Annotated in this window: 97 protein-coding genes, 1 tRNA gene, 3 pseudogenes and 1 riboswitch; of the genes and pseudogenes, 67 read left to right on the forward strand and 34 right to left on the reverse strand. The window is 70.0% G+C overall.

What is annotated here, in order from left to right; genetic code table 11:
* On the reverse strand, positions 1-1,023 hold a 1,023-nt coding region (gene pseG, locus AC2YHT_RS02070), incomplete at its 3' end, for a UDP-2,4-diacetamido-2,4,6-trideoxy-beta-L-altropyranose hydrolase (RefSeq protein ID WP_487287942.1).
* A gap of 226 nt (positions 1,024-1,249) precedes the next feature.
* Here pseG and AC2YHT_RS02075 point away from each other — a divergent pair.
* Positions 1,250-4,471 (forward strand): glycoside hydrolase family 2 TIM barrel-domain containing protein, encoded by a 3,222-nt coding sequence (locus AC2YHT_RS02075; RefSeq protein WP_487287943.1) that lies wholly within the window; start codon positions 1,250-1,252, stop codon positions 4,469-4,471.
* A gap of 4 nt (positions 4,472-4,475) precedes the next feature.
* Here the strand turns inward: AC2YHT_RS02075 and AC2YHT_RS02080 are convergent, their stop codons facing one another.
* On the reverse strand, positions 4,476-6,776 hold the full coding sequence (locus AC2YHT_RS02080) for a DEAD/DEAH box helicase (protein ID WP_487287944.1): 2,301 nt from the start codon (positions 6,774-6,776) through the stop codon (positions 4,476-4,478).
* A 28-nt stretch (positions 6,777-6,804) separates the two neighbouring features.
* On the reverse strand, positions 6,805-7,587 hold the full coding sequence (locus tag AC2YHT_RS02085; protein ID WP_487287945.1) for a hypothetical protein: 783 nt from the start codon (positions 7,585-7,587) through the stop codon (positions 6,805-6,807).
* 117 nt (positions 7,588-7,704) lie between these two features.
* Between AC2YHT_RS02085 and AC2YHT_RS02090 the strand changes: the two genes are divergently transcribed.
* Positions 7,705-8,004, forward strand: coding sequence for a hypothetical protein (locus AC2YHT_RS02090; RefSeq protein WP_487287946.1), 300 nt, complete (start codon positions 7,705-7,707; stop codon positions 8,002-8,004).
* A 331-nt stretch (positions 8,005-8,335) separates the two neighbouring features.
* Here AC2YHT_RS02090 and AC2YHT_RS02095 read toward each other — a convergent pair whose 3' ends face one another.
* From AC2YHT_RS02095 to AC2YHT_RS02110, 4 genes are all read right to left on the reverse strand, one after another.
* Complete coding sequence (locus AC2YHT_RS02095) at positions 8,336-10,168, reverse strand: ABC-F family ATP-binding cassette domain-containing protein (protein ID WP_487287947.1); 1,833 nt, start codon at positions 10,166-10,168, stop codon at positions 8,336-8,338.
* A gap of 269 nt (positions 10,169-10,437) precedes the next feature.
* On the reverse strand, positions 10,438-11,637 hold the full coding sequence (locus tag AC2YHT_RS02100; protein WP_487287948.1) for an acyltransferase family protein: 1,200 nt from the start codon (positions 11,635-11,637) through the stop codon (positions 10,438-10,440).
* Positions 11,638-11,925: 288 nt separating this feature from the next.
* Complete coding sequence (locus tag AC2YHT_RS02105) at positions 11,926-12,642, reverse strand: DUF6250 domain-containing protein (RefSeq protein ID WP_487287949.1); 717 nt, start codon at positions 12,640-12,642, stop codon at positions 11,926-11,928.
* Positions 12,643-12,828: 186 nt separating this feature from the next.
* Positions 12,829-13,314: a YcgN family cysteine cluster protein gene (locus AC2YHT_RS02110; RefSeq protein WP_487287950.1), complete on the reverse strand. Its 486-nt coding sequence runs from the start codon at positions 13,312-13,314 to the stop codon at positions 12,829-12,831.
* Between the two features lie 53 nt (positions 13,315-13,367).
* Between AC2YHT_RS02110 and pbpC the strand changes: the two genes are divergently transcribed.
* On the forward strand, positions 13,368-15,533 hold the full coding sequence (gene pbpC, locus AC2YHT_RS02115) for a multimodular transpeptidase-transglycosylase PbpC (protein WP_487287951.1): 2,166 nt from the start codon (positions 13,368-13,370) through the stop codon (positions 15,531-15,533).
* Between the two features lie 207 nt (positions 15,534-15,740).
* Here the strand turns inward: pbpC and AC2YHT_RS02120 are convergent, their stop codons facing one another.
* A complete protein-coding gene (locus AC2YHT_RS02120) occupies positions 15,741-16,154 on the reverse strand; it encodes a DUF7684 family protein (RefSeq protein WP_487287952.1) in 414 nt (137 codons plus the stop codon).
* 148 nt (positions 16,155-16,302) lie between these two features.
* Between AC2YHT_RS02120 and AC2YHT_RS02125 the strand changes: the two genes are divergently transcribed.
* Both AC2YHT_RS02125 and AC2YHT_RS02130 read left to right on the forward strand, forming a co-directional pair.
* On the forward strand, positions 16,303-16,884 hold the full coding sequence (locus AC2YHT_RS02125) for a hypothetical protein (protein WP_487287953.1): 582 nt from the start codon (positions 16,303-16,305) through the stop codon (positions 16,882-16,884).
* Positions 16,769-17,881, forward strand: coding sequence for a DNA-packaging protein (locus tag AC2YHT_RS02130; protein ID WP_487287954.1), 1,113 nt, complete (start codon positions 16,769-16,771; stop codon positions 17,879-17,881). The genes AC2YHT_RS02125 and AC2YHT_RS02130 overlap by 116 nt, the downstream gene beginning before the upstream one ends.
* 20 nt (positions 17,882-17,901) lie before the next feature.
* On the opposite strand, the gene AC2YHT_RS02135 is transcribed toward AC2YHT_RS02130, so the two are convergent.
* Positions 17,902-18,345, reverse strand: coding sequence for an endonuclease domain-containing protein (locus tag AC2YHT_RS02135; protein WP_487287955.1), 444 nt, complete (start codon positions 18,343-18,345; stop codon positions 17,902-17,904).
* 47 nt (positions 18,346-18,392) lie between these two features.
* On the opposite strand from AC2YHT_RS02135, the pseudogene AC2YHT_RS02140 reads away from it, so the two are divergent.
* The 11 genes and pseudogenes from AC2YHT_RS02140 (at position 18,393) to AC2YHT_RS02190 (ending at position 24,231) form a co-directional block, all read left to right on the forward strand.
* Positions 18,393-19,593: pseudogene (locus AC2YHT_RS02140) on the forward strand (phage portal protein).
* Between the two features lie 132 nt (positions 19,594-19,725).
* A complete protein-coding gene (locus tag AC2YHT_RS02145; protein ID WP_110118073.1) occupies positions 19,726-19,989 on the forward strand; it encodes a hypothetical protein in 264 nt (87 codons plus the stop codon).
* On the forward strand, positions 19,986-20,390 hold the full coding sequence (locus AC2YHT_RS02150) for an HK97 family phage prohead protease (protein WP_487287956.1): 405 nt from the start codon (positions 19,986-19,988) through the stop codon (positions 20,388-20,390). The genes AC2YHT_RS02145 and AC2YHT_RS02150 overlap by 4 nt, the downstream gene beginning before the upstream one ends.
* Positions 20,391-20,523: 133 nt before the next feature.
* Entirely contained in the window at positions 20,524-21,747 is a 1,224-nt protein-coding gene (locus AC2YHT_RS02155) for a phage major capsid protein (protein WP_487287957.1), read from the forward strand.
* Positions 21,744-21,920: pseudogene (locus AC2YHT_RS02160) on the forward strand (hypothetical protein); the annotation flags it as partial. The gene AC2YHT_RS02155 and the pseudogene AC2YHT_RS02160, both read left to right, overlap by 4 nt.
* A gap of 21 nt (positions 21,921-21,941) precedes the next feature.
* Positions 21,942-22,214, forward strand: coding sequence for a head-tail connector protein (locus AC2YHT_RS02165; RefSeq protein WP_487287958.1), 273 nt, complete (start codon positions 21,942-21,944; stop codon positions 22,212-22,214).
* Entirely contained in the window at positions 22,211-22,606 is a 396-nt protein-coding gene (locus AC2YHT_RS02170) for a DUF3168 domain-containing protein (RefSeq protein WP_487287959.1), read from the forward strand. Before AC2YHT_RS02165 ends, AC2YHT_RS02170 begins: the two co-directional genes overlap by 4 nt.
* Positions 22,607-22,639: 33 nt before the next feature.
* Complete coding sequence (locus AC2YHT_RS02175; RefSeq protein ID WP_487287960.1) at positions 22,640-23,056, forward strand: phage major tail protein, TP901-1 family; 417 nt, start codon at positions 22,640-22,642, stop codon at positions 23,054-23,056.
* Positions 23,057-23,246: 190 nt separating this feature from the next.
* Entirely contained in the window at positions 23,247-23,528 is a 282-nt protein-coding gene (locus AC2YHT_RS02180; RefSeq protein WP_487287961.1) for a GTA-gp10 family protein, read from the forward strand.
* The gene (locus tag AC2YHT_RS02185; protein ID WP_487287962.1) at positions 23,525-23,716 is read left to right on the forward strand and encodes a phage tail assembly chaperone; all 192 of its coding nucleotides are present in this window, start codon (positions 23,525-23,527) and stop codon (positions 23,714-23,716) included. Before AC2YHT_RS02180 ends, AC2YHT_RS02185 begins: the two co-directional genes overlap by 4 nt.
* On the forward strand, positions 23,713-24,231 hold the full coding sequence (locus AC2YHT_RS02190) for a phage tail tape measure protein (protein ID WP_487287963.1): 519 nt from the start codon (positions 23,713-23,715) through the stop codon (positions 24,229-24,231). Before AC2YHT_RS02185 ends, AC2YHT_RS02190 begins: the two co-directional genes overlap by 4 nt.
* A gap of 218 nt (positions 24,232-24,449) precedes the next feature.
* On the opposite strand, the gene AC2YHT_RS02195 is transcribed toward AC2YHT_RS02190, so the two are convergent.
* Complete coding sequence (locus AC2YHT_RS02195) at positions 24,450-24,908, reverse strand: DUF805 domain-containing protein (protein WP_110120746.1); 459 nt, start codon at positions 24,906-24,908, stop codon at positions 24,450-24,452.
* A gap of 99 nt (positions 24,909-25,007) precedes the next feature.
* Positions 25,008-25,496, reverse strand: a complete 489-nt coding sequence (locus AC2YHT_RS02200) for a hypothetical protein (RefSeq protein WP_487287964.1) — start codon at positions 25,494-25,496, stop codon at positions 25,008-25,010.
* Positions 25,497-25,565: 69 nt separating this feature from the next.
* Here AC2YHT_RS02200 and AC2YHT_RS02205 point away from each other — a divergent pair, with 69 nt between their 5' ends.
* The 6 genes from AC2YHT_RS02205 to AC2YHT_RS02230 all read left to right on the forward strand — a co-directional run bounded on the left by AC2YHT_RS02205 (position 25,566) and on the right by AC2YHT_RS02230 (position 32,430).
* Positions 25,566-26,198 carry a phage distal tail protein, Rcc01695 family gene (locus AC2YHT_RS02205; protein ID WP_487287965.1) on the forward strand — a complete coding sequence of 211 codons (633 nt, stop codon included), beginning with the start codon at positions 25,566-25,568 and terminating at the stop codon, positions 26,196-26,198.
* A complete protein-coding gene (locus AC2YHT_RS02210) occupies positions 26,198-26,848 on the forward strand; it encodes a baseplate hub domain-containing protein (protein ID WP_487287966.1) in 651 nt (216 codons plus the stop codon). The genes AC2YHT_RS02205 and AC2YHT_RS02210 overlap by 1 nt, the downstream gene beginning before the upstream one ends.
* Positions 26,845-27,288 carry an NlpC/P60 family protein gene (locus AC2YHT_RS02215; protein ID WP_487287967.1) on the forward strand — a complete coding sequence of 148 codons (444 nt, stop codon included), beginning with the start codon at positions 26,845-26,847 and terminating at the stop codon, positions 27,286-27,288. The genes AC2YHT_RS02210 and AC2YHT_RS02215 overlap by 4 nt, the downstream gene beginning before the upstream one ends.
* Positions 27,288-31,055 carry a baseplate multidomain protein megatron gene (locus AC2YHT_RS02220; protein ID WP_487287968.1) on the forward strand — a complete coding sequence of 1,256 codons (3,768 nt, stop codon included), beginning with the start codon at positions 27,288-27,290 and terminating at the stop codon, positions 31,053-31,055. Before AC2YHT_RS02215 ends, AC2YHT_RS02220 begins: the two co-directional genes overlap by 1 nt.
* Positions 31,056-31,143: 88 nt before the next feature.
* Entirely contained in the window at positions 31,144-32,073 is a 930-nt protein-coding gene (locus AC2YHT_RS02225) for a DnaJ C-terminal domain-containing protein (protein WP_487287969.1), read from the forward strand.
* A gap of 123 nt (positions 32,074-32,196) precedes the next feature.
* The gene (locus AC2YHT_RS02230; RefSeq protein ID WP_487287970.1) at positions 32,197-32,430 is read left to right on the forward strand and encodes a hypothetical protein; all 234 of its coding nucleotides are present in this window, start codon (positions 32,197-32,199) and stop codon (positions 32,428-32,430) included.
* 135 nt (positions 32,431-32,565) lie between these two features.
* On the opposite strand, the gene AC2YHT_RS02235 is transcribed toward AC2YHT_RS02230, so the two are convergent.
* Both AC2YHT_RS02235 and metE read right to left on the reverse strand, forming a co-directional pair.
* A complete protein-coding gene (locus AC2YHT_RS02235) occupies positions 32,566-32,907 on the reverse strand; it encodes an endonuclease domain-containing protein (protein ID WP_487287971.1) in 342 nt (113 codons plus the stop codon).
* A gap of 166 nt (positions 32,908-33,073) precedes the next feature.
* Positions 33,074-35,407: a 5-methyltetrahydropteroyltriglutamate--homocysteine S-methyltransferase gene (gene metE / locus AC2YHT_RS02240; RefSeq protein WP_487287972.1), complete on the reverse strand. Its 2,334-nt coding sequence runs from the start codon at positions 35,405-35,407 to the stop codon at positions 33,074-33,076.
* Positions 35,408-35,521: 114 nt separating this feature from the next.
* A riboswitch (cobalamin riboswitch) is annotated at positions 35,522-35,736 on the reverse strand.
* Positions 35,737-35,892: 156 nt separating this feature from the next.
* Between metE and AC2YHT_RS02245 the strand changes: the two genes are divergently transcribed.
* From AC2YHT_RS02245 to AC2YHT_RS02305, 13 genes are all read left to right on the forward strand, one after another.
* Entirely contained in the window at positions 35,893-36,210 is a 318-nt protein-coding gene (locus tag AC2YHT_RS02245; protein ID WP_110133196.1) for a PepSY domain-containing protein, read from the forward strand.
* Between the two features lie 126 nt (positions 36,211-36,336).
* Positions 36,337-37,014 carry a response regulator transcription factor gene (locus AC2YHT_RS02250; RefSeq protein WP_487287973.1) on the forward strand — a complete coding sequence of 226 codons (678 nt, stop codon included), beginning with the start codon at positions 36,337-36,339 and terminating at the stop codon, positions 37,012-37,014.
* Positions 37,015-37,036: 22 nt separating this feature from the next.
* Positions 37,037-38,428 (forward strand): sensor histidine kinase, encoded by a 1,392-nt coding sequence (locus tag AC2YHT_RS02255; RefSeq protein WP_487287974.1) that lies wholly within the window; start codon positions 37,037-37,039, stop codon positions 38,426-38,428.
* Positions 38,429-38,601: 173 nt separating this feature from the next.
* On the forward strand, positions 38,602-39,936 hold the full coding sequence (locus tag AC2YHT_RS02260) for a hypothetical protein (RefSeq protein WP_487287975.1): 1,335 nt from the start codon (positions 38,602-38,604) through the stop codon (positions 39,934-39,936).
* A 312-nt stretch (positions 39,937-40,248) separates the two neighbouring features.
* The gene (gene ccmI, locus AC2YHT_RS02265; RefSeq protein ID WP_487287976.1) at positions 40,249-41,370 is read left to right on the forward strand and encodes a c-type cytochrome biogenesis protein CcmI; all 1,122 of its coding nucleotides are present in this window, start codon (positions 40,249-40,251) and stop codon (positions 41,368-41,370) included.
* Positions 41,367-41,861 (forward strand): cytochrome c maturation protein CcmE, encoded by a 495-nt coding sequence (ccmE, locus tag AC2YHT_RS02270; RefSeq protein ID WP_487287977.1) that lies wholly within the window; start codon positions 41,367-41,369, stop codon positions 41,859-41,861. The genes ccmI and ccmE overlap by 4 nt, the downstream gene beginning before the upstream one ends.
* On the forward strand, positions 41,858-43,840 hold the full coding sequence (locus AC2YHT_RS02275) for a heme lyase CcmF/NrfE family subunit (protein WP_487287978.1): 1,983 nt from the start codon (positions 41,858-41,860) through the stop codon (positions 43,838-43,840). The genes ccmE and AC2YHT_RS02275 overlap by 4 nt, the downstream gene beginning before the upstream one ends.
* Before the next feature lie 62 nt (positions 43,841-43,902).
* Positions 43,903-44,391, forward strand: a complete 489-nt coding sequence (locus AC2YHT_RS02280; RefSeq protein WP_487287979.1) for a cytochrome c-type biogenesis protein — start codon at positions 43,903-43,905, stop codon at positions 44,389-44,391.
* Between the two features lie 146 nt (positions 44,392-44,537).
* The gene (locus AC2YHT_RS02285) at positions 44,538-46,115 is read left to right on the forward strand and encodes a Do family serine endopeptidase (protein ID WP_487287980.1); all 1,578 of its coding nucleotides are present in this window, start codon (positions 44,538-44,540) and stop codon (positions 46,113-46,115) included.
* Positions 46,116-46,305: 190 nt separating this feature from the next.
* Entirely contained in the window at positions 46,306-46,977 is a 672-nt protein-coding gene (locus tag AC2YHT_RS02290) for a response regulator transcription factor (protein ID WP_487287981.1), read from the forward strand.
* Between the two features lie 33 nt (positions 46,978-47,010).
* Complete coding sequence (locus AC2YHT_RS02295) at positions 47,011-47,226, forward strand: hypothetical protein (protein WP_487287982.1); 216 nt, start codon at positions 47,011-47,013, stop codon at positions 47,224-47,226.
* A 10-nt stretch (positions 47,227-47,236) separates the two neighbouring features.
* The gene (locus AC2YHT_RS02300) at positions 47,237-47,533 is read left to right on the forward strand and encodes a type II toxin-antitoxin system RelE/ParE family toxin (RefSeq protein WP_487287983.1); all 297 of its coding nucleotides are present in this window, start codon (positions 47,237-47,239) and stop codon (positions 47,531-47,533) included.
* Between the two features lie 4 nt (positions 47,534-47,537).
* Entirely contained in the window at positions 47,538-48,944 is a 1,407-nt protein-coding gene (locus tag AC2YHT_RS02305; protein WP_487287984.1) for a sensor histidine kinase, read from the forward strand.
* Positions 48,945-48,951: 7 nt separating this feature from the next.
* Here the strand turns inward: AC2YHT_RS02305 and AC2YHT_RS02310 are convergent, their stop codons facing one another.
* Positions 48,952-49,422 carry a hypothetical protein gene (locus AC2YHT_RS02310; RefSeq protein WP_487287985.1) on the reverse strand — a complete coding sequence of 157 codons (471 nt, stop codon included), beginning with the start codon at positions 49,420-49,422 and terminating at the stop codon, positions 48,952-48,954.
* A 308-nt stretch (positions 49,423-49,730) separates the two neighbouring features.
* Between AC2YHT_RS02310 and AC2YHT_RS02315 the strand changes: the two genes are divergently transcribed.
* The 12 genes from AC2YHT_RS02315 to AC2YHT_RS02370 all read left to right on the forward strand — a co-directional run bounded on the left by AC2YHT_RS02315 (position 49,731) and on the right by AC2YHT_RS02370 (position 64,559).
* A complete protein-coding gene (locus tag AC2YHT_RS02315) occupies positions 49,731-50,567 on the forward strand; it encodes an alpha/beta fold hydrolase (protein WP_487288178.1) in 837 nt (278 codons plus the stop codon).
* A 90-nt stretch (positions 50,568-50,657) separates the two neighbouring features.
* On the forward strand, positions 50,658-51,935 hold the full coding sequence (locus AC2YHT_RS02320) for a Xaa-Pro dipeptidase (protein ID WP_487287986.1): 1,278 nt from the start codon (positions 50,658-50,660) through the stop codon (positions 51,933-51,935).
* 141 nt (positions 51,936-52,076) lie between these two features.
* Positions 52,077-54,425 carry a TonB-dependent receptor gene (locus AC2YHT_RS02325; protein ID WP_487287987.1) on the forward strand — a complete coding sequence of 783 codons (2,349 nt, stop codon included), beginning with the start codon at positions 52,077-52,079 and terminating at the stop codon, positions 54,423-54,425.
* A 76-nt stretch (positions 54,426-54,501) separates the two neighbouring features.
* On the forward strand, positions 54,502-56,019 hold the full coding sequence (locus tag AC2YHT_RS02330; RefSeq protein ID WP_487287988.1) for an esterase-like activity of phytase family protein: 1,518 nt from the start codon (positions 54,502-54,504) through the stop codon (positions 56,017-56,019).
* Between the two features lie 103 nt (positions 56,020-56,122).
* Positions 56,123-58,600, forward strand: a complete 2,478-nt coding sequence (locus tag AC2YHT_RS02335; RefSeq protein WP_487287989.1) for a S9 family peptidase — start codon at positions 56,123-56,125, stop codon at positions 58,598-58,600.
* Between the two features lie 13 nt (positions 58,601-58,613).
* Complete coding sequence (locus AC2YHT_RS02340; RefSeq protein ID WP_487287990.1) at positions 58,614-59,615, forward strand: methionine ABC transporter ATP-binding protein; 1,002 nt, start codon at positions 58,614-58,616, stop codon at positions 59,613-59,615.
* Positions 59,612-60,274 carry a methionine ABC transporter permease gene (locus AC2YHT_RS02345; RefSeq protein ID WP_487287991.1) on the forward strand — a complete coding sequence of 221 codons (663 nt, stop codon included), beginning with the start codon at positions 59,612-59,614 and terminating at the stop codon, positions 60,272-60,274. Before AC2YHT_RS02340 ends, AC2YHT_RS02345 begins: the two co-directional genes overlap by 4 nt.
* Before the next feature lie 8 nt (positions 60,275-60,282).
* On the forward strand, positions 60,283-60,753 hold the full coding sequence (locus AC2YHT_RS02350) for an N-acetyltransferase family protein (RefSeq protein WP_487287992.1): 471 nt from the start codon (positions 60,283-60,285) through the stop codon (positions 60,751-60,753).
* A gap of 36 nt (positions 60,754-60,789) precedes the next feature.
* The gene (locus tag AC2YHT_RS02355) at positions 60,790-61,152 is read left to right on the forward strand and encodes a hypothetical protein (protein ID WP_487287993.1); all 363 of its coding nucleotides are present in this window, start codon (positions 60,790-60,792) and stop codon (positions 61,150-61,152) included.
* Positions 61,153-61,407: 255 nt separating this feature from the next.
* Positions 61,408-62,211 carry a MetQ/NlpA family ABC transporter substrate-binding protein gene (locus tag AC2YHT_RS02360; protein ID WP_487287994.1) on the forward strand — a complete coding sequence of 268 codons (804 nt, stop codon included), beginning with the start codon at positions 61,408-61,410 and terminating at the stop codon, positions 62,209-62,211.
* A gap of 260 nt (positions 62,212-62,471) precedes the next feature.
* The gene (radC, locus tag AC2YHT_RS02365; RefSeq protein ID WP_487287995.1) at positions 62,472-63,215 is read left to right on the forward strand and encodes a RadC family protein; all 744 of its coding nucleotides are present in this window, start codon (positions 62,472-62,474) and stop codon (positions 63,213-63,215) included.
* A 99-nt stretch (positions 63,216-63,314) separates the two neighbouring features.
* Positions 63,315-64,559 (forward strand): dipeptidase, encoded by a 1,245-nt coding sequence (locus tag AC2YHT_RS02370; RefSeq protein WP_487287996.1) that lies wholly within the window; start codon positions 63,315-63,317, stop codon positions 64,557-64,559.
* 110 nt (positions 64,560-64,669) lie between these two features.
* Here the strand turns inward: AC2YHT_RS02370 and msrQ are convergent, their stop codons facing one another.
* Together msrQ and msrP are read right to left on the reverse strand one after the other, a co-directional pair.
* Positions 64,670-65,218 (reverse strand): protein-methionine-sulfoxide reductase heme-binding subunit MsrQ, encoded by a 549-nt coding sequence (msrQ, locus tag AC2YHT_RS02375; protein ID WP_487288179.1) that lies wholly within the window; start codon positions 65,216-65,218, stop codon positions 64,670-64,672.
* 167 nt (positions 65,219-65,385) lie between these two features.
* Positions 65,386-66,306, reverse strand: coding sequence for a protein-methionine-sulfoxide reductase catalytic subunit MsrP (msrP, locus tag AC2YHT_RS02380; RefSeq protein ID WP_487287997.1), 921 nt, complete (start codon positions 66,304-66,306; stop codon positions 65,386-65,388).
* A gap of 167 nt (positions 66,307-66,473) precedes the next feature.
* Here msrP and AC2YHT_RS02385 point away from each other — a divergent pair, with 167 nt between their 5' ends.
* Positions 66,474-66,899 carry a hypothetical protein gene (locus tag AC2YHT_RS02385; protein ID WP_487287998.1) on the forward strand — a complete coding sequence of 142 codons (426 nt, stop codon included), beginning with the start codon at positions 66,474-66,476 and terminating at the stop codon, positions 66,897-66,899.
* 21 nt (positions 66,900-66,920) lie between these two features.
* On the opposite strand, the pseudogene AC2YHT_RS02390 reads toward AC2YHT_RS02385, so the two are convergent.
* Together AC2YHT_RS02390 and AC2YHT_RS02395 are read right to left on the reverse strand one after the other, a co-directional pair.
* Positions 66,921-67,028: pseudogene (locus tag AC2YHT_RS02390) on the reverse strand (hypothetical protein); the annotation flags it as partial.
* Positions 67,029-67,060: 32 nt separating this feature from the next.
* The gene (locus AC2YHT_RS02395) at positions 67,061-69,961 is read right to left on the reverse strand and encodes a bifunctional [glutamine synthetase] adenylyltransferase/[glutamine synthetase]-adenylyl-L-tyrosine phosphorylase (RefSeq protein ID WP_487287999.1); all 2,901 of its coding nucleotides are present in this window, start codon (positions 69,959-69,961) and stop codon (positions 67,061-67,063) included.
* Positions 69,962-70,057: 96 nt separating this feature from the next.
* Here AC2YHT_RS02395 and AC2YHT_RS02400 point away from each other — a divergent pair, with 96 nt between their 5' ends.
* From AC2YHT_RS02400 to AC2YHT_RS02410, 3 genes are all read left to right on the forward strand, one after another.
* Entirely contained in the window at positions 70,058-70,426 is a 369-nt protein-coding gene (locus AC2YHT_RS02400; protein WP_110120712.1) for a BlaI/MecI/CopY family transcriptional regulator, read from the forward strand.
* Positions 70,416-71,324 carry a M56 family metallopeptidase gene (locus AC2YHT_RS02405; protein ID WP_487288000.1) on the forward strand — a complete coding sequence of 303 codons (909 nt, stop codon included), beginning with the start codon at positions 70,416-70,418 and terminating at the stop codon, positions 71,322-71,324. The genes AC2YHT_RS02400 and AC2YHT_RS02405 overlap by 11 nt, the downstream gene beginning before the upstream one ends.
* A gap of 250 nt (positions 71,325-71,574) precedes the next feature.
* On the forward strand, positions 71,575-72,129 hold the full coding sequence (locus tag AC2YHT_RS02410) for a hypothetical protein (RefSeq protein WP_487288001.1): 555 nt from the start codon (positions 71,575-71,577) through the stop codon (positions 72,127-72,129).
* A 190-nt stretch (positions 72,130-72,319) separates the two neighbouring features.
* Here AC2YHT_RS02410 and AC2YHT_RS02415 read toward each other — a convergent pair whose 3' ends face one another.
* The gene (locus AC2YHT_RS02415; RefSeq protein ID WP_487288002.1) at positions 72,320-73,744 is read right to left on the reverse strand and encodes a helix-turn-helix domain-containing protein; all 1,425 of its coding nucleotides are present in this window, start codon (positions 73,742-73,744) and stop codon (positions 72,320-72,322) included.
* Positions 73,745-73,903: 159 nt separating this feature from the next.
* On the opposite strand from AC2YHT_RS02415, the gene AC2YHT_RS02420 reads away from it, so the two are divergent.
* The 3 genes from AC2YHT_RS02420 (at position 73,904) to aceB (ending at position 77,848) form a co-directional block, all read left to right on the forward strand.
* Entirely contained in the window at positions 73,904-75,517 is a 1,614-nt protein-coding gene (locus tag AC2YHT_RS02420; protein WP_487288003.1) for an isocitrate lyase, read from the forward strand.
* A gap of 230 nt (positions 75,518-75,747) precedes the next feature.
* Positions 75,748-75,978: a hypothetical protein gene (locus AC2YHT_RS02425; protein ID WP_408611073.1), complete on the forward strand. Its 231-nt coding sequence runs from the start codon at positions 75,748-75,750 to the stop codon at positions 75,976-75,978.
* Between the two features lie 289 nt (positions 75,979-76,267).
* Positions 76,268-77,848, forward strand: coding sequence for a malate synthase A (aceB, locus tag AC2YHT_RS02430; RefSeq protein ID WP_487288004.1), 1,581 nt, complete (start codon positions 76,268-76,270; stop codon positions 77,846-77,848).
* Positions 77,849-78,083: 235 nt separating this feature from the next.
* On the opposite strand, the gene AC2YHT_RS02435 is transcribed toward aceB, so the two are convergent.
* The 3 genes from AC2YHT_RS02435 to AC2YHT_RS02445 all read right to left on the reverse strand — a co-directional run bounded on the left by AC2YHT_RS02435 (position 78,084) and on the right by AC2YHT_RS02445 (position 80,655).
* Positions 78,084-79,028, reverse strand: coding sequence for a polysaccharide deacetylase family protein (locus tag AC2YHT_RS02435; RefSeq protein WP_487288005.1), 945 nt, complete (start codon positions 79,026-79,028; stop codon positions 78,084-78,086).
* A 123-nt stretch (positions 79,029-79,151) separates the two neighbouring features.
* On the reverse strand, positions 79,152-79,697 hold the full coding sequence (locus tag AC2YHT_RS02440) for a hypothetical protein (protein WP_487288006.1): 546 nt from the start codon (positions 79,695-79,697) through the stop codon (positions 79,152-79,154).
* Between the two features lie 214 nt (positions 79,698-79,911).
* Complete coding sequence (locus AC2YHT_RS02445; protein WP_110117739.1) at positions 79,912-80,655, reverse strand: FadR/GntR family transcriptional regulator; 744 nt, start codon at positions 80,653-80,655, stop codon at positions 79,912-79,914.
* A gap of 137 nt (positions 80,656-80,792) precedes the next feature.
* Between AC2YHT_RS02445 and manD the strand changes: the two genes are divergently transcribed.
* Positions 80,793-82,001, forward strand: coding sequence for a D-mannonate dehydratase ManD (gene manD, locus AC2YHT_RS02450; protein ID WP_487288180.1), 1,209 nt, complete (start codon positions 80,793-80,795; stop codon positions 81,999-82,001).
* A 372-nt stretch (positions 82,002-82,373) separates the two neighbouring features.
* Here manD and AC2YHT_RS02455 read toward each other — a convergent pair whose 3' ends face one another.
* The 4 genes from AC2YHT_RS02455 to AC2YHT_RS02470 all read right to left on the reverse strand — a co-directional run bounded on the left by AC2YHT_RS02455 (position 82,374) and on the right by AC2YHT_RS02470 (position 89,631).
* A complete protein-coding gene (locus tag AC2YHT_RS02455) occupies positions 82,374-83,093 on the reverse strand; it encodes a FadR/GntR family transcriptional regulator (protein WP_487288007.1) in 720 nt (239 codons plus the stop codon).
* Positions 83,090-85,276, reverse strand: a complete 2,187-nt coding sequence (locus tag AC2YHT_RS02460) for a glycoside hydrolase family 30 protein (RefSeq protein ID WP_487288008.1) — start codon at positions 85,274-85,276, stop codon at positions 83,090-83,092. Before AC2YHT_RS02460 ends, AC2YHT_RS02455 begins: the two co-directional genes overlap by 4 nt.
* Positions 85,277-85,381: 105 nt before the next feature.
* Complete coding sequence (locus AC2YHT_RS02465; RefSeq protein WP_487288009.1) at positions 85,382-89,026, reverse strand: TonB-dependent receptor; 3,645 nt, start codon at positions 89,024-89,026, stop codon at positions 85,382-85,384.
* A gap of 528 nt (positions 89,027-89,554) precedes the next feature.
* A tRNA-Arg gene (locus AC2YHT_RS02470) sits at positions 89,555-89,631 on the reverse strand.
* Between the two features lie 297 nt (positions 89,632-89,928).
* On the opposite strand from AC2YHT_RS02470, the gene AC2YHT_RS02475 reads away from it, so the two are divergent.
* Genes AC2YHT_RS02475 through AC2YHT_RS02485 form a run of 3 tightly spaced genes read left to right on the forward strand, consistent with a single transcriptional unit; the run spans position 89,929 to position 92,391 of the window.
* Positions 89,929-91,071, forward strand: coding sequence for a sensor histidine kinase (locus AC2YHT_RS02475; RefSeq protein ID WP_487288010.1), 1,143 nt, complete (start codon positions 89,929-89,931; stop codon positions 91,069-91,071).
* Positions 91,068-91,427, forward strand: a complete 360-nt coding sequence (locus tag AC2YHT_RS02480) for a response regulator (RefSeq protein ID WP_058349276.1) — start codon at positions 91,068-91,070, stop codon at positions 91,425-91,427. The genes AC2YHT_RS02475 and AC2YHT_RS02480 overlap by 4 nt, the downstream gene beginning before the upstream one ends.
* 46 nt (positions 91,428-91,473) lie before the next feature.
* Entirely contained in the window at positions 91,474-92,391 is a 918-nt protein-coding gene (locus tag AC2YHT_RS02485; protein WP_487288011.1) for an alpha/beta hydrolase, read from the forward strand.
* A gap of 141 nt (positions 92,392-92,532) precedes the next feature.
* Here AC2YHT_RS02485 and AC2YHT_RS02490 read toward each other — a convergent pair whose 3' ends face one another.
* Positions 92,533-94,743, reverse strand: a complete 2,211-nt coding sequence (locus AC2YHT_RS02490) for a WD40/YVTN/BNR-like repeat-containing protein (RefSeq protein ID WP_487288012.1) — start codon at positions 94,741-94,743, stop codon at positions 92,533-92,535.
* Positions 94,744-95,030: 287 nt separating this feature from the next.
* Between AC2YHT_RS02490 and AC2YHT_RS02495 the strand changes: the two genes are divergently transcribed.
* Both AC2YHT_RS02495 and AC2YHT_RS02500 read left to right on the forward strand, forming a co-directional pair.
* Positions 95,031-97,124 (forward strand): TonB-dependent siderophore receptor, encoded by a 2,094-nt coding sequence (locus AC2YHT_RS02495; RefSeq protein WP_487288013.1) that lies wholly within the window; start codon positions 95,031-95,033, stop codon positions 97,122-97,124.
* 117 nt (positions 97,125-97,241) lie between these two features.
* The gene (locus AC2YHT_RS02500) at positions 97,242-98,567 is read left to right on the forward strand and encodes a PepSY-associated TM helix domain-containing protein (protein WP_487288014.1); all 1,326 of its coding nucleotides are present in this window, start codon (positions 97,242-97,244) and stop codon (positions 98,565-98,567) included.
* Positions 98,568-98,571: 4 nt separating this feature from the next.
* Here the strand turns inward: AC2YHT_RS02500 and AC2YHT_RS02505 are convergent, their stop codons facing one another.
* Positions 98,572-98,985 (reverse strand): DUF1801 domain-containing protein, encoded by a 414-nt coding sequence (locus tag AC2YHT_RS02505; RefSeq protein WP_487288015.1) that lies wholly within the window; start codon positions 98,983-98,985, stop codon positions 98,572-98,574.
* 89 nt (positions 98,986-99,074) lie between these two features.
* On the opposite strand from AC2YHT_RS02505, the gene AC2YHT_RS02510 reads away from it, so the two are divergent.
* Entirely contained in the window at positions 99,075-99,281 is a 207-nt protein-coding gene (locus AC2YHT_RS02510; protein WP_487288016.1) for a hypothetical protein, read from the forward strand.
* Between the two features lie 42 nt (positions 99,282-99,323).
* Here the strand turns inward: AC2YHT_RS02510 and AC2YHT_RS02515 are convergent, their stop codons facing one another.
* Both AC2YHT_RS02515 and fdxA read right to left on the reverse strand, forming a co-directional pair.
* Positions 99,324-99,830, reverse strand: a complete 507-nt coding sequence (locus tag AC2YHT_RS02515; protein WP_487288017.1) for a CarD family transcriptional regulator — start codon at positions 99,828-99,830, stop codon at positions 99,324-99,326.
* 316 nt (positions 99,831-100,146) lie between these two features.
* The gene (gene fdxA, locus AC2YHT_RS02520; RefSeq protein ID WP_487288018.1) at positions 100,147-100,488 is read right to left on the reverse strand and encodes a ferredoxin FdxA; all 342 of its coding nucleotides are present in this window, start codon (positions 100,486-100,488) and stop codon (positions 100,147-100,149) included.
* 284 nt (positions 100,489-100,772) lie between these two features.
* Here fdxA and AC2YHT_RS02525 point away from each other — a divergent pair, with 284 nt between their 5' ends.
* Positions 100,773-102,851 (forward strand): putative bifunctional diguanylate cyclase/phosphodiesterase, encoded by a 2,079-nt coding sequence (locus AC2YHT_RS02525; protein ID WP_487288019.1) that lies wholly within the window; start codon positions 100,773-100,775, stop codon positions 102,849-102,851.
* Positions 102,852-103,121: 270 nt separating this feature from the next.
* A complete protein-coding gene (locus AC2YHT_RS02530) occupies positions 103,122-103,439 on the forward strand; it encodes a hypothetical protein (protein ID WP_487288020.1) in 318 nt (105 codons plus the stop codon).
* Positions 103,440-103,582: 143 nt separating this feature from the next.
* Here the strand turns inward: AC2YHT_RS02530 and AC2YHT_RS02535 are convergent, their stop codons facing one another.
* The 3 genes from AC2YHT_RS02535 to AC2YHT_RS02545 form a co-directional block, all read right to left on the reverse strand.
* Positions 103,583-104,410 carry a hypothetical protein gene (locus tag AC2YHT_RS02535; RefSeq protein ID WP_487288021.1) on the reverse strand — a complete coding sequence of 276 codons (828 nt, stop codon included), beginning with the start codon at positions 104,408-104,410 and terminating at the stop codon, positions 103,583-103,585.
* Positions 104,411-104,721: 311 nt separating this feature from the next.
* Positions 104,722-105,039 carry an RNA-binding S4 domain-containing protein gene (locus tag AC2YHT_RS02540; protein WP_487288022.1) on the reverse strand — a complete coding sequence of 106 codons (318 nt, stop codon included), beginning with the start codon at positions 105,037-105,039 and terminating at the stop codon, positions 104,722-104,724.
* Complete coding sequence (locus AC2YHT_RS02545; RefSeq protein WP_487288023.1) at positions 105,036-107,609, reverse strand: helicase-related protein; 2,574 nt, start codon at positions 107,607-107,609, stop codon at positions 105,036-105,038. Before AC2YHT_RS02545 ends, AC2YHT_RS02540 begins: the two co-directional genes overlap by 4 nt.
* Positions 107,610-107,743: 134 nt before the next feature.
* Here AC2YHT_RS02545 and AC2YHT_RS02550 point away from each other — a divergent pair, with 134 nt between their 5' ends.
* Positions 107,744-109,579, forward strand: a complete 1,836-nt coding sequence (locus AC2YHT_RS02550; protein WP_487288024.1) for a beta-L-arabinofuranosidase domain-containing protein — start codon at positions 107,744-107,746, stop codon at positions 109,577-109,579.
* A 181-nt stretch (positions 109,580-109,760) separates the two neighbouring features.
* On the opposite strand, the gene AC2YHT_RS02555 is transcribed toward AC2YHT_RS02550, so the two are convergent.
* The gene (locus AC2YHT_RS02555; RefSeq protein ID WP_487288025.1) at positions 109,761-110,615 is read right to left on the reverse strand and encodes an MBL fold metallo-hydrolase; all 855 of its coding nucleotides are present in this window, start codon (positions 110,613-110,615) and stop codon (positions 109,761-109,763) included.
* 73 nt (positions 110,616-110,688) lie between these two features.
* Here AC2YHT_RS02555 and AC2YHT_RS02560 point away from each other — a divergent pair, with 73 nt between their 5' ends.
* From AC2YHT_RS02560 to AC2YHT_RS02570, 3 genes are read left to right on the forward strand one after another with little or no spacing between them, the layout of a single operon-like run.
* A complete protein-coding gene (locus AC2YHT_RS02560; RefSeq protein WP_199228528.1) occupies positions 110,689-111,048 on the forward strand; it encodes an ArsR/SmtB family transcription factor in 360 nt (119 codons plus the stop codon).
* A complete protein-coding gene (locus AC2YHT_RS02565; RefSeq protein WP_487288026.1) occupies positions 111,017-111,550 on the forward strand; it encodes a rhodanese family protein in 534 nt (177 codons plus the stop codon). The genes AC2YHT_RS02560 and AC2YHT_RS02565 overlap by 32 nt, the downstream gene beginning before the upstream one ends.
* Positions 111,551-111,554: 4 nt before the next feature.
* Positions 111,555-112,322, forward strand: a complete 768-nt coding sequence (locus AC2YHT_RS02570) for a sulfite exporter TauE/SafE family protein (protein ID WP_487288027.1) — start codon at positions 111,555-111,557, stop codon at positions 112,320-112,322.
* Positions 112,323-112,854: the final 532 nt, after the last annotated feature.

Raw genomic sequence — 112,854 nt, forward strand, 5'->3', positions numbered from 1 at the left:
CGCGCCCGCGCCGGCGCCGACCACGGCCCCCAGCACCGCGCCTTCGGTCTTGGCGTTGTGAGCGGCGACGTTGGAGCCGATCACCGCCCCGGCCAGGGCGGCGAAGGCGCCGGCCAGCGCCTCGTCCGGCGTGGCGGCGTCGAGGGCCAGGTGCGCGCCCAGGGCCGACAGCGCCGCCGCCGCCTGCCGCTGGTTGTCGGCCAGCACCAGCGACAGGGTCGGCAGGCTCAGCACGCAGCGCTCCCAGCTGCTCGACCCGGCCGCGCCGATGGCGAGGTCGGCGGCGGCCGTCAGGGCGGCCATGTGGCGGCTGTCGATGTGGAGGGTCAGGCGCGGGTCGGCGGCCGCCAGGGCGCGCAGGGCCGGCAGGCTGGGCGCCTGGCCGCCGACCACCACGTCCAGCGTCCGCTCGCCGAGCACAGGCAGCAGGGCGGCGACCACGCGGGCGGTGATCCCGCCGACGTCGGTCAGGCCCAGCGAGACCAGCACCCGTTCGACCTCGGAGACGGTCGCACGGCGGGCCAGGGCCGTCTCACGCAGGGCGGCGAAGGCGGGCGACAGGGCGGCGTGCGAGGGGCCCAGCAGCATCTGCGCGTCGGCCGGAATGAGCCCCGCATAGTCCTGCGCCCGCCGCGAGATGCCGGCGTCGACCACCAGGCCGGCGGCCAGCGGTCGGTCGGCCAGATCGTCCACCGCCAGGGCCGGGCGCTCGCCGGCGATCGCGCGATGGTCGGGGGCGGAAAGGCCGTAGTGGTCGAAGATCACGGCGTCGAAGCCGGCCGCCAGGGCCGCGCCGCCGGCGACCAGGGCGTCCTTGGTCTCGAAGATTCCGGCCGGGGCGGCCCCGGGCGCGAAGGCGGCCATCAGCCCGGCGAGCGCGGGTGGTCCGGCGAAGTCCCACTCGACCCCCATTGGGGCGCCCTCCGCTTCCAGGGCCCGGGCCAGGTTCAGGCTGCGCATGAAGTGGCCGCCGCCGACCCTTGGGCCTGCATCGACGACGAACAGGATGCGCGGTCCGGGCATGGGGGTCTCGCGGGCGCGGGCGATGGTGCCCGAGTGTGTGCTGGGATTCGTCCCCCTCGCCACCCCCCTATCGCCGCCGCGCGCGGAGCGGGGGAGGCGGGCCGATGGGCGGCCGGCACGGAATTCGCCCATCAAATCGCATTGGTCCTCTTTTGTCTGACAAATGAATCCACCATGCTAGGGCGACAGCGTCCGACCAACGGGACGCGGGTATAGGGAGGCGTGCATGCGGAAGATCCTGGCGGCCGGCGCGGCGATGACGGTCCTGGCGGCGGCGGGTGCGGGCCTCGCCCAGCCCAAGGTCGATCCGGTGCAGATCGATTCCACCCGCCCCGACTGGGAGAACCCGGCGGTCAACGCCCGCGGCAAGATGCCCGCCAGCGCCAGCCACTTCCCGTTCGAAAGCAGAGCCGCCGCCCTGGCCGGCGACATGACCAGGTCGGCTCGCTATCTCAGCCTCGACGGCCAGTGGGCCTTCCACTTCAGCCCGTCCTCGGACGACGTGCCCGACGGCTTCGAAAAGTCGGACTACGACGCCTCCAGCTGGAAGAGCATCAAGGTCCCCGCCATGTGGCAGGCGCAGGGCTACGACCAGGCCCGCTATAACAACATCACCTACCCCTTCCCGGCCAACCGCCCGCTGATCCCGCACGCGACGAACCCGGTCGGCTCCTACCGCCGCACCTTCGAGGTTCCGGCCGGCTGGTCGGGCCAGGACGTCATCCTGCACATCGGCGCGGCCGGCGCGGCCTACCGCGTCTGGGTCAACGGGCAGGAGGTCGGCTACTACGAAGACTCCAAGCTGCCGGCCGAGTTCGACGTCACCAAGTGGGTCAAGCCCGGCCAGAACCTCGTCGCCATCCAGGTGCACCGCTGGGCCGACGGCTCCTATCTCGAGGACCAGGACTTCTGGCGGGTCTCCGGCATCGAGCGCTCGGTCTATCTGAAGGCCGTCCCGCAGGCCCGGACCAGTGACGTCTTCGTCCATGCCGGCCTCGACAAGGCCTATCGCGACGGCGTGCTCTCGACCGAGCTCTCGCTGACCGCTCGCAAAGCGCCGCTGACCGCCCGCATGACCCTGCTGGACGGCGAGCGCGAGGTCCTCAAGACCGAGACCAAGGTCGCCGCCGGCGCCGCCCGCACCGTTTCGCTGAACGCCACGGTTCTCGGCGTCCGCCAATGGACCGCCGAGACGCCCAACCTCTACACCCTGCTGGTCGAGCTGCTCGACGCCAAGGGCGAGGTCGTCCAGGCCACGCCCCAGCGGATCGGTTTCCGCACCGTCGAGATCAAGGACGGCAAGGTGGCGGTCAACGGTCGCCCGATCGTCATCCGCGGCGTCAATCGCCACGAGCACGATCCGGAGACCTTCCACGTCATCTCCGAGGCCTCGATGCGCCGCGACATCGAGCTGATGAAGAAGGCCAACATCAACGCGGTGCGCACCTCGCACTACCCCAATACCGAGCTCTGGTACGCCCTGGCCGACGAGTACGGCCTCTATGTGATGGACGAGGCCAATATCGAGAGCCACGCCTATATGGACTACGGCAACAAGCATCCCGAGCTGCGCGAGAGCCTGCAGCTGGGCTTCGACCCGGCCTGGGAAGCCGCCCATCGCGACCGGGTGCTGAACATGGTCGAGCGCGACAAGAACCACCCGTCGGTGATCTTCTGGTCGCTGGGCAACGAGGCCGGCATCGGTCCCAACTTCGCCAAGGCCGCCGCCGCTGCCCGCAAGCGCGATCCCAGCCGGCTGATCTCGTATCTGGGCTGGGGCACGCTGGACTGGGAGCACCAGCCCAACAGCTACGTCGACATCTACGCCCCGATGTACGACGACATCGAGAAGATGGTCGACTGGGCCACCGACCCCACCCGCACCCAGCCGATGATCCAGTGCGAATACGCCCACATGCAGGGCAACGGCGGCGGGAACTTCAAGGACTACTGGGACACCATCTACGCCTACGACAAGCTGCAGGGCGGCTTCGTCTGGGATTGGGTGGACCAGTCGATGTACCGCTACGCCAAGGACGGCCGCCGCTACTGGGGCGACGGCGGCGAGTACGGCCCCAATCCCGGCGGTGACATCGAGTTCGGCGACGGCATGATCCAGCCGGACCGCACGCCCAACCCGCACTATTACGAAGTCAGGAAGGTGCTCTCGCCGATCCAGTTCGGCGGCTTCGATCCGGCGACCGGAAAGGTGAGCGTGACCAACCGCCACGACTTCCGCGACCTGTCGGGCTTCGACTTCGAGTGGGTGCTGGAGGGCGACGGCGTCGAGGTCGCCTCGGGCGCCCTGCCGGCCCTGGCCACCAAGGCCCGGGGCGTGGAGACCATCACCCTGCCGCTGCCGGCCATCGCGACCAGGCCCGGCGTCGAATACTTCGTCACCGTGCGGGCCAAGGCGAAAGCCGGCGCAGTGCCGATGACCCCGGCCGGTTTCGTGGTGGGCTGGGAGCAGTTCGCCGTCTCGGCCACGCCCAAGGCCGCTGTCGCCCGTCCCGGCGCCGTGGCCCTGACCGACGGCAAGGACGCCGTCGTGCTGGAAGCGGCCGGCGCCAGCCTGACCATCGACCGGGCCACGGGCCTCGTCTCGGCCTACGCCAAGGACGGCGCGGTGCTGGCCCAGGGCGGTCAGCCCAACTTCTTCCGGGCCGAGACCGACAACGACACGGCCACCGGCACGGTCGCCCAGCAGAAGCCCTGGCGCCTGATGACCGACGTGCGCCAGGTGCGCCCGATCACCGCCCGCAAGCTGGCCGGCGGAGAGGCCCAGGTCACGGTCGAGCACGCCCTGGGCGCCGGCGCGGCCAGGTTCGTCACCACCTATGTCATGGCCGGCGACGGCTCAGTGGCCGTGACCGGCGACCTCACCCCGCTGAAGGACGATTTGCCGCCGCCCGTGCGCGTGGGCCTGTGGTTCACCCTGCCGGGCCAGCCCAAGACGGTGGAATGGCTGGGTCGCGGCCCGCATGAAAGCTATGTCGACCGCCTGACCTCGGCCCCGGTCGGCCTCTGGCGCGGCGCCCTGGCCGACCAAAACCACGACTACATGCGGCCCCAGGACACCGGCAACAAGACGGGCGTGCGCTGGCTGGAACTGTCGGGCGGCGACAAGGCGGCGGGCCTGCGCGTCGAGGCGGCCGGCGCCCCCCTGATGATGAACGCCCTGGCCTTCCCCTACCAGGACCTCTACCGCCGTCCGGCCGGGACCTGGAAATCCACCGACATCGTCCCCCACGACGCCGGAACCCTCCTCATCGACGCCACCCAATGGGGCGTCGGCGGCGACACCACCTGGAACTTCGTCGGCCAACCCCACGTGAAGTACCGGACGAAGCTGGCCCCGACCCGGGTAAGCTTCCGGCTGGAGCCGTTCACGGGCGAGGGGACGGAGGTTGGCAAGGCCAAGCCCGCGCGGGCGACGGAGGTGGAGTGAGGGGCTAGTCGGGCAGCCGGTTGTGGAGCTGGGAGAACACCCCAGCCTCCCGCCAGAGATCGCGATTGCCCACGACGTAGAGCGCCTCCTGGGCTCGGCTCACGGCGACGTTCAGGAGATTGGGCGTCCCGCCGGCCCATCCGCGTGCGCCCCTCTGGGCGGGCTCGGGGGCGCCAAGCACGAAGATCACCGCCTCGGCCTCGCGGCCCTGGACGGTGTGTACGGTGCCGATGCGGTCATAGACCCATTTCTGGGCGTTGAGTTGGGGCCAACGCTCCAGCACCCGGCTTCGAAGCACCAGCGCGCGCAGATGGTCCTGAACGGTCACGAACGGCGTGACGATGTAGACGTCGGGCGCGGTTTCCAGGGCTTGTAGAGCCTTGAGCAGATCCACGACGATTTCGCCCTCGCGCGGCGACCACTTTTCCTCGCCCGTGCTCTCGATGTGGAGCCACCGCGACGGGCCGAGCAGGTCGGCGATGGCCGAGGGGCGGGGGCGCTTGGCCTGGACCATCAGGCCGTTGTAGGCGACGGCGTTGGAGATGCCGAACATCGGCTCGGCGCAGCGACGGTGCACCAGCAGCGGCGCGCCCACCCGGCGGCTGCCCTCCCGGGCCTCGAACTCGCTGGCGAAGGGCGTTGCGCGGTCGGCCAGGGTCTGGGCCGAAGCGGCGGGCGCGTTGTAGCGATCCGGATCGACATCGAAGGCCTTGCAGATGGCGCCGGTCAGGCTTTCCGGGAGGGTGACCACTGGCTCGACCTGGATGGGATCGCCGACCACCACGGCCTTTTGCGCGCGCATCAGGCCGCCGACCGCGGCCTGGGGCAGGGCCTGGCCGGCTTCGTCGATCAGCAGCCAGCCGAGGCTCTTCGACGGCAGGGCGCCCAGCATGCGCGACACCGAGGCGAAGGTCGTCGAGATCACCGGGGTGACGAGGAACAGCGAGCTCCAGAGATGAGGCAGCAGGTGCTGCTTCTCGACGGGCAGACCCGGGTTCGACATCGCGCTCATCAGCGCGCCTATGTTGTGGCGCAGCGGTTTGGCGGCGGCGTCGATAAAAGCGCGATGCAGGGCCATCGCCGCGGCGAAGACCTCCTGCCTCAGGTCCTGTTCGCCCTGGGCCAGCCAGGGCGTGGTCATCTGCCGGTCGTGATGGGAGCGTTCGAAGAAATCGTCGTCGATGACGCGTGGCCCGAGCCTGCGCTTGCCGTCTTCGATCAGGGCGATGGCCCGCTCCAGCGCCCGCACGGCCGATGTCCATTCGGAGTGGAGGCGAGCAAGGCCCTCCGTGGCCTGACGTTCCGCCGTCTCGGAGGTTCGCAGGGTCTCAAGCGACTGGGCGGTTTCGTAGAGCCGGCGGCTGATCTGGTCGGCCAGAGCCCGATCCTGTTGGCTCCAGGTCCGGGCGCGCTGTGTCCGGAACAGTCTGGCCAGCAGGCCGGGGCGGGTCGCGCCGTGGCTGCTTCGCAAAGCGTTCGCCGCGTCCAGGGCCTGTTTGTCGCGACTGTGAGCCGCCTCGGCCTCGCCACGAGCCTGCATCGCGGCCTGGGCGAAGGTGCGCGTCTCATCGAGGCGCCGCTTCGACGCGGCCGCCTGGGCTTCCAGCCCCGACCGTTGGTCGATGGCGCGGGCGACTTCCTCAAGGGCCGCCAGAGCCGCTTTCGCCTTGCCGTGGACCGCCAGAAAATCGCGCCGGGCCGTCCGCCAGCGACGCGCCGCCGCCTCGGGACCTTCAGGCGGGCGTTCGGCCGCGATCACCTTGGGCTTTCGCCGCCCGACGACCTTCCCGGTCTTGGCGTCGAGCGTTTCTATCCACTGCGGCGTTCCGGCGGCTTCGGCCAGATAGGTCCGAAGGCCCGCCTCGTCATCGAACCAGAAGCGCTTGCGAAACCGCGCGCGGTTGGTTCCCTTGCCCAGAACCGCGGCGGCCAGGCCCCAGCACGGCCGTTCCAGCAGGTGCTCGGCGATGCTGGCGAAATAGCGGACCTCGCCATCGACGGCGTCCAGCGCGGGCAGTTCGGCGCTGACGTTTTCGACGGCCTTGTTGTTGGACGAGGCGACCAGCATCTCGAAGCCGCGGAGCTTTTCGTCCAGCGTGTAGAGGTGCAGCCAGCTCTGGCCCACGCGCATCTGGCCCGCGTGGCCGAAGGCGGCGGCGGGATCGTCATAGGCGGCCATGGCCAGGGCCCGGCTCGTGACCTGCGCGGCGACCACGTCTCTCAGCAAGGTCGTCTTGCCCGTGCCCGGCGGGCCATTGACGCCGAGGATCGGCGCCTGGGGCGACGCCGCCGTGGAAGCATTCACCGCCGCCTGCTGCAGGAGGACGAGGCTGCTAGGACCCAAGGGCCATCGGCCGGCCGGCGTCCTGGCGGGCCGCACGGCGTCGAAGAGGGTTCAGCAGATCCTGTTGGGACGCCGGCGCGGCGGCGCCGAGATAGGCCTTCAGGGTTGCGGGTAGAAGATCCCTTGTCGCGAGGGCGCGGGCCGCGCCCAGGTCTTCGAGATAGAAGCTGTTGAGCAGCAGGGGGTCGGGAGCGTCGGGCAGCTTGTAGTACTGGTAGGTCTTGATGGCCCTCAGCTCCAGCGAGGCCATGTCGCCGTCGATGCCCAAGGTCTCGACCAGCCAGTGTGACGCCGTCGCCAGTTGCGACAGGGTGACGGGCAGTGTCTCGCCGTCCTCGTCTTCGAACCGGACACGTCGGTCGAGGTCCTTGAGCAGGTCGCGTTCGGCTTCAGGCCAGTCGCCCAGGCCGCCCAGATCGCCCCGCAGGGCGCGTGGCAGGCCCCAGCCGAAGCTCGAAACGGCGCACCCGTTGGGCTCGACCGGACGTCCGTTCCGGTCGAGCAGGACGCTGGCCAGCACGGCCTCGCCCCGGACGGCGTGGCGCTCGGGGCGCCGATCCTCATAGACCCGAAGAAGGCGTTCCACGGCGGGTTCGAGCCGCACCGTTCCCAGCACGACCTGGTAGTAGAGGCGGTGGTCGGGCTTGGATCTCTGCCCCGCGCCTTCCCAGGGCGCGGTGGCCCTGGCTGACAGATCGATCAGGTCCTGGACCTCCGAGCCGGCCATGGCGGCCAGGTCGGCCGGCCGCCGGAAGCTCTGGGGGGAGAGCACTTCCAGGGCCGTCCAGGCGTCGAGGATCCTGGCGGGGGCGTCCCGTTCTCGGCGCGTATCGGCGCCTGGGCTTTCGCGATGCGGGGCCGATCCGTCCGGGCGGGTTCGGGCGTCTTCATGCGGCGGCCGAGCCGAGCTTTTCGGCGTGTCAGATGGCTGTCGCGCGGGTTGCGGGCGACGAGCGGCCTCGTCCGCCTTCGCCCGCTCCGCCTTTTCGGCGAGGATGCGCGCCAGCCTGCCGCGAAGCTTTCCGGCTCGCGCGGTATGCCGTTCGGCCAGTTCACGCTCGAGGACACGCAGCTTGGCGGGATCGTCGCGATGGGCGACCAGATAGGCCTCCAGGGCCTCTATGCGCTCACCGATGAGCGGGCGCGGGCTCTTCGTCGTTCGCGCCATGCTCTTTCAGCTTCGCCATGACGATCGATATCCATCCTTAGCGAAGGCGAGCAGCGAGGGCTACTCTCGGGAAGGTGAGGCTCGCCGCCGCCACTCCCCCTCACCTTCGCCCGGCCGATAAGGCGAATTGATAGTTTTCATCGGCTCGATTGAGCGGGTCGATGGGGTGGTGGCGGGAGCTTTAGCCACGGCCCCGCGCGCCTAAGGAGTTGCCTCCCTCGCCCTTGTGGCGAGGGTCCATGCCGGCCGCCGCTCAGATCGGGGGCGATCGGCAAGGTCTGAGCGGCTGAACGATGGGTCCTGGGCACAGGGCCCAGGAAGGCGAATTAGGTTAGGGACGCGGGAGGAGCCCTCACCCCGCCAGCGCTTCGCGCTTCTCTTCCAGCGCCAGCCAGTCTTCCTCGGCCTGCGCCAGATCCGCCCGGGCCTTGTCGAGCGACTTCATGATCTTGTCGAAGCCGGCCGGGTCGCGGGCGTAGAGGTTGGGGTCGTCGAGCTTCTTCTCGAGGTCGGCCAGGATCTTGGGCGAATTGGCGATCAGGGCCTCGCACTCCTCCAGGCGCCGCTGGTCCTTGTAGGACAGCTTGACGGCCTTCTTGGGCGCGGCCGGGGCGGCGGGGGTGACGATGGCCTTGTGCGAGCCGGTTCCGGTGGCGAAGTCGCCGGCCGCGCCGCGGGCGCCCTTGAAGAAGTCCGGGGCCTGGTCGATCAGGTCGCTCCAGCCGCCGGGGGTTTCCAGCACCTGGCCGTGGCCGTTCATGGCGATGGTCGAGCTGGCCAGGCGGTCGATGAAGTCGCGATCGTGGCTGACGAGAATGAGGGTTCCCTCGAAATCGGCCAGAAGCTCTTCCAGCAGGTCGAGCGTGTCCATGTCGAGGTCGTTGGTCGGCTCGTCGAGCACCATCAGGTTCATCGGCGTGGCCAGAGCCCGGGCCAGCAGCAGGCGGTTGCGCTCGCCGCCCGACAGGCTGGTGACCGGCTGGCGCAGCTGGGCCTCGGTGAACAGGAACTCCTTGGCGTAGCCGGCCACGTGCTTGGGCTGGCCGCGCACCAGGATGGAGTCGCCGCCCGACGGGGTCAGGAAGTCCCAGACGGTGATCTTTTCCGACAGGGCCATGCGGTTCTGGTCGACATAGGCGACCTCGAGATTGGTGCCCAGCTGCACGGTCCCGGCGTCGGCCTCCAGTTCGCCCAGCAGCAGGCGCACCAGGGTGGTCTTGCCCGCGCCGTTGGGGCCCACGAGGGCGACGCGGTCGCCGCGCAGGATGCGGGTCGAGAAGTTCTCGACGATGGTGCGCTCGCCGAACGTCTTGGTCAGGCCCTTGGCCTCGACCACGCGCTTGCCCGAGGCGCCCGAGCTCTCGACCGCCATGGTCATCGAGCCGCGCTTGTCGGCGACGATGTCGCGCTTCTGGGCGCGCAGGTCCATCAGGGCGCGGCGGCGGCCTTCGTTGCGGGCCCGGCGGCCCTGGACGCCGCGGGCCAGCCAGGCGTTTTCCTTTTCCAGCTGCTTGTTCAGCCGGCGCTCCTCGTCGGCCTCGGCGGCCAGCACCTGCTCGCTCCAGGTCTCGAACTCGGCGAAACCCTTGTCGAGGCGGCGCACCTTGCGGTGCTCCAGCCAGAAGGTGCGCTGGGTGACGCGGTTGAGGAAGGCGCGGTCGTGGCTGACGATCAGGGCCGCGCACTTGGAGTTGGCCAGCTCCTCTTCCAGCGTCTGGATGGCGAAGATGTCCAGGTGGTTGGTCGGCTCGTCGAGCAGCAGCACGTCGGGCTGTTCGGCGAAGGCGCGGGCGAGCGCGGCGCGGCGGCGCTCGCCGCCGGAGAGGCCTTGGGTGCTCTTCTGGAAGTCCAGGCCGAAGTCGGCCAGGGTCGCGTGGGCCTCGTAGTCCTGGGCGCCGCCGGCCGTGCAGTAGTCGAGCAGGGTCTCGCCGGTGATGTCAGGCTCCTGGCTGACGAACACCACCTTGGCGCCCGGCTGCACGGCGCGCTCGCCGCTGTCGGCCTCGGCGCCCTGGGCGGCCAGAACCTTCAGCAGGGTCGACTTGCCGGCGCCGTTGCGGCCGACCAGGCAGGCGCGCACGCGCGGCTCCAGGGCCAGGTCCACGCCGTCGAACAGCGGCTTGGCGCCGTCGGCGAGACGAACGTCCTTGAGGGCGAGCACGGGGGCGCGGGCGGGGGCGGCCATGGAGCGGTCTTTACGTCTGGGTGGGCGGCGAGGCGGGGGAGGCGAAGGAGATGGGGCCTATAGCAGGGCGCGGGGAGGGGGAAGGCGGAAAGTTATTGAGGGCGTGAGCTGGACGGCGGCGCGCCCGGGAAACCTCCCCCTGCGGGGGAGGCGATCGCGTAGCGATCGGTGGGGGGAGTTGATGCGAAATCTGGGCGCCGCCTGGCCAGTTGAAAACGACCCCCCACCGGCCTTCGGCCGCCTCCCCCACAGGGGGAGGTTCCTTGTGGCTAAGCCGCCAGTCTCTGCTCCTCCACCGGCGCCGGGACCGGCCTGCGCAGCACCCGCTCGCGCAGGCGCAGGAAGGGGCGTTCGATCAGCAGCCACAGCAGGATGGCGGCCGCGAAGTCGGCGGCGAGATAGGCGCCAACGCCGGTCCAGCCGCGCAGCACGGTGTCGCCCAGGGCCTCGCGCAGCATGTGCTGCACCGGCTTGTGGACGAGGTAGAGGCTGTAGGCGAGGGTCGCCACGGCGGTGACGGGCTGGAGCGGCAGCCGCTGCAGGGCCGGCTCCAGGTCGAGCAGGGCGCAGAGCAGCAGGGCCGTGGCCAGGCACGCCAGCGGATAGAGGAAGACCGCGCCGATGAGGTCCAGCGCCACGCCGTCGGCGGTGCGCTGGCACAGGATCACGGTGGCGACGGCGGCGGCCAGGCCCAGTGGTCCGGTGACGGTCGGCGGCAGCCAGCGGGCGACCTGGGCGGGACGGAAGATGCGGGCGGCGGCCAGCAGCACGCCCAGGGCCAGGCCGTCCAGCCGGGTCCAGGTCGGGTAGTAGATCAGCCGCAGGAAGTCGGCGGGCCGGGTGGACGGATCGGCGGCCGGGCCGTGCCAGATCCCCCAGCGCAGGGCCATGCCGCCGAGGATCAGGGCCGCGCCGACGGCGACGCTGGGTCCCCATCCTTTGAAGCGGGCCAATACGAGGACCAGCGGCGGCAGGATCCAGTAGAAGTGCTCCTCGACGCACAGCGACCAGGCCGAGGTGAAGGCGCCGGTGACGCGGTAGTCGAGGCCGACGTTCATGGTGAAGGTCAGGAACCGCCACAGCGGCTGGATCGCCTTGCCGTCCGAGAAGCCGGGCAGCAGGAAATAGAGCGCCAGCACCACCAGAAAGGCCGGCAGGATGCGGAAGGCGCGGCTGGTCCAGAAGCGCTTGAAGTCGACGCCGTTCCCCGCCGCGATCCCCTTCAGCAGCTGGGCGCCGATCAGGTAGCCGCTGAGCACGAAGAACACGTCGACCCCCAGCCAGCCGAAGGGCTGGACGGTGAGCAGCGGCTCGGGCCGGGCGGGCTTGGGCATGTGCCAGGCCATGACCAGCAGGATGGCGGCGGCGCGCAGCAGGTCGGGTCCGTAGGCGCGGCGATGCTGGTCGCGCCCATGCTGGTCGCGCGATGGGGCGAAGAGGGCGGCGAGGGCCCTGGAGACGGCGTTCATGATTATCCCGAAAGGCCGCCGGGAGGCGAGGGCGGCGGCCTGGGAGGATGGTGCGCGATCAACCTTGAGTCGTCACGGGGGCGGAGGGTGGATTTCGGAAGATTTCGCGGGGTCCTTCTCCCATTGCGGGAGAAGGTGTCGGCGAAGCCGACGGATGAGGGGTCTCTCAGACTTGAGACGCCGCGCCGGCCCCCTCAGTCGCTCCGCGACAGCTCCCCCAGAGGGGGAGCATCTGCTGAGCTAAATCCTCCCCCTCTGGGGGAGGTGGCCCGGAGGGCCGGAGGGGGTCTACGCCCCCGCCAGCCGCCACACGGCGAAATCCTTGAACCGCAGCCGGCTCCAGGTGGTGCGCAGGCCAAACCAGCCGGTGCGGTAGGGATCCTGGTCGGCCAGCTCGAACAGCTTGCGGCCGTCGGCCCAGTACTGGATCAGGCCGTCATAGGCCACCAGCTGGACGGCGACCCAGCGGTTGGGCTGGAGCAGGGCCCGGGCGTCCTTGAGGTCGTGCTGGGGCAGCATGGGGCGGTCGCCGGCGCGGCCGACATAGCGGCGCAGGCGGGTGCTGGAATTGTAGTTGCCGCCTTGGCCGACGTAGTAGGTCTTGAGCAGGTCGTAGTCGGCGAAGGCGCCGCTGCGGGGGCTGGCGAAGAGGTCGTCCGGGGAGCGGACGTCGGTCGCCATCCAGAAGGCGTTGAGGTCGCTGATCCGGTCGTTGTGGCCGCCTTCATAGACCGCCAGGGCCTGGTATTCGATCAGCAGCGGGCCTTGCAGGCGCGGCTTGAACCAGGCGGTGAGGCCGGCCGGGGCGTCGAGCTCGAGGACGCCGTTTTCGGCCTTGGCGATTGAAGGCTTCTCGGCCTCGATCGTCCAGTTGGCGAGGCCTTGGGTGAAGTCATCCGTGTAGAGACGGTCGGCCTTGCGCCAGGGCTCGGGGGCTTGGGCCCGCGCGGCGTTGGCCAGCGGCAGGGCGAGGGCGGACAGGGCGAGGGCGCGGCGGGTGAGCATGGGAGGAGGCTTAACCCGGGGCTGGCTTTCAAGGAACCTCCCCCTGTGGGGGAGGCGATCGCAAAGCGATCGGTGGGGGGAGGCCTGCCGATGCCTCGAAAGCTGAAAACGGCCCCCCTCCGGCGCTTCGCGCCACCTCCCCCAGAGGGGGAGGATCCTGATGCGCAGGCCTCACCTCGGAAGGATCTAGTCTTCCGGGGCGTACGGCCAGTCGCCCTTGTCGACCATCAGGTCGGTGGCGACGAAGTCCATGGCGTCTTCGGGGTCGTCGAGGCTGGTTTCGCTGATGGTCTGGTCGCGGATCGAGATCCCGGCCTTGTGGGGGCTGTCGGGGTCGCCGGTGATCAGCGGGTGCCACTGGGGCAGGGTCTTGCCCTCGTGCAGGCGGCGATAGGCGCAGGAGGGGGGCATCCACTCCAGGTCCTCGATGTTGTGCGGCGTCAGCTTGATGCAGTCGGGCACGGTCTTGCGGCGATTGGGGTAGTCGCTGCAGCGGCAAAGATGGGCGTCGAGCAGCTGGCAGTGCACCCGTGTGGGGATCACTTCGCCCGTATCTTCGTCTTCGAAGCGAACCAGGCAGCAAAGGCCGCAGCCGTCGCATAGACTCTCCCACTCGGGGACGGTCATCTGGTGAAGGGATTTCGTCTCCCAGAAAGGTTTGCGCGCCATCATCGGGGCGTCCTAAACCCAATCGGCCCGAAGACCAACTGGACGCAACACCGCACGTGAACGACTGGACGCTGCCGCCCTACAAGTTCGAGGACACGCCCGCGCGCCCGACGCCGCCGGCGCAGGGCGGATTCGCGCCTGTTCCGCCGTCTCCGCCGGAGCCTCCCCAGCAGCCTCCGCCCCCTCCATCTGGGCGTCCGCCGGAAGAGCCTTTCCGGGCCGACCTGAAGCCGCCGCGCAAGACGGGCGGCTGGGGCTGGGTGTGGATCACCCTGCTGGTCAGCGCCCTGATCGGCTTCATCGCCGTGGGCGGCGGCGCGGCCTATGTGTGGTTCAAATATCTGAAGGACACGCCCGAGCTGCCCAGCCGGGAGGCCCTGTTCGCCATCAACCGCGCGCCGGGCGTGCGGTTCGAGGACCGCAGCGGCCAGGTGATCGCCACGCGCGGCCCGCGCTACGGCCAGCGGGTGACGGTCAATACGGTGCCGGGCTACGTGCCGCTGGCCTTCCTGGCGGCCGAGGACAAGCGCTTCTACAAGCACGGGCCGATCGACCTCTACGGCATCACCCGCGCGGCCTGGGTCAACTGGCGCGCGGGGCGCACGGTGCAGGGCGCCTCGACCCTTTCCCAGCAGCTGGCCAAGGGCCTGTTCCTGACGCCCGACCGCACGGTCGAGCGCAAGCTGCAGGAAATGCTGATGGCCTGGCGCCTGGAACAGGTGCTGAGCAAGGACGAGGTGCTGGAGCTCTATCTCAACCGCGTGTTCTTCGGGGCCAACACCTATGGCGTCGATGGCGCGGCGCGGACCTATTTCGGCAAGCCGGCCAGCCAGCTGACGCTGTCCGAAGCGGCCCTGCTGGCCTCGCTGCCCAAGGCGCCGTCGCGCCTGGCCCTGACGCGGGACATGGAGGGGGCGCTGGCCCGCTCGCGGCTCGTGCTGGCCAACATGAAGAAGGAAGGCTGGATCACTGAGGCGGAAGAGGCCAAGGCGCTGGACGACACCCCGCGCCTGTCGCCCGACGCCGTCAGCGACGAGGGCGATTACGGCTGGGTGCTGGACTACGCCACCACCGAGGCCATCCGCATCGCCGGCCAGAATGCGCCGGATCTGGTGGTGCGCCTGACCATCGACAGCCGTTTGCAGAAGGCCGGGGCCGACATCGTGCGCCAGGCCATCGCGCTCGGCGGCGAGCATGCGGGCGCCAGCCAGGCGGCGCTGCTGTCGATCTCGGCCGACGGGGCGATCCGGGCGATGGTGGGCGGTACGGACTACATCGCCAGCCCCTTCAACCGGGCTGTGCAGGCCAGGCGCCAGCCGGGCTCGACCTTCAAGCCGTTCGTCTATGCCGCCGCCCTGGAGAAGGGCGTGCTGCCGACCGACATCCGCGTCGACGCGCCGGTGCAGTTCGGCGACTGGAAGCCGGAGAACTATGGCGGCGACTATCGCGGGCCGATGACTGTCGAGCAGGCCCTGGTCACCTCGACCAACACCATCGCCGTCAAGCTGGCCCAGGAGGCCGGCGGCGCGCGGGTGGCGGACCTGGCCCGCCGGTTCGGCGTGACCAGCCTGCCCGAGCGGCCGGACCTGTCGGTGGCGCTGGGGGCCTATGAGGTCAATCTCTTGCAGATGACCTCGGGCTTCCAGGTGTTCCAGCTGGGCGGGCAGCGGGTGAACCCGTATGTCATCGAGAGCATCGCCGCCCAGGACGGCCGGCCGATCTACAGCCGCGGGCCGCTGGCCCCGACCCAGGTCTACGACGTCGCCAAGGCCAGCATGATGGTCAAGATGATGAAGAAGGTGGTCGACCAGGGCACGGCCAAGCGGGCGGCGTTCGGCTGGCCGGCGGCGGGCAAGACCGGCACCAGCCAGAACTGGCGCGACGCCTGGTTTGTGGGCTTCACGCCCGATTTCGTGACCGGCGTCTGGGTGGGCAACGACGACGACAAGCCGATGAACAAGGTGGTCGGCGGCGACATCCCGGCCAGCATCTGGCGGCGGTTCATGCTGGCCGCGCACCAGAACCTGGCGATCCGCGACTTCCCGTGGCTGCTGCCCGATCCCGAGCCGAGGACGTCGCCGGATCCGAGGAACGGGTTCTACGAGACCCTGTCGTCGGAATTCGCCCGCACGGCCTCGGAACTGGAAGCCGACGCCGCGCCGGACGAGGATGCGCCGGGGGCGGGGCCGCAACCGCAGACGCCGCCGGAGCTGCCTTACTAGATCCCTCTCCCCTTGCGGGAGAGGGTGGCCTCCCGGAGGGAGGTCGGGTGAGGGGTCTCTCAGAAGTCGAACGCCGCGATAGCCGATCAGCTGTCGCGGCGTTTTTCGTGGGTGCGACCCCTCATCCGTCGGCCGGAGTTTACCCTCGGGCCGGCTTCGCCGGACCCGGGGGCCGCCACCTTCTCCCGCAAGGGGAGAAGGACGCTTTTACGCCTGGAAGATCGCCCGCAGTCGCGCCTCGTCCGGCGCGGCGGCGATGTGGACGATCAGGGTGGCGGCCAGGTCGAGGGACGGGTGCAGGGCCGCGTGGGCGGCGAACCAGGCGACCTCTTCGAGGGGGTCGTCGTCGTGCCAGGTGGTCATGATGAAGTCGTCGTCGGGCGGATCGCCCGGGAAGGCGGCGATAGCGGCGTCGTCGATGGCGTCGTGCCAGGCCTCGCAGTCGGTTCCCCAGGCCAGAGCGTAGCGGCAGCCGGACCGCGCCAGCCAGGCGGCGACCTCGGCCCGCCAGGCAACGTCGGCCGGGGCTTCCAGCACCAGCGCGGCCTTGAACGGGGCCGAAGACGGCTCGGGCGGCGGGAACGCGCCGGGCGGCAGGTGCAGATAGGCGACGGCGTCCATGGCCAAGGTCTAGCAGGTCGCGTCGCCGACGGGGATAGAGCGCCGTGGATCCCCGGTCCGTGACGGAAAAAGTTCCGAGATTCCGGCGGCTTGCAACTTTATCAGCGTCGTGGATCAGACGCGTTCGCTGGCGCCGTACACTTCTGTCATGGCCGAGAAAAGCGACATCGTAGAGCTGCTGGACACGACCCTGGCCTTCGCGGCCTGCGTCTGTGCGGCGGCCTCGCGGAAGATCCTGGATCAGGCGGCGGACAAGCCGCCAGAGGCCCAGGTCGCCGCCACCAATGAAATCGGGCGGACCATCCGGACGCTGAAGCTGGCCGTTGTCGCTGGCCGTCGGGCCGGGGCGGATCTTTCCCGCCTGCTCAAGGCGCCCGCCGCCACGGCGGCCGGCGAGGAGGTTGCGATGAATGACGGTGGACCCTGGACCCCCGAACGAATGGGCGAGCTTCGAGCCGATCTCGAGCGTCGAATGGAAGCGTTTAAGTCAGGGCTCGAATTTAAGCGCCTGGATGGACAGTGCGCCCCCGCCGGTGATCGCGCGGGCGACACGAAACTGGCGGCCGAGGCTGGATCATCAACTACCGCCGGACGACCCGTGGGCGACCTGGCTGATGCTGGGCGGACGCGGGGCCGGCAAGACCTTCGCCGGGGCGAGCTGGCTGCTGGAGCAGGTCACGCGGCCCTGTCGGCTGGCGTTGGTGGGACCGACCTTCCACGACGTTCGTGAGGTGATGATCGAAGGGTCGTCGGGCCTGAAGGCGCTTTCGTACGAGACCGACCGCCCGCGCTGGGAGACATCGCGTCGGCGGCTGGTTTGGAAGAGCGGCGCCGAGGCCTACGCCTTCTCCGCCGAGGATCCCGACAGCCTGCGCGGGCCGCAGTTTCACGCCGCCTGGGCCGACGAGTTCTGCGCCTGGCCCAAGGCGAGCGAGACCCTGGCCATGCTGCGGTTCGGTCTGCGGCTGGGCGAGGATCCGCGGCTGGTGGTGACCACCACGCCGCGTCCGACCCGGGCGTTGAAGGTGCTGATGGCGGAGGCGGGGGTGGCGACGACACGGGCGGGGACGGCGGCCAACGCCGGCAACCTGGCGCCTCGGTTCCTGGCGAGCCTGGAGGCGCTTTACGGCGGCACCCGGCTGGCGGCGCAGGAGCTGGAGGGCGTCGTCGTCGAGACCGACGGCGGCCTGTTCCGGGCCGAGGACCTGGCGCGCTGTCGCGGGGCGCCGCCGGCGCGGTTCGACCGGGTGGTGGTGGCGGTCGACCCGCCGGCCACGGCGCGCGGCGACGCCTGCGGGGTGGTGGTCGCGGGCCGCCGCGACGGCCGCGCCTATGTGCTGGCCGATCGCACCGCGCGGGGCCTGTCGCCCAACGGCTGGGCGAGCCTGGCCGTGGCGGCGGCGGTGGATTTCGACGCCGACGCGCTGGTGGCCGAGGCCAACCAGGGCGGGGAGATGGTCCGCTCGGTGCTCGCGCAAGCCGCGCCGCCGTGCCCGATCAAGCTGGTGCGGGCCTCGGTGGGCAAACGGGCGCGGGCCGAACCGGTGGCGGCGCTCTACGAGCAGGGCCGGGTGGTGCACTGCGGGGCGTTCCCGGCGCTGGAGGAGGAGCTGATGGGGCTGGGCGACGGGGACCTGGGGCACAGTCCGGACCGGGCGGATGCGTTGGTCTGGGCGTTGAGCGAGCTGATGCTGGGCGGGGGGGAGCCGAGGTTGCGGGTAGTTTAGGCGCCCTTCGGGCGACCCCCTCAGTCGCTCCGCGACAGCTCCCCCAGAGGGGGAGCATCTGAAGCACCAAGATCCTCCCCCTTTGGGGGAGGTGGCCCAGAGGGCCGGAGGGGGTCAGCGCAGGCGTTGGCCAGGATTGTCGCGAGGGTGTCGTCGACCGAAGCCAGCACCTCGATGGCTGGAATACGAAGCGTGCGTATGCCTCGTGCGGCAAACCAGGCGTCGCGACGGGCGTCACGCCAGGGGCGATCGCCAGTGTCGTGCGCATAGCCATCGACCTCGACCGCCAGTTTCAGGGCGTCGCAATAGAAGTCGAGCACGTAGGGCCCGACAGGGTGCTGCTTGCGAAAGTGCAGGCCTTCGAGGCGACGCGCCTTGAGGCCAATCCACAGGAGGACCTCCGGGAGGCTCATGGTTCGGCGGAGCGTCTTGGCGTTTCGTCGGGTGCGCTTGGGCGCGTCCACCGGGGTCCCCCTCCGTCGCTTCGCGACACCTCCCCCAGAGGGGGAGGATCTTTGGCTTCGCCTTCACTCTACATTGTTCGCTATTTGTTCTCAACCCGCACGGGAGCGGCCATGCCCCTCTTCGCATCCCGGCGCGCGCCGGAAATCAAGGACTCCCGCGCCGCCAGGCTGGTCGCCCTGACCAGCGGCGGGCGGGCGCAGTGGACGCCCAGGGACTATGGGGCGTTGGCGGCGGAGGGGTTCGGGAAGAACCCCGTGGCCTATCGCTGCGTGCGGATGATCGCGGAAGCCGCGGCCGCCGTGCCGCTGGTGGTGTTTCGCGACGGCAAGCGGACGGACGATCACCCGCTGGCCAAACTGCTGGCGCGGCCCAATCCCGAGCAGGGCGGGCCGGATCTGATGGAGCAGTTCTTCGGGCATCTGCAGGTGGCGGGGAACGGCTATCTGGAGGCGGCCGGCGACCAGCCGGAGGAGCTCTATGCGCTGCGGCCCGACCGGATGGCGGTGGTTCCGGGGCCGCGCGGCTGGCCGGTGGCCTATGACTACCAGGCCGGCGGGCGGACGGCGCGGATCGCGCGAGACGCCGACGGCTGGCTGCCGGTGCTGCACCTGAAGCTGTTCAACCCGACGAGCGACCACTACGGGGCCTCGCCGCTTGAGGCCGCGGCCTTCGCCATCGACGTGCACAACGCCTCGGGGGCGTGGAACAAGGCGCTGCTGGACAACGCCGCGCGGCCGTCGGGGGCGCTCGTTTATGGCGGGCGCGACGGGGATCGGCTCTCCGAGGAGCAGTTCGAGCGGCTGAAGGCCGAGCTGGCGGGCGCCCACGCCGGCGCCGACAATGCCGGCCGGCCGCTGCTGCTGGAGGGCGGGCTGGAGTGGAAGCCGATGTCGCTGACCCCGGCGGACCTGGATTTCGTCGAGGGCAAGCACGCGGCGGCGCGGGAGATCGCCCTGGCGTTCGGGGTGCCGCCGCAGCTGCTGGGCATTCCCGGCGACAACACCTACGCCAACTATCGCGAGGCCAATGGCGCGTTCTGGCGGCACACGGTCGCGCCCCTGGCCGAGCGGGCGGCGCGGGCGCTGACGGCCTGGCTGGGGGTGAAGTTCCCCGGCGCGCGGGTGGCGTGCGACCTGGACGCCGTGCCCGCCTTGAGCGCCGAGCGGGACGCGCTGTGGGCGCGGCTGGAGGCGGCGAGCTTTCTCACCGACGCGGAGCGGCGGCGGCTGGCGGGGGTGGAGGGGTAGCCGCCCCTGGCGGGGCGGCCCCCTCCGGCCCTCCGGGCCACCTCCCCCAGAGGGGGAGGATCTTTGAGCGCGAACCAGATGCTCCCCCTCTGGGGGAGCTGTCGGCGAAGCCGACTGAGGGGGTCTTTTTCCATGACCACGACAAACCGCTGGCGGCTGGACCGCCAGATCTCGGCCGCCGTGCTGGTGGCGGTGGTGCTGCAGGCGGCGGCCGCCTTGATGTGGGCCGGGCGGGCCAGCGCGCGGATCGACGATCTGACGCGGCGGCTGGAGGCCCAGGCGCCGGTGGCCGAGCGGCTGGCGCGACTGGAAGCCCAGGCCGACGCCACGCGCGCGGCGCTGGTGCGGATCGAGGCGAAACTGGACTCTCCAAGCCGGGAAGGGGGCGAGCGATGAAGGACCTCCGCATCGAGGGCTACGCCTCGCTGTTCTGGACCCGCGACCTCAATGACGACGTCACCGCCGCCGGCGCCTTCAAGGCGAGCCTGGAAGGCGGCGCGGGCGCGATCCGCATGCTGCACCAGCACGACGAGGCCGAGCCGGTGGGCGTCTGGGACGAGGCGTTCGAGGACGCGCGCGGCCTATTCGTCCGTGGGCGGATCATCACCGCGACGCCGCGGGGTCGGCTGGTGGCGGCGCTGGTCTCAGCGGGGGCGCTGGACGGGCTGTCGATCGGCTTTCGGCAGGTCAAGGCGCGGACGGACGGGCCCCTGCGGGTGCTCAGCCGGGTGGACCTCTGGGAGGTGTCGATCGTGACGTTCCCGATGCTGCCGGGGGCGCGGCTGAAGGTGGTTTGAACATCGAGATCCTCCCCCGCTGGGGGAGGTGGCCCGAAGGGCCGGAGGGGGTCTGCCGCCGCGCCGGCCCCCTCAGTCGCTCCGCGACAGCTCCCCCAGAGGGGGAGCATCTGAACTCCAACTGGAGAACTCCATGAAGGAAACCAAACAGGTTCCGGCCTCGCCGGAGGCTCGGGCGGCGTTTGCCGAGGTGTTGGCGGCGTTCGAGGGCTTCAAGGCGGCCAACGACCAGCGGCTGGCCGCGATCGAGGCCAAGAGCGCCGACGTGCTGCTGGAGGAGAAGGCGGCGCGCATCGACGCGGCCCTGACCAGCGCCCAGGACCGGCTGGACCGCATCCTGGCCGAGAGCCGGCGTCCGGCGCTGGGCGGCGAGGCCCCGGCCGCGCGGGTGGACGAGCGCAAGGCCGCCTTCGACCGCTATGTGAAGACGGGCGAGACCGCTGGCCTGCTTGAGGCCAAGGGGCTGTCGGAGGGCACGGCCACGGCCGGCGGCTATGTGGCGCCGCCGGAGCTGGAGCGGCAGATCCTGCGGCGCCTGGCGGCCACCTCGCCGATGCGCGAGATCTGCCAGGTGCGCACGATCGGCGGCGGGACGTTCCGCAAGCCGGTGAGCCCTGCTGGCCTGGCCGCCGCCTGGGTGGCCGAGACCGCCGCGCGTCCGGAGACCACGGCCCCGACGCTGGACGTCATCGACTTCCCGGCCGGCGAGCTCTACGCCAGCCCGGCCGCGACCCAGGCCCTGCTCGACGACGCCTATGTCAGCATCGACGAATGGCTGGCCGAGGAGGTGCAGGACGCCTTCGCCGCCCAGGAGACCAGCGCCTTCGTTTCGGGCGACGGGGTCAACAAGCCCAAGGGGCTGCTGTCCTACACGGCCGCGGCGGACGCTTCGTACACGTGGGGTCAGCTGGGCTATCTGGCCACCGGCGTCGCCGGCGCCTGGCCGGCCAGCAACCCGACCGACAAGCTGATCGACCTGATCTATGCGGCCAAGACCCAGTACCGCCAGAACGGCCGCTTCGTGATGAACCGCCGCACGGTCAGCGCCGTGCGCAAGTTCAAGGACGCGCAGGGCAACTACATCTGGAACGCGGCCCTGCAGCCGGGGCAGTCGGCGTCGTTGCTGGGCTTTCCGGTGACCGAGATCGAGGCCATGCCGGATGTGGCCGCCAATAGCCTGGCCGTGGCGTTCGGCGACTTCGAGAAGGGCTACCTGATCGTCGACCGGGCCGGGGTGCGGGTGCTGCGTGACCCCTATTCGGCCAAGCCGCACGTGCTGTTCTACACCACCAAGCGCGTCGGCGGCGGGGTGCAGAACTTCGATGCGGTGAAGCTGCTGAAGTTCGCGGCGAGCTGACGACGAGGAGCCTTCTCCCCTTGCGGGAGAAGGTGTCGGCGAAAGCCGACGGATGAGGGGTCTCTCAGATCCGAGCCGCCGCGCCCGGCCCGACCGCTGTCGCGGCGGCGAGGGTTTTCGACCCCTCACCCGACCCCCTTCGGGGGCCACCCTCTCCCGCAAGGGGAGAGGGATTTTTCCCAAGGAACATCCCCATGCCCAATTCCGTGACCCTGGCCGAGGCCAAGGGGTTTTTGCGCGTGGGCGGGAGCGGCGAGGACGCGCTGGTTTCCCTGCTGATCGACGCCGCCGAGGCGCGGGTCGGGCAGGCGGCCGGCGTGGTGCTCAACGCCGCCGCGCCCGCGCCGCTGCGCCTGGCCGTGCTGGTCCTGGCCTGCCACGCCTATGAGCATCGCGACGGTGAGAAGCCGCCGCCGCTGTCGCTGGTCGAGCCCTGGCTCGCGCCCTATCGGGGAGCGCGGCTTTGAGCGGCCTCGAGAGCGATCTGGCCGCCGCCCTGGCCGGGGCGTTGGCGGCGGCGCCGGCCGTCGCCGCCATCGTCGGCGGGCGCATCCACGCCGATCCGCCGCGCATGCTGACCTACCCCTGCATCAGCGTGGGCCGCATCGAGAGCCGCGCCGTGGGCGAGGACCTGCTGGAGCACGTGGTCACCATCACCTGCGCCTCGCGGTTCGGCGGGCCGGAGGAGGCGCGGGCGATGACGGCGGCGGCGCGGCTGGCGCTGCACGACGCCGCGCTGAGCGCGCCGGGGCGCCGGCTGGCCTCGTGCCGGGTGCGCTACGCCGACGTGTTCGCCGCCTCGGACGAGGAGCTGACCCTGGGGATCCTGCGCGTGCGGGCCGTCAGCGAGCCGGCCTGACCCTTTCCCTTTTCTCAAACGATGGAGGCGTCCATGGCCGCGCAAGCCGGCAAGGACATGCTGCTGAAGATCGGCGACGGCGGGTCGCCCCAGACCTTCGTGACGGTGGCGGGGCTGCGGGCCCGGACCATCAGCCTGAACGCCCGCACGGTGGACGCCACCGACGGCGACAGCGCCGGCCGCTGGCGCGAGCTGCTGGCCGGGGCGGGCGTGCGCTCGGCTTCGGTGTCGGGCAGCGGGGTGTTCCGCGACGCGGCCTCGGACGCGGCGGTGCGCGACAGCTTCTTTTCCCAGACGGCCAGGACCTGGCGGCTGGTGATCCCCGACTTCGCCCAGCTGGAGGGGCCGTTCCTGGTCTCGGCGCTGGAATACGCCGGCCAGCACGACGGCGAGGCGGCCTTCGCCCTGACCCTGGCCTCGGCCGGGCAGGTGAGCTTCACGGCGATCTAGCCCCAACGCGCGTCATCCCGGCCGGAGCGCGCAGCGCGCAGAGCCGGGACCCAGGGGCCGCCGCACTGCGCCGGCGACCGTGAGGGCGGTGAACCCGACCGCCGAGCCCGGTCCCCTGGGTCCCGGATAGCCTCTGCGAGGCTTCCGGGATGACGAAGATTTTGAGTTCGAAAGCTGGAGGGAACTGAAGATGACCATGCATAATCCGGGACGCGGCGAGGTGACGGCCGTGCTGGCCGGGACGACGCGGACGCTGTGCCTGACCCTGGGCGCCCTGGCGCGGATCGAGGAGGCGCTGGGGCTGGAGGACTGGAGCCAGCTGCCGGGGCGCATCGTCAGGATGTCGGCCCGCGACCTGCTGGCGGTGCTGCAGGCGCTGCTGGACGAGGACGGCCCGCCGCTGGACGTGGCGCGCCTGGACGTGCGCGAGGCGGCCGCCGCGGTGGCCAAGGCCCTGGCGGCCGCGGCGTGACGGGCTGGAACGAGATGCTGGCCCGGGCGGCGCGGGAGTTCTCCGTGCCGCCGGCGGCGTTCTGGCGGCTGTCGCTGCCGGAGTGGCGGGCGCTGGCGGGGCCGCCGGCTTCGCCCGCCTTGCCGCGTCCGGCGCTGGAGGCGCTGATGGCGCGGTTTCCCGATGACGACGAGGAGGCGGCGCCATGAGCGGCTTCGACGACATGACGATCCAGGCGGGCGAGGCGGGGCAGGCCCTGGCGGCGTTGGAGGCCCCGGCGCGGGCGGCGGCGCGCTCGATCGAGGACGCCTTTTCGGCGGCGGGGAGCAGTCTCGCCCGCTCGCTGGCCCGGGCGGCGGCCGACGGCGAGGTGTCGCTGGCCGAACTGGCGCGGGCGGTGCTGGCGGCCGTGCAGGCGGCGACCGGCGGAAGCGGCGGCGGGGGCGGCCTGGGCGAGGCGCTGGGGTCGGCGCTGACCTCGGCCTTCTCGGGCGCGCGGGCCGACGGCGGGACGGTGACCGGCGGCGGCGCCTATCTGGTCGGCGAGCGCGGGCCGGAGGTGTTTCGCCCGGCGGGCGCGGGGACGGTGGAGCCGCTGGGCGGCGGCGGCATGAGTGTGACGGTGCAGGTCAGCGGCGGCGACGTCGGCGGCCTGGCGCGGTCGGACGCTCAGCTGGCGCAGGCCTTGGCGCGGGCGGTGAGTTTGGGCGCGAGGCGGTTGTAGTTCGGCGACCCTTACCTCTTCTTCCCGTCATTCCCGCCCTTGTGGCGGGAACCCCTCTGTCAGCCGCAGGTGCAGATGGGGCGACGTGCTGAGCACGTCGCTTGCGCCTCACATGCGAATGGAACCAGGGGTTCCCGCCACAAGGGCGGGAATGACGGGAAGAAAAGGGGAGGGGTCATGCGAAAGGCCCGCCGATCGCTCGGCGGGCCTCGGGATCCTTAGACGGCCAGGGCGTGCAGGGGCGGGTCGCCCCAGCGGTTGTCGCGGGTCTGGCCTTCGGCGCAGCCGACCCAGAGGGTGAAGCCGACCGTGACCAGGAAGCCGAGGACGGCCGCGACGACCATGCCGCCGACGCTGGCCAGGGCGAAGATCTCCGGGTCGCCGCCGCCCAGGGCGATGGCGGCCGAGCCGAACACCAGCCACATCACCGAGCCCATCAGCAGGACGGGACCGAGCAGGATCGGCAGCAGCTGCCACCAGGCGCTCTTGCCCATGTCGTGCAGGCGCTTGGCGTAGATGCAGACGAAACAGAACAGCGTGACCAGCGAGGCGGCCCACCCGATGAGCGGGATCCAGCCGGCGACCACGTTGACGCCCAGCAGCATCAGCCAGGCGATCCAGAACGCCTGACGACCGATGCGGCCGTCGGCGGTGAACATCAGGGTTTTCCAGTCCATGTCTTTTCAGTCTCCCAACCTTGAGGAGGAGACTAGGCCCGGCGGGCTCGCGCATTAAGTGAAATGGGCGTCATGACAAGGGTTTAACCAGCTTGGGGTTTAACCCGGCTGTGCGGCCTTGCCCGGGGTGAAGCCGAGCCAGGCCAGGAAGCCCAGCCAGATCAGGGCCATGGTCGGCAGGGCGATCAGGAAGGGCGTGATGACGGCCATGCCGTCGAGCCCGGCCATCCAGGCGCGGCCGCCGCCCTGCAGGGCGAGGTTGGCCAGCCAGACGGCGATCAGCACCCAGGGGCCGCGGCCCATGTCGCGCAGCCGCTTGAGGCAGAGCACGCCGCTGATCCAGGCCTGGAACAGCATCATCACCGCGCCCGTCCCCCAGACCTCGACGAGGCCGGGCAGGGCGGCGTCGGCGTCCATGTCGCCGAACCAGGGGCCGAGCACCGGGGCGGCGAAGAAGGCCCGCGCGCCGTAGGGCATGGCGGCCAGACCCATGGCCGCGTCGATCGCCGCCAGCAGGAACAGCCCCAGCCAGAAGTCGCGACGGCCGACGGCGCCGCGCGGCGACAGGAGCAGGGCGAGAAGGGGCACGGGTCGGTCTCCGATCAAATGTAAGTAAGTGATCACTCACATTCCATATTCTTGTCAAGGAGGGCTCGCATGAGCGCCTTTCACGAGACGCGCCTGCCGCTGCGCCTGGCCTTCGGCGGGACCAGCGGGATCGAGCGGCGGACCGAGGTGGTCGGCCTGGCGTCCGGCTTCGAGCGGCGGTCGAGCCCCTGGGCGCAGGGGCGGCGGCGGTTCCTGATCGGCACGGCCAGCCGCAGCCTGGACGAGGCGGCCGAGCTGGTGGCGTTCTTCGAGGCGCGGCGGGGGCGGCTGCATGGGTTCCGGTTCCGGGATCCGGCCGACTTCAAGTCGTGCGCGCCGTCGCTGGCGCCGGCGCCTACCGACCAGGCGCTGGGCGTCGGCGATGGGACGCGGACGGCGTTCCAGCTGGTGAAGCTGTACGGCAGCGGCGAGGAGGCGGTGGTCCGCGCGATCGCCAAGCCGCAGGCCGGGTCTGTGCGGGTGGCCGTGGCCGGCGTCGAGCAGGCGGCCGGGGCCTTCGCGGTCGATGCGGCGAGCGGCCTGGTGACCCTGACGGCCGCGCCGGCGGCGGGGGCGACGGTGAGCGCCGGCTTCCTGTTCGACACCCCGGTGCGCTTCGACCTCGACCGGCTGGACGTGACCCTGGAGGGGTTCGGCGCGGCCAGGGTCGGGGCGGTGTCGCTGGCCGAGGTGCGGGTCTGATGCGCGCCGTGCCGGAGGCGCTGGCCCAGCGCATCGAAAGCGGGGCGGCCAGCCTGTGCCACGCCTGGGTGCTGACCCGGGCGGACGGCGTGGTGCTGGGCTTCACCGACCATGACCGGGATCTGGTGGTGGAGGGCGCGACCTGCCGGGCCGCCAGCGGCTGGAGCGCCGGGGCGGTCGAGGACGAGGCGGGTTTCGCGCCGGGCCTGGCGGCGGCGCTGGGGGCGTTCGACGACGCGGCGATCAGGGCGGCGGATGTCGAGGCCGGGCTCTATGACGGGGCGATCGTGGCCTGCCTGCGGGTGGACTGGAGCGCGCCGGATCTGTTCGTCGAGCTGTGGCGGGCGCGGGTAGCGCGGGTGTCGTGGACGGGCGGGGCCTTCACTGCCGAACTGGAGGGGCCGGCGGCGGCGCTGGAGCGGGTGGTCGGGCGGACCTATGCCCGCAGCTGCGACGCCAGCCTGGGCGATGCGCGCTGCGGCGTGGATCTGGCGGCGCATCCCGGCGCGAGCTGCGACCGGCGGTGGGCGACCTGCCGCGCGGTGTTTTCCAACGGCGTCAACTTCCGGGGCTTTCCGACCCTGCCGGGCGAGGATTTCCTGACGCTCTATCCGGTCGAGGGCGACCTCAACGACGGCGGGCGGCGATGAGTGCCCGGGGCTCCATCAGCGAGCGGGTGCTGGCCGAGGCGCGAAGCTGGATCGGCACGCCCTATCAGCATCAGGCCAGCCTGAAGGGCGTCGGCTGCGACTGCCTGGGGCTGGTGCGCGGGGTGTGGCGGGGTCTGGGCGGGGCCGAGATCACGCCGCCGCCCTATCGTCCGGACTGGGCGGAATTGGGCGAGGGCGAGCCGCTGCTGGCGGGGCTGGCGAGCGTGCTGATCCCGCTCGAGCCGACGGCGGCACGGCCCGGCGACGTGCTGGTGTTCCGCATGGCGCGGGGCGCGCCGGCCAAGCACTGCGCGATCCTTTCAGGTGAAGGGACGCGGATGATCCACGCCTATTGGGGCCGGGCCTGCGTCGAGACCTGGCTGGGCGCCTGGTGGCGGCCCCGGCTGGCGGCCGCCTTTTCCTTTCCGGAGCATGTCTGATGGCCCAGATGATCCTGCAGTCGGTCGGCTCGCAGTTCGGCCCGGCCGGGAGCGCCATCGGCGCGACCATCGGGGCGGCGATCGACCAGAGCCTGATCGCTTCCCTGAGCCCGGCCCGGCAGGTCGGGCCGCGGATTTCGGAGCTGAAGCTGACGGCGGCGGCCGAGGGCGCCGCCATGCCGTGCGTGTTCGGCCGCGCGCGGGTGGCGGGCCAGGTGATCTGGGCCGCCAGATTTCGCGAGCATCGCACGACGAGCGGCAGCAAGGCGGGGCGGACGCGGTCGTACGGCTACAGCCTGTCGTTCGCCCTGGCCGTGGGCGAGGGGCCGATCGACGGGATCGGCCGGGTGTGGGCCGACGGCAAGGCGCTGGACATGGACGGGGTGACGATGCGCGTGCATCGCGGAACCGAGGACCAGCTTGCCGACCCGCTGATCGCGGCGGTGGAGGGCGAGGACGCCGCGCCGGCCTTTCGGGGCGTCGCCTATGTGGTGTTCGAGGACCTGATGCTGGACGCCTTCGGCGGGCGGCCGCCGCAGCTGTCGTTCGAGGTGTTCCGCCGGCCGGCGGGCGACGGCACGGCGCTGGAGGACCGTTTGGAAAGCGTCTGCCTGATCCCGGGGGCGGGCGAGTTCGTGCTGGCGACCGACGTGGTGCTGCGGCGCTCGGGCCTGACGCGGACCAGCGCGGAGAACCTCAACAACGCCGAGGGGCGGGCCGACCTGCTGGTGTCGCTGGACCAGCTGCAGGCGCAGCTGCCGAAGGTGAGGTACGTGAACCTGGTGGTGGCCTGGTTCGGGACCGACCTGCGCTGCGGGTCGTGCGAGATCCGGCCGGGCGTGGAGCTGGCCGACAAGCCGACCGAGCCGATGGCCTGGAGCGTAGCGGGCGTCGAGCGGGGCGGGGCGCACCTGATTTCGTCGAGCGACGGCGCCGTCGCCTATGGCGGCACGCCGGCCGACGCGGCGGTGGTGCAGGCGATCGTCGAGCTGAAGCGGCGGGGTCTGGCGGTGACGCTCTATCCGTTCGTGCTGATGGACGTGCCCGCCGGCAATGGTCTCGCTGATCCTTACGGCGGCGCCGAGCAGGCGGCCTATCCGTGGCGGGGGCGGATCACCTGCCATCCTGGGCCGGGACGGCGGGGCACGGCGCACAAGACGGCGGCGGCCGCGATCCAGGTCGGCGCCTTCTTCGACGGGGCCTGGGGCTATGGGCGGTTCGTGCGGCACTACGCGGCCCTGGCGGCGCAGGCCGGCGGGGTGGACGGCTTCCTGATCGGCTCGGAGCTGGTGGGGCTGACGCGGCTGCGGGACGCGACGGGCTTTCCGGCGGTCGGCGCGCTGAAGACGCTGGCGGGGCAGGTGCGGGCGCTGGTCGGGCCGGGGACCAAGGTCGGCTACGCGGCCGACTGGAGCGAGTATTTCGGGGCGCAGCCGGCCGACGGCTCGGGCGACGTGCACTTCCATCTCGACCCGCTGTGGGCCGACGCCAACATCGACTTCGTGGGGATCGACTACTATCCGCCGATCACCGACTGGCGGGACGGGGAGGGGCATCTGGACGCCCTCGCCGGCTGGGGCGGGCCGCATGACGGGGCCTATCTGCGCCACGGGCTGACGGGCGGCGAGGGTTTCGACTGGTTCTATGCCTCGGACGCGGCGCGGGCGGCGCAGGCGCGCACGTTGATCACCGACGGGGCGCATGGCGAGCCGTGGGTGTTCCGGCCCAAGGACCTCTTGAGTTGGTGGAGCCATCCGCATCACGACCGGCCGCTGGGCGTGCGCTCGCCTGCGCCCACGGCCTGGGTTCCGATGTCCAAGCCGATCCGGCTGATCGAGTTCGGCTGCGGGGCGGTGGATAAGGGCGCCAACGCCCCGAACCTGTTCGTCGACGCCAAGAGCGCCGAGAGCGCCCTGCCGCCGTTCTCGGACGGCACGCGCGACGAACTGGGCCAGCGGCGGGCGCTGGAGGCGGTGCTGGGCTGGATCGCCGAGCCGGCGGCCAATCCGCTGTCGCCGGTCTATGGCGGGCCGATGATCGAGCAGGCGTCGGCCTGGTGCTGGGACGCGCGGCCGTTCCCGGACTTTCCCGCGAGGTCGGGCGTGTGGGCCGATGCGGGCAACTGGAGCCTGGGCCACTGGCTGAATGGCCGGGCCGGATCGATGGGCGTGGGTGAACTGGCTCTGGCGGTGGCGGCGCGGGGCGGGGTGGAGATCGATCCCGGCGAGGCCTCGGGCCTGGTGGCCGGCTATGTGATCGAGCGGCCGATGCGCCTGCGCGACGCCCTGGCGCCGCTGACCGAGGCCTTCGGGCTGGACGTGGCGGAGCGCGGCGCGGGCGTGCGGCTGGTGTCGCGCTCGGGGCCGGCGGCGGGGATGCTGGCGGACGACGACCTGGCCTGGCCGGAGGATCGCGAGGCGGCGCAGAGCGCGGCGCGGATCCTGGAGGCGGCGGCGGGCGCGGTGCGGCTGCGGTTCGTGGACCTGGCGCGCGACTATCAGGCAGGGGCGCTGATCGTGCGGCGTGACGGGCTCAGTGAGGGAGGGGGCGAGACCCTGGATGTCGACGCGCCCTTGGTGCTGACGGCGGCCGAGGCGGCGGTGGTCGCCGGGCGACGGCTGGACGCCGAAGCGGCCGTGCGGCGCGAGCGGATCGTGCACCTGTCGCCGCTGGCCGTCCTGCGCTGGCGGGCCGGGGATCGGCTGGCGCTGGACGGCGAGGCCTGGCGCGCAGCGCGGGTGGACCTGGACGAGCGGCCCAGGGCGCGTCTGCTGCCGGTCCTGCCCGAGCCGGGCGCGGCGGGAGCGATCGACTGGAGCCCCGCGCCGGCCGCGTCGGTGACCGGGCCGCCGGCCCTGGTGGTGCTGGACCTGCCGCCGCTGCCGGGGGCGGAGGACGACGCGCGGCCGCTGGTGGCGGTGTCGGCCCAGCCCTGGCGGGCTTTCGACGTGCATGCCGGCGTGGCGGTGGACGCGCTGCGCGTGCGGGCCAATGCGAGCGCGCCGGCGATGGTGGGTGTGACCTTGTCGGACCTGCCGGCCGGTCCGCGCCATCGCTTCGACCGGGGAACGCGGCTGGTCGTACGGCTGGAGGGCGGCGTTCCGCAAAGCCGCAGTCGGGCGGCGGTGCTGGCCGGCGAGAACCTGCTGGCGGTGCGCTCGCAAGCCATTGGGGGCGAGGGCTGGGAGCTCTTGCAGTTCCTGACCGCCGAGGCGGTGGGGAGCGAGGTCTTCGCCCTGGGCGGCCTGCTGCGCGGGCAGGGCGGCTCGGACGTGGCGGATCTCGTTCCGGCGGGCGCCGAGGTGGTGCTGGTCGATGAGGCGCTAGTCCGCGCCGAGCTGGCTCTGGCCGAGCGGGGGCTGCCGCTGGTCTGGCGGGCGGCGCCGGCCGGTGGTCCGGCGGCGGGGACGGCGATGGCGCAGGTGGCGGCGACCTGGCGGGGGCTGGCCCTGCGGCCGTGGTCGCCGGCGCACCTGAAAGCCAGGACGGTGGGCGGCGATGTGCGGCTGTCGTGGATCGCCCGCGCGCGGACCGGCGGCGACAGCTGGGAGGCCGAGGTTCCGGCCGGCGAGGCGCTGTGGCGGGTGGAGATCCTGGACGGCGAGACCGTGGTGCGGACGGCCGATGTCGAGGCGGCGGGCTTCGTCTGGACGGCGGCGATGCGGGCGGCGGATCTGCCGTCAGGACCGTCCGGCGCCCTGTCTGCGCGGGTGCGGCAGGGCTCGGTGAGCTGGGGCTGGGGCGCGCCTGCGGCAACGGGTCTGTGATATTAATGCAACATTTGGCTTGCGCCCGGCGCGGAACGGCCTAAGTGAGGGGCTTCGGCTTTTATCCCTAGTCCTTCGAGGGCCTTCCTTGGCGCGCGACCCCTATCTGGAGCTTGGTGTTTCCCGCGGCGCGAGCGCCGATGAGATCCGCAAGGCGTTCCGCAAGCTGGCCAAGCAGTATCACCCCGACACCAACCCGGGGGACAAGAAGGCCGAAGACAAGTTCAAGCTGGTCAGCGCCGCCTTCGACATCCTCGGCGACGCCGAGAAGAAGAAGAAGTTCGACGCCGGCGAGATCGACGCCGACGGGCGCGAGACCATGCGCGGCTTCGGCGGGGCGGGCGGCAATCCGTTCGGCGGCGGCGGCTTCAACCGGGGCGGCGGCTTCGGTCGCGGCGGCGAGGGGCCCGAAGTCGACCTCAACGACCTGTTCGGCGACATCCTGGGCCGCAATCGCGGCGGCGGCGGCGGCGGTGGTTTCGGCGGCGGCTTCTCGGCCAAGGGCGCGGACGTGCGCGCCAAGCTCGAGATCGACCTGGAAGAGGCGATCAAGGGCGGCAAGAAGCGCGTGGCCTTCTCCGATGGCCGCACCATCGACGTGACCATCCCGACCGGCGCCCAGGAAGGCCAGACGCTTCGCCTGAAGGGGCAAGGCAGCCCGGGGCGCGGCGGTCCGGGCGACGCCTTGATCGAACTGGCGGTCAAGCCCCACCCGATCTACCGCAAGGAAGGCGAGCACCTGGTCATGGACCTGCCCGTCTCGATCCCCGACGCGGTGCTGGGCGGCAAGGTCGAGGCCCCGACGCCCGACGGCCCGGTGAACGTCACCGTGCCCAAGGGCGCCAACAGCGGTTCGAAGCTGCGGCTGAAGGGCCGGGGCCTGTCGGACGCCAAGGGCGTGCGCGGCGACCTCTACGCCCGGCTCATCGTCACCCTGCCCGAGACGATCGACGAGGACCTGGAGAAGTTCGCCCAGGCCTGGCGGGACCAGAAGCCGTATACGCCGAAGCGGCGGTAGGCCCTGGATCGCTACAGCTATCCCGCGGACCTGCGCGCGACCATCCTGCGCGCCTGGCGGCCCCGTGCGCTGCTGTGGTGTTTCCGTGCGTCGCACGGGCTGGACCGCCGGCGGCCTCATACGGTGGAGGTGCGCCTCGACCTGCCGGCCGGCGTGATCGCGGCGCTGACGGAGGTTCGGGGCTGGCGGATCGCCCGCGCCGATATCGAGCGCGAGATGCTGTTCCTGCGGCGCGAGCAACCCCTGACCAACCGCGCCCTGCGGCTGATGTTCCGCGAGGCGCTGGTGCTGGCGGATGCGCACGGCGGGCGGCTGCATTCCTGGATGCACGCGCCGGGGCTGACCGAGTGGGAGTGAGCGTTCTCGCCTTCTCTCACCAGTCGTCGGTGAAGGGCGGCCTCTCGGCCCGTTGCGGACATCTATCGCGAACCAAACCCTCTCTCTTAGAGAGAGGGAGGGGCCCGCCGCCGCAGGCGGTGGGAGGGTGAGTGGTTACGGTCTGGCCGATCGGAGCGCGGCCAGGATGTCGTTGGTTGTCCCGCCGGGATCGGCCAGAACTTGCTCGTTGCGGAATCTCAAGACCACATATCCCAGTCGTTCCAGCGTATCGGTGCGATGGTCGTCATAGACCTCACGACCGTCATGCGCGGCGCCGTCGAGCTCCACGACTAGCTTGCCCGACTCGCAGACGAAGTCCGCGAAATAGCGGTCGATCGCAATCTGCCGCATGAACTTGAAGCCGGCGAGGCGGCGGTTCCGGACGAGCGCCCATAGCGTCTTCTCCGCCAAGGTCTGGCTTTGGCGAAGGCTGCGGGCGTAGGCGGTCCTGTCCATGCAAAAGCATGAGAGCGGCTTTCCCTCGGTCTCAAGCAGAGGAATTGGGATTTTCCTGTAGGCGGCGAAACCACTCACCCTCCCACCGCTTCGCGGCGGGCCCCTCCCTCTCTCTAAGAGAGAGGGTTTGGTTGGGGGCGCACCGGTTTGGCGCGCCCCTTGTCGGTCAGGCGTCGAGCGCTGCCCGCGCCGCTTTCGCCGCCGCGACCATGTTGGCGAGCGCCGGCTCCACTTCTTCCCAGCGCCGGGTCTTCAGGCCGCAGTCGGGGTTGACCCAGAGCTGAGACGACGAAAGGCGCTGGCCGGCTTTTTCCAGCAAGTCGAGCATCTCGGCGGCCGCGGGGCTGCGGGGGGCGTGGATGTCGTAGACGCCGGGGCCGATCTGGGCCGGGTAGGCGTAGGCCTCGAAGGCGTCGAGCAGTTCCATCTTCGAGCGGGCGGTCTCGATGGAGATGACGTCGGCGTCCATGGCGCCGATGGCGGCGATGATGTCGTTGAACTCCGAATAGCACATGTGGGTGTGGACCTGGGTCTGGGGCTCCACGCCCGAGGCGGCGATGCGGAAGGCCTCGACGGCCCAGGCGAGGTAGGCGTCCCAGTCGCCGCGGCGAAGCGGCAGGCCCTCGCGCAGGGCGGCCTCGTCGATCTGGATGATCTTCGCGCCGGCGGCTTCGAGGTCGACGACCTCGTCGCGGACGGCGAGAGCGATCTGGCGGCAGGTCTCAGAGCGCGGGATGTCGTCGCGGACGAACGACCACTGGAGGATGGTGACCGGGCCGGTCAGCATGCCCTTCATCGGGCGGGCGGTGAGGCCTTGCGCGTAGGCCCACCACTCGACCGTCATGGGCGCGGGGCGCGAGACGTCGCCGTAGAGGATCGGCGGGCGCACGCAGCGCGAGCCGTAGGACTGGACCCAGGCGTGCTTGGTGAAGGTGAAGCCGGTCAGGCGCTCGCCGAAATACTGCACCATGTCGTTGCGTTCGAACTCGCCGTGGACCAGCACGTCGAGGCCGATCTCCTGCTGCCAGGCCACCGCGCGGGCGGTCTCGGCGCGCAGGAAGGCCTGGTAGTCGGCGTCGGGCAACTGGCCCTTGGCGTGGGCGGCGCGGGCCTGGCGGACGGCGGCGGTCTGCGGGAACGAGCCGATGGTGGTGGTCGGCAGGGGCGGCAGGGAGAGCCTGGCCTGCTGCAGGGCGATGCGCTCGGCGAAGGGCGTGGCGCGGGCGGCGTCGGCCGGGGTCAGCGCGGCGGCGCGGGCCTGGACGGCGACGTCGTGGATCAGCGGCGAGGTCTTGCGCGAGGCGACGGCGGCGCTGGAGGCGGCGAGCTGGTCGCGGACGGCGGCGCGGCCCTGGTTGAGGGCCTTGGCCAGGACGGCCAGCTCCTCCAGCTTCTGGACGGCGAAGGCCAGCCACTGGCTGATTTGCGGGTCGAGGCTGGTCTCGATCGAGAGGTCGAGCGGGGTGTGCAGCAGCGAGCAGGACGGGGCCAGGATCACGCGGTCGGGGCCGCGGGCGGAGACGACGGGCTCGACGCGGTCGAGGATGGCCTCAAGGTCGGCGCGCCAGACGTTGCGGCCGTCGATGACGCCCAGCGACAGGACGAGGCTGTCGCGGGCCAGGGCCAGGGCGGCGTCGAGGTCGCCCGGGGCGCGGACGAGATCCAGGTGCAGGCCTTCGACCGGCAGGTTGGCGGCGGTGGCGAGGTTGTCGCCATAGGTCCCGAAATAGCTGGCGAGAAGGATGCTGATGCGCGGGGCGGCGTGGGTCAGGGCGCCGTAGGCGCGGCGGATCTCGGCGCGCTCGAAGTCGGTGAGGTCGAGCGCCAGGCAGGGCTCGTCGATCTGCACCCAGTCGGCGCCGGCGGCGGCCAGGCGCTGGAGCAGCTCGGCATAGACCGGCAGCAGGGCGCTGAGCAGCGACAGCGGCTGGAAGTGGCGGTCCTTGGTCTTGGCCAGCTTCAGGAAGGTGACGGGGCCGAGGATGACCGGGCGGGTGTGGACGCCTTGCGCCTTGGCCTCGAGGAAGGCGTCGATGATCTTGGTCGAGGCCAGGGTGAAGGCCTGGTCGGGGGCCAGTTCAGGCGCGAGGTAGTGGTAGTTGGTGTCGAACCACTTGGTCATCTCGAGCGCCGGCAGGCCGGTCGCCGTCTGGTGCGAACAGCCGTGGCCGCAGGTTTCCGGCTCGCCTTGCGTCCCGCGCGCCATGGCGAAGTAGAGCTGCAGATCGACCGGGCCGCCGGTCCAGCCGTAGGCGGCGGGGATCGCGCCGACCATGACGGCGGTGTCGAGCACGTGGTCGTAGAGCGAGAAGTCGCCGCTGGGGACGTGGTCGACGCCGAGATCGGCCTGGCGGCGCCAGGCGAGCGCACGCAGGGCGGAGGCTTCGGTCTGGAGCCCTTCGGCGTCGAGGCGGCCGGCCCAGTGGGCTTCGAGGGCGGTCTTCAGGCGGCGCTGCGGGCCGATGCGGGGAAAGCCGAGGGCGGCGACGGTGACGGTCATTTCTTAGCCTCTGTCTCGATGGTGACGGAGGCTGGACGGGGCGCAGGCATAGGCGCGCGAACGGGCTGGCCGACCCGCGCCTGGAGCTAGCGACCAGACCGGGCACCCCGCCGGAGGACGTTATCTGTCGAGGCAGGTCTCCTGGCTCGCGGGTCGACGCCGCCGTCCTGGCCTTCCCGATGCGCCACCGAGTCGAGTTCGGCGCATCAGTGACACGTATCGGACGGCCGCTCGCCGCTTACAGTTGCGGGGGCAGCGCCGGTTTCACACCGGCTTCCCTCTTAGCTTTGGACGCAAAACGTCCGCAGACCACGACCCGCTTATCAAGCCTGGGTCGGCTGGCGTTGTCAATAAGGACATAAAGATATCTTTATGTGATTTCAGATTGTGGTCGAGCGGGGCTTGGCCCGTGACAGGACGTCGCACACCGTTCATAAACCCCGCGTTCAGTCTCCATTCAGCCGTGCTCCTCTAAACCGGACGACATGAAGCCGATCCGCGCCATACTCGCCGCAGCCGCCATCGTCGCCGCCCTCCCGGGCGCGGCTCTGGCCCAGCGCGGCCCGGACTCGCTGGGCGCCGACTGGCGCGCCCGGCAGGACCAGGCGCGTGGCGGCGTGCAGTCGGGCCGCCTGGTGCCGCTGAGCGCGGTCATCGACAGCATCGCCCGCCGCACCCCCGGCCGCCTGCTCGACGCAGGGCTGGAAGGTCGCAACTACCGCATCCGCTGGGCGACCACGGACGGCCGCCGCATCGACTTCATCGTCGACGCCGAGAGCGGCCGGATCCTCAGCGGCGGGTAGAGCGTGACGGCTGAGACCATGAGCGATTTCGGCGTTCGTCGCGCTCTACCTTTTGATTGCGAGCCTGTTTATCCGTTTCGGACGGGACCGTCCGAACCGGACAGGCTCTAGGGAGTTCCCCGAGACATGCGCATCCTGCTCGTCGAAGACGATCCCGACCTGTCGCGCCAGCTGAAGCTGGCCCTCTCCGACGCGGGCTACGCCGTCGACCACGCCGCCGACGGCGAGGAAGCCCAGTTCCTGGGCGAGACCGAGCCCTATGACGCGGTGATCCTGGACCTCGGTTTGCCCAAGGTGGACGGGGTGTCGGTTCTGGAGCGCTGGCGGCGCGGCAATGTCGCAACGCCCGTGCTGATCCTGACCGCCCGCGGCGCCTGGAGCGAGAAGGTCGCCGGCTTCGACGCCGGGGCCGACGACTACCTGACCAAGCCCTTCCACACCGAGGAACTGCTGGCGCGCCTGCGGGCGCTGCTGCGGCGCTCGGCCGGCCACGCCGCGCCGAGCCTGACCTGCGGCGGCCTGCGCCTGGATCCGCGCGCGGCGCGGGCCAGCGTCAACGGCGAGCCGCTGCGCCTGACCTCGCTGGAATACCGCCTGTTGCACTACATGATGATGCACCAGGGCCGGGTGATCGGCCGCACCGAGCTGGTCGAGCACCTGTACGACCAGGACTTCGACCGCGACAGCAACACCATCGAGGTGTTCATCGGCCGGCTGCGCAAGAAGCTGGGCGCCGACCGCATCGAGACGGTGCGCGGCCTCGGCTACCGCCTGATCCCGCTGGAAGGCGAGACCGCGGGGTGATCGCGCGCGGGGGCGAGGCTTGATGCTCGACTTCCGCAAGCGCTCGCTCGTCCGGCGGCTGGTGCTGCTGGCGGCGATCTGGACGCTGTTCGTGCTGCTGGCGGCCGGGGCCTTCCTGACCGCCCAGTTCCGCGACGCGGCCATCCGCCGCTTCGACCAGTCGCTGGCGGTGCTGACCGACGACCTCTATGCCGGCTCGACGGTGGAGGACGGGGTGGTCAAGGCGCCGTTCCTGACCGACATCCGCGCCACCCGGGCCTATTCCGGCCGCTACTGGGCGATCTTCGCCCAGAAGAGCGGCGGCGGGCTCTCGGCGATCGAGCGCTCGCGCTCGCTGTTCGACAGCGATCTGATGCTGTCCACCGCCCAGATCGACCGGCTGACGGCCGATCCGGGCAAGACCCTCTATTTCGACATGCGCGGGCCGCAGGACAAGCCGCTGCGGGCGGCGGCGATCCTGACGCGGCTGCCGGGGCATCCGGCGCCCGTGGTGTTCATCGCCGCCGAGGACCGATCCCCGATCGACGACGACGCCGACCGCTTCGGCCGGATCACGGCCTTCGCCCTGCTGCTGCTGGGCGTGGGCCTGATCGTGGCCATCGTCTTTCAGGTGCGGTTCGGCCTGCAGCCGATCTTCCGCCTGCGCCGCGAGATCGCCGGGGTGCGCAGCGGCAAGGCCGAGCGGCTGGTCGGACCCTATCCGGAGGAGCTGGAGCCGCTGGCCGGCGAGCTGAACGGCCTGCTGGCCCACAACCAGGAAGTCGTCGAGCGCCAGCGCACCCATGTCGGCAACCTGGCCCACGCCCTGAAGACGCCGCTGTCGGTGATGCTGACCGAGGCCAGCCAGCAGGGCGGCGCGCTGGCCGAGGTAGTCGAGCGCCAGGCCCAGACCATGCGCGAGCAGGTCGACCACCATCTGCGCCGGGCGCGGGCGGCGGCGCGTTCGCAGACCAGCGGCGAGCGCACGCCGGTGGAGCCGATCCTCGACGAACTGGCCGTGACCCTGGAGCGGATCTTCCAGGACAAGAACGACGGGCGGGGCGTGGAGATCGACTGGCGCTGTCCGGAAGACCTGTGCTTCCAGGGCGAGCGGCAGGACTTCATGGAACTGGCCGGCAACGTCATGGAGAACGCCGGCAAGTGGTCGAAGGCCCGCATCCGCGCCGAGGCCAAGGCGGACGGCGAGGGGCGCATGCTGCTGACCGTCGACGACGACGGCCCGGGCATTCCGGCCGAGCAGCGGGCCCAGGCGTTGAAGCGCGGCCAGCGGATGGACGAGCACACGCCGGGCACCGGGCTTGGCCTGTCGATCGTCGATGAACTGGCGCGGGCCTATGGCGGCTCGGTGACCCTGGACGATTCGCCGCTGGGCGGCCTGCGGGTGGTGCTGTCGCTGCCGCGCGCGGAGGGTTAACGCTACCGCGCGCCACTCTGGCGATAGCGCGCTGTCGTCAAGGTGGAGCTTTCGGCGCCGCGACACTTCGCCTTGCCTTGCGTCATTGAAAAAGCAGCGGTTTCGGAAAGTCTTAACCTCGTTGGCAACATGGTTGACGCTGCCTGGACATGTCCCGTCCCCGGCGGAGATCGATGCCCGCAATCGCCGCGCACAAACTGCAGATCATCCGGACGCTGGTCGAGACCGCGCCCGATGCGGCTCTGCGCAGTCTCGAGCTCGCCCTGGCCAACGCCGGCGGGCAGGGGGCGCTGGCGACCGTGCGGGCCATGGTCGAGGACGAGACCGCCGATCGCTACGTCCGCAACACCATTCTTTCCCCCATCGCGCCGCTGTGCCAGCCGCGCGCCGAGGACCTGCCGCAGTTCCCGCGCCGGGCCCTGGCCCTGCTGTGGAAGGCGCTGAAGGTCGAGGCCCCGCGCCAGGTGGCCGAGGGCGCGGCGCGCTGCAATCCCTGGGATCTCGACAACGGCGCGCCCGATGTCTTCAACGAGCTGTGCAAGATCGCCGCCCGCGGCCTGCGCGCGGCCGAACGGCCTGAGTACGAAGCGATCGCCCAGATCTGCGACGCCGACGAGTTGGCCGACTATCTCGACCTGTCGGTGATCGTCCGCAACGCCCTGCCGCGACTGTCGGAGTGGGTCAGCCGGATGAGCGGCGAGCGCGCGGCGGCCGCGCGCCTGGCCTATCGCGACGCCTGCGCGATCAGCGACGACGCCGGTCCGCGGATGTTCGAGATGCTGGCGGCGCACCTGCCCGAGCCCTGGCGGATCCTGCGGGTGATCTCGGCGGTGATGGACCGTCCCAACGACCGCTACCTGGCCTCGTCGGAGGTCAAGGAATTCGGCGAGCGGATGCTGGCCGACATCGAGGCCAGCATCGAGCACGTGCGCGGCTTCGACCTGGAGGGCGGCGAGGCCTCGGGCCGTTCGGCGGCGGCCTCGGCCCAGCGCATCGCCCACCAGCTGACCGAGTTCGAACAGGCGGTCGACGTGGCCAAGGACGGCCCGTGGGGCAAGCGCCTGGCCAAGTTCAAGCAGGCGGCGGCCCAGGCGGCCGAGACGCGGATGAACGCCGCCGACAAGGAGCTGGGCCTGGCCTTGCCGCTGCGGCCGATCTCGATGATGGGCAAGATGGGCGGCGGCAAGGGCGTGCCGAAGCTGGAAGAGGCGCCGGACGCGGTCCTGGTGCGCCGCGCCGCCTCGGCCCTGGCCTTCGTCGAGGACCTGCGGCCTTGCGCGGCCCAGGCCGGCTACGGCTCGACCCGCGCCAAGGTGCTGGAGAAGCTGAACCAGCGGCTGGACCAGTACATCGAGGACAGCCTGCACGTGGCCCGCACCGGCGAGGGCGGCGACCCGCAGGTGGCCCGCGCCTATCTCGAGATCGCGGCCGCCTACATCGCCCACACCCGCGACGAGAAGACCGCCGAGATCGTCCGCCGCCGGGCCGTCGCGGCGATGGCGGCGTAGGGGCGGACGGCAGTCTTCACCGCCGAAATCCGCCGTTTGAAATCTGCGGGTTGGATACCCCCTCCGATCGCCTTCCTGGGCCTCGTGCCCAGGATCCATCGTTCAGCCGCTCAGACCTTTCGAGGCTGGTCGAGGTTTGAGCGGTCGCCGGCATGGGCCCTCGCCACAGGGGCGAGGGAGGCGACTTTGGGGGCGCGGTGGGACATTGCGCCTCGGGCGCTGATCCGGGACCTGGCGGACGCCGCGACGCAATCTGGGCCTTAAGTGTTTTTTTCACTGACGCGCGGATCGATCTGCGGCTAACAGCGAACCATGATCGGTTTCTGGATCGCCGCCGCGGGTCTGTCCGCCGCCGCCGCCGCCCTGGTGCTGCGGGGCGCAGCGCACGGGCTCGCGCCCGTCGGGGACGACCCGGCCCTGGCCGTCCATCGCCGGCAGCTTTCCGAGATCGACGACCTGGCCGAGCGCGGCCTGCTGGCCGACAGCGAGCTGAAGGCCGCCCGCGCCGAGGCCGGCCGCCGGCTGCTGGCCGCCGCCGACCAGGGCGCGGCCGACTGGCCCCAGGACGGGAAAGGTCCGCGCCGCGCGGTGGTGGCCGTCGCGGCGATCGCCGCCCTGCTGGCCGTGGTGGTCTATGTGCTGGTGGGCGCGCCAGGCGCGGCCGACCAGCCTTTCGCCCGCCGGGTGGCCGAGTGGAAGTCGACCGACCCGTCGATGCTCGACCCGCCGCGCATCGCCGCTGTGCTGGAGCAGGCGGCCAAGACCCGGCCCAACGATCCCGAGCTCTATCGCAACCTCGCCCTGGTGCGCATCGCCGGCGGCGACGCCGTCGGGGCCGGCGAGGCCCTGCGCCGCGCCGTGCGCCTGGCCCCGCAGCGGGCCGACCTGTGGACCGCCCTGGGCGAGACCTTCGTGGCCGGCGACAACGGCCAGGTCGGCCCTGACGCCCGCATGGCGTTCAGCGAAGCGCTGAAGCGCGACCCGAGCGACCTTTCCGCCCGCTATCACCTGTCCAAGGCCCTGATCGCCGATGGCAGGCTGGACGAGGGCCTGGCCGGCTGGCGGGCGCTGCTGGCCTCGCTGCCGCCGGCCGACGAGCGCCGCGCGATCCTGGCCGGCGAGATCGACCGCACGGCCAAGGCCGGCCGGCTGGTCGAGCCGAATTCGCAGGCGGCCCAGGCGGCCGCCGACGGCGGCGTCACCCCCGAGATGATCCAGGGCATGGTCGACAGCCTGGCCGCCAAGCTGGCCGCCGATCCCGACAACGCCGACGGCTGGGTGCGGCTGGTCCGCGCCTATGGCGTGCTGGGCGACGTCGCCCGTCGCGACGCGGCCCTGAAGACCGCCTCCGAGCGCTTCAAGGACCAGCCGCGCGTGCTGGCCGCCCTGCGCCAGGCCGCCGATGCGCCCGCCGCCACCTCGGTTCCCCGATGAGCTTCCTGCCCAAGTCCCGCAAGGCGCGCCGGCGCCTGACCATCCTGCTGGCGATCGCGCCGGTCGCCGCCCTGGCGGCGGGCCTGGCCCTGTACGGCATGCGGGACTCGATCTCGCTGTTCTACACCCCGGCCCAGGCCCACGAGGCCCACGTGCCTGCCGGCCGCAAGGTGCAGCTGGGCGGGCTGGTCCAGGCCGGCAGCGTGGTCAAGCACCCGGACGGCCTGGTGGAGTTCGTCGTCGCCGACCAGAAGGCGACCAGCAAGGTGCGCTATCAGGGCGACCTGCCCGACCTGTTCCGCGAGGGGCAGGGGATCGTCGCCTCCGGATCGTTCGACGAGGGCGGCGTCTTCGTCGCCAAGCAGGTGCTGGCCAAGCACGACGAGCGCTACATGCCGCGCGAGGTGGCCAAGGCCATCAAGGAGCAGGGCGAGTGGCGCGGCGAGGGCGCGGCTCCGCCGTCCTACGGTGAGGGAAAGACCGCCCGATGATCGTCGAGTTCGGCGCGTTCGCCCTGGTCCTGGCCCTGGTGCTGTCAGTCGCCCAGAGCGGCCTTTCCGCCGTCGGGGCGCTGCGGCGGTCGGGCGCGCTGGCGGGGGCGGGACGCGGCGCGGCCGTGGCGACCTTCGCGGCCCTGGCCTGCGCCTTCGCCGCCCTGATCTACGCCTTCGTGACCTCCGACTTCTCGGTGGCCAACGTCGCGGCCAACTCCCACACCGCCAAGCCGCTGCTCTACAAGGTGGCCGGCGCCTGGGGCAGCCACGAGGGCTCGATGCTGCTGTGGTGCCTGGTGCTGACCGGCTACGGCGCGGCCATGGCGGTGTTCGGCGAGCGTCTGCCGCCGCGCCTGCGGGCCTGGGCCATCGCGGTGCAGGGCGCGCTGGGCGTGCTGTTCCTGGCCTACACCGTCTTCGCCTCGAACCCGATGACCCGCCTGCCGGACCCGCCGGTGGAGGGGCGCTCGCTCAATCCGCTGCTGCAGGACTGGGCCTTGGCCGTGCATCCGCCGTTCCTCTATTCGGGTTATGTCGGCTTTTCGGTGGTGTTCTCGCTGGCGATCGCCGCCCTGATCGAGGGCAAGGTCGACGCGGCCTTCGCCCGCTGGGTGCGGCCCTGGACCCTGGCGGCCTGGAGCCTGCTGACCGTCGGCATCACGCTCGGCGCCTTCTGGGCCTATTACGAGCTGGGCTGGGGCGGTTGGTGGTTCTGGGATCCGGTCGAGAACGCCAGCTTCATGCCCTGGCTGATCGGCGCCGCCCTGCTGCACTCGGCCATCGTGCTGGAGAAGCGCGGCGCGCTGCCGGGCTGGACGGTGTTCCTGGCCCTGGCGGCCTTCGGCTTCTCGATGCTGGGGGCGTTCCTGGTGCGCTCGGGCGTGCTGACCAGCGTCCACGCCTTCGCCGTCGACCCGACGCGGGGCGTGCTGCTGCTGTCGATCATGGGGATCGCGGCCGGCTTCGGCTTCGTGCTGTTCGCCATCCGCGCGCCGAGCCTGAACGCCGGCGGCCTGTTCGCGCCGGTCAGCCGCGAGAGCGCCATCGTGCTGAACAACATCATCCTGTCGGCGGCGACGGCGACGGTGCTGCTGGGCACGCTCTATCCGCTGATCCGCGAGGCGCTGGACGGCGAGGCCGTCTCGGTCGGGCCGCCGTTCTTCAACCTGACCTTCACGCCGCTGCTGGTGCTGGCCCTGGCCATACTGCCGGCCGGGCCGCTGCTGGCCTGGAAGCGCGGCGACGCGCGGCTGGTGGTGCGGCGGCTGTGGCTGGCGCTGGTCATCGCCGCGGTGCTGGGTCTGGCCGCCTACGCCCTGGTCACGCCGCGCAAGGCGCTGGCGAGCCTGGGCCTGGTGCTGGGCTTCTGGCTGATCGGCGGCGCGCTGGTCGAACTGGCCGAGCGGGTGAAGGCCTTCCGCGCGCCCTGGGCCGAGGTGCGCCGGCGCCTCTCGGGCCTGCCGCGCGGGGCCTGGGGCATGACCATCGCCCATGCCGGCCTTGGCCTCTTCGCGCTGGGCGCCAGCTTCGAGACCGCCTGGCGGGTCGAGAGCGCCCAGGCCCTGGGCGTCGGCGGCAAGATCGAGCTGGGCGCCTATGTGCTGACCCTGACCGACGTCGGCACGCTGGACGGTCCCAACTACCTGGCCGAGCGCGGCGTGGTGCGGATCGAGAAGAAGACGGGTGGTTTCGTCTGCACGGCCGAACCCGAGCGGCGGTTCTTCCCGGTCGGCGGCCAGACGACTTCGGAGGTGGCGCTGTGCCCGCGCGGCCTGGACGACCTCTACGTGGTCATCGGCGAGCGCCGGGCGGGTCCGGCGGGCGAGCCGGCCTGGCTGGTGCGGGCCTATGTCAATCCGTGGGTGCGGCTGATCTTCCTGGGACCGCTGATCATGGCCCTGGGCGGGGCGGTGTCGCTGTCGGACCGTCGGCTGCGGCTGGGTGTCGGACGGAAGGCCAAGGGAGCTGAAGCGTGAGCGCTGACCCCCTCCGGCCCTTCGGGCCACCTCCCCCAGGGGGGGAGGATCTGGGCGCCAAGATGCTCCCCCGCTGGGGGAGCTGGCGGCGAAGCCGACTGAGGGGGATCGCGGTAGCGATCGCCGCCGTCGCCTGCATGGCCGCGGCCTCCGACCCGTCCGAGCGGCTGGCCGATCCGGGGCAGGAGGCCAGGGCGCGCGAAATCTTCAAGCAGGTGCGCTGCCTGGTCTGCCAGAACGAGTCGATCGACGATTCCGAGGCGGACCTGGCCCGCGACCTGCGGGTGCTGGTGCGCGACCAAGTGAAGCAGGGCCGGAGCGACGGCGAGATCCGTGCGTTCCTGACGGAGCGCTACGGCGAGTTCGTGCTGCTGAAGCCGCCGTTCTCGCCCGGCAACGCCGTGCTGTGGCTGACGCCGCTGGCGGTTCTGCTGGCCGGCGGCGGGCTGATGGTCGCGCTGCTGCGACGCCGGCGGGAGGCGGAGGCGCCGCCCGAGACGCTGTCGCCCGAGGAGGAAGCGCGGCTGCGCGGTCTGCTCGGGAAGGAATGACACGATTGCGCCGCGATGACGCCGCAAGAAGCGCCGCGTGGGTGAAGGAAAGATAATCCTGGAACCGTTGCACGAATTGCTGGTGCGACTAGGTTCTGTTCGACAGAACCCGGCGCAAAGCGCCGTGGGTTGAGGAAAGACGAAAGATGGCTGCTCGGAAGTCAGGATTCATTGTTGGCGCCGTCGCGGGGGCGGGCGTCGCGTGCGCCGCCCTGGCGGGCGTGGGCATGCGGATGGGACCGGCCGGCGCCGCGGAGCAGGAGCCGCAGCTGGTGCGCGCCTCGGCCACCGCCGCCCCGATGTTCGCCCCGCCGCCCGGCGCGCCTCTGTCCTTCGCCGACATCTTCGAGAAGGTTTCGCCGGCCGTCGTGCAGATCGACGTGACCTCGAAGGCCGACCCCAAGGCCCGCCTGCGCATCCCGGGCCTTGAAGGCCTGCCGTTCGACATCGTGCCCAAGGGCCAGAAGCCGGGCGAGGACGGCGACGACGCCGCCCAGGCGCCCAAGCAGCAGTCCTCGGGCTCGGGCTTCTTCATCTCGGCCGACGGCTACATCGTCACCAACAACCACGTGGTGGCCGACGCCGACACCGACGGCATCAACGTCGTCATGAAGGACGGCCGCGAGCTGAAGGCAACCATCGTCGGCCGCGACGAAAGCACCGACCTGGCGGTGATCAAGGTCATTGATCCCAAGGCCAAGGGCGCGGCGTTCCCGTTCGTGAACTTCGAGAACCAGGCTCGTCCGCGCGTCGGCGACTGGGTGATCACCATCGGCAACCCGTTCGGCCTGGGCGGCACCGCCACGGCCGGCATCATCTCGGCCTATGGCCGCGACCTGGGCGACAACTCCTCGCAGTTCGTCGACTACATCCAGATCGACGCCCCGATCAACCGCGGCAACTCGGGCGGTCCGTCGTTCGACATCTACGGCCGGGTGATCGGCGTGAACACGGCGATCTTCTCGCCGACCGGCGGCTCGGTGGGCATCGGCTTCGCGATCCCGGCCGACGTGGCCGAGGCCACCGCCAAGCAGCTGATCAACGGCGGCAAGGTGGTGCGCGGCTATATCGGCGCCCAGATCCAGCCCTTCACCAGCGAGATGGCCGAAGCTCAGGGCCTGGCCGACGTCAAGGGCGCCATCGTCGCCGACCTGGTGCCGGGCGGCCCCGCCCAGCGCGGCGGCCTGATGCCGGAAGACGTGGTCACCTCGGTCAACGGCGTGGCCATCAAGAGCGGTTCGGAACTGACCCGCGAAGTCGCCAAGGCCCGTCCGGGCGAGGTGATCAAGCTGGCCGTCCTGCGCGGCGGCAAGCCCCGCACCGTCGAGATCCGTTCGGGCGTGCGCCCGACCGAGAAGGAACTGGCCGACAACGACAACGAGGACGGCGGCGATCAGGCCGCTCCGGCCAAGCCGGCGGCTCCCAAGGTCGAGGCCCTGGGCATGAGCCTGTCGCCTCTCGATGACGCCGCCCGCAAGGCCAACGGCATCGACACCGCCGTGAAGGGTCTGCTGATCGACAGCGTCAAGGCTTCGTCCGACGCCGGCGAGAAGGGCCTGCGCAAGGGCGACGTGGTGACCAGCGTCAACGGCGAGCCGGTCGCGACCGTCGCCGAGGTCAACGCCGCGGTCGAGGCGGCCAAGAAGCTGCAGCGTCCGAGCGTCAACCTGCGCATCGTCCGCGCCGGCCGCCCGACCATCGTGCCGCTGAAGATCGCGCCGTAAGCCTCTTCGCAGCGTGAACCGATCGATCCCGCCCCGGAAACCTCCGGGGCGGGATTTTTCGTATGTGACCAAGGTTTAAGGTACGCTCGCGCGTAAAGCCGGTATCAGACCGCTCGCTATCGCTCCGGTCGACAGAATCGGGAGAACGTGGGTTGTTTCTCCATCCGGACGGCGCACGAGGGGTTGGCTGATGCGTATTCTGATCATCGAGGACGATCTGGAGGCCGCCGCCGCCATGTCCCACGGCCTGACCGAGGCCGGCTATCAATGCGTCCACGCGCCGGACGGCGAGGCGGGCCTGACCGAGGCCGGCAAGGGCGGGTTCGACGTGCTGATCGTCGACCGCATGATGCCCAAGAAGAACGGCGTCGAGGTGGTCTCGACCCTGCGCCGCGAAGGCGACCAGACGCCGGTGCTGTTCCTGTCGGCGCTGGGCGAGGTGGGCGACCGCGTCGATGGCCTGAAGGCCGGCGCCGACGACTATCTGGTCAAGCCCTACGCCTTCCCCGAGCTGATCGCCCGCGTCGAGGCCCTGTCGCGCCGCCGCGAGACGGGCGCGGTGGCCACGACCCTGAAGGTCGGCGAGCTCGAGATGAACCTCATCAACCGCACGGTCCATCGTCAGGGCAAGGAGATCGACCTCCAGCCCCGGGAGTTCCAGCTGCTGGAATTCATGATGCGCCACGCCGGCCAGTCGGTGACCCGCACCATGCTGCTGGAGAAGGTGTGGGAATACCACTTCGACCCACAGACCAACGTCATCGACGTGCACATCTCCCGTCTACGCTCCAAGATCGACAAGGGGTTCGACCGGGCCATGCTGCAGACCGTGCGCGGGGCGGGCTACCGGCTCGATCCGTAGGCGGCCTGCCGGACCCGTGTTAGGCTGAGCGCCATGAACAAGCAGTCCAAGCCTATTGCGAAAGGCGCTCCCGTCGATCCGGAGCTTTCCGGAGCGGATCTGGACGCCTGGCTGTCGCGCAATGGCGATGCGCTGGAAGTGCTCGTCGCGGAGGCGGACGCCCAGGACGGTGAGCGCTCGGTGCTCGACGTGGAAAAGCTGATCGTGGAGGAAACCTCGCGGTTTCTTCAAGTCCAGCGCAAGGCCTGACCCGTCCACCGTGCCGCCGCGTTTCGTCACCACGGCCAAGGCTGAGACGGACCTTCGCGACATCTTTCGTCAGGTCGTCGCCGACAACGGGCTTTCGGCCGCATCGTCGGTGCTGAGGAGACTGGAGGCGGCCTTGCCAAACCTGGCGGCTTTTCCGCACCTTGGCCGGGCCACACGCCGCGGCGCGCGCGTTCACAGCGTCAAGCCGTGGATCATCGTTTATCGCCCGATATCGGGCGGCGTCGAAGTGCTGCGGGTCCTGGATGGCCGGCGCGACCTCGACGTTCTGATCGGCAAGAAGACCTGAAGCCATGCGCCTGCCGCGCCTCGTCCGATCCACGCCGTTCAGGCTGACCCTGCTGTTCCTGGCCCTGTTCGCGGCCGCGGCGACGGCTTTCCTCGGCTATATCTACATCGCCACCGCCGGCGAGGTGGACCGCCGCGCCGACGCGGAGATCACCCGCGAGATGGAGAGCCTGGAGGCGGCCTATCGCCAGGGCGGGGTCAACGCCCTGAACCAGACCCTGGTCGAGCGGGCGATCGGCGAGCGGCCGTTCCTCTATTACTTGGCCGACAAGGACGGCAAGCGGATCACCGGCTCGATCGAGGAGTCGCCGATCGACGACTTCACCGGCACGGGGCCGACCTGGCGGACCTTCACCCTGACCGAGACCGACCTCGACGGCGCCACCGTGCGGCGCTCGGCGCGCGGGGTGCAGGAGCGCCTGAGCGGCGGCGAGATCCTGTTCGTCGGGGCCGACGTCGCCGAGTCCCAGGGCTATGTGATGAAGATCGTTCGGGCCCTGTGGGGGGCGGGGGCGCTGGTCATCATCCTCGGTCTGGCCGGCGGGGTGCTGATCAGTCGCAACGTCAGCCGCAGCATGCAGGGGCTGGTGGACGTCGTGAACGCCGTGCGCTCGGGCGACCTGCACGCCCGCGCCAAGCTGCGCGGCACCCGCGACGAGTATGACGAACTGGCCGAGGGCCTGAACGACATGCTCGACCGCATCGAGCGCCTGATGGGCGGCCTGCGCCACGCCGGCGACGCCATCGCCCACGACCTGCGCAGTCCCCTGACCCGCCTGCGCGCCCGCATGGAGGTGGCCCTGATCGACGCCGAGAACGGCAAGGGCGATCCGGTGGCGGCGCTGGAGACGGCGCTGATGGACGCCGACGGCGTGCTCAAGACCTTCAACGCCGTGCTGGCCATCGCCCGCCTGCAGGCCGCCGGCCAGGCCCCCGACCAGAAGCCCTTCGACGCCAGCGAACTGGCGACCGACATGTCCGAGCTCTACGAACTGTCGTGTGAGGACAAGGGCCTCGACTTCAAGTCCGAGGTCACGCCGGCTCTCAGCTTGCGGGGCAATCGCGAGTTCATCGCCCAGGCCCTGGCCAACCTGCTCGACAACGCCATCAAGTACACGCCCGAGGGCGGGGCGATCATGATGCGCCTGCGCCGGCGCTCGTCGGGCGAGCTGGAGTTCTCGGTCACCGACACCGGCCCCGGCGTGCCCGAGGCCGACCGCGCCCGCGTCGTCCAGCGCTTCGTGCGCCTGGAGAACAGCCGCAGCGAGCCGGGGGCGGGCCTTGGCCTGTCGCTGGTGCAGGCGGTGGCCGCCTCGCACGGCGGCCGCCTGGAACTGGCCGAGGGGCCGGGCGAATACAACGGCATGGGCCCCGGCCTGCGGGTGGCCCTGGTGCTGCCCCGGGTGGAGTAAGGGACGCCTAGGCGGCCGCCTCGCAGGCCGCCAGCGCTTCGGCGGCGAGCTGGTCGATATAGGGCTCGTCGGACGGCTCGGCCCAGACCTTCAGATCCGCGATCAGCGAGGGATGGGCGCAGAGCGCGGCCGCCTCGAACAGCGGCAGGGCCGCGGCCTCGCCGGCCAGCGCTTCGCGCACCAAGGGCAGGGCGAGGCCCGGATCGCGTTGCGCCAGACCCAGCATCGCCTCGGCCCGGACGACCTCGTCGTCGTCATGCCGGGCAGCCTGCAACAGCGCCTCGCGCACGGCGGGGGTGTCGATCTCCGCCTGGGCCAGCAGGAAGACCGCCCAGTCGCGGTTCGACGCGTCGGCGTCGCCCGTCAGATCGACGACCCGGCGCAGGTTTTCCTCCGCCGTCGCATCGCCCAGGAGCGGGGCGGTCTCGGCGATGACCGCCTTCAGGAAATCGGACGCGGGTTCGTAGGCTTCACGCATGGGCCGATCGTGGCCGAGCAGCGCCCGCTGGGCAAGCCGACGTCGAAGCGCGTTCGTCCCAGGCTTCGCCCGATATGTTCAAGCCCGCTCCCGGGTCGTGGGCCACTGTGCGCCTCGTTCGGGGAGGCGACGACGCGCCGTCCCGACTGTTCGATCCAGAGGGGCGACCGATGACCAATCCTTCCACCGACGACGGCGCCTCCCGCCGCGACGTGCTGACCGCGGGCCTTGGCCTGGCGGCCTTCGCGCTCGCGCCGCCCTTCGCCGCGGCCACGGCCGCGCCTCTTTCCTCCCATGGAGCCATGACCATGAGCAGCGGTTACGTCACGACCAAGGACGGCGTGCAGATCTACTACAAGGACTGGGGTCCCAAGACCGCCCAGCCGATCGTGTTCCACCACGGCTGGCCGTTGAGCGCCGACGACTGGGACAACCAGATGATGTTCTTCTACGCCAAGGGCTACCGGGTGATCGCCCACGATCGCCGGGGCCATGGCCGCTCGACCCAGACCGACGACGGCAACGAGATGGACACCTACGCCGCCGACGTCGCGGCCCTGACCGACCACCTCGACCTGAAGAACGCCATCCACGTCGGCCACTCGACCGGCGGCGGCGAGGTGATCCACTACGTCGCCCGCGCCAAGCCGGGCCGCGTGGCCAAGGCCGTGCTGATCGGCGCGGTGCCGCCGATCATGGTCAAGAGCGACAAGAACCCCGGCGGCCTGCCGCTGGAGGTGTTCGACGGCTTCCGCGCCGCCACCGCCGCCAACCGCGCCCAGTTCTTCTTCGACGTGCCGGCCGGCCCGTTCTACGGCTACAACCGTCCGGGCGCGAAGGTCGACCAGGGCGTGATCTGGAACTGGTGGCGCCAGGGCATGGCCGGTGGCATCAAGGCCCACTACGACTGCATCAAGGCCTTCTCCGAGACCGACTTCACCGAAGACCTCAAGAAGGTCGACGTGCCGGTGCTGGTGATGCACGGCGACGACGATCAGATCGTGCCCTACGCCGACAGCGCCCCGCTTTCGGCCAAGCTGCTCAAGAAGGGCGAGCTGAAGACCTACAAGGGCCTGCCGCACGGCATGTGCACGACCCACCCGGAGATCGTGAACCCCGACCTGCTGGCCTTCTTCAAGGCGTGACGAAAAAGGGGCGGCCGCAACGCGCGGTCGCCCTTTCCACGGTCAAGGCCACGCTCTAGCGTCGGTTTCGCAAATCAGCGAGGCGACCGGATGCGTGGACTGACGATTTCGACCCTGGCGGTCGCCCTGACGCTGAGCGCGGGCCTCGCCCAGGCGGCCGAGACCAAGGTCGTCACCGCCGCGCGGCTGCTCGACGTCGCCAGCGGGCGCTATGTCGACAATCCGGTGGTGCTGGTGGTCGGCGGCCGGATCACCGCCGTCGGCAAGGCGGGCGAAGTGGCGATCCCGCAGGGCGCCGAGACCGTCGACCTGCCGGGCGCGACCCTGCTGCCGGGCCTGATCGACATGCACGTGCACCTGGACGCCTCGCCGGTCTATGGCGGCTACAATTCCCTGCAGTTCAGCGACGCCTTCTGGAGCGTGACCCAGACCGCCAACGCCAAGGCCACGCTGAACGCCGGCTTCACCACCGTGCGCAACGTCGGCGCCGATCGCTTCAACGACGTGGGCCTGCGCGAGGCGATCGACGAGGGGATCGTGCCCGGGCCGCGCGTGGTGACGGCCACCTACGCCATCGGGGCCACCGGCGGGCACTGCGACAGCACCTTCTTCCCGCCGTCGATGGACCAGAAGGCCCCCTACAACATCGACAGCCCCGACCAGGCCCGCAAGGCGGTGCGGACCTTGAAGAAGTACGGCGCCCAGGTGATCAAGATCTGCGCCACCGGCGGGGTGTTTTCGCATGGCGACGAGCCGGGCCAGCAGCAGCTGACCCTGGCCGAGATGACCGCCGTGGCCGACGAGGCCCACATGGCCGGCCTGAAGGTCGCCGCCCACGCCCACGGCGCGGCCGGCATCAAGGACGCCATCCGCGCCGGCATCGACACCATCGAGCACGCCAGCCTGGTCGACGACGAAGGCATCAAGCTGGCCGTCCAGAAGGGCGCCTGGTTCTCGATGGACATCTACAACACCGACTACACCCAGGCCGAGGGCGCCAAGAACGGCGTGCTGGAGGACAACCTGCGCAAGGACCGCGACATCGCCGAGGTCCAGCGCGAGAACTTCCGCAAGGCCCTGAAGGCCGGGGTGAAGATGATCTACGGCACCGACGCCGGGGTCTATCCGCACGGCGACAACGCCCGGCAGTTCGCCGTCATGGTCCGCTATGGCGCCACGCCCCTGCAGGCGATCCAGGCCGCCACGGTCAACGCCGCCCAGGCCCTGGGCCGCGAGAAGGACGTCGGCCAGGCGACCCCTGGACACTATGCCGACCTGATCGCCGTCTCGGGCGACCCGCTGGCCGACGTCACCGTGCTGGAGCATCCGGTGTTCGTGATGAAGGGCGGCCAGGTGGTGCGGAAGTAGACGCCGGGCCCGGCCCACTTTTCCCGCAGCAGGGGCTGTTGCGGAAAAAGTGTCATCAACCTGTGAAATAGACGCGGCGCTGAAAACAAACGGCGCTGGGGGCACGAGTCTCGTGGCGGCGCCGTCACGGGGGATGCCTAGATGCTGCAACGGTCCGCTAGCGCGATCGCGATCGCCGCCTGTCTCATGCTCGCCGCCCAGGCGCACGCGGCCGAAGTCCCCGCAGCCGACGCCGCTCCGGCGGCGGCCGACAGCAGCGAACTGGACGGCGTCATCGTCGTCGGCGCCGGCCAGACCCGCTCGGTCACGACCCTGACGCCGGCCAGCCTCGAAGTCCTGCCGCCCGGCGCCAGCGTGCAGAAGGCGCTGAACTTCCTGCCCGGCGTCAGCGCCCAGTCGATCGACGCCCTGGGCGTCAACGAGCAGTCGCTGACCCTGCAGGTGCGCGGCTTCAACACCACCCACCTGGGCTACACGCTGGACGGCATGCCGCTCGGCGACGGCGCCTACAACAACTACAACGGCCTGACGATCAGCCGGGCGCTGATCTCGGAAAACCTGGGCCGCGCCGACCTGGCGACCGGCATCGCCGGCCTCTCGATCCCCTCGACCAGCAATCTCGGCGGCGCGCTGATCTACGTCTCCAGCGACCCGAAGAAGCAGATGGGCCTGTCGGTCAGCCAGAGCTTCGGCAGCGAGGACACCGCCCGCACCTTCATCCGCTTCGACACCGGCGAGCACAACGGCTGGTCGGCCTATCTGTCGGGCCAGTACAGCGAGCAGGACCTGTTCGTGAACCAGGCCGCGTACAACACCTCCACCGGCAAGCAGTTCAACGGCAAGCTGACCTATACGGGCGAGCGCGGCCAGCTGACGGCCTTCGCCGACATCTCGCGCACCAACCAGGCCGACGACGCCTATCTGTCGAAGGATATGCAGAGCCGCCTGGGCTGGGACTGGGCCGGCTACGCGCCCAACTGGGACGCCTATGTCTCCCGCGCGGCCTGCTCGGTGGCGTCGCTGGCCTCCAAGTGCGTGACCTCGACCGCGCCCGAGAAGCTGTCGGACGTGACCTTCACCAACGGCCAGATCCTGCGCGACGACAACCTGTTCTACATCGCCGGCGACTTCGACATCACCTCGAGCTTCAAGGCCCACGCGCAGGTCTACAAGCACGAGAACAAGGGCGCCGGGAACAACTTCATCACCGGCCTGTCGAACCAGGGCACGACCTCGACGGCCGACGACCTGCCGGTGCAGATCCGCGACACCCGCTACACCATCGACCGTGACGGCGTGGTGGCGAACCTCGCCTGGACCTACGGCTTCAACCACCTGCAGGCCGGCCTGTGGCTGGAGCAGAACACCAGCAGCGCCGCCCGCTACATCTGGACCACCGTCACCGGCCCGATCGACCTGGCGCAGTACCTGAAGGGCCGTCCGGACACCGCCCAGTGGGTGCAGAAGACCGACTGGAACACCCAGCAGTTCTACGTGCAGGACACCATCACCCTGCTGGACGACGCGCTGAGCATCGACTTCGGCTTCAAGAGCACCAACGCCAAGTCGAACGCCACGGCCCTGCCGGGCATCGCCAAGACCGCCGCGGCGGCCTCCACCCAGTTCGCGACCGGCTCGCTGAAGGCCTCGGACAGCTTCCTGCCGGAAGCCGGCGCCCGCTGGCGGATCGCGCCCGGGCACGAGGTGTTCGCCAGCTACGCCGAGAACATGGCCATGTTCCAGGGCGGCTTCAAACTGGGTCCGCAATCGGTGTCGCAGACCGTCTGGGACGCCCAGGGCAAGTACCTGAAGCCCGAGACCTCCAAGAGCGTCGATGTCGGCTACCGCTATGTGGGCGAGGCCCTGCAGGTTTCGGTGTCGGCCTATGAGGTCGATTTCGACAACCGCCTGCTGCAGTACAATCCCTGCCCGACCAACCAGCAGCAGAACCCCGGCTGCGGCAACTCCTTCCACAACGCCGGCAGCGTCACCAGCAAGGGCGCCGAGATCGGGGTGCTGTGGAAGCCGCTGTCGTGGCTGAACTGGTACAACTCGGCCTCGTATAACGAGTCCACCTACGACGAGGACCTGAACTGGTGCACGACCACCTGCGTGGTCAAGAAGACGGCCGGCAAGCAGCAGGTCGACACGCCCAAGGAGATGTTCTCCAGCGTGGTCAGCTTCAAGCGCGGCGGCTTCTCGGCCTCGCTGCAGGGCAAGTACACCGGCCGCCGCTACTACACCTACACCAACGACCAGAGCTTCGGCGCGTACACCACCTTCGACCTGGGCCTGGGCTATCGCTTCAGCGAGGAAGGCTTCGTGAAGGGCGCGAAGGTGGCGCTGAACGTCACCAACCTGACCAACAAGCGCTACGCCTCGAACTTCGACAGCAGCGTGTTCGCGCCGGACGACGCGACGGGCAGCATCGTGGTGTTCCACTCGTCGGCGCCGCGCCAGATCTTCGCGACGATCGGCTTCGACTTCTAAGCCTCGTCGTCTGACGCAGACCTCTCAACGGCGGGCGGCCCGGGGCCGTCCGCCGATCGACTTCGGGAACATCACGATGCGCCGTTCGATCCTGCTGGCCCTCGCCGCTCAGACCCTGGCCGCTGGGACCCTCGCCGGCGCCGCCCACGCCCAATCCCAGACCCATGTGGTCAAGCACTGGAGCGAGGCGGCCGGCGACGAGACCGTCGTCTTCGAGGGGCGGACCTTCGTCAATCACGGCCTGGTCGCCGTCGGGCGGCTGGACGCGGCGACGCGGGACTTCAAGGGCGACACCCTGGGCTCGTTCTCGGGCATGGCCCTGCGGTCGTGGCGGCGCCTGCCGGACGGGACCTACGAGGGCGAGTTGCTGACCCTGCCGGACCGCGGTCCCAACGGCGTCGGCACCGTGGCCGGCACGCTCGACTACGCCAATCGCCTGCACGCCCATCGCCTGGCCCTGGCCGACGGCAAGCTGACGATCACGCCCACGGGCGGCTTCCTGCTGAAGGACCAGACCGGCCAGCCGTTCACCGGCAAGGACCCAGGCTCCAACGTGCTGACCCGCAAGGACATCCGCTATCCCTCGCCCGAGGCGGGGGAGGGCGCGGGCAAGATCAGCCTGGATTCCGAGGCCGTGGCCTACCTGCCGGACGGGTCGTTCTACGTCTCCGACGAGTACGCGGCGGGGATCTATCTGTTCGACGCCTCGGGCCGCCAGATCGGCGCGATCCAGGCCCCGCCGGCCCTGCTGCCGACGCGCGACGGCCAGGCGGACTTCACCGCCGAGAGCGCGCCCGCCACGGGTCGGCGCAACAACCAGGGCCTGGAGGCCCTGGCGGTCAGCCCCGACGTCAAGCGCCTGATCGCCATCCTGCAGAGCGCCACGATGCAGGACAGCGCCGGGGCCAGCGCCGCCGCCCGCAACAACACCCGCGTCCTGGTCTACGACATCAGCAAGACCCGCACGCCCGCCGCGCCGATCGGCCACTACGTGCTGCAACTGCCGACCGTGCGCGAAGCCGGCGACGGTCAGCCCGCCAACGTCACCGCCGCCCAGTCGGAGATGGCGGCCCTGAACGACCACCAGTTCCTGGTGCTGTCGCGCGACGCCAACGGCCGGGGCAAGGGCTCGACCAAGGCGCCGGTGTTCAAGAGCGTGCTGCTGGTCGATACCGACGGCGCGACCAATCTCGCCCGAACGCCCTACGAACAGGCCGCGACGTCTCTGGCCAAGGACGGGGCGCTGGTCGCCGGCCTGACGCCGGTGCGCCAGGCCGAGCTGGTCAACCTGCTCAACCCCGTCCAGCTGGCGAAGTTCGGCATGAACCTGTCGACCGCGCCGTCGGACCGCTTCAGCCTGTCGGAGAAGTGGGAGGCCATGGCGCTGGCCCCGGCGCTCGATCCGGCCGCGCCGAACGACGTCTTCCTGCTGGTCGGCAACGACAACGACTTCGCCACCGCCGACGGCCACGTTAACGGCCAGGCCTTCGACGCCGGCCTGACCAACGACAAGGGCGCCGGCGCGGGCGACAACGACAGCGTCATCCTGGTCTATCGCCTGACCCTGCCGGCGGGCGCCTCGGGACGGAACTGACGGGCAGGAACGATCGGCGATATGCCAGTCAGGCTCGATTTTTCGTTCACCTGAGCCGTTCGTACGCCTATTGCTGCCCCTTCCTGAGAGTTCCGGGGGCTTCATGTTCGATACGCGTTTCCGTCGCCGCGCCGCGGCCCTGGCTTCCACCGCCGTCCTGGCGGCCCTGATCGGCGGCGGGTCCGCCCTGGCCGGCGAGGCCTATCGCACGCCGCCGGCGCCGATCGCCCAGATCCTCGACGCCGCTCCGACCCCCGGCGTGACCCTGAGCCCCGAGCGCAAGACCCTGGCCATACTGGGTCGCGAGAACCTGCCGCCGATCCGGGCCGTGGCTGACCCGATCCTGCGCCTGGGCGGCTATCGCCTGAACCCGCGCACCAACGGTCCGATCGAGGCCCGCACCACCTGGATGAACAGCCTGTCGTTCGAGGACGTGAAGACCGGCGCTGTGCGCAAGGTCGCCCTGCCGGACGGCGCGCGCTTCATCGAGACCCGCTGGTCGACCAATGGCCAGAACCTGGCCTTCGTGATGGAGGCCCCCACGGGCCTGGAGCTGTGGGTCGCCGACCTGAAGACGGCCACGGCGCGCAGGCTGACCGGGCCGGTGCTGAACGCCGCCTTCGGGGCCGGCTACGACTGGCTGCCCGACGACAGCGGCTTCCTGGTGCGCCAGATCCCGGCCGGCCGTGGCGCGGCCCCCGCCGAGCCGGCCGCGCCTGAAGGCCCGATCGTTCAGCAGGCCGCCGGTCGCACCGCCGCCATCCGCACCTATCAGGACCTGCTGGCCGACGCCCATGACGAGGCGCTGTTCGACCACTACTTCACCAGCCAGCTGACCCGCGTGGCCCTGGCCGACGGCGCGGCGACCCCGGTGGGCGCGCCCGGCGTGATCAACGGCTTCTCCACCTCGCCCGACGGCCGCTACCTGCTGGTGACCCGCTTGAAGCGTCCCTACAGCTACCTGGTGCCGGCCAGCCGCTTCCCCACGCAGATCCAGGTGCTGGACGCGACCGACGGCAAGCTGGTCAAGACCCTGGCCGACCGTCCGCTGGCCGATAACCTCTCGTCGGCCTTCGACGCGGTGGTCGCTGGTCCGCGCAGCGCCGAGTGGCGCGCCGACGCGCCGGCCACCCTGGTCTGGGCCGAGGCCCAGGACGGCGGCGATCCGAAGAAGAAGGTCGAGATCCACGACCGGGTGCTGATGCAGGCCGCGCCGTTCGACGCCGCCCCGGCCACGCTGATCGACCTTGATCTGCGCTATGCCGGCATCGACTGGGGCCGCGGCGACTTCGCCCTGGTCACCAGCCGCTGGTTCGACAACCGCAAGGAAAAGCGCCTGGCGGTCGATCCTTCGAAGCCGGGCCAAGGCCGCCTTCTGCTGGAGCGCAACTACCAGGACCGCTACGGCGATCCGGGCGACGCGGTCAGCCGCCGCAACGCCCAGGGCGAGGCGGTGCTGCACTTCACGCCGGACGGCAAGGGCGTGTTCGTCACCGGCGCCGGGGCCACGGCCAAGGGCGAATATCCGTTCGTCGGCGTGATGAACCTTGCCGACGGCAAGACCGCGCGCCTGTGGCAGGCCAAGGCCCCGTACTACGAGGCGCCGGTGGCCCTGGCCGACGAGGCCGGCAAGACCCTGATCACCCGCCGCGAAAGCAAGGACGAGGTTCCCAACTACTTCGTCAAGCCGCTGAAGGGCGGTAACGGCAAGGCTCTGACCCAGTTCGCCGACCGCGCCCCGCAGTTCGCCGGCGTCACCAAGCAGACCATCACCTACAGCCGCCCCGACGGGGTGAAGCTGTCGGGCGACCTCTACCTGCCGGCCGGCTACGACAAGGCCAAGGACGGCCCGCTGCCGATGCTGATGTGGGCCTATCCCGAAGAGTTCACCGACGCCTCGGTGGCCGGCCAGACGGTGGACGCGGGCAACCGCTTCACCCGTCCGGGCGGCGCCAGCCCGCTGTTCCTGCTGACCCAGGGCTATGCGGTGCTCGACGGTCCGGGCATGCCGATCATCGGCAAGGACGGGGCCGAACCCAACGACACCTATGTCGAGCAGTTGACAGCCGACGCCAAGGCGGCCGTCGATGCGGTGGTGGCCCTGGGCGTGGCGGATCGCGACCGCATCGCCGTGGGCGGCCATAGCTACGGCGCGTTCATGACCGCCAACCTCTTGGCCCACACCGACCTCTTCCGGGCCGGCATCGCCCGCTCGGGCGCCTACAACCGCACCCTGACGCCGTTCGGCTTCCAGTCGGAGCAGCGCACCTACTGGCAGGCGACCGACACCTATACGAAGATGAGCCCGTTCACCTACGTCAAGCAGATCAACGAGCCGATCCTGCTGATCCACGGCCAGGCGGACGACAATTCCGGCACCTTCCCGATCCAGAGCGAGCGCTTCTACGCCGCGCTGAAGGGGGCGGGGGCCACCGTGCGCTACACCGTGCTGCCCTACGAGGCCCACGGCTATCGCGCCCGGGAGTCGGTGATGCACACCCTGTGGGAGATGACCGACTGGATGGACCGCTACGTCAAGAACGCCCCGCCGCGCGCCGCGGCGCCCGCCGCCGCCCAGTAAGGACCAACCGCCGGTGATCCGTTTCGACTCCGTCTCCAAGACCTACGCCGCCTCGCGCGGCGCTTCTGGTCATGCGGCCCTGCGCGAGGCCTCGCTGGAGGTCGCCCAGGGCGAGGTGTTCGGGGTCATCGGCGCCTCGGGGGCCGGCAAGTCGACCCTGATCCGCCTGATCAACGGCCTGGAGCTGCCGACCGGCGGCAAGGTGGTGGTCGACGGCGACGACGTGGCCGCGCTGGACGTCGCCGGCCTGCGGGCGCTGCGCCGCCGGGTGGGGATGATCTTCCAGCACTTCAACCTGCTGTCGTCCAAGACCGTCGAGCAGAACGTCGCCTTCCCGCTGAAGCTGGCCGGCTGGGAGCCCGCGCAGATCAAGGCGCGGACGGCCGAGCTGCTGGCGCGGGTCGGGCTGACCGACCACGCGACCAAGTATCCGGCCCAGCTGTCGGGCGGCCAGAAGCAGCGGGTCGGCATCGCCCGCGCCCTGGCGACGGGACCGAAGATCCTGCTGTGCGACGAGGCCACCAGCGCGCTGGATCCGGAGACCACCGAGCAGATCCTGGCCCTGATCTCCGACCTCAATCGCGAACTGGGCCTCACCATCGTGCTGATCACCCACGAGATGGACGTGGTGCGCCGCGTCTGCGACCGGGTGGCGGTGCTGGAGGCCGGTCGGGTGGTCGAGGAAGGGCCGGTCGAGGCGGTGTTCCTGCATCCGGCCAGCGGCACGGCCCGCCGCTTCGTCGGCGAGGCGGAGGAGGTCTCCGAGGTCGCCCTGCCGGCCGGGGTGCTGGTGCGGCTGACCTTCAAGGGCGAGGCCACCTACAAGCCGGTGCTCGGCGCGGTGGCCCGCGAGACCGGCGTCGACTACTCGATCCTCGGCGGTCGCATCCACAAGCTGCGCGACGCCCCCTACGGCCAGCTGACCCTGGCTTTGACCGGCGGCGACATCGAGGCCGCCATCGCCCGCTTCGAGGCCGCCGGCGTGCGCGTGGACCGCCTGGAGGACGCCCGATGAGCCTGTTCGCCAACATCGACTGGAGCGACATCGGCTTCGCCACGCTCGACACCCTGACCATGCTCGGCGGCTCGATGGCCCTGACCGTGATCCTGGGCCTGCCGCTGGGCGTGATCCTGTTCCTGACCGGCAAGGGCCAGATGCTGGAGAACAAGGCCGCCCATACGGTGCTGGGCCTGCTGGTCAACATCCTGCGCTCGGTGCCGTTCGTGATCCTGCTGATCGTGATGATCCCGCTGACCGTGCTGCTGGTCGGCACCTCGCTGGGCGTGGCCGGGGCCATCCCACCGCTGGTGGTGGGGGCCGCGCCGTTCTACGCCCGCCTGGTCGAGACCGCCTTGCGCGAGGTCGACAAGGGCGTGGTCGAGGCCAGCTTCGCGCTTGGCGGTTCGCGCCGGCAGGTGGTGCTGGGCGCGCTGCTTCCGGAAGCCATGCCCGGGATCATCGCCGGGGCGACCGTGACGGCCATCGCGCTGGTTTCCTACACCGCCATGGCCGGGGTGGTCGGGGCCGGGGGGCTGGGCGATCTGGCCATACGCTTTGGCTACCAGCGCTTCCAGACCGACGTGATGGTGGTGACCGTGGTGGTGCTGCTGATCCTGGTGCAGGTGCTGCAGATGGTCGGCGACGCGGTGGTGCGGCGGGTCTCGCACCGGTGAGCACGCTCGTGATCAGGCCCGCCGTCGAAGACGACATCCCGGCCCTGGTCGCGCTGAACGCCGTGGTCCAGGCCCTGCACGCGGCGCTGTCGCCCGAGGTTTTCAAGCCCGTGGTCGATCCGGTCGAGCTGGCCGCCTTCCTGCGGGGGCTTCTCGATCAGCCGAGCCATCGCCTGCGGGTGGCGGCAGTCGATGGCGCGACGGTCGGCTATGCCTGGGCCGAGGTCCAGGACCGGCCCGAGACGCCGTTCGCCCTGGCGCGGCGACGGCTCTACCTGCATCACCTATCGGTGGACCCGGCGGTTCGCCGCCAGGGCGTCGCCTCGGCCCTGCTGGGGTCGTTGGAGAACGAGGCCCGCGCGGCGGGGCTGGCCAGCGTGGTCCTCGACGCCTGGGCCGACAACGCGGACGCCCAGGCCTTCTTCGCCGCCGCCGGCTATGGGCCGCTGAACATCACGCGCGCCAAGCGGCTGGGGTGATTGCGGCGGCCGTTCCGGGCGCCTAAAACCCCCAATATGAGCGACGACATCATCCTTCCCGCCCCGCCGCCCGAGCACTGGGACGAGGCCCTGGCGCAAACCATGCCGGGCAAGACCATCCTGGTGGGCCTGACCTTCCTCGACGCCGATGGCGAGATCGAAGCGGTCGAGCAGTTCCACGGCGTCATCCTGTCGGCCGAGGCCGACGAGGGCATATTGGTCGACCTGCTGGGCGAGGAGGACGACGGCGACACCTACCTCCTGCCGCCCCAGACCTCGAGCATCCAGGCCGCCCAGCCGGGGACCTACACCCTGGCCAATGGCGAGGTGCTGGAGAACCCCGACTTCGTGTCGAACTGGACGATCCAGGGACCCGAGGATCCGGCCAACGAGGCCTGAGGGACCTATCCCTCTAAACGCCCGTCATTCCCGCCCTTGTGGCGGGAACCCCTCTGTCAGCCGCAAGGGCGGGAGGGGCGGCGTGCTCAGCACGCCGCCGGCGCCTCACTTGCAAGCGGAACCAGGGGTTCCCGCCACAAGGGCGGGAATGACGGGAGGTGAGGGGGCTCTTCCCCGCCTCAGGAAAACTGATTCCGCCCCGGCGGCGTTTTCGCGCAATACCCATCCGGAATTATCGACTTACCGGAGCCGTTCATGGTCGCCCGCCGCGCCGCCCTCCTCAGCCTCGCCGCTCTCGCCCTGCTGGCCGCCTGCAGCCGCCAGCCCGCGCCCTCGGCCGCCGACACCCTGGTGGTCGGCGCCACCGCCGTGCCGCACGCCGAGGTGCTGGAGTTCATCAAGCCGAAACTGGCGGCCGAAGGCCTGAAGATCGACGTCAAGGTGTTCAACGACTACGTCCAGCCCAACACCCAGCTGGCCGAGAAGCATCTGGACGTGAACTACTTCCAGACCGGTCCCTATCTCGACACCGTCAACGCCGACCACGGCTGGGGCCTGATCAAGGTGGCCGGCGTGCACATCGAGCCGCTGGGCGCCTATTCCTCGAAGATCAAGGCCATCGCCGACCTGCCGGCCGGCGCGACCGTGGCCATCCCCAACGAGCCCAGCAACGGGGGCCGCGCCCTGCTGCTGCTGGCCCGCAACGGCCTGATCACCCTGAAGGACCTGAGCAACCCCGTCTCGACCCTGAAGGACATCACCGCCAACCCCAAGAACCTGAAGTTCAAGGAGCTGGAATCGGCGACCCTGCCGCGGGTGCTGAACCAGGTCGACCTGGCGGTGATCAACACCAACTACGCGCTGGACGCCAAGCTCGACCCGTCCAAGGACGCCCTGCTGATCGAGGACAAGACCAGCCCCTATGTGAACTTCCTGGTCGCCCGTTCGGACAACGCCAGCGACCCGCGCGTGCAGAAGCTGGCCAAGGCTCTGACCTCGCCCGAGGTGAAGGCGTTCCTGGCGGAGAAGTACAAGGGCGCGGTGGTTCCGGCGTTCTGATTTCACCTCCTTCGATCCCTTGAGGTCGTCATCCCGGAAAGCCCGCAGGGCTTATCCGGGACCCAGGGGGACTGGGCTCGGCGGCGAGGTCGTCCACCCGGGCGGTCGCTGATGCGGTGCGGCGGCCCCTGGGTCCCGGCTCTGCCGCCCGCTTTCGCGGGCGTTCGGCCGGGATGACGGCTGTTGATGCGGGGGCGAATGACGCCCTCTCGACAACTCCAGATTGCTAAGCTCTAATCCTTCCCTCGCAAGGGGGTGCGATGGTCAGCGGCAAGTCCTTGAAGGTGTCGGAGGCGCCGCCGCGTGCGCCCAAGGCGCCGGCCAAAACGGCGCCGGCCCACCAGACCGGCCATCGCGAACGCCTGCGGGAGCGGGCCAGGGCCGCGGGCCTGGCCGCGCTGCCCGACTACGAACTGCTCGAGCTCTATCTCTTCCGCAGCCTGCCGCGCGGCGACGTCAAACCGCTGGCCAAGGCGCTGCTGGCCCGGTTCGGCTCGTTCGCCGGGGTGCTGGGGGCCAGCGTCGAGGAGCTGAAGACCGTCTCCGGCGTGGGCGAGACCGCCGCCGTCGAGCTGAAGATCCTGCACGAGGCGACCTTGCGCGCCGGCCGCGAGACCATCGCCAAGCGGCCGGTGATCTCGTCGTGGACGGCGCTGCTGGGCTATGTGCGCGTCGCCCTGGCCAACGAGTCCCGCGAGCAGTTCCGGGTGCTGTTCCTCGACAAGAAAAACCAGCTGATCGCCGACGAGGTGATGAACCACGGCACGGTCGACCACGCTCCGGTCTATCCGCGCGAGGTGATGCGCCGGGCGCTGGAGCTGGCCAGCTCCAACATCATCCTGCTGCACAACCACCCCAGCGGCGACCCCACGCCCTCGCGGCCCGACATCGAGATGACCAAGCAGATCATCACCGCCGGCAAGGCGCTCAGCATCGTCGTGCACGACCACCTGGTGGTCGGCCGCGACGGGGTGGCCAGCTTCAAGGCGCTGGGGCTGATCTGACGCTCACCCGTGAAAAGTGGGCGCGAAGAAAATCTAATATCCTTGACGCCGGGCGCGGCGCCCCCGAGCTTGACCGGATCAGCTGTTCCGGAGTGTCCCATGCGTCGTCTGCTGTCAGTCCTGCTCGCCTCGACCGCCCTGCTGGGCGCTTCCGCCAACGCCGCCGACGCGCCCAAGAATGAGGGGGGCAAGAGCGAAGTCTCCAAGGCCGATCGGGCCCTGCACGAGCGCATCCTGACGCTGGACACCCACCTCGACACGCCCGAGCACTTCTCGCGTCCCGGCTGGAGCATGACCGACCGCCACACGGTGGGACAGGACTTCACCCAGGTGGACCTGCCGCGGATGAACGACGGGGGCCTGGATGGCGGGTTCTTCGTGATCTACACCGGCCAGGGCGACCTGACGGCCGAGGGCTATCGCTACGCCCGCGACTTCGCCCTGACCCGGGCCACCGAGATCCGCGAGATGGTGGCGGCCCACAGCGACAAGTTCGAGTTGGCCTACACGCCCGAAGACGCCGTCCGCATCAACAAGGCCGGCAAGAAGTTCGTCTTCCAGAGCATCGAGAACAGCTGGCCGATCGGCGAAGACCTGACCCTGCTGCAGACCTTCTACAAGACCGGCGTGCGGATGGCCGGGCCGGTGCACTTCCGCAACAACCAGTTCGCCGACAGCTCGACCGATCCCAAGGGTAAGATCTGGAACGGCTTCTCGCCGCTGGGCCTGCGCTGGATCGCCGAGGCCAACCGCCTGGGCATACTGATCGACGTCAGCCACGCCTCGGACGATGTGGTGGACCAGGCCGTGGCCCTGTCGAAGGTTCCGATCATCGCCTCGCACTCGGGCGCCAAGGCCGTCTTCGACCACCCGCGCAATCTCGACGACGCCCACATCAAACGCATCGCCGACAGCGGCGGGGCGATCTGCATCAACTCGGTCTATCTGAAGGCCGCCCCGCCCAGCGCCGAGCGCAAGGCCGCCCTGGAAGCCCTGGGCAAGCCGCCGCGCGACGAGGCGACCCAGGCAGAGGTCGTCGCCTACGCCAAGAAGCGCGGCGAACTCGACAAGCAGTACCCGCCGATCCGCGCCAACTTCGACATCTTCATGGACAGCATGACCCACGTGCTGAAGATCGGCGGCGCCAAGGCCGTCTGCGTCGGCGCCGACTGGGACGGCGGCGGCGGCGTCGAGGGCTTCGAGGACGTGGCCGACCTGCCCAAGATCACCGCGCGGCTGAAGGCGGCGGGCTATTCGGACGCCGACGTCGAGGCGATCTGGAGCGGTAATGTGCTGCGGCTGCTGGGCCAGGCGCAGGCCTATGCGAAGACGGCGGCGAAGTAAGGCCCCCTCAGTCGGCTTTGCCGACAGCTCCCCCAGAGGGGGAGCATCTAGCGCGGCGCTGAACAAGATCCTCCCCCTCTGGGGGAGGTGGCCCGGAGGGCCGGAGGGGGTCAGCGCAGGCTGAACCGCCTCCAAACCCGCCACCCCAACAGCACCGCCAGGATCGCGCCGTAGACCAGCGGCGGCCTATGGTCCGCCTTCACCAGCAGGTAGTAGTGGGCCACGCCCAGCGGCACGATGACGTAGATCAGCCAGTGCAACCGGCTCCAGGCCGCGCGGCCCATCCGCACCACCCAGCCGTTGGTCGAGGTCACCGCCAGCGGGATCAGCAGGGCGAACGCCGCCATGCCCAGGGTGATGAACGGCCGCTTGAGGATGTCCTTCACCAGCTGGCCGAAGTCGAAGAAGAGATCGACGCCGATGTAGCTGGAGAGATGCAGCGTGACGTAGGCGAAGGCGAACAGGCCGATCGTGCGGCGAAAGCGCACGAGGCGCGGCTTCCTCAGGATCACCGCCGCAGGCGTGATCGCCAGGCCGACCAGCAGCAGCCGCAGGCCCCAGACGCCCAGCTGCCGCACCAGGGTCTCGATCGGATTGACCCCCAGGTCGCCGGTGAAGGCGCGCAAGGCCAGCCACGCGAGCGGCGCGGCGCAGGCCAGCCAGACGGCGGCGTAGACGAGGTTGTCGCGGGTGCGGGAGGGCTTTCGCGCGGACCCCCTCCGGCCCTTCGGGCCACCTCCCCCAGAGGGGGAGGATCTGCGCCGCGCAACAAGATGCTCCCCCTCTGGGGGAGCTGTCGGCGAAGCCGACTGAGGGGGCTGCGCCATCAGTAGAACTTCTTCAGATCCATGCCGCGGTACATGTCCGCCACCCACTCGCCATAGCCGTTGAAGGCCAGCGTCTCGCGCCGTCGGAACTCGCCGATCCGGCGCTCGGAGGCCTGCGACCAGCGGGGGTGGTCCACGGCTGGATTGACGTTGGAATAGAAGCCGTATTCGCGCGGCGCCGACAGGTTCCAGGCGGTAGGCGGCTGGCGCTCGACCAGGCTGATGCGGGTGATCGACTTGATGCTCTTGAAGCCGTACTTCCATGGCACGACCAGCCGCAGCGGCGCGCCGTTCTGGTTGGGCAGGGTCTCGCCGTAGAGGCCGACAGCGATCAGGGCCAGCGGGTGGGTCGCCTCGTCGATCCGCAGGCCCTCGCGATAGGGCCATTGCAGCACGTCCCAGCGCTGGCCGGTCATTTCCGAGGGCCGCATCAGGGTCTCGAAGGCGACGAACTTGGCCTTTGAGGTGGGTTTGACCGCCGCGATCAGGTCCTTCAGCGGAAAGCCGACCCAGGGGATGACCATCGACCAGCCCTCGACGCAGCGCAGGCGATAGATGCGCTCCTCCAGCTTCTGGCCCTTGATCAGTTCGTCGATGTCGAAGGTACGCGGGGCCTCGCAGGCGCCGTCGACGCGGACGGTCCAGGGGCGAGTCTTCAGCTTGCCGGCGTTTTCGGCGGGGTCGGACTTGTCGACCCCGAATTCGTAGAAGTTGTTGTAGCTGGTGACGTCGTCCTTCGGCGTCGGCTTTTCCTGGGTCGAGAAGCCCTTCGTGAAGGCCAGCGGCGCGGCGGCCGCCGCTCCGCCCAGCCCCGCCAGCCCAAGCCCCGCCGCGCCGGCGATGAACTCGCGCCGTCGCAGATAGAGGCCCCGGTCGGTGACGTCGTTCTCGGTAAGGTCGGGGCGGTGGCGGATCAGCATCGCGGGGTCTCCGGGCTTGGCCTGGAAGATACGTATGGGACGAGGCCAAGGTTTACGAGGCCGCGCGCCTTTTTCACGACCGTTTCGCGCGAAGGTCGCCATGGTGCAGCTTCAAATGGATATCTTGTGAATGCGCGCACAGATTGTGTTTTCCGAGGCGCGTATCGATGCGCCCGTCGCCCAGCGAGGCGATCAACAACCAGAGGAGACACGTGATGGGTTTCTATGGTCCCGAACCTTTCGACACCGCCGAGGCGACCTACGTCTGGACCGGCCTGCGCACGCCGGGCTTCTTCAGCGTCAAGGTCCAGGGCGCGGCGCCGAACTACACCAGCGGCATCCAGCTGGTCCGCGACAACGAGTTCGTCGGCGGCCTGGCCATCGAGGTCATGGGCTGGACCGGCCCCCTGGCCCCGGGCGCGACGCCCTACGCCGTGCAGAACACGTTCAAGGGCTTCTACCTGCCCAAGATCCTGATCGTCGGCTCCAACAAGAGCGTGCTGATCGACGTGAAGGAGATCCCCTTCACCACCGACGAGGCCTATCTGGCCCTCGTTAAGGGCGACGCGAAACAGCCCGAGCCGGCGTACTAGAGCCGACCGGAAATTATATCGTCATCCCGGGCGTAGGGCCGCGAAGCGGACCGCAGACCCGGGACCCAGGGGCCACTGCACTGCGGCCGCCCCTGGGTCCCGGCTCTCCGCTGCGCTGCGGCCGGGATGACGATGAATTTGGTCTTTGAAGGCCTTTCGCCCTACGCCTTCACGACCGCCTCGAACGCCGCCCGCGCCTCGGCCTTGGCCTTCAGCAGCTTGGCCTTCAGCGAGCGGAACTGGGTCACGTGGCCCGCCCGGGCCAGCAGCGCCCGGAAGGCCTTGGGCTCGCTTTCCGGATCGCCGCCGTCCTCCAGCGCCACCTTGATCAGCTGCGACAGGTCCTGCTCGAGCCGCCAGGCCGACAGGGCCGCGTTGAGCGAGGCCTTGTCGGCCAGACCCGCCGCGATCAGGGCCGACAGGGCCTCGCCCGTGTTCTGCGCCAGGGGGCCGCCGTCTGGTCCGTGGGCCAGTTGCAGGAACTGGGCGATGAACTCGATGTCGACCAGGCCGCCGGGCTCCAGCTTGAGATCCCACGGTCCCTTGCCCGGCCGCTCGCGCTCCATCAGGTCGCGCATGTCGAGCACGTCGGCGGCGGTTTTGGCCACGTCGCGGGGGCGGCGCAGGGCGGCCTCGATCGCGCCCTCGGCCCGCGTCTTGAAGTCCGGCGAACTGGCCCAGATCACCCGGGCGCGGGTCAGGGCCAAGAGCTCCCAGGTCTCGGACTCGCGCTCGTAATAGTCCTCGAAGGCGGTGAAGCTGACGGCCACCGGACCCTTGCTGCCCGAGGGGCGCAGCTTCAAATCGACCTCGTAGAGCGTGCCCTCGGCGGTCGGGGCCGACAGGGCCGAGGTCAGGCGCTGGGTGAAGCGGGCGTAGAAGACATCGGCGCTCCAGCCCTTCACCTCCGACAGACCGGCCGGGTCGTCGGCGGCGTAGAGGGTCATCAGGTCGAGGTCCGACTTGGCTGTCATCTCGCGCGAGCCGGCCTTGCCCAGGGCGACCACGGCCACCTGCCCGGGGAAGGCGCCGCCCAGCCGCTCGACCTCGGCCAAGGCGGCCGGCGCCAGGCCGCCGACGATCAGGTCGCCGAGGTCGGCGAAGGCGCGGCCCACGTCGCGGGCGTCGGCCGTGCCGCTCATCACCCGCACCCCGATCCGGAACGACTGGTCGCGGAACAGGCGCCGGGCCGCGTCCATAGACGGCTCGAACTCGGCCGGGTCCCACGGGATGTCGGCGGGAACCTCCATCGGGCCGAAGAAGGCCGGATCCAGCAGGGCGTCCAGCGCGGTCGGCCGGCGGGCCAGGGTCGTGGCCAGGCGCGGGGCGAAGGCCATGACCTGCACCACCAGCTCGAACAGCCGCGGCTGGGCCAGGAACAGCGACTGGATCTGCACGCCCGAGCTCAGCGACGAGAAGAAATCGCCGAAGCGGTTGAAGGCCGCGTCCGGCGCGCCCGTGGCGTTGGCCGCGTCCAGCAGGCGGGGGGCCAGGCGCGTGAACAGCTCGCGGCTGCGCTCGGTGCGAGTGGCCGCGATATGGCCGTGGTGCCAGCCCCGGATGGTGGCGGCGACCCGATCGGGGGCCGAGAAACCCATGCGCTTGAGGGTGGCCAGGGTCTCCGGATCGTCCTCGACGCCGGTGAAGACGAGACTCCCGAACCGCGACGACAGCTCCTCCTCGCCCTTGAACAGGGCGCCGTAGCGCTGGTTGACGCCCTTCAGCATCTTGCCGACGGCGGCGTCGAAGCTGCGCAGATTGCCGTGGTCCCACAGGGCGGCGACCTTCTTCCGGTCGGCGTCGGACTCCGGCAGCTTGTGGGTCTGGTCGTCGGCGATCATCTGGGCCCGGTGCTCCAGGGCCCGCAGGTCATGATAGGCGGCGGTCAGATAGGCGCAGTCGTCGGGCGTGACATGGCCGGCGTCGCGCAGGGCGGCCAGGGCGTCCAGGGTGCGCGGGCTGCGCAGGTCCGGGTGGCGGCCGCCGAGGATCAACTGCTGGGTCTGGACGAAGAACTCGATCTCGCGGATGCCGCCGCGACCCAGCTTCAGGTCGGCGCCCTTGGCCTCCAGCCGCTCGTCCACCTTGTAGGCGTGGATCTGGCGCTTGATCGAATGGATGTCGGCGATGGCGGCGAAGTCGAGATTGCGCCGCCAGATGAAGGGCTGCAGTTCGTCCAGGAACGCCTCGCCGCGCGCCAGGTCGCCGGCCGCGATCCGGGCCTTGATGTGGGCCGCTCGCTCCCAGTTCTGGCCGACGCTCTCGTAGTAGTCCAAGGCCGCGTCGATCGGCATGGCCGGCGGGGTTGAGGACGGGTCGGGGCGCAGGCGCAGGTCGATGCGGAAGACGTAGCCGTCGGCGGTGCGCTCGGCCAGCATCCGGCCCAGGTGCTGGGTCAGGCGCACGGCCACGCCCTGCGGCTCGGTCCCGTCGCTGACCGGTAGGGCCTCGGGCGCGTAGAAGATCGAAAAGTCGATGTCGCTGGAATAGTTCAGCTCATGGGCGCCGTGCTTGCCCATGGCGATGCAGAACAGGCCCGGGATCGGGCCGTCCTCGCCGTCTCCGACATGGGTGAGGGCGCCGCGCGCCACCTCCACCCGGGCGGCTTGGGCCAGGGCCGCGTGCAGGCTGGCGTCGGCGAAGCGGGTGAGGGCGCCGGTCACCGCGTCCAGGTCCCAGACGCCGCCCAGGTCGGCGAGGGCGGTCAGCAGGTGCAGGTCGGCCTTCAGCTCACGGAGGGTTTTGCGGGCGGTCTCGAAGTCCGGCTCGGCGGCGACGGCCTCGGCGGCCGCCAGGATGTCCGACAGCCGGGCCTGCGGATCGCTCTCCAGGATCGTCGGCAGGCGCGCGCCGTCGCGACGGGCCAGGCCTGCGAGATAGGGCGAGGCGGCGAACACCGGGGCCAGGGCCGGCCAGGCGGCGTCGATGCTCGCCATTCGCTCGCCGGCGCGGCGGGCGATGCCCTCATGGGCCCGTTCGGCGGCCTTGGGATCGATGATCGGGCCGCAGGGGGCGAGGCGCCCGCTCAGGGGAATTGGCAAGGGAGAGAGCGGACGAGTCATGGCGCCACTCTTACCCGCCCGGTCCCGAGCGCCAAGCATCGCTTGACGATGTCATTTACGGGCGTAATCATTCCCGCAACAGAGTAGCGGGCCGTCATGAGCATCACCCAAGCCGAAAGCCACGTCATGGAGGCGCTCTGGACCCAGAGCCCTCTGACCGTCGAGGAGATCCTCGAGGCCGTCGCCGCCCCGCAGAGCTGGGGCGAGGCCACGGTCAAGACGCTGATCAACCGCCTGCTCAAGCGCAAGGCCATCGAGTCGCGCCGCATCGACGGCCGCGTGCGCTATGTGCCGATCGTCAGCCGGGCCGAGTATCTGCAGAGCGAGAGTCAGGGGCTGCTCGACCGGTTGTTTGATGGCCGGCTCACCCCCCTGGTGGCGCATTTCGCCAAGCACCGCTCGCTGTCGCCCGACGAGGTCAAGCAGCTGAAACAGCTGATCGCGGAGCTGGACGATGCTGGTTGATCTGCTGGCCCTGACCCTGCTGCGCGTGCAGTTCGCCGCCGCCGCCGGGGTGCTGCTGGTCCTGGCGCTGCGGGTTCCGGTGCGCCGCCTGGTCGGCCCCGAGGCGGTCTACAAGCTGTGGCGCCTGGCGCCGATCGCGGCCCTGGTCAGCATCTTCCCCAGCCTGTCGGAGGCCCTGAAGGCGGGCGCGGCGGCCCAGCCGCCCGAGCGCCTGCTGGCCGTGGCCATGCTGACGGTGTGGGTCGTCGGGGTCGTCGGCCTGGCCGGCCTGATCGCCCTGGCCGAGCGGGCCTTCCGCGCCCGCGCCCGCGCCGGGCTGGAGGGACCGGCGGTGATGGGCGTCTTCTGTCCGCGCCTGGTCATTCCCCACGACTTCGCCAAGCGCTTCGATGCGGCCGAGCGCGAGCTGGTTCTGGCTCACGAGCGCGCCCACATGCGGCGCGGCGACCCGCGCGGCAACCTGATCATCACCGCCTGCCAGGTGCTGGGCTGGCTGAATCCCTTCGTCCACCTGGGCGCGGCCATCGCCCGCCTGGACCAGGAGATCGCCTGCGACGCCGACGTCGTGGCCCTGACGCCCAAGGCCCGCAAGCGCTACGCCGAGACCCTGATGAAGGCCCACGCCTGCACGGCCGCCTCGCCCCTGGCCTGCGCCTTCGGCCGCCACCCGCTGGTCGCCCGCGTGCGGGTGCTGGCCGGACCCGGCCCGGTCGCCGCCGAGGGCCTGACGGTCACCATCGCCGCCCTGACTGCGGTGACCATCCTGGCGGTCTGGACCCTGACGCCGCGCGGCCTGGACGTGCCGCCCTTCCGCGTGCCCGGCGGCGAAGCCCGCGTGTTCGTCGACGGCGTCACCCCGCCGCCGCTGAGCCGGCACGTCGAGGCGTTGGCGCAGTAGGGGGCTTGCGCCCCTTCTTGCTTTCCCAACCCCTCGTCATCCCGGAAAGCCCGCAGGGCTTATCCGGGACCCAGGGGACTGGGCTCCGCGCTTGGGTTCGCCGCTCCCGAGGTTGCCGATGTGGTGCGGCGGCCCCTGGGTCCCGGCTCTGCGCGCTTCGCGCTCCGGCCGGGATGACGATCAAAATGCAGGGTTGTGCGATTTTAAACTACATGTGTAATCTACTCGTGGCTCCACGAGGAAATCGCCCGTGTCGTTCGTCCTGCCCGTCCCCGACGCCAATGCGGGCCGCAAGCGCGCCGTCCTGGCCTGGCGCATCCTCGGCGCGGCGCTGGCCGTGAGCCTGCTGGCCGCCCTGGCCTACGCCGTCTTCGACTTCGTCCGCTTCGAGCGGGCCATGGGCGCGCTGCCGCCGGCCAAGGGCGAGGCGCTGGAACCGGCGCGGGCGCAGGCCGCTCAGCGCTGGTCGGTGGTGCATCCAGCGCTGGTGGCGCGGCTGAAGCAGTCGCGGGACCTGGAGTTGGGCGGGGTGTGGATGATGCGCGGCGGCCGGGTCTGCGGCGTGGTCAACGGCAAGACCAGCTTCGGCGGCTTCACCGGCATGACTCGGTTCTACACCGACGGGGACGTCCTGGTGTTCGCCTATGACGACCGCGGGGCTTTTCGCGAGCACTGGCATCAGTGCGATCGCGACCGCTGGGCGGTGATCCGTCCGGGCTCGGACGAGACGGGCTTCTGCGCTACGAAGTTCGGCGCGACGCGATGCCATGTGGTGCGCCGGCAGGCGACGACGATGCCGCGGTGAGGGGGCTGGTCCCCGCCATCCGCCTTCTCCCGTCATTCCCGCCCTTGTGGCGGGAACCCCTGGTTCCGTACGCACGTGAGGCGCCAGCGGACTGCTTAGCAGTCCGCCCCTTCTGCCCTTGCAGCTGACAGAGGGTTTCCCGCCACAAGGGCGGGAATGACGGGAGGTTATGGAAAGGCCGAGATCGCGATCACCGCGCGAACGGGAACGGCGTCACCGACTTGCTGGCCTCCTCCACCAGCAGCGTCCGATTGATCGGCGCCGCCGCGCGCTGGGGGCAGGCGGGGCGTTCGCAGATGCGGCAGGAGGGGCCGATCTCGACGGTCACCGGCGAGGCGATGTCGAGGCCCCGGGCGTAGACCAGCTTGGCCGCGTATTTCAGCTCGCAGCCCAGGCCGATCACCAGCTCGTCCTCCAGCCCCGCCTGCAGGCCCGACACCCGCCGCACGGTGCGCGACAGGGTGAAGTAGCGGGCGCCGTCCGGGGTCTCGATCACCTGGGTGACGATGCGGCCGGGGGTCTTGAAGCTGTCGTGGACGTTCCAGCGCGGGCAGGCGCCGCCGAAGCGCGAGAACGGGAAGGGGCCGGCGGCGAAGCGCTTGGAGATGTTCCCCGCCGCGTCCAGCCGCATCATGAAGAACGGCACGCCCCGCGCGCCCGGGCGACTGAGCGTGGTCAGCCGCTGGGCGGCCTGCTCGTAGCTGACGCCGAACCGCGGGCGGGCCCGCTCGATGTCGTAGCCGGTCGCCTCCATGGCCGCGTGGAACGGCTCGTAGGGCATCATGATCGCCGCGGCGAGGTAGTTGTCGAGGAACACCTTCAGCAGCTGCCGCGTGGCCCGGTCCGGCGCGGCGAAGCGGTCGGCCAGGCGGGTGAGGGCGTCCGGCGCCTCCATCAGGCCCAGCTGGTAGCACATGGCGAAGATGCGGCTGGCCGGGGCCAGGGTCTCCGACACCATCAGCCGCTTGCGGTGGTGGTCGTAGCGGCGCAGCGAGCCGGACATCACCTCGACCGGCATGACCCGCACCTGGATGCCGAACCTATCCAGGAGTCGCTCGCGCACGGCGGGGCCCAGGTCCTGCGGGTCGGCGTCCAGCGCCGCGACAATGGCCTCGGCCGCCGTTTCCAGCTCGGCGAAGTGGTTGCGCTGCGAGCCGACCAGATCGCGCACCCAGTCGGTGGGCGAGGACGAGACGGCCGGCGTTCCGTCCGGCCGCTCGAAGGCGCCCAGGTCGATCATCCGGCCGCGATCGAGATAGGCGCGGTAGAGGCGGGCCACCGCCTCCGCCAGGCCCGGCGACAGCTCGGCCACCTCGGCGGCCTCGTGGCGGCCGATGCCGAGGTCGGCGAACATCTTGTCGGCCAGCACCTCTTCCAGCCCCGCGCCGCCGCCGGGATCGTCGGCCGACAGGGTGCGCAGGTCCAGGTCGTAGGCTTCCGCCAGCCGCAGCAGCATCTGGGCGGTGACCGGCCGCTGGTTGCGTTCCAGCAGGTTCAGGTAGCTGGGCGAGACGCCCAGTTCCTCGGCCATGCGGGCCTGGGTGACGCCGATGTCGCGCCGCAGCCGCTTGAGCCGGCCGCCCAGGAAAAGCTTCTTGTCCGTCGTCGTGACCATGAGTGTCACGTTGTCACGGATTTACAAATTACACAAAGTCAATTCATGACAAATCGTCTTCAATAGGTTCGACCGTATCAGCCTCGCCGCGTTAGCTCCCCAAGACGAAATCACGCCCGCCTCCCAATCAGCGGGCCCCGATGGGGAAGTACGACGACCATGCGCAAGACCTACGCCGAGCACCGCCAGGACCTCCTCGCCCGCTACCCGCAGGGCCTGACGCCGGGCGGCGTCGCCATCGACGACATCATCCAGCTGAAGCTGCAGAACACCTATTCGACGCACCTGGACATCGCCCGCGACATGGCGACCGTCATGCGCGCCGACATGGCCGCCTATGACAAGGACAGCAGCCAGTTCACCCAGTCGCTGGGCTGCTGGTCGGGCTTCCACGCCCAGCAGATGATCAAGTCGGTCAAGCGCCTGCGCGGCACCACCAAGGGCGCCTACGTCTATCTGTCGGGCTGGATGGTCGCCGGCCTGCGCAACCGCTTCGGTCACCTGCCGGACCAGTCGATGCACGAGAAGACCTCGGTCGTCGACCTGATCGAAGAGATCTACGTCTCGCTGCGCCAGGCCGACGAAGTGGCCATCAACGACCTCTTCAAGGCCCTGACCGCCGCCCGCAAGGCCGGCGACCAGGTCGCCGAACAGGCCGCGATCAAGGCCATCGACGGCTTCGAGACCCACGTCGTTCCGATCATCGCCGACATCGACGCCGGCTTCGGCAACGAGAACGCCACCTACCTGCTGGCCAAGGAGATGATCAAGGCCGGCGCCTGCTGCCTGCAGATCGAGAACCAGGTCTCCGACGCCAAGCAGTGCGGCCACCAGGACGGCAAGGTCACCGTGCCGCGCGAGGACTTCATCGAGAAGCTGCGCGCCTGCCGCCTGGCCTTCGAGGAGCTGGGCGTCGACGAGGGCGTCATCGTCGCCCGCACCGACAGCCTGGGCGCGGGCCTGACCCAGAAGATCCCGGTCAGCCAGGAGCCGGGCGACCTGGCTTCGGACTACATCAAGTGGCTGAAGACCGAGGCGATCACGCCGGAAAACCCGATCCAGCCGGGCGAGCTGGCCCTGTACCGCGACGGCGAGTTCCAGAAGCCGGTGCGTATGCCCAACGGCCTGTTCGCCTTCCAGGACGGCACTGGCCGGGCCCGCGTCATCGAGGACTGCATCGCCTCGCTCACCCAGGGCGGCGCCGACCTGCTGTGGATCGAGACCGACACCCCCAATGTCGACGAGATCGCCTCGATGGTGGCCGAGGTCCGCAAGGCCGTGCCGAACGCCAAGCTGACCTACAACAACTCGCCGTCGTTCAACTGGACGCTCAATCTGCGCAAGCAGGTGCGCGACCAGTGGATCGCCGAGGGCAAGATCCATGCGGACAGCTATCCGGAAGGCGCGGCCCTGATGTCGGCCGACCTGGACGACAGCGACCTGGGTCGCGAGACCGACGAGCGCCTGGCGCGCTTCCAGGTCGACATCGCCGCCCGGGCCGGGGTGTTCCACAACCTGATCACCCTGCCGACCTTCCACCTGACCGCCAAGAGCATGGACGAGCTGTCGCGCGGCTACTTCGGCGAAGGCCGCATGCGCGCCTACGTCAACACGGTGCAGCGCGAGGAAATCCGTCGCGGCGTGTCGGCCGTGAAGCACCAGCACGAGGTCGGCTCCGACCTCGGCGACAGCTTCAAGGAAATGGTCGCCGGCGAGCGCGCCCTGAAGGCCGGCGGCGGCGCCAACACCATGAACCAGTTCGCCGCCGAATAGCGGCGAGCTTCAACCCCCAACCGGATCGGCATTCAAGCTTCGGCGCCCGTTTTCACCGTCAGATCCCCGCGAAGGCGGGGACCCAAGCTGACTTCCAGGATGGAGCACGCGCCGTGACAGGCCCGCCAGCTTCGCTTGGATCCCCGCCTTCGCGGGGAAGCTCGGAGGTGGGGCGTAGTCTGAGTGTCGATCCCCAAAGTCCCCCAAAGCCCGAACTGAGGAGAAACGTCATGACCAACGTCACGCAATTCGCTCCCGCCGCCATGCCGGATTCGTCGGCCCAGGACCGCGCCGTGGACCGTCTCGCCGAGGCCTCTCACCGCCTCAACGAAGCCGTCCGCCGCGCCATCGAGGCCGGCTACTCGGTCGAACTGGTGCGCACCTCGCGCCACCACGACGGCTCGGGCAATTGGGGCGACCAGATCGTCCCGACCATCCGGGCCACTGAAAAGAGCGCGTAAGACGCTCGATGTGTAGCGGGGAGGGAGGCGCCTGCTTCCTCCCTTCATCCGCCACTCTCAAAGCACCTTTCCATTGCCTTCCTGGGCCTCGTGCCCAGGATCCATCTGTCGGCCCGCGAGGCGTTGACGGACGTGCTCAAAAGGCCGCCGCTGCGCCTGGCTCCCCCCTGGATCCTGGGCACAAGGCCCAGGAAGGCGAAATTGGGATAGGCTTGGATGAGCTTCGGCCCGCCTCCGGGCCCTATCGAAATTTGCAGTACCTCCGCGTCACCACACCACGGAACACGCCATGCCCCTCGACATCGCCGCCAACGTCCAGATCCTCGGTCCGATCGAGGGTCGCGCGGTAGAGATCCTGACGCCCGAGGCCGTGGCCTTCGTGGCTGACCTGCACCGCCGCTTCGACGCTCGCCGCCGCGCCCTGCTGGCCGCGCGCGAGGCCCGGCAGGTCCGGTTCGACGCCGGCGAACTGCCCGATTTCCTGGCCGAGACCTCGCATGTCCGCGCCGCCGACTGGACCGTCGCGCCGATCCCGGCCGACCTCCAGGACCGCCGCGTCGAGATCACCGGTCCGGTCGACCGCAAGATGATCATCAACGCCCTCAACTGCGGGGCCAAGGTGTTCATGGCCGACTTCGAAGACGCCACGGCCCCCACCTGGGCCAATGTCGTCGAGGGTCAGGTCAACCTGAAGGACCGCTGGAACGGCGTCTTGGACCACGTCGATCCGAAGTCCGGAAAGGCTTACGCGCTGGGAGCCAACCCGGCCGTCCTGAAGGTCCGGCCGCGCGGCTGGCACCTTCCCGAACGCCACCTCGAAGTCGACGGCGCGCCTGTCGCCGGCGCGCTGTTCGACTTCGGCCTCTATGTCTTCCACAACGCCCACGCCGCCATCGCCAAGGGCTCGGGCCCGTACTTCTACCTGCCCAAGCTGGAGAGCCATCTCGAGGCGCGGCTGTGGAACGAGGTGTTCGTCCGCGCCCAGGAGGCCCTGGGCCTGCCCGTCGGGACCTTCAAGGCCACGGTGCTGATCGAGACGATCCCGGCCGCCTTCGAGATGGACGAGATCCTGTTCGAGCTGAAGGACCACATCGTCGGTCTCAACTGCGGCCGCTGGGACTACATCTTCTCGTTCATCAAGCGCCTGGGCCGCCGGCCTGAGTTCCTGACGCCGGACCGCTCGGCCATGGTGATGGGCAAGGCGTTCCTGGGCGCCTATTCGCTGAAGCTGATCCAGACCTGCCACCGTCGCGGCGCCTTCGCGATGGGGGGCATGGCCGCCCAGATCCCGGTCAAGGGCGACGAGGCCGCCAACCAGGCCGCCTTCGCCAAGGTCCGCGCCGACAAGGAGCGCGAGGCCGGGGCCGGCCACGACGGCACCTGGGTCGCTCACCCGGATCTCGTGCCGGTGGCCATGGAGGTCTTCGACCGCCTGATGCCGGCCCCCAACCAGCTCGACAAGACGCTGGAGGGCCTGGAGATCACGCAAGCCCAGATGCTGGAGCTGCACGACGGCGCCCGCACCGAGACCGGCGTGCGCGAGGCCATCCGCGTTGGCGTCCGCTACACCCAGGCTTGGCTTGAAGGCCGCGGGGCCGTGCCGCTCTACAACCTGATGGAGGACGCGGCGACCGCCGAGATCTGCCGCACCCAGCTGTGGCAGTGGGTGCGCCTGGCCGCCGAACTCGACGACGGCCGCGTGCTGACTTCGGAGCTGTTCATCGGCCTGTTCACCCAGGAGATGGGCGACCTGCGCCGCGAGCACGGCTCGCCGAAGCTGGAGGAAGCCGCGCACCTCTTCACCCGCATGGTGCTGGAGGAGGGGATGGAGGAGTTCCTGACCCTGCCGGCGTATGAGCTGATCGCGTAGAGCGCTCGATTCTTTCGACCCATAACTTTCAGCCCGTCATCCCGGAAAGCGCGCAGCGCTTATCCGGGACCCAGGGGCGGCCGCACTGTCGTAGAGGCTTCTTCGCGGTGGCCGGCGCAATGCGGCGACTCCTGGGTCCCGGCTCTCCGCTGCGCTGCGGCCGGGATGACGATCTGGGGTGCGGGGCGGCAGGTCGGGCCGGGCCTGTCGCTCCGCCATCCGCCTTAGGACGCTCTCAACGACACAGCCCCTGCGGATCCACCGGCTTGCTCAGCGGCGGCGGCAGGGCCGATAGGTCGACGCCGGTGTTGCGGGCCGTGCGCTCCATGATCCCGTCGCCGCCGAGCCACTGCTCGGCTTGCGCATAGGCCGGGTCCTTCTGGGCCGCTTCCAAGGTCACGTAACGGGCGCCGGCGGCGTCGAGGCGGTCGAGCACCTGCGGCAGCATTCGCGCCGACCAGCCGCCGACATGGGTCAGCAGCACCTGGGGGATCACCCGGCCGTAGACCTTCAGCGACACCGCCCGCATCCGCACCAGGGCGTCGTCGACGCCCTTGAGGTACTGGTCTTCCATCAGCTTGATCGCGGCCGTGTCGTTCTTGGCGGCGCAGCGGGCGTAGGCGTCGGTATAGGCCCAGTCGTCGAACGAGACGCTGACGTGGGCGATCCTGTAGCCGTGGGCCTTAAGCCAGGCGGCCGCGCCGTCGTGGCGCTCGCGCGTCGCGCCGGTGGAAAGGTTGGGAAACCTCAGATACCGCCAATCCTGGCCCTGCATCCGCGAGGCCACGGCCGGCTCGCCGGCTTGCAGGTCGGCGATCCAGGCGTCGAGGCTGGCGGCCCTGTCGATGTTGAGGTGGGTGGCGGTGTGGTTGCCCAGCTGATGGCCGGCGGCGCGCCAGGCGTCCAGCGCGGCGAGGCTGTCGGGATCCCTGGCGTTGGCGGCGTTGACGAAGCCGAAGGCCTCGACCACGCCGTGGGCCTTGAAGAGGGCCATGTGGTCCCGGGTGATCGACAGCCGGGTCATGCCCGGCGGCAGGGCGCCGTGGTCGGGCAGGTCGTCGACCGTGACGGCGACGTCGAAACGTTCAGGTGGAGCGGCGAGGGCAGGGCCGGCGACCAGAGCCAGCAGCAGGGGCAAGGCTGTGGCGGCGCGCGCGATCTGGCGGCGGCTGGGCGTCATGAAGCTTTCCCCCGGACTGTCCTGGGCTCCGTCCCTATCAGGTCGAAAGCGGCCTTGGCCAGGGCGTCAGGGCGTTTCCCGCGCAATTGGTATGGCCAATTGTCCGCAGGTTGCATCCGGCCCTCAAGCGCGGTGCAGCCGGTGCATGTCGTCGCGCCGCAGGCCGCCGATCGCGGCGGCGACGCTGGCGGCGAAGGCGCTGGTCAGGGCGCCGATACCCAGGAACAGCGAGATCTGCGCGGCGATCTGGCCGGCGCGCAGCAGCTCGGCCGGGGCCAGGGTGTCGGGCGGGCTCACCGGCGGCGAGGCGGTCAGGGCGCCGAGCAGCAGCAGGGCCACGACGCTGGTCGCCCAGGCCAGCAGGCCGTGGGCGGTGTCACGGAAATGCACCTCGTGGTCATGGACGTGCAGCCACTTGGTCCGCAGCCGTCCGGCCAGGTAGCCGCCAAGCATGCTGGCCACCACCTGGCAGGCGACGAAGACCGCGCCGACCAGCGGGGTGAAGTCGGCCGCGGTCAGCCCGGTCGGCCAGCGCGGGGCCATCTTCAGGCCAAGGCCGGCGGCCAGCGACACCAGCACGAACAGCAGGGCCACGCTCGCCGCGGCGCCGGCCAGGACGGCGTCCCAGCTGACGGCGGATTGGTGCTCTTCGGGGACGAGGTCCGACATCCGATCTGCTCCCGCCGGCTCAGAAGTGATGCGTGCAGAAGGCGAGCAGCAGGATGATCGGCAGGGGCACGCCGAGCAGCATCAGAAGGATCGATCGCATGGCCGGGTCATCCCTGCGCGAGGTGAGGGCGGAGCCCCTTTCGAGGCGGCGCCTGTTGCTCGCTGAACGGCCCCGGTCGGCCAATCGTTCCGGCCCCGCCGCGCGGGGCGCGCCTCAGGTGTAGCGGTCGCGGGTGGCGGCGATGCGGGCCTTGGCCTCTTCCAGCTCCTGCACCTCGGTCGCCGCCAGCAGCGAGTTGAGCACGCGCGTGAGGTGGCGGCGCATGGCGTCGCGGGCGTCTTCCGAAGAGCCGGCGCGCAGGGCGGTGACGATGGCCGTGTGCTCGTCGATGCGCGGGATCACCCCTGCGGCGTGGGCCTTCTGGCCCATCAGCTTGGTCTGGGGCGAGCGGGCGCGGGCCTCCCACAGCATCTCGACGGCGGCGATCATGGCGCTGTTCTGGGTCGAGGCGGCGATCAGCATGTGGAAGCGGCGGTCGGCGTCTTCGGCGCGGTCGACGTCGCGGGCGTTCTCGGCCTGCATCTCGATCACGAGGCGGTCGAGTTCGTCGAGGGCCTCGTCGTCGATGCGCTTGGCGGCCATGGCGCAGGCCTCGGCCTCGATGGCGCGGCGGGCCTCCAGCAGCTCGAACGGGCCGATGTCGGTGTCGCCGGCCTGGCCCTGGGCGGGAAGCTGGGCCTTGACGTAGACGCCCGAGCCCAACCGCACCTCGACCAGTCCGTCCAGCTCCAGCGCGATGATGGCTTCGCGGATGGTCGGGCGGGACACCGAATAGGTCTGGGCCAGGTCGCGCTCGGACGGCAGGCGCTGGCCGACGGCATAGCGGCCCTCGGCGATCTGGCCGGCCAGATCGCGGGCGACGCGTTCGTAGAGACGGCCTTCGACCTTGGTGGACATAAGCGACCTTATAAATTGGTCAGGCCAATATGGACAGGCCGAACCGCTGGGACTATTGAACTCCCATGGAAGACCACGGGAATCTCGACGTGCATACTAGTCAAACCCAGCCGTTCAAGGCAGCCGGTCTGCCGCCGCTGCGAATTACGGCGGCGCGGGTGATCGTCACCTCGCCCGGCCGCAACTTCGTCACCCTGAAGATCGAGACCGACCAGGGCGTCTACGGCATCGGCGACGCCACCCTGAACGGGCGCGAGAAGGCGGTGGTTTCCTATCTGGAAGACCACGTGATCCCGGTGCTGATCGGCCGCGACGCGCGCCGTATCGAGGACATCTGGCAGTATCTCTATCGCGGGGCCTACTGGCGTCGCGGTCCGGTGACCATGCGGGCCATCGCCGCCGTCGACGTGGCCCTGTGGGACATCAAGGCCAAGGCGCTGGGCGCGCCGCTGTACGACCTGCTGGGCGGGCGTTCGCGCGACGGCGTGCTGGTCTACGGCCACGCCAACGGCTCGGACCTGGAAGACACCGTCGAGGCCGTCGGCCGCTATATCGACGCCGGCTATAAGGCCGTGCGCGCCCAGTCGGGCGTGCCGGGGCTGGATCTGGCCTACGGCGTGGGCCGCGGCGACATGTACTACGAGCCGGCCGACGCCACCCTGCCGACCGAGACCACCTGGGACACCCGCAAGTACCTGCGCTACCTGCCGACCCTGTTCGAGGCGCTGCGCAAGGAGCACGGCTTCGACGTGGCCCTCCTGCACGACGGCCACCACCGGATGACCCCGCGCGAGGCCGCCCAGCTGGGCAAGAGCCTGGAGCCCTACGACCTCTTCTGGCTGGAGGACTCCACTCCGGCCGAGAACCAGGAAGCCTTCCGCCTGATCCGCCAGCACACCACCACGCCGCTGGCCGTGGGCGAGGTGTTCAACACGATCTGGGACGCCAAGGACCTGATCCAGGAACAGCTGATCGACTACATCCGCACGACCATCGTCGGGGCCGGCGGCCTGACCCACCTGCGCCGCATCGCCGACTTCGCCTCGCTGTGGCAGGTGCGCACCGGCTGCCACGGCGCCACCGACCTGTCGCCGGTGACCATGGGGACCGCGCTGCACTTCGACACCTGGGTTCCGAACTTCGGCATCCAGGAATACATGCGCCACTCGCCCGAGACCGACGCGGTGTTCCCGCACGACTACCGCTTCGATAAGGGCCTGCTCTACGTCGGCGACACCCCCGGCCACGGCGTCGACATCGACGAGGCCCTGGCGGCCAAGTACCCGTACGAGCCGCGCCAGCTGCCGGTGGCGCGCCTGGAAGACGGGACGATGTGGAACTGGTGATCCTTGGACCCTCTCTCTTTGAGAGAGGGAGGGGCCCACGCCGCAGGCGTGGGAGGGTGAGAGGTTACACTCTCTCCGAATGGAGCGCGGGCCTGACTACACTCGCCTTCCTAGGCCTTGTGCCTAGGGTCCAGGGCTCCGCCGCCCAGATCGTCGCCCAGTTCACGACCACGCCGGTGGTGTTCTGCTTGAAGGCGCCGAGCCTGGCTCGGCCATGGATCCTCGCCACGAGGGCGAGGAAGGCGGGAATTTTAGGACAAGGGCCGTCTCGAAAGGGGCGGCCTTTTTCATGGGCAAGACGGCCAGCGGTGAAACCTCTCACCCTCCCACCGCTTCGCGGCGGGCCCCTCCCTCTCTCCCAGAGAGAGGGTTTCAGGTCGGCCGCCGGCGCTGCATCCGCGTCAGGTCCAGCGGCTCCAGGATCCGCAGCAGCAGGTCGCGCATGGCGGCTTCGGCGTCGGCGGGGCGGCGGGCGAGGATGGCGTCGGCGATGCGGGCGTGGGCGGGCAGGTGCTGGTCGGCCTGCTGCTCGATCCCCGGCCGCTGGGCGCCGAAGCGCAGGGCCGCCTCGATGACGTCGCGCATGTGGCGGTGGAAGCGGTTGCCGCTGGCCTCCAGCACGGCCACGTGGAAGGCGATGTCGGCCGTCAGCGGATCCTCGTCGCCCTGCTCGGCGGCGGCCATGCGGGCCAGGGCCTGCTCGATCCCGGCCCGCCGGCGGGCGTCGGCCTCGCGGGCGGCCAGCGCCGCAGCCATCGGCTCGACGCTGAGCCGCAGCTGGGTGAACTCGATCAGCAGGTCCAGCGAGAACTTCCGTGTACGGATCCACGACAGGATGTCGGGATCCAGCAGGTTCCAGTCGTCCTCGGCGTTGACCGTGGTGCCGCGCCGCGCGCGGCTGGCCACCAGGCCCTTGGCGATCAGCATCTTCACCGCCTCGCGCACGACGGTGCGGGAGGTCTGGTAGCGATCGCAGATCTCGGTCTCGGTGGGGAAGGCCCGCACGGCGAAGGCGCCGGTGACGATCAGCTGGCCCAGGTCGTTGGCCAGGGTCTGGCTGAGGGTTCCCGCCGTGGTCAGCGAACGCGTCACGAGCGGGCTCCGTAGATGGGCGATTGGCGGGGCGAGGGAAGGGACGGGCGCGGCGTCGGCGCGCCCACCGCCTTGACGGTCAGGTCGTCGAACCAGGGCGTGGAGAGCCGGGTCTTCTCGGCGCCGGCCAACAGGCCCGTCATGCCGGCGGGGTAGAGGCTGTTCTCAGCGGTCAGCACCGGGGCGTCGTTGACGAGGCCGGTGATGCGCGGACCCTGGAAGCGCAAGGCCAGCCGCAGCCAGCGGCCGGGTCCGGCGCCGGCCAGGACGGTGTCGCCCAGCACCAGTTCGCCGCCCTCGCCCTCGAACCTGCCGGCCTTGATCAGGGCCTGCTGTTCGGCGTCGCCCACGGCCTTCTTCGGATCCTTCTTGCCGCGAATGGCGACGAGCCGGCAGCGGCCGTCGTGGGCCAGCTCCAGGAAATAGCCCTTGGGTACGAAGCCGTAGCCCGTGCCGACGTGGTTGATCCTGCCCATCACGGCGGCGGTGTCGCCGGGGTTCAGCCAGACGGTGGCCGAGACCTCGTAGTCGCTCCAGTCGGCGTCGCCGAGAATGGTGTAGGGCCGCCAGTCCGGGGCCCAGGAGATGGTCGGGATCGGAACCACCTGGCGCAGGCAGCGGCCGGCCTTGCCGTCCGGCCGGTCGGCAAGCTCGAAGGCGCCGGCGATGTCGGCGGTGTAGCGCGGCAGCCAGCCGTGGGCGGCGGGCCGGGCGTAACTGGCGAAGGTCTCGCGATAGGGGAACGGGAAGCGGGCCGGCGGCGGCGCGGCCTCGAACGATCCCTTGCGCTGGCCGCGCGTGGTCGACAGCGAATAGATGGCGTTGGGCGCCAGGGTGATCGTGACGGCCCCGTCCTCGATCGCCAGGTCGCCCTGGCGCACGAACTGCTCGGCCGCGTCGCTGCGCCAGACGCACAGGGGCTTGTCGGAAAGCCCGCCGCCGACGGCGATGCGCAGCGTCTGCGGACCCTGCGCGTCCTTGGTCTCGACGATCAGGCTCCAGTCCTCGCCTGGCGACTTCAGCGTCACGTAGGAGCCGCCCCCAGGCAGCATGCCGCAGCCGCCGGCGAGATAGGTCCAGCCGACCTGGCTGAACTGGCCGTAGTGGGCATAGCCCCACAGCGCCTCGCGCACCTTGTAGTGGCCGCTCCACGGCTGGTGGGCGAGGACGGCGGCGGGGTCTTCCGGATAGGGCTCGATCGGATAGACGCCGGCGATGTCGTACCAGTTGACCACCTTGGTCGCGCCGCTGAGGACGAAGTTGTGGTTGAAGGCGCGGACGATGCCGATCGTACAGTCGAAGCCCTTCAGATAGACGTGGTCCTCGGTGTTCCAGATCGGCTTGCCCATCGCTTTGGCCATGGCCTGCACCTCGGCCGAGGCGTGGGCGTTGGCGTAGAAGACGTGGGCGCCGATGACGTCGATGGCGTCGCGCAGCTGCGGGTCGGCGGCCATTTCGGCGACGAAGTCGAGCTTGTCCTTGGGCCAGTTGTCGAAGGCGTGCAGCCTGACCTTGGCGAAGCCGCGCTGGTTCAGCGCCTGGCGGAAGGCCTTCACGAACGGATAGTCGGCGCCCTTCTCGTTGCGGCAGCCGATGGCGTCCATCTCCAGGCCGTGGACCGAGCGCAGGCCCTCCAGCCACTTGATGTAGTAGTCGATGGTGTCGGCCGACCAGAACTGGCCGCCGCCCAGCCAGCCGGGCGCGCTCCAGGCCGCGCCGTCGAGGCTAAGGGCGGGGTTGCGCTTCCTGGCTTCGCGCAGGATCCACCACGTGTAGCCGCGCTCGTAGCTGAGGTCGCCGCGGGCATGCATGTGGCTGGGCATCGAGCCCTGCGTGGAATTGCCGTCGCCGGGGATCTCGACCAGCAGGGCGCTGACCGAAGCGCCGAATTTCGGCTTGTAGAGCAGGTCGAGGATCTGGCCGCGCTGGGGCTCGGGATAGTCCTTCAGCAGCACCGAGGTGGCGCCGCCGCCATTGACCACGCCGATCCCGTCGAAGCGCGGGCCGCCGGCGTCGCCGCGCAGGGTGATCACGTGCTCGCCCGCGTCCTGAGTTGGCGCGGCGAGGGCGCGGCCGGCGAAGGCGTGGCAGAGGATCGAGGTCGCGCCCAGCAGGTGCAGGCGGCGCGAGAGGTCCGGTCGGCCGGACGGCGGGCGGGGCCCGCGAGACTTCCAGATCGCCATCGGTGAGCCCTGTCGGTCGCGGACCGGCGGGGGTCGGTCGCAGGTACAAGCAAAGGGGGCCCGGAGGGCTCCGCCCCGGCGCGGACGCCGGGGCGGAAGGCAGGCTTAGTTGCGGTAGGTGAAGCCCACCGCGACGCGGGCGCCGCCGTAGGACACCGACCACGGGTTGGGCTTGCCGTCGAAGCCGCGGCTGTCCGAGCCGACCGACAGGCGGGCGGCGTTCAGCATGTTGCGGGCTTCGGCGTAGATCTCGAAGTTGCGGTTCAGGCGACGCGAGATCTTGGCGTCGAGGTACTCGTACTTCTCCGAGTAGAAGGGCTCGCTCGGATTGTACGGGAAGCCGACGAAGTTGCCGATGTTGGTGTTCGGCGCGTTGCGCACCGGCGAGGCGCTGGTGTTGCCGCAAGGCGAGATGCACGAGAGCACCCGGTCGCGGGTCTGATAGGCGATGCGGGCCTTGGTGACGCCGTCGTCGTACCAGAACACCAGGTTGGCGAAGTACTTGGACTGGCCGATCGGGTCGAGCGCCTCGCCGGTCAGCGGATCCATGTAGGTGACCGAGTTGTTCGACTTGGTGGTCGAGACGTTGAAGTCCATCCCGGTCTTGCTGAACTTCCAGGGCAGGAAGGTGAAGGCGGTCTTGGCGACGAACTCCCAGCCCGACTGCACGTAGCCCGGACCGTTCTGGTAGGTGGTCATGGCGAAGTCGACGTCGGACAGCTGGCGGTCGGTGCCGGGCACCACCGTGTCGCTGCCGTCGAAGATCGTGCGGTTGTTCTTCAGCGGCACGGCGATGGCGCCGCCGACCCGGACCTTCTGACGGTAGTAGGCGACGCTGAACGAGGTGTCCTTGTTGGGATACCACTCGAGCGAGGTGTTGTTCTTGGTCGCCTGATAGGGCTTCAGATCCGCGTTGCCGAAGGTGCCGCAGCTCATGTCCTGCGACGAGCCGTCGGTCTCGATGACGTCGAGGCGGCGTTCGTCATAGGTGCACGAGCCGCCCGGCCACAGGTACTTCATGGCCGGCGGGGCGACGGTCTTGGCCCAGCTGTAGCGCAGTGCGACCTTGTCCGGGATGGTCCAGAGGACGGCGTTGTACGACGGCAGCCAGCCCGTGTAGGACTTGTTGAGGGTCACCTGCTTGGTGATCGCGCCGGTGCTGACGCCCAGGGCGTTGTTCGGGTCGGCCGGGTTGAAGTTGCTGTTCTTCAGCGTGTAGTTCAGCGTGACGTAGCCCGAACCGGCCACCTCGGTCTTGAACATCCGGCTGCCCAGGTTGCCCTTGAGCTCCATGCCGAACGGCAGGTCGTACGCCAGGTCGGCCATCCAGTACCACGAGCTCATGGTCTCTTCGGTGGCGTTGAAGGGCTGGTCGTAGACCTTGCCGTCGCTGGCCGTGCACGACTTGATGCAGCCCAGGTTGTAGTTGGCCGCGCTGGCCAGCTGCGAATAGGCCTTCGGCACGTCGATGCTGTCCCACAGCTCCAGGCCCGAAGTGCCCTCGTAGCCCTTCATGAACGGGCCCGAGTTCTCTTCCAGCGAGTTCTGGTAGATCGAGATCAGCTGCGCCTGGGTCAGGGTCTCGATGCCGTACAGGAAGTTCAGGCCCGTGGTCGGGTTCGGGGCGTAGCCGTAGACGCAGGCGTTGGCCGCGGTGGTGGTCGCCACGTTCTGACAGGCCCGCACGTCGCTGCGCAGGGTCAGGGTCGGCACGAACACGCCGGTGGTGGGCGAGTAGCCGCCGTTGCCCCAGGATTCAGCCGTGGCGTTGCGGTACAGGGCGCCCACCTTGAAGCGGGTGAACAGCGGCATGTCCGGCAGGTAGGTCAGGTCGAACTTGACCTGGTCCTCGGCGCTTTCAACGAGGCGCGGCGTGAACGACAGGCGATAGGCGTTGCTGTACGACGGCATGCCGACCGCCGTAGGGTTCAGCATCTGCACGAAGTTCGACATGTTGGTCTCGTCGTACGAGGCCGGCGTGTCGATCGTCCAGATGCCGTTCTCCAGCACGCGCATCGTCGCGTTGCCGTAGTTGTACGAGCGCGTCAGGCGGATGTCCTGCCGGCTGTACTTGCTCTCGTTGTGGCCATAGGTCAGGTCGGCGGTGATCGGGCCGTGCTCGTACTTGGCGCCGCCCGACCAGTACTTGGTGTGCCAGTCCTGCTGGTTGTTGATGTGGTCGATATTGACCCCGGCGTTGGTGATGTCGAACTGGGTCAGGTGGTGGTTGCCGTCGACCTGGATCGAGCCCGGCACGATGTTGGCCGCCACGCCGTACAGCGGGAAGGCGTTGTTGGTGACCGCCGTGCCCGGCGTGGTGTCGATCGTGAAGGCGCTGGTCGGCAGGCCCGGCATGTAGATGTAGTAGCCGCCGCCGTTGATGGCGCTCAGCACGTTGGGCGTGCCGGCCGGATAGAAGGTGTTGGTGGTCAGCGAGGTGGTCGTCTGGCCGGTCGAGGCGCCGTACAGGGTGGCGATGCCGCCGCGGGTGCGCTGGCGGTTCTCTTCCAGCTGGTCACGGTTGGAGACCTGGTACTTGGCGAAGATCGTCAGGTCGTCGTTGACGCGGTAGTCCAGGCGGATGTCCCACGACAGGCGCTCTTCGTACTGCGACCAGTTCTGATCGCGCACCAGGTTGGGCGTGTAGTCGTTCCACTGGTTGAGGCAGCTGATCTGCGAGTTGATCTGGGCCTGCTGGGCCGCCAGGCGGTTGGCGCTGTTCGAGCCGGCGACGATCGTGCCCAGCTGGGCGTCGTTCAGCAGCGGGAAGGCGGCCAGACACTCGGCCTTGGTCTTGGCCGCGGCCGATTTGGTCAGCACGTCGACCGGGGTGGGGGCGTTCCAGAAGCCGCCGCCGGTCAGGGCCCACGAACCGATCGGATCGGTGGCGCCCGTGCCGTTGGCGGTGGCCGGGTTGTAGGTGAAGGTCTTGTCCGGCGAGTTGTCGAAGTCGGCGAAGCGCGTGTAGCCCTGGGCGTTGTTCGAGCCGCCGTTGTTCAGCGAGTGGCTGTCGTTCAGGCGCTTGCTGTAGCTGATGTTGGCGATGACGCCGAGACGGTCGTCGAGGAACTTGCGCGAGGCGACGACGCCGATTTCCGGCGAGGCCTTCTGCGACAGGGTGTTGCCCGCGGCCGCGCCGCGCACCGAGATGTAGGGCTTCTTGAAGTCCAGGCCCGTGCGGGTCTGGATCTGGATCGTGGCGCCCAGGCCGCCCGGGGTCATGTCGGCCGTCTGGCCCTTGATGACGTCCAGGCTCTTGATCATTTCGGCGGGGAATTCGCGCAGGTCGGCGCTGCGGCCGTCGCCGCCGCCCACGGCCAGGTTGGCGCCCGAGGCGGCCACGCCCATGCCGTCCAGTTCCACGCGGGTCAGGTCGGCGCCGTTGCCGCGGACCACAACGCCGTCGCCTTCGCCCCAGCCGTTACGCTCGATGGCGACGCCGGCGATGCGCGACATGGCTTCGTTGACGTTGCTATCAGGGAAGGAGCCGACGTCGTCGGCGACGATGGAGTCCTGGGCGGTGACGCTGCGCTTCTTGCGCGAGATCGACGACTGCTGCGAGGCGCGGGCGCCGACGACGATGGTCTCGACCTGCGTGGGCTCTTCCCGCTGCGCGGCGGTCGGGGCTCCGGCCGACGACGCGGTCTTGATGACTTCCTGCGCCCCGGCGATCTGCGGCGCGATAGCCGCGCTCAAGGCAATGACGGACACAGCAGCGGCCATCTGGCCGCGCGCGCTTAGGCGCTCCATTAGATTTCCTCCCGATGTATTTTATTTGGTCGAGGGCCCCTCAGCCCTCGCCGGACTTTGCAAGTCCGTTCATGCCCCCTGCGGTCACGCCTGCACGCGACCGGGCCGGCCTAGGGCGGTCCCGCCCTTGGTCTGAAAGCCATTGTTCCCTCTCCCCAGCCCTAGTGGGTGAACCTGGCCAGTCCCAATATGTTCGGGCCAGTTCCACCATGTGGCATGACCACTTCATTACATACCGGAGATATTTTGGCAAGAATTGATATTATCAATGTGACGAGAACTGTGGCCGAAAGGGCGCGTTTCAGAGCGCCGTCGCCACAGGTCGCCGAGAGCTTTTCCGTTGAAAATTAGGAACTTGAGCGCTGTGGCGGAGCCGCTGCCCGGGGCATTGCGCTACGTGGCGGCGAGCGCGAAATCCGCCGCATTGTCGCCGCATGTTTCATGAACGCCACGTATTCGCGCCGCGCGGGACGACTCGCGGCCTGACCACCTGCGTCGGTGAAATCTTAGGGCGGAGTGACAAGGGGGTGGCGGTCCAGGAGGGACTCGAACCCCCGACCTTCGCTTTAGGAAAGCGCTGCTCTATCCTGCTGAGCTACTGGACCGTGCGGCATGGCGCGGACCGGGTGCATAGCGCATGTTGCGGCGGGTGCGAAGCCCGGGCGAGACGACGGCGCGGCTGATTGTCGCAAGTAGAGCGTGTGCGGGCGCCTGGCCTTGGCAAACGGTAGCGCTACAAAGCCTTGATCTCCCTCGGCTGTCGGTCGGCGCAAGGACTCTGTTAACCTTCCCGGCAACCGGGAGTAATCCTGTGCGGCGCCACGCCTCTTGTTGTTGTCCCCCCGACGCGTGCTAGGTTTGGGCGCTAGTAGCCCCGCGAGCGTCAAATCCTTATGCTGGACATGGCCGAACACGACTTGTCGGGCGGTGAAGACGATTCTGCGCTGCTGACTCTGGTCGAGACGATCGAGGAGCTGTCGGCGACGCGCACGATCGACGAGGTGGCCGCCGTGGTCCGCTCGTCCGCGCGCCGGATCTCCGGCGCGGACGGCGTGGCCTTCGTGCTGCGCGACAACGACTGCTGCTGGTACCTGGACGAAGACGCCATCGGCCCGCTGTGGAAGGGCAAGCGCTTTCCGCTGACCGCCTGCATCTCGGGCTGGGCGATGCTGAACCGCCAGACGGTGGTGATCCCCGACATCTACCAGGACGACCGGATCCCGCACGACGCCTACCGGCCGACCTTCGTCAAAAGCCTGGTGATGACGCCGGTGCGCACCCGCGACCCGATCGCGGCCCTGGGCGCCTACTGGGCCAAGGAACATACCCCGCCGCCGGAGATCGTCGCCAAGCTGCAGGTCATGGCCCGCGCCACGGCCGCGGCCCTGGAGAGCGGCCGGCTGCACGCCTCGCTCAACAAGGAGCTGGAGCGGCGCACCTTCCTGATGCGCGAGCTGGACCACCGGGTGAAGAACACCCTGGCCTCGGTGCAGTCGATCGCCAGCCAGACCCTGCGCACGGCGACCTCGCCGGCGGCGTTCAACGAGTCGTTCGAGTCCCGCCTGCTGGCCCTGTCGCAGGCCCACGAGCTGCTGACCAAGCAGGCCTGGGGCAAGGCCCACCTGCGCGAGATCCTGGCCGCCGCCATGCGCCCGTTCGGCGGGCTGGAGGACGGCCGTTTCGTGGTCGAGGGGCCGCCGATCGAGATCACGCCCGAGGCGGCGGTGGCCGTGCACATGACGCTGCACGAACTGATCGTCAACGCGGCCAAGTACGGGGCGCTGTCGGCTCCGGAAGGAAAGGTGTTCGTCTCCTGGCGCGTCGAGGACGCGGGCGGACTGCACCCGACCTTCGCCCTGGAATGGCGCGAGCGCGGCGGCCCGACCGTCGTGGCGCCGGCGCCCGGCGGCGAGGGCTTCGGCTCGCGGCTGATCCGGCGCGGCCTGTCGCGCGATCTGGGCGGTTCGGCGCTGCTGGACTTCGCCCCCGAGGGCCTGGTCTTCACCTTCCGCGCCCCCCTGTCGCAAAGGCTGGCGGCGGCATGAACGGGCGGCGAATCATGATCGTCGAGGACGAGGCCCTGGTGGCCATGATGGTCGAGGACCTGCTGACGGATCTCGGCTGCGAGGTCTCCGGCTCGTTCGGAGCGGTGGGCGAGGCCCTGGCCTATCTCGACGACGACAAACCCAGCCTCGACGGCGCGGTGCTCGACATCAACATCGGCGGCGAGATGGTGTTTCCCGTGGCCGAGGCGCTGCGGGCCAAGGGCGTGCCCTTCGTCTTCGCCACCGGCTACGGCGCCCTGCCGCGCAAAGGCTTCGAAGACGTCACCGTGCTGGCCAAGCCGATCAATTTCGGTCACCTGCGCGACGCCGTGCACGGGTTCGGCCACGCGGCCTGACGCCGCCCCGAAAAAGCCGCGCTTGGGCGAGCCGATATCGCTCGCCATGACCCGCAAGATCCTTACCGCCGCCGTTATCGGCGCCCTGAGCGTGGGCGTGCTCGCCGCCGAGGCCCAGCCGCTGCGCAACCACATGCGCGAGCGTATCGCCCAGCGCCTGCAGGAAAAGCGCACGCAAGAGGAGCGGCCGGTCGAGCTGCAGGCCATCGCCCCGGGCGCCCGCAAGCTCACCGAGGCCTATGGGACGGCCAAGGGGCAGGCGATCGACGTCTATATTCCGCCCGGCGCGCGGGATGCGCCGGTGATCGTCATGGTCCACGGCGGGGCGTGGAAGATCGGCGACAAGGCCAATGTCGGCTCGATCGAGAACAAGCTGAAATACTGGCTGCCCAAGGGCTACGTGTTCGTCAGCGTCAACTACCGCCTGCTGCCCGAGGCGATGGCCTACGAGCAGGCGCAGGACGTGGCGCTGGCCCTGCGGCGGGTGCAGGACCATGCCGCCGGCTGGGGCGCCAGCGACCGGCGGATCGTGCTGATGGGCCACTCGGCCGGGGCGCACATCGTGGCCCTGCTGTCGTCGAAGCCCGAGATGGTCGGCAAGCCCTGGGCCGGCACGGTGGTGCTGGACTCGGCGGCGATGAAGGTCGCGTCGGTGATGGATGGTCGTCATCCGGGCTTCTACGACGAGGCGTTCGGCAGCGATCCGGCCGGTTGGGCCAAGGTCTCGCCCATGGACCAGTGGACGCCGGCGGCCGTGCCGATGCTGGTGGTCTGCTCGACGAAGCGCCCCGACAAGCCCTGCGACGACGCCAGGGCGTTCCAGGCGCAGGTGGAGAAGGCCGGCCAGGCGATGCCGGTGCTGCCGCAGGACCTCGGCCACGCCGACGTCAACCGCACGCTGGGTTTGCCGGGGGCCTATACGCAGGCGGTGGAGGCTTGGATCACGCAGCGGGCGGGGCCGTAAATTTTACCTTCTCCCATGGGGAGAAGGAGGGGCCCGCGCCGCAGGCGTGGGAGGATGAGGGGGTAAGGCGTCGGACGGTGTAACCCCTCACCCTCCCAGGCTTCGCCTGGGCCCCTCCCTCTCCCTCTGGGAGAGGGGAGCCTAGGTCGGCTCCCCGTAGACGATCCCGCGTCCGTCCGTGCCCACATAGACCCGGCCATAGACCCGCATGTCGGCCGCCAGGCAGCGGAAGCGGCGGCCGTATTCGTGGCGGGGGTCGTTGACGCGGACCCAGCTCCTGCCTTCGTCGTCCGAGCGCCAGATGGCCTTCACCCCGTCCTTGCGACCGATGGCGAAGAGGGCGGGCCAGGGCTTGCCGGGCGGCGGCGCGCCGAGGTCGAGCTGGTCGACCTGCACGCCGCCGTCGATCCGGGTGAAGCGGGCGCCGCCGTCGGTGGAGCGGAAGAGGCCCTGGGTCGAGACCAGCCACAGGTGACCGGCCTGGCCGGGAACGGCCTTCAGCGGCCAGGGGATCTCGCGCCAGGTCACCTGGTCGGTCGAGAGGTCGGCGGGCAGGCCGCGCACGGGCGCCTCGACGAAGCTGACGCCGGCGTCGGTGCTGAGGAAGCGCTTGCCGGTCTGAAGGTCGATGGCGGTGAAGCGCCTGGGATCGACGCGGTCGGGCACGGGGCGCACCCAGGCGGGCAGGCCCTTGCTGGCCTGCCAGGTCGCGCCGCGATCGCGAGTGATCTGGGCCTGGGCGGTCATGACCATGAACACGCTCCCGTCGGCGTTGACGACGATGGCGGCGTCGTCGTGCGGGTCGGGACCGCGACGGCCCTGGCCGGGCGGCGGCGCAGCGTTCGGGATGCGCGGCGCGGTCATCGGCGCCCAGGTTCGCCCGTGGTCGCCGGACGAGGCCAGGGTCGGGCCGCCATGGCGCTGGTGCGGCGTGCCGCTGCGGACGACGATGGCGGGCTGCACACCTGCGTAGTCGATGAAGTTGGTGTTGCCGAACACCGGGGTGGTGAACTGGTCGGTCGGCGAGACGGCCAGGTCGTCGTGCACGAAGCCGGAGATGTCGCCGAAGCCGCTGAGCAGCTGCGGGCCTTCGGGCAGGCTGGCCAGGGTGATGATGGCCGTCTGCTCGATGCCCTCGACCCACGGGAACCAGGTGGTCGGGCGGCCGGCGGCGGCCTTGGTGAACTCGCGGGTGGCGTAAATGGTCGCGCCGGTGGTGTAGCAGGCGAAGTCGGGATCGAACGGATCGATGGCCAGGCCCGCCATCCACCAGCCGAAGTCGGCCTCCGGCTCGCCCCAGTGCAGGAAGGGCGTTGTCGCCACGTCGCGGCGGGCGTCGGGATAGAGGTCGGTCCAGGTCGCGCCGTGGTCGGCGGAGCGCCAGAGGGTGTCGTGCGGGTTCCAGCGGTTGAGGCTGGTCACCGCCACCGCGCCGCTCCCGTCCACCGCCACGCCCATGAAGCCGCCGCCGCGCTGGGGTTCGGGTTTGGCGGGCGTGACCTCGGTCCAGGCGTTGGTCGCCGTGTCGAGCCGCCAGACCGCGCCGTCGGCCACGTTCGACGGGCCGATCCCGCTGGCATAGGTGACGTAGAGCCGGCCCTGGCCGTCGAGCGCCGCCTTGCAGGCCAGATAGGCGTGCGGGGCGGGGATCGGCTTCCAGGTCGCGCCGCCGTCGTCGCTGCGCCACAGGTGATGCTCGGACGGATCGGCGACGCCGACGAAGATCGTTCGCGAGCCCTGGCCCGGCTGGCCGCTGCGGGGATCGAAGATCACGAACGACAGGCCGCCGTGCGTGGGGGCGGGGCGGGCGTTGAGGCCCAGGCCGGGCAGGGGGAAGTTCGCGGACTTGCCCCAGGTCGCGCCCCGGTCGCGGCTGACCTGCAGGCCGTCGTGGCGCGAGGCGAAGTACAGGGTGCGGGTGTCGTTGGGATCGATGGCCAGGCGCTCGCCCAGGCCGCGGCCGTCCTCGTTGCCGCCCATGCGGAAGGGGACGGGGATGACGGTCCAGTCGGTTCCGCGGTTCTCCGAGCGCAGGATGGCGGCCGGATCGGGCCGGCCCATGCCGCAGGCCAGGTAGACGAGGTTCGCATCAATGGGATCGGGCGCGACGCTCTCGACGCCCTGCCAGCTGCCCTGGGCCTGGTCGTCGAGCAGCGGGATCCAGCGGCTTTCCGAGGCCTGCCAGCGATAGGCGCCGCCCATGTCGGAGCGCAGATAGGCCAGGCCCTTCTCGACCGGGCTGAACACCACGCTGGGCACGAAGCCGCCGCCGCCGACCCGCACATTGCGCCAGCGATAGGGCAGGGCGCGCGTCGCCGCGTGGGCGGCGGCTCTAAAAGGCAGCGCTGTCATCGCCGTTCCGAGAAGCAGGCCCTGGAGGGTTTCGCGGCGGCTCGGGGCTGAAGTGAACGACATGGCGACCCTAATGCGAAGCGTAGTTTTCCCGTGATCTCGCATGAGCCGAGGCCGTTTCGCCAGCCACAATTGTTAGCGCTAACCAAGCTCTACCGACGCGCGCCGTGGCCGAAAGGACGCAGCCAGAACGCAAATGCGAATCCATTGCATCCTGAGGTTTGACAGCTCTGGGCCCGGCGCCTATGCGCTCTTGCGACTTATTCTTGATTGCACGAGCGCCCCAGATGTCCCGATCCCTTCGCGCCTTCCTCCTCGCCGCGGCCATGAGCCCGGCCCTGCTGGCCGCCGCCCACGCGGCCGAGGCCCCGGCCGCCGACGGCGCGGCCGACAACCTGGACGGCGTGGTGGTGACCGGCGCCAAGACCCGCACCTCGGCGGTGACGGGCCTGGACATGAGCCTGCGCGAGACGCCGCAGTCGGTGACCATCATCGACGGCGCGACGATCCACGACTTCGCCCTGACCAACATCAACGACGTGCTGGCCCTGACCACGGGCGTCAACGTCGAGAAGGTCGAGACCGACCGCACCTATTACAACTCGCGCGGCTTCGACATCACCAACTTCCAGGTCGACGGCGTGGGGCTGCCGCTGATCTGGGGCATCCAGTTCGGCGAACTCGACACCGTGCTGTTCGACCGCGTCGAAGTGGTGCGCGGCGCCAACAGCATGATGACCGGCACCGGCAACCCGTCGGCCACCGTCAATTACGTGCGCAAGCGCCCGACCGCCGAGTTCCAGGCGAGCGGCGCCCTGCAGTACGGCTCGTGGGACTCCAAGCGCCTGGAGGCCGACGTCTCGGGCCCGCTGAACGAGAGCGGCACGCTGCGCGGCCGGCTGATCTACGCCAACGAGGACCGCGACTCCTATCTCGACCACTACAAGGTCAACCGGAACGTCTACGCCGCCCTGCTGGCCTGGGACGTGACCGACAACACCACGGCAACCTTCGGCTGGTCGATGCAGGACAACCGGGCTTCGGGCGTGCTGTGGGGCGCCCTGCCGCTGACCTACAGCGATGGCAGCCTGATCAACTACGACGTCTCGTCCTCGACCTCGGCCGACTGGACCTATTGGGACGTCCGCGACCAGACCGCCTTCGCCGAGGTCGAGCATCGCCTCGACAACGGCTGGCGCCTGAAGGCCATCGCCACGGCCAAGCGCTTCGAGGAACACGCCAAGCTGCTCTACGCCTACACCGACGCGGACGGCATCGATCCGACGACGGGCCTGGGCGTCTACGGCATGGCGGGCGTCTATCCGTCGATCTACGAGAGCTACACCCTCGACGCCTACGCCTCGGGTCCGTTCCAGGCCTTCGGCCGTGAGCACCAGCTGGTCGTCGGCGGCCAAGTCTCGCGCTCGGAAGGGCACGAGTACGAAGACTTCTCGAGCGACTCGATCGTCTATTCGTCGGTCTCGAGCTGGGGCTCGACCCAGCCGGCCGAGCCGACCTATCCGGGCGCCTATCTGGCGGCCAACGAGACCACCAAGCTGGCCCGCTTCTACGCCGGCGCGCACCTCAGCGTGACCGACAAGCTGAAGCTGGTGACCGGCTTCAACGCCCTGAAGCTGAAGGCCTACGGCTTCTCGTACGGCGCCGACATGGCCCGCGACGAAAGCAAGGTCAGCCCGTACCTCGGCGCGGTCTACGACCTGAACAAGAACGTCTCGCTCTACGCCAGCTACACCGACATCTTCAATCCGCAGTCGGAGGTCGACTCCACCCGCGCCAAGCTCGCCGCCGTGCACGGCAAGAGCTACGAGGCCGGGGTCAAGAGCGAGTGGTTCGACGGTCGCCTCTACGTGACCGGCTCGGTGTTCAAGGCCGTGCAGAATGGCCTGGCCGCCTGGGCCGGCTATTTCGACGACGGCAAGAGCTACTATTCGGCCCAGGACACCGAATCCAAGGGCTACGAGATCGAGGCCAGCGGTCGGATCACCGACAACTGGCGCATTGGCGCCGGCTGGACGTCGCTGGAGATCGAGGACACGGCGACCGGCGCCGACGCCCGCGTCTTCCTGCCGCGCAAGACGCTGAAGGCTTCTACCACCTACAGCGTGCCGTCGCTGCGCAACCTCAAGCTCGGCGCCGCCGTGCGCTGGCAGGACGAGATCACCACCGACGCCGCCGACGTCACCCAGGACGCCTATGCGGTGGTCGACCTGATGGCGGGCGTCGACGTCACCGACCGCATCCGCGGCACGCTGAACCTCAAGAACGTCGGCGACGAGAAGTACCTCAACAGCCTGATGTGGGGGCAGGCCTACTACGCCGCCCCGCGCAGCGTGTCGGTTCGCCTGGACTATCGCTTCTAATAATCGTTATTAAGAGGGGCGAGGCGGCCGGTCGATGGCCGCCTCGCCCTTGATGTTTGTTTTCGAGCCTTTCAGCCGCCTCGCATGGCGCGGAACCGAAGGGCTCCGGGAGGCCGGATGGACGCGCGCAATCTGGAAACACCTTACGCGCCGGACGTCACGCCGGTCCCGCAGCCGCCCGCGGCCTCGGTGGCCAAGGCCGTGCGCGCGGCCGTGCGGCCGACCCTGACCTTCGTCCACCGCTGGGTGGGCCTGTTCATCGCCGGCTTCCTGTTCATCTCGGGCGTCACTGGCGCGGTGATCTCGTGGGATCACGAGCTGGACGACGTCCTCAACCCGCACCTGATGCACGCCCGGACCGATGGTCCGGCCCTGCCGACTCTCGACATCGTCAAGCAGGTCGAGGCGCGCGATCCCCGGGTGATCGTCTCCTACTTCCCGCTGACCGCCGAGCCGGGCGAGACCCTGGCCATCGGCGTCGACGCCCGCCAGGATCCCAAGACCGGCAAGCACTACGAGCTCGGCTACAACCAGGTGTTCATCGACCCGGCGACCGGCGTCGAGCAGGGCCGGCGCGAGTGGGGCGCGGTGTGGCCGATCACCACCGAGACCTTCGTCTCGTTCCTCTACATCCTGCACTACACCCTGCACATTCCCGAGTTCTGGGGGATCGACCGGTGGGGCGTCTGGCTGCTGGGCGGGGTCGCGGTGCTGTGGACGCTGGACTGCTTCGTCGGCTTCTACCTGACCCTGCCGGCCAGCCCGACCAATGGGCGCAAGCCCGCCAAGAGCTTCTGGAGCCGCTGGAAGCCGGCCTGGCAGATCAAGACCAAGGCCAGCGCCTACCGGATCAATTTCGACATCCACCGGGCCTTTGGCCTTTGGCTGTGGGGCGTGCTGTTCGTGGTGGCCTTCACGGCCTTCTCGCTGAACCTCTACAGCGAGGTGTTCTATCCGGTGATGTCGAAGATCTCGAAGGTCTCGCCGACGCCTTTCGACACCCGGGTGCCGACCAGCCACGACAACCCGATCCTGCCCAAGCAGACCTACGAGGCGATCATCGCCAAGGCCCGGGCCGACGCGCAGGCGCGCGGCTTCACCGCCCCGGTGGGCGGGGCGTTCTACTCGCCGCACTACGGCGTCTACGGCGTGGCCTTCCACAAGGTGGGCGACGACCACGGGGCCGGCGGCGTGGGTCCGCCCTACCTCTATTACGACGGCGCCGACGGCCGCTATCTGGGCGAGCGCCTGCCCTGGAAGGGCACGGCCGCGGACATCTTCGTCCAGGCCCAGTTCCCGCTGCACTCGGGCCGGATCCTCGGTTTGCCGGGCCGCATCCTGATCTCGCTGACCGGCCTGGTCGTGGCCGCGCTGAGCGTCACCGGCGTGGTCATCTGGCTGAAGAAGCGCCGGGCGCGGGTGCTGCGCCGGAAGCCGGCGTAAGGGTTCAGCAGGCCGTGTGGCCGCTCCGCGTCCAGGCGGCCGAGGCTTCGGCCAGGGCGCGGACGACGGCCAGGTCCACATCGACCAGGCGCTTGACGTAGACGCAGGAGACGGCGGAGCGGTGCTTGCCCAGCTTCGCCAGCAGGGCCTCGCGCTCGGGGAAGTCCGAGGCGAAATAGAGCACCAGCTCGGTCTTGCGCGGCGAGAAGCCGAGCAGCGGCCAGTCCATCGGCTTGGGGCCGCCGGTCGAATAGGACCCGAAGCCGACGATCGAAGGCCCCCACATCACCGCCGGCGCGCCGGCGACCTCGGCCAGCAGGGCGCGGATCGTCTCGGCGTCGGCCCGGCGGGCCTCGGGGGAGGCGGCCAGGAAGTCGTCGACGCTGGCGTCCGTCGGACGGGTCTTGGGTTCGGCCATGGCGAAGACTCCGGTGCGGCCGATCAAGATTGAGCGCGATCGGATCTGCTGCCAAGCTGGCCATGAGGCGGAGCGGCAAGGGGAGCTTCATGCTGATGCGATGGGCGACTGTGGCGCTGGCCGGCCTGGTGCTTTCGGCGTGCGCCTCCGACGGCTGTCCGCCCGGACAGCGCAAGGCGAGCCGCATCGTCGGCTACGAGACGTTCGCGGACGACGGCGGCGCCACCATCGTCGCCAATATCTGCGTGCCCAAGCCGCGCCCTAGTTCGGCCCCCAACGAAAAACGCCCCCGGTGAACCGGGGGCGTCTTCGAAGACGTCGTCGTTGAGGCTAGGGCCTCAGGCGGCGGTCTTGATCAGCGACTTGGTCAGGATGCCGATGGCGGCTTCGCGGTCGATGCGCTCGATGGCGGCGACTTCGCGGGCCATGCGGTCCAGGGCCGATTCATAGAGCTGACGCTCCGAATAGGACTGTTCCGGCTGGTTTTCGGCGCGGTGCAGGTCGCGGACCACTTCGGCGATCGACACCAGGTCGCCCGAGTTGATCTTGGCTTCGTATTCCTGGGCGCGACGCGACCACATGGTGCGCTTCACGCGGGCGCGGCCCTTCAGGGTGGTCAGGGCCTGATTGACGACGTCGCCTTCGGCCAGCGGGCGCAGGCCGGCGGCCTTGGCCTTCTTGGTCGGGACGCGCAGGGTCATCTTTTCGTGGTCGAAGGTGATGACGTAGACTTCGAGCGACATCCCGGCCACTTCCTGGGTCTCGATGCCCTGGATCGTCCCCACGCCGTGGGCGGGGTAGACGACGTGATCGCCGACCGAGAATTCCAGACCGCTCTTGCTCATTCGTTCGTCCTCATAAAATTGGGCTCGCGCCCAAAACGCCGTTTCCAAGCATCCCAAAAAGCGATAGCAACCCGTCCGTCGGAGAGGCGGGGCCAAGTCGGATCAGGATTTGGAGTGTCTCTTAAGTCACCCTTCGCCTTCGATCGGGCGAGCCGTTGAACGGCTGTCGTCTTCCACCAGACATGCGGGTGCGAGGGCGCATCCGTCACGTCGGAAGCGACAATAGCATAAAATTCAGCCTCATGAAAGGCTTGCGACCCGGCATGGGGTCGCGACGGCTGTAAACCAGCCGTGGAAACGGGGATTCAGCCCTGGATCAGGAGCCCTTGCCGGGCTTTTCGCTGAAGTACTTCTCGAACTTGCCGGTCTCGCGCTCGAAGTCGGCGCGGTCGGCCGGCGGCTCGCCCTTGACGGTGATGTTCGGCCAGACCTTGGCGTAGTCGGAGTTGATCCGCAGCCACTTGCCGTCGGCCTCGTCCTCGGTGTCCGGCTTGATGGCGTCGACCGGGCATTCCGGCTCGCAGACGCCGCAGTCGATGCATTCGTCCGGATTGATCACGAGGGTGTTTTCGCCCTCGTAGAAGCAATCCACCGGGCACACCTCGACGCAGTCCATGAACTTGCAGCGGATGCAGGCGTCGGTGACGATGTAGGTCATCGGAACTTGGCGGCTTTCTGGGACGGACGGACGTAACGCGGCCGCGTTTTCGGAGCGACGGGCGTGAATGTCAATGCGGCGCGGTGCGCGGCGGGGCCAGGATTTCTGACGACGCCGACAGACGGGCGCCCGCGAGCGGCGCTTTGGTCGCGCTTTGGTCGCGCTTTGTCGGGCTTCCGACAATGAAGAACGGGGTTCGTCGAAAGATACCAATTCTTATGGAAGGCGTTTCACTGTGTAGTTGAGGATACGCCGCACAACAACGTCGGGAAGCCGACACCAGAATGACCAGCATGGCCCTGAAGACCGCTCCGCCGGCGAGCGCGGAGGACATCAACGCGCAGCTGCGGCTTCGAATGGCCTCGTTCGAGGCCTTCGTCGCGCATGCGCCGTTCGCGGCCGCGCTGATCGATCGCTCGGGCCGGCTGGCCGCCGTCAGCGCCGAATGGCGCGACGAGGACCTGACCCCCGACCTGGCGCCGGGCGAGCCCTTCGCCCGCTGCCTGATGAACCTGGAGGACGTCGAGAGCCTGGAGCGCTGCCTGGCGTCCGGCGAGCCGTTCTCGCGCTACCGGGCCCAGGTGGTGGAGGGCGCCCAGCGGATCTGGCGCAGCGAGTTCGCCGCCTGCCGCAGCGACGAGGGGATCATCTTCGCCGTCATCGTCACCGCCCGCGACGTCACTGGCTACGCCCAGACCGCGCTGCGGGCCGAGCGCAACGAGCAGCGGCTGAAGCTGGCGCTCGAGCTCGACGACCTGATGGTGCGCGAGGTCGATCTGAAGACCGGCGAGGTCTACGTCTCGGGCACCTGCCCCGAGCTCGAGCGGTGGTGCCTGTTCGAGGCCGATCCGCTGGAGATCGTGCACGAGGAGGACCGCGAGCGCATGGCCCAGATCATGCGCGCCCGCCGCGACGGCGAGGCGGCGGTGTTCGAGTTCCGGCTCAATCGCGACGACGGCATCGAGACCTGGGTGCGCTCGGTCGGCAAGCGCTTCGTGGGCGGCGACGGCAAGCCCGAGCGGCTGGTGAATCTCTTCAAGGACATCACCGACCGCCGCCGGCAGACCGAGGCCGTCGAGAACCTGGCTTTCCGCGACCCGCTGACCAGCCTGCCCAACCGCGCCTATTTCCAGCGCAAGTTCCAGGAGGCGGTCGACGCCTCGGAGATGGCCGGCGAGATCTTCGGCCTGATCATGATCGACGTCGATCACTTCAAGGACATCAACGACACCCTGGGCCACGACGCCGGCGACGCCCTGCTGCGGCGGTTGGCCGACGTGCTGCGCCACGCCTTCCGGGCCGGCGACACGGTGGCGCGCCTGGGCGGCGACGAGTTCGCGGTGATCCTGCGCGGCCTGCACGGCGAGGGCGACATGCTGCGGCCGATCAAGGCCCTGCAGGAGCTGCTGCGCCAGCCGATCCAGCACGCCGGCCGCAGCTTCTCGGTCAGCGCCAGCATCGGCGCGGCGCTGCACGGCGACCCGGACGCCGACCCCAGCCACATCTTCAAGAACGCCGACATCGCCCTCTATCGGGCCAAGGACGAGGGCCGCAACCGCTCGATCCTGTTCGATCCCTCGATGCGCTCGGCCCTGGAACAGCGGCTGGAGCTGCTGCGCGACGTGCGCGCGGCGATCGAGGCCGACGAGTTCATCCTCTACTACCAGCCGGTGATCGACCTGGAGAGCGGCAGCGTGGCCGGCTTCGAGGCGCTGATGCGCTGGGCTCACCCCGAGCAGGGAATCCTCACGCCCGACCGCTTCATGCCGGCCTTCGAGGACCAGGATCTGTCGCTCAAGCTGGGCGACGTGGCCTTCGAGACGGCGCTGAAGCAGATGCGGGCCTGGCTGGACGCCGGCATCGAGTTTGGCCGGGTGGCGGTCAACATCTCGGCCGCCCAGTTCCGCTCGGGCCGCCTGGCCGAGGAGGTGCAGGAGCGCCTGGCCCGTTGGGGCGTGCCGTGCGACCGCCTGACCATCGAGGTCACCGAGCACGTCTATATGGGCTGGGCGTCCGACGTGGTCAGCGACACGGTGCGCAAGCTGCACGCGGCCGGGGTGATGATCGCCCTGGACGACTTCGGCACCGGCTACGCGAGCCTGGCCAACCTGCGCCAGTTCCCGATCGACCGGCTGAAGATCGACAAGGGCTTCGTCCAGAACGCCGAGGACGCGGCGATCGTGAAGGCGGTGATCACGCTCGGCTCATCGATGGGCATGAAGGTGGTCGCCGAGGGCGTCGAGGACCTGGCCCAGCTGGAAGCTCTGGCCACCTATGGCTGCGACCAGGTGCAGGGCTACCACTTCAGCCGCCCGATGCCGCCGGAGAAGGTGCCGGGGTTCGTGGACGGGTTTTCGATCTGAAGTTATCCACAGGGATGCTTCTTCGTCCCGTCATTCCCGCCCTTGTGGCGGGAAACCCTGTTTCCGTTCGCACGTGAAGCTCAAGCGGCGTGCTGAGCACGCCGCCCCTCCCGCCCTTGCGGCTGACAGAGGGGTTCCCGCCACAAGGGCGGGAATGACGGGAGTAAGGGGGGCGGGGGTTATCCCCGTGTCTGGCCGGATCGCCCCCAACGAATTCAATCGCTTACAAGAAAACACACGTTTCCTGTCCCCGGCCTCCAGGCCGGCCTCATGCTGTTGGTCATGAGCGAACAGACCTCCCGCGCCTGGTGCGCGAAGATCCAGCAGCGGCTGATGGCGGCGATGGATGACCTGTGGGCGGCGATGGAGGACGGTCTCGATCGCGAGGCCTTCCGCAAGGCGTCGGAAAAGGTGCGGCTGCTGGGCCAGATGGCCGCGATGGTGAGGAAGATCGTCGTGGCCCTGCCGCCGGAGCGCGCGGCGCGACCGGCGGGCGGCTGGCTGTCGGCGCTGGAGCCGGAGACCTCCCCGCCGAGGCCCGAGCGCAAGATCGATGCGCTGAAAGGCGGCGCGCGCGGACGGCTATGAGATCCTCCCCCTCTGGGGGAGGTGGCCCGAAGGGCCGGAGGGGGGTCGTTTTCAGCTTCCGCAACGCTAGCCGGCTTCGTAGCCGCTTCCCTCTCCGTCGGCTTCGCGGCCACCTCTCCCTTCAGGGAGAGGGTTTTCAATCCTCATTTCTTGCCCAGGTCCATCTTGCTGATCCGGCCCTGATCGACGGCCCAGACCTCGTTCGGTCCCGTGCCCACGGCGATGGGCAGCTTGTAGAGCAGGCTGAGGAAGGCGTGGGTCTCGACTGGCGTCGGGGAGACCAGGTGGGTGGCGAAGACCATGACCGGCTGCTGGCCAGCCTTGGCCTTGGGCCGCTCCATCAGCAGGCACGACATCGACAGGGCGTCGACGCGGGTGATGGTCTTGCCGTCGGCGGCGACGCTGACGCGGTAGTGGCCGCCGACCGGGATCGCGCCCTCGGCCGGAGACGGCGTCAGCAGCCAGACGATGAAGCCGTCGCCCTGCGGATCGCGGACGACGGCGGTGTTGTAGCCGGGGCGGCAGGCGGGCGGCTGGGCGGCGATGGCGGCCTGGCGCGCCGAGAAGCTCAGGCGCTCCTCGTCGGTCAGCTTGCGGTCGGCCGGTTCGGTGACGGGGCCGGCGCCCTTGCCGTCGACCACCACGTCGTAGCCGATCTCCAGGCCGTTCCCCGTGTCGCGCAGGAAGCGGACGGTGGCCGTCTTGCCGTCGTCCTCGACCAGCCAGCCCCTGAGGCCCGCGCCCCGCAGGTCGGGGACCTTGTCGCCCAGGGCGTCGCTGGCCAGCCAGGCGGCGATGTCCTGGCGGTAGATGGCGCGGCCGAAGGCCTCGATCTGCGGCAGGTCGAAGGCGCGGATCGGCGTCGGGGGCTTGGCGGGCTTGCCGGAGGGCGGGGCGGCGGGCTGGGCGTGGGCGACGCCGGTGAGCAACAGGGCCAGGCTGACGGCCACGGCCGAACGGAACGACGCCACGCGATGTACTCCCCCGAATGGAACTCCACCGAAGGTAGCGGATGGCGCGGCGGCGTCTATGGCGAAGGCTTGATCCCTCTCTCTTTGAGAGAGGGAGGGGCCCACGCCTTAGGCGTGGGAGGGTGAGAGGTAACAAACTCACCGAATGGAACGCGGTCGCTCGGCGGCTGGCGGTGAATATTTGGATACTCGGCGCCCCTGGGAAGCGCGGCGGAGCGTGTCGGGAATTTTCGGCTAAGGGTGAAACCTCTCACCCTCCCACCGCTTCGCGGCGGGCCCCTCCCTCTCTCTATGAGAGAGGGACCATTGGTCTACCCCTCCACCGCCTCGTAGAGCCCCCGGGCCTCGGTCGCCGGGCCGCGGCGTTCGCCGCAGTCGAGGATGCGCACGTTCACCAGCCGGCCGCCGATGGCGAAGACCAGGACGTCGCCGGCCTTCAGCGAGCGGGAGGGCTTGTCGATGCGGCTGTCGGGCGAGCCGGCGCGGGTCAGGCGGATGCGGCCTTCGTCGACGAAGCGGGCGGCCATCGAGCGGGTCTTGAAGAAGCGGGCGCGCCACAGCCAGACGTCGGCGCGGCAATGCTCCGCATGGTGCTCCCCGTGATGGGCGTCGTGGTGGGCGTCGTTCATGAAGCGACCTGGTCGCGCGGGACGGCGATCGCCGGCTTGCGGCGGCGGGGCTTCCTGCGCCGTGCCGAAGGGGCGGGCGGCGGCGGCTCGGTCAGCTTGGCCAGGGCGGCGAACGGCGAGTCCGGGCGGGCCTTGACCGGCTTTGGCTCCAGCCGCTGGGCGCCGCGGCGCTTCCAGACGATCGGGGCGTCGGGCTTGGCGCGCACGGCCGGGGTGTAGTCGAGCGAGCGCAGCACCGACGAGGCCTCGGCCGCGCTCCAGCCCAGGGTTTCGAGCGCCGCCGGGGTCAGCACCACGCCGCCCGGGCGCTGTTCGGCGCGCAGCAGGGCGTCGAGCTTCTCCAGGGTCTCGACCGGAACCAGGTGCTTGCCGGCGATGCGCAGGCCGCTGGCGGCGAGCGTACGCGGCGGCGGCAGGGGCGAGGGCAGGGCGCTCAGGCCGACGAGCGGGCCGCGCCAGCCGCCGGGATCCAGGGCGCGGGCGCAGGCGATGGCTTCCGAGCGCAGCACGCCCGGCGAATAGAGCGAGAAGGCGCCGATGCGCACGCCCAGGCTTTTCAGCGTGCGGCGCTCGGCCTGGCTGAGGGCCTTCAGTTCCGGATCGAGCGGGCGCTTGTCGAGCACGCCGCCGGCTTCCAGTAGGCGGTGGGCGACGCCGCGCGGCAGGCCGCGCAGCTCGCCGCCGGCCAGGGCCTGCTGCAGCTTGCGCAGGGGCGAAAGATGGCGATCGACCTCGGAGGCCAGGAAGGCGTCGAGCCGCCGCTCGGCCCGCTCGCGCGCCGGAAGGGGACCAAGCTCGCCCAGCAGGCGGGCGCGGGGCGACAGCAGGTCGCCACCGGCGCGCACGGCCCCGGCCGCCTCGCCGCGCCACAGGATCATGCCGTCGGGCGTCAGGGCGAAGGCCTCGTCCGGCTCGGCGGCCAGCAGGCCCAGGCGGCGGGCGATCTCCGGCCCCACCGCGCGCTGGGCGGCGTTGCGCAGGGCCTTCTCTTCGAGGGGACTGGAGCCCTTCTCGGCGATGAAGGTGACGCCGGTCAGCCGGCCGACCACATGGCCCTCGACGCTGATCTCACCGTCGGCGGCGACGCCGGCCAGGATCGTCTCGCGCTCGCCCAGCTGCTTCATCAGCACGCTGGTGCGGCGGTCGATGAACCGCGCCATCAGCTTTTCGTGCAGGGTGTCGCTGATCTTGTCTTCGAGTTCGCGGGTGCGGCCCTGCCAGTGGACGGGGTTGGCCAGCCAGTCGGGACGGTTGGCGATGTAGGACAGGGTGCGCACCCCGGAGAGCCGCGCCGCCAGGCTGTCGATCTCGCCGTCGGTGCGGTCCAGCGCCTTGAACTGGCCGTTGATCCAGTCTTCCGGCAGGCGCTTGCGACCGGTGGTCAGGTCGTCGAACAGCGTCTTGACCATCCGCTGGTGGTCGTCGTCGGTGGTCTTGCGGAAGTCGGGGGTCTGGCAGACGTCCCACAGCTTCAGCAGGGCCGAGCGGTCGGACTTGCAGCGGGCGACGACATCCTCGTGGGTGGCCAGCTTGCGCAGGGTGCGCTCGTCCAGTGCTTCCTGGGAAAGGGTCAGGCCATTGCGGTTCGGCGGCTCGGACAGCGAGCGCAGCAGGCCGGGCAGGTTGCCGAAGTCGAGCTTTGCGCTGCGCCACTCGGCGGCCATCACCGGCTGGAAGGCGTGCTCCTCGACGGCCTGGACGAGATCCTCGTCCATCTCCTCGCAGTCGCCCGTGACGCCGAAGGTGCCGTCGCGGGTGTAGCGGCCGGCGCGGCCGGCGATCTGGCCGACCTCCTGCGGGTGCAGCCAGCGGGTGCGGCGGCCGTCGAACTTGCGCAGGCCGGCGAAGGCCACGTGGTCGACGTCCATGTTCAGGCCCATGCCGATGGCGTCGGTGGCGACCAGGAAGTCGACCTCGCCGCTCTGGTAGAGGGCGACCTGGGCGTTGCGGGTGCGGGGGCTCAAGGACCCCATGACCACGGCCGCCCCGCCCCGCTGGCGGCGGATCAGCTCGGCGATGGCGTAGACGGCGTCGGTGGAGAAGGCCACGACCGCGGTGCGTCGGGGCAGGCGGGTCAGCTTCTTGGAGCCGGCGTAGGACAGGTTGGAGAACCGCTCGCGGCCGACGATCTCGGCGTTGGGCAGCAGGCGGCGGACCAGCGGGGCCATGGTCGAGGCGCCCAGCAGCATGGTCTCGAACCGGCCGCGGGCGTGCAGCAGGCGGTGGGTGAAGATGTGGCCGCGTTCGGGATCGGCGCACAGCTGGATCTCGTCGATGGCCACGAAGTCGACCTCGCGGCCCAGCGGCATGGCCTCGACCGTGCAGACGAAATAGGCCGCGCGCGGCGGGACGATCTTCTCCTCGCCGGTGATCAGGGCGACGCTGGCCTTGCCGCGCAGCTTGACGATGCGGTCGTAGATCTCGCGCGCCAGCAGGCGCAGCGGCAGGCCGATCATCCCCGAGGCGTGACCGAGCATGCGCTCGACCGCCAGGTGGGTCTTGCCGGTGTTGGTGGGCCCCAGGACCGCGGTGAGCCGCGACGGGGCGAGGCCGGTGGAACGGTCGCTCATGACCCCCCGAAAGTGGGACGGGATTCGGGGCGAGGCAAGCGTGGGCTTGGAATTGTGGGCGCGGCTATGCGCCCTACCCGCCGCCGGCGAATTGTAGGATGAAAGAGGCGTTTCTCGGGGGAGGTGACGCGACCATGGTGTCTCGCCGCATGTTCATGGCCGGCTGTTGCGCGGCCTGTGCGCCGACGGCCTGGGCGCAAGGGGTGGGCAAGGGCGTCGCTCCGGCCAAAGGCCCAGCGCTGGAAACCTTCCCGTACGACCGCGTGCGGCTGGGGCCGGGGAAGATGCGCGACCAGCTGGACTGGCAGCATCGGCTGTTCATGGGGCTCGACGACGACCGGCTGCTGAAGCCGTTCCGCCAGCGCGCCGGCCTGCCCGCGCCGGGCGAGGACATGGGCGGCTGGTACGATGACAGCGCCGACTTCCACATCGACGTCAACGACTGGAGCACGGCTGACTGGCACGGCTACATCCCCGGCCACAGCTTCGGCCAGTACGTCTCGGGCCTGTCGCGCTATGTCGCCATCACCGACGACGCGGCCACGCGGGAGAAGGTGCGGGGGCTGGTCGTGAAGTACGCCCAGACGATCTCGCCGCGCTTCTTCGCCGGCTACACCCTGCCGGCCTACACCTACGACAAGGTGGTGATCGGCCTGATCGACGCGTATCGCTACGCGGGCGTGGCCGAGGCGGGGCCGGCGCTGGACAAGGTCACCGACGCCGTCCTGCCGGTGCTGCCGGAAAAGGCCCTGACGCGGGAGGAGCGCCGCCAGCGGCCCTATTCCAGTGAGGCCGAGATCTGGGACGAGCCCTACACCCTGCCCGAGAACCTGTTCCTGGCCTGGCGGCTGGGCCTGGGCGAGCGTTATCGCACACTGGCCCTGCGCTACTTGCAGGACGAGGCGCTGTTCGATCCGTTGGCGCGGGGGCAGAGCCCGCTGGCCGGCAAGCACGCCTACAGCCACGTCAACGCCCTGAACTCGGCGATCCAGGCCTGGTACGCGACGGGGCAGGACAAGTACCTGAAGGCCGCCCGCAACGGCTTCGATTTCGTGCTCGCCCAGTCCTTCGCCACCGGCGGCTGGGGCCCCAACGAGGAGCTGTTGGGCGCGGGCGACAGCGAGACCCTGCTGAAGTCGCTGACGCAAACCCATCGCAGCTTCGAGACGCCGTGCGGCGCCTACGGCCACTTCAAGATCGCCCGCTCGCTGCTGCAGATCACCAAGGATCCCCGCTACGGCGACAGCATGGAGCGGGTGCTCTACAACACCATCCTCGGCGCGCGCGACACCACGCAGAAGGGCGAGACCTTCTACTATTCCGACTACAGCGACGCGGCCTCGAAATTCTATCGCGACGAACTGTGGCCCTGCTGCTCGGGGACCTTCATCCAGCTGGCGGCCGACTACGGGATCAGCGCCTATCTGCAGGACGGGGCGAAGCTCTATGTGAACCTCTATGTCCCCTCGACCTTGTCGGCGAGCGTGGACGGGGCGGCGGTGTCGCTGCGCCAGGAGACCCGCTATCCGCTGGAGCCGACGATCGCGATCGCCGTCGATCCGGCCCGTCCGACGCGGTTTTCGCTGATGCTGCGGGTTCCGGAGTGGGCGGGCGCGGGAACCCGCATCCTGGTCAACGGCCGTCCGGCGGAGGTGGCGGCGCGGCCGGGGACGTTCGTGGCGCTGGAGCGCCTGTGGCGGCCGGGCGACAAGGTCGAGGTCGCCTTCGACATGACCCCGCGCCTGGAGCCGCTGAACGCCGCCCATCCCGAGGTTGTGGCGCTGCTGACCGGCCCGCTGGTGCTGTTGCCGATCGGTCCTGGCGAGGTGAAGCTGACGCGGGCCCAATGGCTGGCGGCGCGCCGGCGGGGAGACGACTGGACGGCGGCTTCGGCCAGCGGCGAGGTGGTGTTCAAGCCGTTCATGGCCATCGGCGACGAGCGCTATCGGCTGTACGGGCGGCTGGCTTAGGTCGTATCGACATTCAGCTTTTCGCGCCCTTCAAATCCGTGTCTCCCCGCGAAGGCGGGGATCCAAGCTGGATTTCATGATGAGGCGCGGCCGTGGATCACCTGCGGCCTCGGCTTGGGTCCCCGCCTTCGCGGGGATGCTCGGTGAAAAATGAGCTCAGGCCGGTGAATGTCGATTGGCCCTAGGACGCGACCGGGATCCTCAGGAACAGGTTCCCGGCTGCGGTCGGCGCGGGCAGGGCGCCGGCGCGGATGTTCACCTGCAGGGACGGCAGGAACAGGGTCGGGGCCGGCAGGGTCGCGTCCCGCGCCGCGCGCAGGGCGACGAAGTCGTCCTCGGCCTTGCCGTCCCTGACGTGGATGTTGCGGGCCCGCTCCTCGGCGACGGTGGTTTCCCAGCGATAGTCCGACCGGCCTTGCGGCAGGTAGTCGTGGCCGACGAAGACGCGGGTTTCCGGCGGCAGGGCCAGGACCTTGCGGATCGAGCGGTACAGGGTCCGCGCGTCGCCGCCGGGGAAGTCGGCGCGGGCGGTGCCATAGTCGGGCATGAAGATCGTGTCGCCGACGAAGGCGGCGTCGCCGATCAGATAGGTCAGGCAGGCCGGGGTGTGGCCGGGCGTGTGCAGCGCGCCGATCGAAAGCTCGCCCAGGGGCAGGATGTCGCCCTCGTTCATCAGCACGTCGAAGACCGCGCCGTCGGCGGCGAGTTCGGCCTCGAACACCGGGATGAAGGTCTTCTGCACCTCGACGATCCGCGCGCCGATGACGATCTTGGCGCCGCTGCGGCCGCGGATGTAGTCGGCGGCCGACAGGTGGTCGGCGTGGGCGTGGGTCTCCAGCACATAGGCCAGGGTCAGGCCCCGGGCCTCGGCGGCGGCCAGCAGGGCGTCGGCCGAACCGGTCGAGAGCTTGCCGGCCTTGGGTTCGAAATCCAGCACCGGGTCGATGATCGCGGCCGTGCGCGTCGCCGGATCGGCGACGACGTAGCTGACGGTGAAGGTGGCGGGATCGAAAAACGCTTGAACGTCGGGTCGCATGGCTGGAGCCTCCGGTGGGCGGGCTCTTAATATTAGTGCTTGCTAAATTAGATCAAGCTAATATATGGCGATCATGTTCGATCTCTCGCGTTTCGACGTCAGCCAGTTCGAGGCCAGCGCCGCGCAGGCCGCCAAGCTCCTGCGCGCCCTGGCCAACGAGCGGCGGCTGATGATCCTGTGCCAGCTCGCGGACGGCGAACGGTCGGTGGGGCAGATCCAGCCCCTGGTCGGCCTGTCGCAGTCGGCCCTCTCGCAGCACCTGGCGGTGTTGCGCGAGGAGGGGATCGTGGCCGCGCGCCGCGAAGCCACGAGCCTCTGGTACCGGATCGCCGATCCGGCCGCCCTCAAGGTGGTCGGCACGCTCGCGGAGATCTTCTGCCCTCCAGCGGAGACCGCCGCCCATGACCACGATCCTCGATCCCCTGACGCCTGACGAGGCGGCCCGGCGCCTGGCGCAGGGCGCCGCCGTGCTGATCGACATCCGCGAGCCCGACGAGTTCGCCCGGCGACGGGCCCGGGGCGCGCTGTCGCGCCCGTTGTCGACGCTGGATGCGGCGGGCCTCGACCTGCCTGGCGGGCGCGAGGTGATCTTCACCTGCCGCTCGGGCCTGCGCACGGGCGCCAACGGCCAGCGTCTGGCGGCCGCCTGCGCGGGTCCGGCGCACGTGCTGGAGGGCGGGCTCGACGCCTGGGACCGGGCGGGCCTGCCCGTCGAGACCGACCGCAAGGCGCCGCTGGAGATGATGCGCCAGGTGCAGATCGTCGCCGGGTTGCTGGTGCTGTCGGGCGTGGTCCTGGGCCTGACCGTCTCGCCCTGGTTCCTGGGCGTGGCGGGCTTCGTCGGAGCGGGGCTGACCTTCGCCGGGATCACCGGCTTCTGCGGCATGGCGAGACTCCTGGCCCTGGCGCCCTGGAACCGTCCGGCGTCGGCGTGAAGCCATGGACGCGAGCCTTGTCGCCGCCGCCCTCAGCGGGGCGTTGGTCGCGCTGCTGCTGACGCTGTTCGGCGGCGGCGGTTCGGTGCTGGCGACGCCCTTGCTGCTCTACGTCGTCGGAGTGAGCGACGCCCATGTGGCGATCGGGACCTCGGCGGCGGCCGTGGCGGTCAACGCCGCCGTCGGCCTGGCGGCCCAGGCGCGGGCCGGCCGGGTGAAATGGCCCTGCGCCCTGACCTTCGGCGCGCCCGGCCTCGTCGGCTCGCTGGTCGGGGCCCACGCGGCCAAGGCCTTGCCGGGCGGTCACCTGCTGGCCTGGTTCGCCCTGGCCATGGCGGCCGTCGGCCTTTCGATGTTCCGCGCCCCGCGTTCGCCGGGCGATCCGGCCGTCCGCATCGACCCGGGCAAGGCCGCGCGGCTGGTTCCGGCCGGGGCGGCGACCGGCCTGGCGGCGGGGTTCTTCGGCATCGGCGGCGGCTTCCTGATCGCGCCGGGACTGATGGCGGCGGCCGGCATGACCCTGGCCAACGCCGCGGCCTCGTCCCTGGTGTCGGTGGCGTTGTTCGGCGCGGCGACCAGCGTCAGCTACGCCGCCTCGGGCCTCGTGGACGGGAGGCTGTTGCTGGCCCTGGTCGCGGGCGGCGCTGTCGGGGTGCTGGCGGGGACGCGCCTGGCGCCGCACCTGGCCTCGCGGGCCCTGCTGGCCCGCCGGCTGTTCGCCGCCATGGTGGTGGCGACGGCCGCCTATGTGCTGTGGCGCGCGCTCGCCTGAATAGGCGAGCGGTCTCGGCGCGGCGCGCCTGGGTGGTGCAAGATGGCGAGCATGAAAGATATCGCCGTTAGAAGATAAATATCGAAATCTTGAACATCGTTATTGTTGTGAGCGCCGATAATCTCGGCCGTATGTTCAAATACAAATCCGAGATGGATGTAACATCTTTGGAATGTGGCGTTATTTTGCCTTCATTGCCTCGACTCATGTTGACAATATCGTCGTCCCGATGAAGTTTTTCAGGGTCGCAGAGATCAAAGATCCGCGGCGCTATTGAAGATCGCTCGAACATTCGCCGTGGCGCGCAACCCCCGCGCCTTGGGCGACGACACCGAAACGCCGGCGCCGATCCATGGCGACCGTCGCCTGGCCTGACGCCCGCCGTGCGTCTGGGCGGGTTCTTTCGGCGTCCCCTGCAAGCCCGCCCAGATCGTCTCGCCACGCCAGGTCGCTGGTCGTGACCGCCGCCGCGACGGGCTTGTCCGCATCTTCAGTCAACAAACCGCGGCCCATGCGCCGCGACGACAAGGGC

It is taken from the genome of Caulobacter sp. SRI_008 (assembly GCF_057586355.1).

Excerpts from the sequence above, each read along its gene's own strand:
- AC2YHT_RS02180 (WP_487287961.1), top strand. The coding sequence starts at position 23,247 with ATGACCATGCATAATCCGGGACGCGGCGAGGTGACGGCCGTGCTGGCC.
- AC2YHT_RS02130 (WP_487287954.1), top strand. The coding sequence starts at position 16,769 with ATGCTGGGCGGACGCGGGGCCGGCAAGACCTTCGCCGGGGCGAGCTGG.
- AC2YHT_RS02465 (WP_487288009.1), bottom strand. The coding sequence starts at position 89,026 with ATGGAGCGCCTAAGCGCGCGCGGCCAGATGGCCGCTGCTGTGTCCGTC.
- AC2YHT_RS02330 (WP_487287988.1), top strand. The coding sequence starts at position 54,502 with ATGCGCCGTTCGATCCTGCTGGCCCTCGCCGCTCAGACCCTGGCCGCT.
- radC (WP_487287995.1), top strand. The coding sequence starts at position 62,472 with ATGGTCAGCGGCAAGTCCTTGAAGGTGTCGGAGGCGCCGCCGCGTGCG.
- AC2YHT_RS02570 (WP_487288027.1), top strand. The coding sequence starts at position 111,555 with ATGGACGCGAGCCTTGTCGCCGCCGCCCTCAGCGGGGCGTTGGTCGCG.
- AC2YHT_RS02425 (WP_408611073.1), top strand. The coding sequence starts at position 75,748 with ATGACCAACGTCACGCAATTCGCTCCCGCCGCCATGCCGGATTCGTCG.
- AC2YHT_RS02345 (WP_487287991.1), top strand. The coding sequence starts at position 59,612 with ATGAGCCTGTTCGCCAACATCGACTGGAGCGACATCGGCTTCGCCACG.
- AC2YHT_RS02400 (WP_110120712.1), top strand. The coding sequence starts at position 70,058 with ATGAGCATCACCCAAGCCGAAAGCCACGTCATGGAGGCGCTCTGGACC.
- AC2YHT_RS02195 (WP_110120746.1), bottom strand. The coding sequence starts at position 24,908 with ATGGACTGGAAAACCCTGATGTTCACCGCCGACGGCCGCATCGGTCGT.
- AC2YHT_RS02090 (WP_487287946.1), top strand. The coding sequence starts at position 7,705 with ATGCGGCGGCCGAGCCGAGCTTTTCGGCGTGTCAGATGGCTGTCGCGC.
- AC2YHT_RS02435 (WP_487288005.1), bottom strand. The coding sequence starts at position 79,028 with ATGACGCCCAGCCGCCGCCAGATCGCGCGCGCCGCCACAGCCTTGCCC.
- AC2YHT_RS02560 (WP_199228528.1), top strand. The coding sequence starts at position 110,689 with ATGTTCGATCTCTCGCGTTTCGACGTCAGCCAGTTCGAGGCCAGCGCC.
- AC2YHT_RS02445 (WP_110117739.1), bottom strand. The coding sequence starts at position 80,655 with ATGTCCACCAAGGTCGAAGGCCGTCTCTACGAACGCGTCGCCCGCGAT.
- AC2YHT_RS02125 (WP_487287953.1), top strand. The coding sequence starts at position 16,303 with ATGGCCGAGAAAAGCGACATCGTAGAGCTGCTGGACACGACCCTGGCC.
- AC2YHT_RS02305 (WP_487287984.1), top strand. The coding sequence starts at position 47,538 with ATGCGCCTGCCGCGCCTCGTCCGATCCACGCCGTTCAGGCTGACCCTG.
- AC2YHT_RS02485 (WP_487288011.1), top strand. The coding sequence starts at position 91,474 with ATGACCCGCAAGATCCTTACCGCCGCCGTTATCGGCGCCCTGAGCGTG.
- AC2YHT_RS02105 (WP_487287949.1), bottom strand. The coding sequence starts at position 12,642 with ATGCTCACCCGCCGCGCCCTCGCCCTGTCCGCCCTCGCCCTGCCGCTG.
- AC2YHT_RS02290 (WP_487287981.1), top strand. The coding sequence starts at position 46,306 with ATGCGTATTCTGATCATCGAGGACGATCTGGAGGCCGCCGCCGCCATG.
- AC2YHT_RS02215 (WP_487287967.1), top strand. The coding sequence starts at position 26,845 with ATGAGTGCCCGGGGCTCCATCAGCGAGCGGGTGCTGGCCGAGGCGCGA.
- AC2YHT_RS02440 (WP_487288006.1), bottom strand. The coding sequence starts at position 79,697 with ATGTCGGACCTCGTCCCCGAAGAGCACCAATCCGCCGTCAGCTGGGAC.
- AC2YHT_RS02555 (WP_487288025.1), bottom strand. The coding sequence starts at position 110,615 with ATGCGACCCGACGTTCAAGCGTTTTTCGATCCCGCCACCTTCACCGTC.
- AC2YHT_RS02415 (WP_487288002.1), bottom strand. The coding sequence starts at position 73,744 with ATGGTCACGACGACGGACAAGAAGCTTTTCCTGGGCGGCCGGCTCAAG.
- AC2YHT_RS02395 (WP_487287999.1), bottom strand. The coding sequence starts at position 69,961 with ATGACTCGTCCGCTCTCTCCCTTGCCAATTCCCCTGAGCGGGCGCCTC.
- AC2YHT_RS02205 (WP_487287965.1), top strand. The coding sequence starts at position 25,566 with ATGAGCGCCTTTCACGAGACGCGCCTGCCGCTGCGCCTGGCCTTCGGC.
- AC2YHT_RS02255 (WP_487287974.1), top strand. The coding sequence starts at position 37,037 with ATGCTCGACTTCCGCAAGCGCTCGCTCGTCCGGCGGCTGGTGCTGCTG.
- AC2YHT_RS02095 (WP_487287947.1), bottom strand. The coding sequence starts at position 10,168 with ATGGCCGCCCCCGCCCGCGCCCCCGTGCTCGCCCTCAAGGACGTTCGT.
- AC2YHT_RS02550 (WP_487288024.1), top strand. The coding sequence starts at position 107,744 with ATGGTGTCTCGCCGCATGTTCATGGCCGGCTGTTGCGCGGCCTGTGCG.
- AC2YHT_RS02405 (WP_487288000.1), top strand. The coding sequence starts at position 70,416 with ATGCTGGTTGATCTGCTGGCCCTGACCCTGCTGCGCGTGCAGTTCGCC.
- AC2YHT_RS02280 (WP_487287979.1), top strand. The coding sequence starts at position 43,903 with ATGCTCCCCCGCTGGGGGAGCTGGCGGCGAAGCCGACTGAGGGGGATC.
- AC2YHT_RS02490 (WP_487288012.1), bottom strand. The coding sequence starts at position 94,743 with ATGACAGCGCTGCCTTTTAGAGCCGCCGCCCACGCGGCGACGCGCGCC.
- AC2YHT_RS02480 (WP_058349276.1), top strand. The coding sequence starts at position 91,068 with ATGAACGGGCGGCGAATCATGATCGTCGAGGACGAGGCCCTGGTGGCC.
- AC2YHT_RS02220 (WP_487287968.1), top strand. The coding sequence starts at position 27,288 with ATGGCCCAGATGATCCTGCAGTCGGTCGGCTCGCAGTTCGGCCCGGCC.
- AC2YHT_RS02175 (WP_487287960.1), top strand. The coding sequence starts at position 22,640 with ATGGCCGCGCAAGCCGGCAAGGACATGCTGCTGAAGATCGGCGACGGC.
- AC2YHT_RS02510 (WP_487288016.1), top strand. The coding sequence starts at position 99,075 with ATGCTGATGCGATGGGCGACTGTGGCGCTGGCCGGCCTGGTGCTTTCG.
- AC2YHT_RS02190 (WP_487287963.1), top strand. The coding sequence starts at position 23,713 with ATGAGCGGCTTCGACGACATGACGATCCAGGCGGGCGAGGCGGGGCAG.
- metE (WP_487287972.1), bottom strand. The coding sequence starts at position 35,407 with ATGACCGTCACCGTCGCCGCCCTCGGCTTTCCCCGCATCGGCCCGCAG.
- AC2YHT_RS02320 (WP_487287986.1), top strand. The coding sequence starts at position 50,658 with ATGCGTGGACTGACGATTTCGACCCTGGCGGTCGCCCTGACGCTGAGC.
- AC2YHT_RS02495 (WP_487288013.1), top strand. The coding sequence starts at position 95,031 with ATGTCCCGATCCCTTCGCGCCTTCCTCCTCGCCGCGGCCATGAGCCCG.
- AC2YHT_RS02110 (WP_487287950.1), bottom strand. The coding sequence starts at position 13,314 with ATGATGGCGCGCAAACCTTTCTGGGAGACGAAATCCCTTCACCAGATG.
- AC2YHT_RS02165 (WP_487287958.1), top strand. The coding sequence starts at position 21,942 with ATGCCCAATTCCGTGACCCTGGCCGAGGCCAAGGGGTTTTTGCGCGTG.
- AC2YHT_RS02145 (WP_110118073.1), top strand. The coding sequence starts at position 19,726 with ATGACCACGACAAACCGCTGGCGGCTGGACCGCCAGATCTCGGCCGCC.
- AC2YHT_RS02275 (WP_487287978.1), top strand. The coding sequence starts at position 41,858 with ATGATCGTCGAGTTCGGCGCGTTCGCCCTGGTCCTGGCCCTGGTGCTG.
- AC2YHT_RS02120 (WP_487287952.1), bottom strand. The coding sequence starts at position 16,154 with ATGGACGCCGTCGCCTATCTGCACCTGCCGCCCGGCGCGTTCCCGCCG.
- AC2YHT_RS02210 (WP_487287966.1), top strand. The coding sequence starts at position 26,198 with ATGCGCGCCGTGCCGGAGGCGCTGGCCCAGCGCATCGAAAGCGGGGCG.
- AC2YHT_RS02235 (WP_487287971.1), bottom strand. The coding sequence starts at position 32,907 with ATGGACAGGACCGCCTACGCCCGCAGCCTTCGCCAAAGCCAGACCTTG.
- AC2YHT_RS02370 (WP_487287996.1), top strand. The coding sequence starts at position 63,315 with ATGCGTCGTCTGCTGTCAGTCCTGCTCGCCTCGACCGCCCTGCTGGGC.
- AC2YHT_RS02540 (WP_487288022.1), bottom strand. The coding sequence starts at position 105,039 with ATGAACGACGCCCACCACGACGCCCATCACGGGGAGCACCATGCGGAG.
- AC2YHT_RS02315 (WP_487288178.1), top strand. The coding sequence starts at position 49,731 with ATGAGCAGCGGTTACGTCACGACCAAGGACGGCGTGCAGATCTACTAC.
- AC2YHT_RS02295 (WP_487287982.1), top strand. The coding sequence starts at position 47,011 with ATGAACAAGCAGTCCAAGCCTATTGCGAAAGGCGCTCCCGTCGATCCG.
- AC2YHT_RS02100 (WP_487287948.1), bottom strand. The coding sequence starts at position 11,637 with ATGAACGCCGTCTCCAGGGCCCTCGCCGCCCTCTTCGCCCCATCGCGC.
- AC2YHT_RS02150 (WP_487287956.1), top strand. The coding sequence starts at position 19,986 with ATGAAGGACCTCCGCATCGAGGGCTACGCCTCGCTGTTCTGGACCCGC.
- msrP (WP_487287997.1), bottom strand. The coding sequence starts at position 66,306 with ATGCTGATCCGCCACCGCCCCGACCTTACCGAGAACGACGTCACCGAC.
- AC2YHT_RS02420 (WP_487288003.1), top strand. The coding sequence starts at position 73,904 with ATGCGCAAGACCTACGCCGAGCACCGCCAGGACCTCCTCGCCCGCTAC.
- fdxA (WP_487288018.1), bottom strand. The coding sequence starts at position 100,488 with ATGACCTACATCGTCACCGACGCCTGCATCCGCTGCAAGTTCATGGAC.
- AC2YHT_RS02325 (WP_487287987.1), top strand. The coding sequence starts at position 52,077 with ATGCTGCAACGGTCCGCTAGCGCGATCGCGATCGCCGCCTGTCTCATG.
- AC2YHT_RS02310 (WP_487287985.1), bottom strand. The coding sequence starts at position 49,422 with ATGCGTGAAGCCTACGAACCCGCGTCCGATTTCCTGAAGGCGGTCATC.
- AC2YHT_RS02565 (WP_487288026.1), top strand. The coding sequence starts at position 111,017 with ATGACCACGATCCTCGATCCCCTGACGCCTGACGAGGCGGCCCGGCGC.
- AC2YHT_RS02075 (WP_487287943.1), top strand. The coding sequence starts at position 1,250 with ATGCGGAAGATCCTGGCGGCCGGCGCGGCGATGACGGTCCTGGCGGCG.
- AC2YHT_RS02250 (WP_487287973.1), top strand. The coding sequence starts at position 36,337 with ATGCGCATCCTGCTCGTCGAAGACGATCCCGACCTGTCGCGCCAGCTG.
- ccmI (WP_487287976.1), top strand. The coding sequence starts at position 40,249 with ATGATCGGTTTCTGGATCGCCGCCGCGGGTCTGTCCGCCGCCGCCGCC.
- AC2YHT_RS02155 (WP_487287957.1), top strand. The coding sequence starts at position 20,524 with ATGAAGGAAACCAAACAGGTTCCGGCCTCGCCGGAGGCTCGGGCGGCG.
- AC2YHT_RS02545 (WP_487288023.1), bottom strand. The coding sequence starts at position 107,609 with ATGAGCGACCGTTCCACCGGCCTCGCCCCGTCGCGGCTCACCGCGGTC.
- AC2YHT_RS02475 (WP_487288010.1), top strand. The coding sequence starts at position 89,929 with ATGGCCGAACACGACTTGTCGGGCGGTGAAGACGATTCTGCGCTGCTG.
- AC2YHT_RS02505 (WP_487288015.1), bottom strand. The coding sequence starts at position 98,985 with ATGGCCGAACCCAAGACCCGTCCGACGGACGCCAGCGTCGACGACTTC.
- AC2YHT_RS02245 (WP_110133196.1), top strand. The coding sequence starts at position 35,893 with ATGAAGCCGATCCGCGCCATACTCGCCGCAGCCGCCATCGTCGCCGCC.
- AC2YHT_RS02530 (WP_487288020.1), top strand. The coding sequence starts at position 103,122 with ATGCTGTTGGTCATGAGCGAACAGACCTCCCGCGCCTGGTGCGCGAAG.
- AC2YHT_RS02360 (WP_487287994.1), top strand. The coding sequence starts at position 61,408 with ATGGTCGCCCGCCGCGCCGCCCTCCTCAGCCTCGCCGCTCTCGCCCTG.
- AC2YHT_RS02515 (WP_487288017.1), bottom strand. The coding sequence starts at position 99,830 with ATGAGCAAGAGCGGTCTGGAATTCTCGGTCGGCGATCACGTCGTCTAC.
- ccmE (WP_487287977.1), top strand. The coding sequence starts at position 41,367 with ATGAGCTTCCTGCCCAAGTCCCGCAAGGCGCGCCGGCGCCTGACCATC.
- AC2YHT_RS02500 (WP_487288014.1), top strand. The coding sequence starts at position 97,242 with ATGGACGCGCGCAATCTGGAAACACCTTACGCGCCGGACGTCACGCCG.
- AC2YHT_RS02285 (WP_487287980.1), top strand. The coding sequence starts at position 44,538 with ATGGCTGCTCGGAAGTCAGGATTCATTGTTGGCGCCGTCGCGGGGGCG.
- AC2YHT_RS02260 (WP_487287975.1), top strand. The coding sequence starts at position 38,602 with ATGCCCGCAATCGCCGCGCACAAACTGCAGATCATCCGGACGCTGGTC.
- AC2YHT_RS02460 (WP_487288008.1), bottom strand. The coding sequence starts at position 85,276 with ATGGCGATCTGGAAGTCTCGCGGGCCCCGCCCGCCGTCCGGCCGACCG.
- AC2YHT_RS02525 (WP_487288019.1), top strand. The coding sequence starts at position 100,773 with ATGACCAGCATGGCCCTGAAGACCGCTCCGCCGGCGAGCGCGGAGGAC.
- AC2YHT_RS02335 (WP_487287989.1), top strand. The coding sequence starts at position 56,123 with ATGTTCGATACGCGTTTCCGTCGCCGCGCCGCGGCCCTGGCTTCCACC.
- aceB (WP_487288004.1), top strand. The coding sequence starts at position 76,268 with ATGCCCCTCGACATCGCCGCCAACGTCCAGATCCTCGGTCCGATCGAG.
- AC2YHT_RS02385 (WP_487287998.1), top strand. The coding sequence starts at position 66,474 with ATGCGCCCGTCGCCCAGCGAGGCGATCAACAACCAGAGGAGACACGTG.
- AC2YHT_RS02355 (WP_487287993.1), top strand. The coding sequence starts at position 60,790 with ATGAGCGACGACATCATCCTTCCCGCCCCGCCGCCCGAGCACTGGGAC.